Annotated in this window: 104 protein-coding genes, 3 pseudogenes and 2 riboswitches (1 of these 109 only partly in view); of the genes and pseudogenes, 41 read left to right on the top strand and 66 right to left on the bottom strand. The window is 70.5% G+C overall.

Annotated features, from left to right (window positions below):
* Window positions 1-1276: the 3' portion of a PQQ-binding-like beta-propeller repeat protein gene (locus tag ACFC06_RS01325; RefSeq protein WP_375926410.1), read on the top strand. It extends 122 nt beyond the left edge of the window; 1276 of the gene's 1398 nt are visible here — the last part of the coding sequence; its start codon lies beyond the left edge, outside the window; it ends in the stop codon at window positions 1274-1276.
* A 40-nt stretch (window positions 1277-1316) separates the two neighbouring features.
* On the opposite strand, the gene ACFC06_RS01320 is transcribed toward ACFC06_RS01325, so the two are convergent.
* Together ACFC06_RS01320 and ACFC06_RS01315 are read right to left on the bottom strand one after the other, a co-directional pair.
* Window positions 1317-2918 (bottom strand): GMC family oxidoreductase, encoded by a 1602-nt coding sequence (locus ACFC06_RS01320; protein WP_375926407.1) that lies wholly within the window; start codon window positions 2916-2918, stop codon window positions 1317-1319.
* Window positions 2919-2933: 15 nt separating this feature from the next.
* Complete coding sequence (locus ACFC06_RS01315) at window positions 2934-4601, bottom strand: aldehyde dehydrogenase family protein (RefSeq protein WP_375935131.1); 1668 nt, start codon at window positions 4599-4601, stop codon at window positions 2934-2936.
* Window positions 4602-4814: 213 nt separating this feature from the next.
* Here ACFC06_RS01315 and ACFC06_RS01310 point away from each other — a divergent pair, with 213 nt between their 5' ends.
* Complete coding sequence (locus ACFC06_RS01310) at window positions 4815-6008, top strand: PucR family transcriptional regulator (protein ID WP_375926404.1); 1194 nt, start codon at window positions 4815-4817, stop codon at window positions 6006-6008.
* An 18-nt stretch (window positions 6009-6026) separates the two neighbouring features.
* On the opposite strand, the gene ACFC06_RS01305 is transcribed toward ACFC06_RS01310, so the two are convergent.
* Window positions 6027-6677, bottom strand: coding sequence for a cyclase family protein (locus tag ACFC06_RS01305; protein WP_375926401.1), 651 nt, complete (start codon window positions 6675-6677; stop codon window positions 6027-6029).
* On the opposite strand from ACFC06_RS01305, the pseudogene ACFC06_RS01300 reads away from it, so the two are divergent.
* A pseudogene (locus ACFC06_RS01300) lies at window positions 6637-7113 on the top strand (DinB family protein). The gene ACFC06_RS01305 and the pseudogene ACFC06_RS01300 overlap by 41 nt on opposite strands.
* Before the next feature lie 6 nt (window positions 7114-7119).
* Here ACFC06_RS01300 and ligA read toward each other — a convergent pair.
* Entirely contained in the window at window positions 7120-9111 is a 1992-nt protein-coding gene (ligA, locus tag ACFC06_RS01295) for an NAD-dependent DNA ligase LigA (RefSeq protein ID WP_375926399.1), read from the bottom strand.
* A gap of 117 nt (window positions 9112-9228) precedes the next feature.
* Between ligA and ACFC06_RS01290 the strand changes: the two genes are divergently transcribed.
* Window positions 9229-9606, top strand: a complete 378-nt coding sequence (locus ACFC06_RS01290) for a DoxX family protein (protein ID WP_375926396.1) — start codon at window positions 9229-9231, stop codon at window positions 9604-9606.
* A gap of 150 nt (window positions 9607-9756) precedes the next feature.
* Here ACFC06_RS01290 and ACFC06_RS01285 read toward each other — a convergent pair whose 3' ends face one another.
* Window positions 9757-10059 carry a hypothetical protein gene (locus ACFC06_RS01285; protein ID WP_375935129.1) on the bottom strand — a complete coding sequence of 101 codons (303 nt, stop codon included), beginning with the start codon at window positions 10057-10059 and terminating at the stop codon, window positions 9757-9759.
* Between the two features lie 447 nt (window positions 10060-10506).
* On the bottom strand, window positions 10507-11994 hold the full coding sequence (locus ACFC06_RS01280) for an FAD-dependent oxidoreductase (protein WP_375926393.1): 1488 nt from the start codon (window positions 11992-11994) through the stop codon (window positions 10507-10509).
* 175 nt (window positions 11995-12169) lie between these two features.
* Between ACFC06_RS01280 and ACFC06_RS01275 the strand changes: the two genes are divergently transcribed.
* Window positions 12170-13327 carry a DUF3089 domain-containing protein gene (locus ACFC06_RS01275; RefSeq protein ID WP_375926391.1) on the top strand — a complete coding sequence of 386 codons (1158 nt, stop codon included), beginning with the start codon at window positions 12170-12172 and terminating at the stop codon, window positions 13325-13327.
* A gap of 149 nt (window positions 13328-13476) precedes the next feature.
* On the top strand, window positions 13477-14466 hold the full coding sequence (locus ACFC06_RS01270; protein ID WP_375926388.1) for an alpha/beta hydrolase: 990 nt from the start codon (window positions 13477-13479) through the stop codon (window positions 14464-14466).
* 12 nt (window positions 14467-14478) lie between these two features.
* On the opposite strand, the gene ACFC06_RS01265 is transcribed toward ACFC06_RS01270, so the two are convergent.
* The gene (locus tag ACFC06_RS01265; protein ID WP_375926385.1) at window positions 14479-15873 is read right to left on the bottom strand and encodes a DUF1214 domain-containing protein; all 1395 of its coding nucleotides are present in this window, start codon (window positions 15871-15873) and stop codon (window positions 14479-14481) included.
* Window positions 15874-16017: 144 nt separating this feature from the next.
* Between ACFC06_RS01265 and ACFC06_RS01260 the strand changes: the two genes are divergently transcribed.
* The 4 genes from ACFC06_RS01260 to ACFC06_RS01245 all read left to right on the top strand — a co-directional run bounded on the left by ACFC06_RS01260 (window position 16018) and on the right by ACFC06_RS01245 (window position 20124).
* A complete protein-coding gene (locus ACFC06_RS01260; protein WP_375926382.1) occupies window positions 16018-16929 on the top strand; it encodes a helix-turn-helix domain-containing protein in 912 nt (303 codons plus the stop codon).
* A gap of 19 nt (window positions 16930-16948) precedes the next feature.
* Window positions 16949-17332 carry a limonene-1,2-epoxide hydrolase family protein gene (locus ACFC06_RS01255; RefSeq protein ID WP_375926379.1) on the top strand — a complete coding sequence of 128 codons (384 nt, stop codon included), beginning with the start codon at window positions 16949-16951 and terminating at the stop codon, window positions 17330-17332.
* 120 nt (window positions 17333-17452) lie between these two features.
* A complete protein-coding gene (locus ACFC06_RS01250) occupies window positions 17453-18319 on the top strand; it encodes an alpha/beta fold hydrolase (RefSeq protein WP_375926376.1) in 867 nt (288 codons plus the stop codon).
* 134 nt (window positions 18320-18453) lie between these two features.
* The gene (locus ACFC06_RS01245) at window positions 18454-20124 is read left to right on the top strand and encodes an FAD-binding dehydrogenase (protein ID WP_375926373.1); all 1671 of its coding nucleotides are present in this window, start codon (window positions 18454-18456) and stop codon (window positions 20122-20124) included.
* Here ACFC06_RS01245 and ACFC06_RS01240 read toward each other — a convergent pair.
* The 4 genes from ACFC06_RS01240 to glyA form a co-directional block, all read right to left on the bottom strand.
* Window positions 20040-20753, bottom strand: coding sequence for a TetR/AcrR family transcriptional regulator (locus ACFC06_RS01240; RefSeq protein ID WP_375926370.1), 714 nt, complete (start codon window positions 20751-20753; stop codon window positions 20040-20042). The genes ACFC06_RS01245 and ACFC06_RS01240 overlap by 85 nt on opposite strands.
* Window positions 20754-20809: 56 nt before the next feature.
* Entirely contained in the window at window positions 20810-22609 is a 1800-nt protein-coding gene (locus ACFC06_RS01235) for an acyl-CoA dehydrogenase (RefSeq protein ID WP_375926367.1), read from the bottom strand.
* A gap of 105 nt (window positions 22610-22714) precedes the next feature.
* Window positions 22715-23638, bottom strand: coding sequence for a methylenetetrahydrofolate reductase (locus tag ACFC06_RS01230; protein ID WP_375926364.1), 924 nt, complete (start codon window positions 23636-23638; stop codon window positions 22715-22717).
* Window positions 23639-23744: 106 nt separating this feature from the next.
* Window positions 23745-25043: a serine hydroxymethyltransferase gene (glyA, locus tag ACFC06_RS01225; RefSeq protein ID WP_375926361.1), complete on the bottom strand. Its 1299-nt coding sequence runs from the start codon at window positions 25041-25043 to the stop codon at window positions 23745-23747.
* A gap of 122 nt (window positions 25044-25165) precedes the next feature.
* Window positions 25166-25365: riboswitch (cobalamin riboswitch) on the bottom strand.
* 232 nt (window positions 25366-25597) lie between these two features.
* Window positions 25598-25740: riboswitch (cobalamin riboswitch) on the top strand.
* A 155-nt stretch (window positions 25741-25895) separates the two neighbouring features.
* Here glyA and ACFC06_RS01220 point away from each other — a divergent pair.
* The 5 genes from ACFC06_RS01220 to ACFC06_RS01200 are packed head-to-tail and all read left to right on the top strand — an operon-like array spanning window position 25896 to window position 31204.
* Window positions 25896-27248 (top strand): hypothetical protein, encoded by a 1353-nt coding sequence (locus tag ACFC06_RS01220; RefSeq protein ID WP_375926358.1) that lies wholly within the window; start codon window positions 25896-25898, stop codon window positions 27246-27248.
* Complete coding sequence (locus ACFC06_RS01215) at window positions 27245-28297, top strand: ABC transporter substrate-binding protein (protein ID WP_375926355.1); 1053 nt, start codon at window positions 27245-27247, stop codon at window positions 28295-28297. Before ACFC06_RS01220 ends, ACFC06_RS01215 begins: the two co-directional genes overlap by 4 nt.
* Before the next feature lie 26 nt (window positions 28298-28323).
* Complete coding sequence (locus ACFC06_RS01210; RefSeq protein ID WP_375935126.1) at window positions 28324-29358, top strand: ABC transporter substrate-binding protein; 1035 nt, start codon at window positions 28324-28326, stop codon at window positions 29356-29358.
* Between the two features lie 32 nt (window positions 29359-29390).
* Entirely contained in the window at window positions 29391-30392 is a 1002-nt protein-coding gene (locus ACFC06_RS01205; protein WP_375935123.1) for a FecCD family ABC transporter permease, read from the top strand.
* Window positions 30389-31204: an ABC transporter ATP-binding protein gene (locus ACFC06_RS01200; RefSeq protein ID WP_375926352.1), complete on the top strand. Its 816-nt coding sequence runs from the start codon at window positions 30389-30391 to the stop codon at window positions 31202-31204. The genes ACFC06_RS01205 and ACFC06_RS01200 overlap by 4 nt, the downstream gene beginning before the upstream one ends.
* 10 nt (window positions 31205-31214) lie before the next feature.
* Here ACFC06_RS01200 and ACFC06_RS01195 read toward each other — a convergent pair whose 3' ends face one another.
* Window positions 31215-31442: a DUF6480 family protein gene (locus ACFC06_RS01195; protein ID WP_375926349.1), complete on the bottom strand. Its 228-nt coding sequence runs from the start codon at window positions 31440-31442 to the stop codon at window positions 31215-31217.
* Window positions 31443-31577: 135 nt separating this feature from the next.
* Between ACFC06_RS01195 and ACFC06_RS01190 the strand changes: the two genes are divergently transcribed.
* Window positions 31578-32132: a type 1 glutamine amidotransferase domain-containing protein gene (locus tag ACFC06_RS01190; protein ID WP_375926346.1), complete on the top strand. Its 555-nt coding sequence runs from the start codon at window positions 31578-31580 to the stop codon at window positions 32130-32132.
* Between the two features lie 3 nt (window positions 32133-32135).
* On the opposite strand, the gene ACFC06_RS01185 is transcribed toward ACFC06_RS01190, so the two are convergent.
* Window positions 32136-33257 carry an NADH:flavin oxidoreductase gene (locus tag ACFC06_RS01185; protein ID WP_375926343.1) on the bottom strand — a complete coding sequence of 374 codons (1122 nt, stop codon included), beginning with the start codon at window positions 33255-33257 and terminating at the stop codon, window positions 32136-32138.
* A 105-nt stretch (window positions 33258-33362) separates the two neighbouring features.
* Between ACFC06_RS01185 and ACFC06_RS01180 the strand changes: the two genes are divergently transcribed.
* Window positions 33363-33836 (top strand): MarR family winged helix-turn-helix transcriptional regulator, encoded by a 474-nt coding sequence (locus ACFC06_RS01180; protein WP_375926340.1) that lies wholly within the window; start codon window positions 33363-33365, stop codon window positions 33834-33836.
* On the opposite strand, the gene ACFC06_RS01175 is transcribed toward ACFC06_RS01180, so the two are convergent.
* The 10 genes and pseudogenes from ACFC06_RS01175 to ACFC06_RS01130 all read right to left on the bottom strand — a co-directional run bounded on the left by ACFC06_RS01175 (window position 33791) and on the right by ACFC06_RS01130 (window position 42723).
* Window positions 33791-34399, bottom strand: coding sequence for a UdgX family uracil-DNA binding protein (locus ACFC06_RS01175; RefSeq protein ID WP_375935120.1), 609 nt, complete (start codon window positions 34397-34399; stop codon window positions 33791-33793). The genes ACFC06_RS01180 and ACFC06_RS01175 overlap by 46 nt on opposite strands.
* A gap of 183 nt (window positions 34400-34582) precedes the next feature.
* Window positions 34583-34912, bottom strand: a pseudogene (locus ACFC06_RS01170) (DUF72 domain-containing protein); the annotation flags it as partial.
* 18 nt (window positions 34913-34930) lie between these two features.
* Entirely contained in the window at window positions 34931-35890 is a 960-nt protein-coding gene (locus tag ACFC06_RS01165; RefSeq protein ID WP_375926337.1) for a TIGR03557 family F420-dependent LLM class oxidoreductase, read from the bottom strand.
* A 21-nt stretch (window positions 35891-35911) separates the two neighbouring features.
* Window positions 35912-36199: a plasmid stabilization protein gene (locus ACFC06_RS01160; protein WP_375926335.1), complete on the bottom strand. Its 288-nt coding sequence runs from the start codon at window positions 36197-36199 to the stop codon at window positions 35912-35914.
* A 72-nt stretch (window positions 36200-36271) separates the two neighbouring features.
* Window positions 36272-38350 (bottom strand): xanthine dehydrogenase family protein molybdopterin-binding subunit, encoded by a 2079-nt coding sequence (locus ACFC06_RS01155; RefSeq protein ID WP_375926332.1) that lies wholly within the window; start codon window positions 38348-38350, stop codon window positions 36272-36274.
* A complete protein-coding gene (locus tag ACFC06_RS01150) occupies window positions 38347-39339 on the bottom strand; it encodes an FAD binding domain-containing protein (RefSeq protein WP_375926329.1) in 993 nt (330 codons plus the stop codon). Before ACFC06_RS01150 ends, ACFC06_RS01155 begins: the two co-directional genes overlap by 4 nt.
* Window positions 39336-39854: a 2Fe-2S iron-sulfur cluster-binding protein gene (locus tag ACFC06_RS01145; RefSeq protein WP_375926326.1), complete on the bottom strand. Its 519-nt coding sequence runs from the start codon at window positions 39852-39854 to the stop codon at window positions 39336-39338. The genes ACFC06_RS01150 and ACFC06_RS01145 overlap by 4 nt, the downstream gene beginning before the upstream one ends.
* 150 nt (window positions 39855-40004) lie before the next feature.
* Window positions 40005-40472 (bottom strand): CinA family protein, encoded by a 468-nt coding sequence (locus ACFC06_RS01140; protein WP_375926323.1) that lies wholly within the window; start codon window positions 40470-40472, stop codon window positions 40005-40007.
* Between the two features lie 61 nt (window positions 40473-40533).
* Window positions 40534-41610 (bottom strand): mechanosensitive ion channel family protein, encoded by a 1077-nt coding sequence (locus tag ACFC06_RS01135; RefSeq protein ID WP_375926320.1) that lies wholly within the window; start codon window positions 41608-41610, stop codon window positions 40534-40536.
* A gap of 105 nt (window positions 41611-41715) precedes the next feature.
* Complete coding sequence (locus ACFC06_RS01130) at window positions 41716-42723, bottom strand: alpha/beta fold hydrolase (RefSeq protein ID WP_375926317.1); 1008 nt, start codon at window positions 42721-42723, stop codon at window positions 41716-41718.
* Window positions 42724-42844: 121 nt separating this feature from the next.
* On the opposite strand from ACFC06_RS01130, the gene ACFC06_RS01125 reads away from it, so the two are divergent.
* Both ACFC06_RS01125 and ACFC06_RS01120 read left to right on the top strand, forming a co-directional pair.
* The gene (locus ACFC06_RS01125; protein WP_375926314.1) at window positions 42845-43384 is read left to right on the top strand and encodes a nitroreductase/quinone reductase family protein; all 540 of its coding nucleotides are present in this window, start codon (window positions 42845-42847) and stop codon (window positions 43382-43384) included.
* 69 nt (window positions 43385-43453) lie between these two features.
* A complete protein-coding gene (locus ACFC06_RS01120; RefSeq protein ID WP_375926311.1) occupies window positions 43454-44161 on the top strand; it encodes a cutinase family protein in 708 nt (235 codons plus the stop codon).
* 10 nt (window positions 44162-44171) lie between these two features.
* Here the strand turns inward: ACFC06_RS01120 and ACFC06_RS01115 are convergent, their stop codons facing one another.
* The gene (locus tag ACFC06_RS01115) at window positions 44172-47294 is read right to left on the bottom strand and encodes a BTAD domain-containing putative transcriptional regulator (protein ID WP_375926308.1); all 3123 of its coding nucleotides are present in this window, start codon (window positions 47292-47294) and stop codon (window positions 44172-44174) included.
* A gap of 140 nt (window positions 47295-47434) precedes the next feature.
* On the opposite strand from ACFC06_RS01115, the gene ACFC06_RS01110 reads away from it, so the two are divergent.
* Window positions 47435-48076 carry a hypothetical protein gene (locus ACFC06_RS01110; RefSeq protein ID WP_375926305.1) on the top strand — a complete coding sequence of 214 codons (642 nt, stop codon included), beginning with the start codon at window positions 47435-47437 and terminating at the stop codon, window positions 48074-48076.
* Between the two features lie 10 nt (window positions 48077-48086).
* Here the strand turns inward: ACFC06_RS01110 and ACFC06_RS01105 are convergent, their stop codons facing one another.
* The 6 genes from ACFC06_RS01105 to ACFC06_RS01080 all read right to left on the bottom strand — a co-directional run bounded on the left by ACFC06_RS01105 (window position 48087) and on the right by ACFC06_RS01080 (window position 53623).
* The gene (locus tag ACFC06_RS01105; protein ID WP_375926302.1) at window positions 48087-49607 is read right to left on the bottom strand and encodes a molybdopterin-dependent oxidoreductase; all 1521 of its coding nucleotides are present in this window, start codon (window positions 49605-49607) and stop codon (window positions 48087-48089) included.
* Between the two features lie 51 nt (window positions 49608-49658).
* Window positions 49659-50384 (bottom strand): anti-sigma factor domain-containing protein, encoded by a 726-nt coding sequence (locus ACFC06_RS01100; RefSeq protein ID WP_375926299.1) that lies wholly within the window; start codon window positions 50382-50384, stop codon window positions 49659-49661.
* The gene (sigK, locus tag ACFC06_RS01095) at window positions 50381-51022 is read right to left on the bottom strand and encodes an ECF RNA polymerase sigma factor SigK (protein WP_375926296.1); all 642 of its coding nucleotides are present in this window, start codon (window positions 51020-51022) and stop codon (window positions 50381-50383) included. The genes ACFC06_RS01100 and sigK overlap by 4 nt, the downstream gene beginning before the upstream one ends.
* A 116-nt stretch (window positions 51023-51138) precedes the next feature.
* Window positions 51139-51792: a fasciclin domain-containing protein gene (locus ACFC06_RS01090; protein ID WP_375926293.1), complete on the bottom strand. Its 654-nt coding sequence runs from the start codon at window positions 51790-51792 to the stop codon at window positions 51139-51141.
* Between the two features lie 110 nt (window positions 51793-51902).
* On the bottom strand, window positions 51903-53324 hold the full coding sequence (locus tag ACFC06_RS01085; RefSeq protein WP_375926290.1) for an FAD-dependent monooxygenase: 1422 nt from the start codon (window positions 53322-53324) through the stop codon (window positions 51903-51905).
* A gap of 110 nt (window positions 53325-53434) precedes the next feature.
* Window positions 53435-53623 carry a DUF1918 domain-containing protein gene (locus ACFC06_RS01080; RefSeq protein ID WP_375926288.1) on the bottom strand — a complete coding sequence of 63 codons (189 nt, stop codon included), beginning with the start codon at window positions 53621-53623 and terminating at the stop codon, window positions 53435-53437.
* A gap of 99 nt (window positions 53624-53722) precedes the next feature.
* Here ACFC06_RS01080 and ACFC06_RS01075 point away from each other — a divergent pair, with 99 nt between their 5' ends.
* A complete protein-coding gene (locus ACFC06_RS01075) occupies window positions 53723-54094 on the top strand; it encodes a DUF664 domain-containing protein (RefSeq protein ID WP_375935117.1) in 372 nt (123 codons plus the stop codon).
* 9 nt (window positions 54095-54103) lie between these two features.
* Here ACFC06_RS01075 and ACFC06_RS01070 read toward each other — a convergent pair whose 3' ends face one another.
* The 3 genes from ACFC06_RS01070 to ACFC06_RS01060 all read right to left on the bottom strand — a co-directional run bounded on the left by ACFC06_RS01070 (window position 54104) and on the right by ACFC06_RS01060 (window position 57549).
* Entirely contained in the window at window positions 54104-54730 is a 627-nt protein-coding gene (locus ACFC06_RS01070) for a hypothetical protein (RefSeq protein WP_375926285.1), read from the bottom strand.
* A gap of 123 nt (window positions 54731-54853) precedes the next feature.
* Window positions 54854-57085 carry a catalase/peroxidase HPI gene (gene katG, locus ACFC06_RS01065; RefSeq protein ID WP_375926282.1) on the bottom strand — a complete coding sequence of 744 codons (2232 nt, stop codon included), beginning with the start codon at window positions 57083-57085 and terminating at the stop codon, window positions 54854-54856.
* Complete coding sequence (locus ACFC06_RS01060; protein WP_375926279.1) at window positions 57082-57549, bottom strand: Fur family transcriptional regulator; 468 nt, start codon at window positions 57547-57549, stop codon at window positions 57082-57084. Before ACFC06_RS01060 ends, katG begins: the two co-directional genes overlap by 4 nt.
* Before the next feature lie 161 nt (window positions 57550-57710).
* Between ACFC06_RS01060 and ACFC06_RS01055 the strand changes: the two genes are divergently transcribed.
* The 3 genes from ACFC06_RS01055 to ACFC06_RS01045 all read left to right on the top strand — a co-directional run bounded on the left by ACFC06_RS01055 (window position 57711) and on the right by ACFC06_RS01045 (window position 60087).
* The gene (locus tag ACFC06_RS01055; protein ID WP_375926276.1) at window positions 57711-58811 is read left to right on the top strand and encodes an AI-2E family transporter; all 1101 of its coding nucleotides are present in this window, start codon (window positions 57711-57713) and stop codon (window positions 58809-58811) included.
* Between the two features lie 141 nt (window positions 58812-58952).
* Window positions 58953-59507, top strand: a complete 555-nt coding sequence (locus tag ACFC06_RS01050; protein ID WP_375926273.1) for a DUF2637 domain-containing protein — start codon at window positions 58953-58955, stop codon at window positions 59505-59507.
* Between the two features lie 112 nt (window positions 59508-59619).
* Window positions 59620-60087 carry an SRPBCC family protein gene (locus tag ACFC06_RS01045; protein ID WP_375926270.1) on the top strand — a complete coding sequence of 156 codons (468 nt, stop codon included), beginning with the start codon at window positions 59620-59622 and terminating at the stop codon, window positions 60085-60087.
* A 97-nt stretch (window positions 60088-60184) separates the two neighbouring features.
* On the opposite strand, the gene ACFC06_RS01040 is transcribed toward ACFC06_RS01045, so the two are convergent.
* From ACFC06_RS01040 to ACFC06_RS01020, 5 genes are all read right to left on the bottom strand, one after another.
* Window positions 60185-61354 carry a PucR family transcriptional regulator gene (locus ACFC06_RS01040; protein ID WP_375926267.1) on the bottom strand — a complete coding sequence of 390 codons (1170 nt, stop codon included), beginning with the start codon at window positions 61352-61354 and terminating at the stop codon, window positions 60185-60187.
* A 196-nt stretch (window positions 61355-61550) separates the two neighbouring features.
* Window positions 61551-62195, bottom strand: a complete 645-nt coding sequence (locus tag ACFC06_RS01035) for a TetR/AcrR family transcriptional regulator (RefSeq protein WP_375926264.1) — start codon at window positions 62193-62195, stop codon at window positions 61551-61553.
* A gap of 9 nt (window positions 62196-62204) precedes the next feature.
* Window positions 62205-63965, bottom strand: coding sequence for an ABC transporter ATP-binding protein (locus ACFC06_RS01030; protein ID WP_375926261.1), 1761 nt, complete (start codon window positions 63963-63965; stop codon window positions 62205-62207).
* Window positions 63962-65848 carry an ABC transporter ATP-binding protein gene (locus tag ACFC06_RS01025; RefSeq protein ID WP_375926258.1) on the bottom strand — a complete coding sequence of 629 codons (1887 nt, stop codon included), beginning with the start codon at window positions 65846-65848 and terminating at the stop codon, window positions 63962-63964. Before ACFC06_RS01025 ends, ACFC06_RS01030 begins: the two co-directional genes overlap by 4 nt.
* A gap of 173 nt (window positions 65849-66021) precedes the next feature.
* Window positions 66022-66495 (bottom strand): hypothetical protein, encoded by a 474-nt coding sequence (locus ACFC06_RS01020; protein WP_375926255.1) that lies wholly within the window; start codon window positions 66493-66495, stop codon window positions 66022-66024.
* 97 nt (window positions 66496-66592) lie between these two features.
* Between ACFC06_RS01020 and ACFC06_RS01015 the strand changes: the two genes are divergently transcribed.
* Complete coding sequence (locus ACFC06_RS01015; RefSeq protein WP_375926252.1) at window positions 66593-67240, top strand: TetR/AcrR family transcriptional regulator; 648 nt, start codon at window positions 66593-66595, stop codon at window positions 67238-67240.
* 12 nt (window positions 67241-67252) lie between these two features.
* Here the strand turns inward: ACFC06_RS01015 and ACFC06_RS01010 are convergent, their stop codons facing one another.
* The 4 genes from ACFC06_RS01010 to ACFC06_RS00995 are packed head-to-tail and all read right to left on the bottom strand — an operon-like array spanning window position 67253 to window position 76456.
* Window positions 67253-67930 carry a cutinase family protein gene (locus ACFC06_RS01010; RefSeq protein ID WP_375926249.1) on the bottom strand — a complete coding sequence of 226 codons (678 nt, stop codon included), beginning with the start codon at window positions 67928-67930 and terminating at the stop codon, window positions 67253-67255.
* Entirely contained in the window at window positions 67931-68629 is a 699-nt protein-coding gene (locus ACFC06_RS01005; protein WP_375926246.1) for a hypothetical protein, read from the bottom strand.
* The gene (locus ACFC06_RS01000) at window positions 68626-70041 is read right to left on the bottom strand and encodes a condensation domain-containing protein (RefSeq protein ID WP_375926244.1); all 1416 of its coding nucleotides are present in this window, start codon (window positions 70039-70041) and stop codon (window positions 68626-68628) included. The genes ACFC06_RS01005 and ACFC06_RS01000 overlap by 4 nt, the downstream gene beginning before the upstream one ends.
* A 25-nt stretch (window positions 70042-70066) precedes the next feature.
* Window positions 70067-76456 carry a type I polyketide synthase gene (locus tag ACFC06_RS00995; protein ID WP_375926241.1) on the bottom strand — a complete coding sequence of 2130 codons (6390 nt, stop codon included), beginning with the start codon at window positions 76454-76456 and terminating at the stop codon, window positions 70067-70069.
* 341 nt (window positions 76457-76797) lie between these two features.
* On the opposite strand from ACFC06_RS00995, the gene ACFC06_RS00990 reads away from it, so the two are divergent.
* A complete protein-coding gene (locus ACFC06_RS00990) occupies window positions 76798-78972 on the top strand; it encodes an MMPL family transporter (protein WP_375926238.1) in 2175 nt (724 codons plus the stop codon).
* Window positions 78973-79191: 219 nt separating this feature from the next.
* Window positions 79192-80463, top strand: coding sequence for a PucR family transcriptional regulator (locus ACFC06_RS00985; RefSeq protein WP_375926235.1), 1272 nt, complete (start codon window positions 79192-79194; stop codon window positions 80461-80463).
* On the opposite strand, the gene ACFC06_RS00980 is transcribed toward ACFC06_RS00985, so the two are convergent.
* Both ACFC06_RS00980 and ACFC06_RS00975 read right to left on the bottom strand, forming a co-directional pair.
* Complete coding sequence (locus ACFC06_RS00980; protein WP_375926232.1) at window positions 80431-81447, bottom strand: Acg family FMN-binding oxidoreductase; 1017 nt, start codon at window positions 81445-81447, stop codon at window positions 80431-80433. The genes ACFC06_RS00985 and ACFC06_RS00980 overlap by 33 nt on opposite strands.
* 54 nt (window positions 81448-81501) lie before the next feature.
* A complete protein-coding gene (locus tag ACFC06_RS00975) occupies window positions 81502-82392 on the bottom strand; it encodes a universal stress protein (protein WP_375926229.1) in 891 nt (296 codons plus the stop codon).
* A gap of 141 nt (window positions 82393-82533) precedes the next feature.
* Here ACFC06_RS00975 and ACFC06_RS00970 point away from each other — a divergent pair, with 141 nt between their 5' ends.
* Together ACFC06_RS00970 and ACFC06_RS00965 are read left to right on the top strand one after the other, a co-directional pair.
* On the top strand, window positions 82534-83088 hold the full coding sequence (locus ACFC06_RS00970; protein WP_375926226.1) for a hypothetical protein: 555 nt from the start codon (window positions 82534-82536) through the stop codon (window positions 83086-83088).
* Between the two features lie 26 nt (window positions 83089-83114).
* Window positions 83115-83975: a universal stress protein gene (locus ACFC06_RS00965; RefSeq protein WP_375926223.1), complete on the top strand. Its 861-nt coding sequence runs from the start codon at window positions 83115-83117 to the stop codon at window positions 83973-83975.
* A 10-nt stretch (window positions 83976-83985) separates the two neighbouring features.
* On the opposite strand, the gene ACFC06_RS00960 is transcribed toward ACFC06_RS00965, so the two are convergent.
* Together ACFC06_RS00960 and ACFC06_RS00955 are read right to left on the bottom strand one after the other, a co-directional pair.
* Complete coding sequence (locus ACFC06_RS00960) at window positions 83986-84984, bottom strand: zinc-binding alcohol dehydrogenase family protein (RefSeq protein WP_375926220.1); 999 nt, start codon at window positions 84982-84984, stop codon at window positions 83986-83988.
* A 54-nt stretch (window positions 84985-85038) separates the two neighbouring features.
* Window positions 85039-85761 (bottom strand): NAD(P)H nitroreductase, encoded by a 723-nt coding sequence (locus ACFC06_RS00955; RefSeq protein WP_375926217.1) that lies wholly within the window; start codon window positions 85759-85761, stop codon window positions 85039-85041.
* A gap of 371 nt (window positions 85762-86132) precedes the next feature.
* Here ACFC06_RS00955 and ACFC06_RS00950 point away from each other — a divergent pair, with 371 nt between their 5' ends.
* Entirely contained in the window at window positions 86133-86729 is a 597-nt protein-coding gene (locus ACFC06_RS00950) for a hypothetical protein (RefSeq protein WP_375926215.1), read from the top strand.
* Window positions 86730-87178: 449 nt separating this feature from the next.
* Here ACFC06_RS00950 and ACFC06_RS00945 read toward each other — a convergent pair whose 3' ends face one another.
* The 4 genes from ACFC06_RS00945 to ACFC06_RS00930 form a co-directional block, all read right to left on the bottom strand.
* Window positions 87179-88210: a hypothetical protein gene (locus ACFC06_RS00945; protein WP_375926212.1), complete on the bottom strand. Its 1032-nt coding sequence runs from the start codon at window positions 88208-88210 to the stop codon at window positions 87179-87181.
* A 93-nt stretch (window positions 88211-88303) separates the two neighbouring features.
* A complete protein-coding gene (locus tag ACFC06_RS00940) occupies window positions 88304-88975 on the bottom strand; it encodes a LuxR C-terminal-related transcriptional regulator (protein ID WP_375926210.1) in 672 nt (223 codons plus the stop codon).
* A 54-nt stretch (window positions 88976-89029) separates the two neighbouring features.
* Window positions 89030-91204, bottom strand: a complete 2175-nt coding sequence (locus ACFC06_RS00935; protein ID WP_375926206.1) for an ATP-binding protein — start codon at window positions 91202-91204, stop codon at window positions 89030-89032.
* Window positions 91205-91257: 53 nt separating this feature from the next.
* Window positions 91258-91674: a hypothetical protein gene (locus tag ACFC06_RS00930; RefSeq protein WP_375926203.1), complete on the bottom strand. Its 417-nt coding sequence runs from the start codon at window positions 91672-91674 to the stop codon at window positions 91258-91260.
* Window positions 91675-91785: 111 nt separating this feature from the next.
* On the opposite strand from ACFC06_RS00930, the gene ACFC06_RS00925 reads away from it, so the two are divergent.
* The 4 genes from ACFC06_RS00925 (at window position 91786) to ACFC06_RS00910 (ending at window position 94781) form a co-directional block, all read left to right on the top strand.
* Window positions 91786-92208, top strand: coding sequence for a hypothetical protein (locus ACFC06_RS00925; RefSeq protein ID WP_375926200.1), 423 nt, complete (start codon window positions 91786-91788; stop codon window positions 92206-92208).
* Complete coding sequence (locus ACFC06_RS00920; RefSeq protein WP_375926198.1) at window positions 92208-93887, top strand: esterase/lipase family protein; 1680 nt, start codon at window positions 92208-92210, stop codon at window positions 93885-93887. Before ACFC06_RS00925 ends, ACFC06_RS00920 begins: the two co-directional genes overlap by 1 nt.
* Window positions 93888-93930: 43 nt before the next feature.
* The gene (locus ACFC06_RS00915) at window positions 93931-94452 is read left to right on the top strand and encodes a hypothetical protein (RefSeq protein ID WP_375926196.1); all 522 of its coding nucleotides are present in this window, start codon (window positions 93931-93933) and stop codon (window positions 94450-94452) included.
* 116 nt (window positions 94453-94568) lie between these two features.
* A complete protein-coding gene (locus tag ACFC06_RS00910; RefSeq protein ID WP_375926193.1) occupies window positions 94569-94781 on the top strand; it encodes a hypothetical protein in 213 nt (70 codons plus the stop codon).
* A gap of 28 nt (window positions 94782-94809) precedes the next feature.
* Here ACFC06_RS00910 and ACFC06_RS00905 read toward each other — a convergent pair whose 3' ends face one another.
* Together ACFC06_RS00905 and ACFC06_RS00900 are read right to left on the bottom strand one after the other, a co-directional pair.
* Window positions 94810-95196, bottom strand: coding sequence for a hypothetical protein (locus ACFC06_RS00905; RefSeq protein ID WP_375926190.1), 387 nt, complete (start codon window positions 95194-95196; stop codon window positions 94810-94812).
* Window positions 95193-96191, bottom strand: coding sequence for a hypothetical protein (locus ACFC06_RS00900; RefSeq protein ID WP_375926188.1), 999 nt, complete (start codon window positions 96189-96191; stop codon window positions 95193-95195). Before ACFC06_RS00900 ends, ACFC06_RS00905 begins: the two co-directional genes overlap by 4 nt.
* Window positions 96192-96395: 204 nt before the next feature.
* On the opposite strand from ACFC06_RS00900, the gene ACFC06_RS00895 reads away from it, so the two are divergent.
* Window positions 96396-97523, top strand: coding sequence for a hypothetical protein (locus ACFC06_RS00895; RefSeq protein WP_375926185.1), 1128 nt, complete (start codon window positions 96396-96398; stop codon window positions 97521-97523).
* 224 nt (window positions 97524-97747) lie between these two features.
* Window positions 97748-99055 (top strand): diaminopimelate decarboxylase family protein, encoded by a 1308-nt coding sequence (locus ACFC06_RS00890; protein ID WP_375926182.1) that lies wholly within the window; start codon window positions 97748-97750, stop codon window positions 99053-99055.
* Between the two features lie 13 nt (window positions 99056-99068).
* On the opposite strand, the gene ACFC06_RS00885 is transcribed toward ACFC06_RS00890, so the two are convergent.
* Entirely contained in the window at window positions 99069-100643 is a 1575-nt protein-coding gene (locus tag ACFC06_RS00885; RefSeq protein WP_375926179.1) for an ABC transporter permease, read from the bottom strand.
* 77 nt (window positions 100644-100720) lie between these two features.
* Window positions 100721-101380, bottom strand: a pseudogene (locus ACFC06_RS00880) (ABC transporter ATP-binding protein); the annotation flags it as partial.
* Window positions 101381-101508: 128 nt separating this feature from the next.
* Between ACFC06_RS00880 and ACFC06_RS00875 the strand changes: the two are divergent.
* Window positions 101509-102264, top strand: coding sequence for an AraC family transcriptional regulator (locus ACFC06_RS00875; protein WP_375926176.1), 756 nt, complete (start codon window positions 101509-101511; stop codon window positions 102262-102264).
* Between the two features lie 74 nt (window positions 102265-102338).
* A complete protein-coding gene (gene gdhA, locus ACFC06_RS00870) occupies window positions 102339-103688 on the top strand; it encodes an NADP-specific glutamate dehydrogenase (RefSeq protein WP_375926173.1) in 1350 nt (449 codons plus the stop codon).
* 19 nt (window positions 103689-103707) lie between these two features.
* Here the strand turns inward: gdhA and ACFC06_RS00865 are convergent, their stop codons facing one another.
* Window positions 103708-104394, bottom strand: a complete 687-nt coding sequence (locus ACFC06_RS00865; RefSeq protein ID WP_375926170.1) for an ANTAR domain-containing protein — start codon at window positions 104392-104394, stop codon at window positions 103708-103710.
* A gap of 221 nt (window positions 104395-104615) precedes the next feature.
* Entirely contained in the window at window positions 104616-105146 is a 531-nt protein-coding gene (locus ACFC06_RS00860) for an STAS domain-containing protein (protein WP_375926167.1), read from the bottom strand.
* A 306-nt stretch (window positions 105147-105452) separates the two neighbouring features.
* On the opposite strand from ACFC06_RS00860, the gene ACFC06_RS00855 reads away from it, so the two are divergent.
* Window positions 105453-105620, top strand: coding sequence for a DUF4236 domain-containing protein (locus ACFC06_RS00855; protein ID WP_375926164.1), 168 nt, complete (start codon window positions 105453-105455; stop codon window positions 105618-105620).
* Between the two features lie 134 nt (window positions 105621-105754).
* Here ACFC06_RS00855 and ACFC06_RS00850 read toward each other — a convergent pair whose 3' ends face one another.
* From ACFC06_RS00850 to ACFC06_RS00840, 3 genes are all read right to left on the bottom strand, one after another.
* Entirely contained in the window at window positions 105755-106222 is a 468-nt protein-coding gene (locus ACFC06_RS00850) for a nuclear transport factor 2 family protein (protein ID WP_375926161.1), read from the bottom strand.
* A gap of 88 nt (window positions 106223-106310) precedes the next feature.
* A complete protein-coding gene (locus ACFC06_RS00845) occupies window positions 106311-106715 on the bottom strand; it encodes a hypothetical protein (RefSeq protein ID WP_375926159.1) in 405 nt (134 codons plus the stop codon).
* A gap of 150 nt (window positions 106716-106865) precedes the next feature.
* Entirely contained in the window at window positions 106866-107189 is a 324-nt protein-coding gene (locus ACFC06_RS00840; protein ID WP_375926157.1) for a hypothetical protein, read from the bottom strand.
* Window positions 107190-107274: 85 nt separating this feature from the next.
* On the opposite strand from ACFC06_RS00840, the gene ACFC06_RS00835 reads away from it, so the two are divergent.
* The gene (locus tag ACFC06_RS00835; RefSeq protein WP_375926154.1) at window positions 107275-107769 is read left to right on the top strand and encodes an RNA polymerase sigma factor; all 495 of its coding nucleotides are present in this window, start codon (window positions 107275-107277) and stop codon (window positions 107767-107769) included.
* Between the two features lie 31 nt (window positions 107770-107800).
* Here ACFC06_RS00835 and ACFC06_RS00830 read toward each other — a convergent pair whose 3' ends face one another.
* On the bottom strand, window positions 107801-108295 hold the full coding sequence (locus ACFC06_RS00830) for a hypothetical protein (protein WP_375926151.1): 495 nt from the start codon (window positions 108293-108295) through the stop codon (window positions 107801-107803).
* A gap of 167 nt (window positions 108296-108462) precedes the next feature.
* Window positions 108463-108852 carry a hypothetical protein gene (locus ACFC06_RS00825; protein WP_375926148.1) on the bottom strand — a complete coding sequence of 130 codons (390 nt, stop codon included), beginning with the start codon at window positions 108850-108852 and terminating at the stop codon, window positions 108463-108465.
* Between the two features lie 288 nt (window positions 108853-109140).
* Between ACFC06_RS00825 and ACFC06_RS00820 the strand changes: the two genes are divergently transcribed.
* The gene (locus ACFC06_RS00820; protein WP_375926145.1) at window positions 109141-109509 is read left to right on the top strand and encodes a VOC family protein; all 369 of its coding nucleotides are present in this window, start codon (window positions 109141-109143) and stop codon (window positions 109507-109509) included.
* Window positions 109510-109626: 117 nt separating this feature from the next.
* Here ACFC06_RS00820 and ACFC06_RS00815 read toward each other — a convergent pair whose 3' ends face one another.
* The 5 genes from ACFC06_RS00815 to ACFC06_RS00795 all read right to left on the bottom strand — a co-directional run bounded on the left by ACFC06_RS00815 (window position 109627) and on the right by ACFC06_RS00795 (window position 112833).
* Window positions 109627-110154: a helix-turn-helix domain-containing protein gene (locus tag ACFC06_RS00815; protein WP_375926142.1), complete on the bottom strand. Its 528-nt coding sequence runs from the start codon at window positions 110152-110154 to the stop codon at window positions 109627-109629.
* Between the two features lie 96 nt (window positions 110155-110250).
* Window positions 110251-111126, bottom strand: coding sequence for a dihydrodipicolinate synthase family protein (locus tag ACFC06_RS00810; RefSeq protein ID WP_375926139.1), 876 nt, complete (start codon window positions 111124-111126; stop codon window positions 110251-110253).
* Window positions 111123-111929 (bottom strand): aldolase, encoded by an 807-nt coding sequence (locus tag ACFC06_RS00805; protein ID WP_375926137.1) that lies wholly within the window; start codon window positions 111927-111929, stop codon window positions 111123-111125. Before ACFC06_RS00805 ends, ACFC06_RS00810 begins: the two co-directional genes overlap by 4 nt.
* Before the next feature lie 95 nt (window positions 111930-112024).
* Entirely contained in the window at window positions 112025-112402 is a 378-nt protein-coding gene (locus tag ACFC06_RS00800; protein ID WP_375926134.1) for a DUF5313 family protein, read from the bottom strand.
* Window positions 112399-112833, bottom strand: coding sequence for a MarR family winged helix-turn-helix transcriptional regulator (locus ACFC06_RS00795; RefSeq protein WP_375935114.1), 435 nt, complete (start codon window positions 112831-112833; stop codon window positions 112399-112401). The genes ACFC06_RS00800 and ACFC06_RS00795 overlap by 4 nt, the downstream gene beginning before the upstream one ends.
* Window positions 112834-112837 lie beyond the last annotated feature (4 nt).

Raw genomic sequence — 112837 nt, 5'->3', positions numbered from 1 at the left:
CGACGCTGCCGCACCGGGTCTGGCGTGGTCACTCGATGCCGCCGCGCTGTCGGGCCGCTCGTTCGCCGAGTTCCGCTCGCCGGTCGACGCCACCGGGATCAATCTGGGCAGCGCGGGATTCGTCACGGCGGGTGACACGCTGGTCACCGTGGTCGGGGTCTCCACCGACGACTCGGTCGCCCTGCGTGACGCGGTCATGTACGGCATCGACGCCGCCACCGGGCAGGTCAGCTGGCAGGCACCGGCCGACGGGCTCGGTGGGTGCGCGGCGGTCCCGCTCGACAGTGAACTGCTCTGCTTCGCCGACACGACGAGCGGTCCGCGCGACCTGATCGGCTACGACCTCGCCGACGGCGCCGTGACACGCACCCCGGTCCCGTGGCAGCCGTTCGCGCTCGCGGTCGCCGGTGATCGGCTCTTCGTCGCCGAAGGCGATGTCGAATCCGACGATGTGCGTGTCCATTCCGGCACTCGCGCCGATCCCGACGGCAGCTGGACCCGTGCGTTCGCCCTGGGCACCGCCTGGGAGGATCTCGGCGACGCGCTCGATGTGACGCACGGCCAGGGCCTGCTCGCCCTCGGCGCCGACCTCGCCGGGTTCGACCTCGACACCGGTGCCCCCACCTGGACGGCCCGCCTCGAGGAGTGTTCGCGCGTCACCACCACCACTCCCGCACTGGTAGAGCGCATCCGGACCCGCTGCGACGGTTACCGGGTCACGGGCGTCGACCTGCTCGACCGCACCGGCAGCGTCATCGCCGCCACCGACCACGGCGCCCCGCACAGCCTCGTCGTCGACGCGCCCACCGACGACAGCATCCCGGTCCTCATCGCCGACACCGCCTACGACCGCCGCGACGGCACGGTCCGCTGGACCAACCCCGATCTGCTGTACACGGCCGCCGACCACGAGGACACCCCCACCGAGTACGGCACCGCCGTCGCCGTCCTCGGCGACCTGGCCGTCCTGTCCGACCCGCGCACCGCGACGACCTCCGGCCTGGACCTGCGCACCGGCGAAACCCGCTGGCGCGTCCCCACCGAACGTCAGGGCACCGTCGCCCTCCGCGACGGCGACGACATCGTCTTCACCGACGCCGCGGGACTGTGGTCCGTCGACGCCCACACCGGAAAAACCCACTGGGACATCCCCTTCCGCGCCGTGAACCCCGACCCGGACGCCTTCTCCGGCCCCAGCGCCCTCGCGGCCACCGGCACCGACCACCTCACCCTGGCCACCGCCCGCACGATGATCGGCCTACGCCCCTTCGACTGACCGACACGACCTGCTCGCGGGCCGAACGGTGCGGGGTCGGTCAGCGGTTGGCGGCGAGGATGGCGTCGGCGGCCTTCTCGCCGATGACGACCGATGGGGCGTGGGTGTGGCCGCGGATGATGGTGGGCATGATCGAGGCGTCGGCGATGCGGAGGTTGTCGACGCCGCGGACGCGGAGGTCGGGGGTGACGACGCTGGCCGGGTCGTTGCCCATGCGGCAGGTGCTGACGGGGTGGTAGAGGGTGTGGGCGTGCCAGGTCAGGGCCTCCTCGAGGGTTTCGTCGAGGGTGGGCTGTTCGCGTTTGGGCTGGAGGAAGCCGCCCAGTTGCGGGCCGAGGGGTGCGGTGGTGGCGATGCGGTGGGCGATGCGCAGGCCCGCGAGCAGGGCGGTGCGGTCGGCGCCGTCGGGGTCGGACAGGTAGTTCGGGTCGACGATCGCCTTGGCCAGCGGGTCGGCGGAGCCGAGGGTGACGGTGCCGCGGCTGCGGGGGCGCAGCAGGATCGGGCCGAGGGCCACGCCGTGGCCGGGGGCGACGCCGATGCCCTCGTCGTAGAACGGCGCGGGGCCGAAGATGATCTCCAGGTCCGGCAATTCGAGGTCGGGGCGGCTGCGGACGAAACCGTAGGCCTCGCCGACATTGGAGGTGAGCATGCCGCGGCGGCGCACCAGGTAGTCGACCAGCTGGCGGGGCTTCTCGGCGTCGAAGAGGGTGTCGGAACCGGTCGCGAAGCCGAGCAGGCTGATCAGGTGGTCGGTGAGATTGCGGCCGACTTCGGGCAGGTGGTGGCGGACGGTGATGCCGTGGGCGCGCAACTGCGCTTCGTCGCCGATGCCCGAGAGCTGGAGCAGCTGTGGCGTATTGATCGCGCCGCCGCAGAGCACGACCTCCTTGCGCGCCCGCACGGTGTGGGTCGCGCCCTCGCTGCGGTATTCGACGCCGACCGCGCGGGTGCCCTCGAACAGCACCCGGGTGACCTGGGCGCCGGTGCGCACGGTCAGGTTGGCGCGCTTGCGGGCGGGTTTCAGGTAGGCGTCGGCCGTGCTCCAGCGCGCGCCGCGCCGCTGGGTGACCATCGTCTGACAGAACCCTTCCGGCTGCGCGGTGTTCGCGGGTTCCTGTTTGAAACCTGCCTGTTCGGCGGCGGCGAGGAAGTCGGCCGTCATGGCCCGGGGGCTGCGCTGGCGGGAGATATGCAGCGGACCGCCGCGACCGTGTTCGGGTTCGGTGGCGCCTTCGACGGATTCGATCCGCGTGAAGTACTCGGCGACCTTCGCGTAGCTCCAGTCCGGACCGGCCAGCCTGCCCCATTCGTCGTAGTCGGCCGCGTAACCGCGCACCCACATCATGGCGTTCATCGACGACGAACCACCCAGGAGCTTGCCGCGCGGATAGAAGACGCGCCGGTTGCCGAGCGCCGGCTGTTCGGTGGTGAGATAGGCCCAGTCGCACTCGGTTTGGAACAGTTTGGAGAACGCCGCCGGGATGTGGGCGAAGCTGTTGGTGTCGGCCGGTCCAGCCTCCAGGGCGACGACCTGGTTGCCGGACTGCTCGCTGAGCCGGGCGGCGACGACCGCCCCGGCCGAGCCGGTCCCCACGACGACGTAGTCGGCCGTCGTCTCGGACGTGGACGCAGAATTCATCGAAGGCTCCATGGGTCAGCCGCGCAGGGCGGAGGCGAAGATCGCGGGCAGGCGGGACCAGCGCGGGTCGACGGCGAAGTCGGTGAGCCGCCGTCCGGTGGTGCCCGCGGTCCGGTTGGTGACGAACCACGGCGGTTTCGGCGACAGCGCCCACTCACCGTGCAGCACCGAGCGCGGCGCCGGGCGGAACGGGCCGCGCACCACGGTGCGTTCGATCTTGTCGATCAGCCAGGCGTTGTGCACCACGCCGATGCCGCTCTGTACGTCGTCGAGGGTGTGGCCGGGGTAAGCACCCCAGCTCGCGGTCGGGGTGAGGTAGCCGACGGCGGTCCAGGCGTTGATCGCGACGGTGCCGTAGCGCAGGTCCGCGACGATCTCGTCGAATTCCGGGCCGAGCGCGGCGATGGTGTCGGGGTGCGCGATCAGGTTGACGCCCAGCGTGCCGACGAAATCGGTGTTGGCGGCGGCGACGGCGGCGCGGGCGAAATCGGCACCGCTGCCCGGGATCTCGACGACACCGAGGACCGGGGCGAAGTACTCGCGCGACAGCAGCACCTCGTCGGGCGCCGCGCTCAGGCCCGTCACCAGGGTGCGGTTGCCGTCGGGGCCGAGCCGTTCGGCGCCGGGATAGGTGGTGCGCGCGTCGGCGGTGCGGTCGGCGCTGCCCGGGTAGTAGGCGGGCCTGCCGGGCGCCCGGTCGTAGGCCGTGCGCAGGGCTTCCAGGAAGCGGGCCTTCTGCGGCCAGTCGGCGGCGATGATCACGGCCTGGGCGGCCACGCAGTTGTAGCCGCCGTTGTGCAGGCGCTGGGTGGCGATGTGTTCGGCCTGGTAGGTCAGGTCGGCCTCGCTCCAGGTGCCGGGCAGCACGATGGTCGGGGACACGCCACCGAGTTCGCTGCTGATCGGCGTGTTCAGCAGCGGGGTGCCCGCCTGCTTGCGCGCGGCGCCCTCCGGGCCGGTGCCCCAGACGATCGCGTCGTGGGTGGCGGCGCTGCCGGTCATGTGGACGTGGGCGACCGACGGATGGTTGACCAGGTAGGCGCCGACCGCGGGGCCGCCGGTGAGCACGCGCAGCACGTCGGCCTCGATCAGCGGCGCGAGCATCTTCTCCAGCACCGGGAGCAGGGCATCGGTGACCGGGTTGAGTTTGAGCGCGACCACCCGGTTGTGCGCGATCAGTTCGTAGACCGTGTCCAGCGGGGCGATGGAGGTGATGTTGCCCGCGCCGAGCACGGCGCCGATTCCGCCGGTGTGCGACGGGTCCCGTTGCGCCAGGCCGGCTTCCGCCTTCGCCGCGGCGCTGCTGACCCCGCGGCGCAACCACACCTCGGCGCGGAAGCCGCTGAGCAGCAGTTCGTCGTACAGGCTCGTGGGCAGCACCTGCACGGTGACCCGGTCACCCGCCTGCCCGAAGGTCGCGTCCGCGAGCGGGCTGGTGCCCGCGTCCAGCGCGCGCAGGGTGTCGGCGAGCACGCGCAGGGCGGCGGCCAGCGCGTACGGGCCCGACATCCACTCCTCGCCCACCAGGCTCGAGGACGGGTCGATGCCCTTGATGGCCGCGGCGGTGTCGACCCATTCCTGGGCGTGGCGGCCGGTGAGTTCGCGGGCCCGGTCGAGCAGCGCGGCCCGCTCCGCCAGCGATCGCCGTGCCCACGCCCGCTCCCCCGCGGCGAGCTCGGTCATCGCGGCATCGACCGTCGCCTCGGCCACCTGTTCTGTCTGCACTGCGCCCCACTTCCGCTGACGGGAACCCGGCCCTCGGGATCCTTCCTTCGTAGTGTGACTGTGCTCACGATCAAACGACATGTGTGCCGGTCGCCGATAGACGGCGATGTTTTGTGCGCGCGCACAAACTCGGTGTGGTCCGCGCCACTCATGACGGCTACCCTTGTCGACATGACCACGCACGCGCCGCCCGTCACCTCGCCGCTGGCCGCTCAGCTCACCGGCGCGATCGAGGAGATGACCGACGAGCTGGTCCGGCGCATCGTCGCCACCGACCCCTCCTACGCCGATACCGGTCTGCTGACCGAAGAGCAGTTGCACTCCACCTGCCACAACAACCTCTCCGCCATTCTCGGCGCGCTGGCCGGAACCCATCCGCTGCTGTTGCAGTCGGCGCGCGACGCCGGGCGGCTCAAAGCCGAGCAGGCGATTCCGGTGGCGGCGCTGCTGCACGCCTACCGGCTCGGCGGCCGGTTGATCTGGGAGGAGCTCACCGCCCGCTCGTCGGGTCCCGGCGATGTGCGGCTGCACGCCCTGGCCACGCAGCTGTGGGAGGTGATCGACCTGTATTCCGATGCCGCGGTGGAGTCCTATCGCGACACCGAGATGCTGCTGGCCCGCGCCGACGCGCAGGCCCAGAGCCGGTTGATCCGCACCCTGTTCGACGATCACTCGCGCAGCCCCGGCCGCGTGCTGGATGTGCTGCGCAGCCTCGGCCTGCCCGAGCACGGCACGTTCTGTGTGGTGGCCATCGATGCCGATCCGACGACGGTGTCACCGGCCACACTCGGTAACGCCTTGCGCGAGTACGGGGTTCGCTCGGTGTGGGATGTGCGGATGGACGCGGTGATCGGGCTGGTGACGGCACTGGCCCCGGCCACGATCGACCGGGCTGGGCAACGGCTGGCCGCGCTCGTCGCCGACCGGGTCGGGCTGAGTACGCCGTTCGGCTCACCGCACGCCATCGCCGCCGCGGTGACCGAGGCGCGGCAGGCGTGCCATTCCGTGCCGCCGGGCACCGGCGGGGTGGTGCGCTACGGCGAGGAGCCGGTGGCGCATCTGCTGGTCACCGTGCCCGATGCCGCGCGCCGGGCCGCCACCCAGATCCTCGGCCCGGTCCTGACCCTGCCCGCCGCCGAACGCGCCGATCTCGTCGCGGTGCTCGATGCCTGGTACCGGCACGGTGGGTCGGCGGTCGCGGTGGCCGATGCCCTGCACTGCCATCGCAATACGGTGCGCTACCGGCTGCGCAAGATCCGCGATCTCACCGGCCGCGACACGACCGACCCCCGCCAGTCGGCCGAACTGTATCTGGCCTTGCGGGCGTATCTGCTGGTCGATTCCGCGCAGACCGCCGCGTCCTGACCTGGACCCGGCTGCCCGTCAAGGGTTTCCGACTCGCGCCACCGCGCGGACCGGTGCGCCGTCGGCGCCGGTGAGCGGCAGCGGGAACAGTGTCACCTCGATCGGTTCCCCGGCGAGTTGCGCGTCCAGCAGCTGGTCGAGACCGGTGAGGTTCTCGGCGATCACCGCGTGGGCGCCGCACAGGATCCGGTGGGCGGGCAGGGAGTGGGCGTCGGGTGCGTCGATACTCGGTGCGTCGATGCCGATCGTCCGAATTCCCGCCGCCACCAGTGCTTCCGCGGCGGCGGGCGTCAGGGAGGGGTGGAGGTGATAGGCATCGGTCCCCCAGTGCGCGGACCAGCCGGTGGCGATCAGGACGACCGCACCCGGGTGCACCGGCCGGTCGAAGTACTCCGGGCCGAGGGCGCCGTGTGGCCCGGCGGATCGCGCGTCGACGACGAGGGCGGGACCGGTGAAGCGGTGCAGCGGTAGCTCGTCGAGGGTGGGCAGGTCGTCGCCGAGATGCGCGGGCGCGTCGACATGGGTTCCGGTCTGCGACCCGAGGTGCACGCGCAGCACGTTCACCCCGTCGGTCGCCACGCGCAGGGCCGGTTCCAGCAGGACTTCCGGATCGCCCGGGTAGACGGGCATTCCGGTGTGGATCGGCACGGTCAGGTCGATCAGGCGCACAACGGGAGCATACGCAGGTCAGTGCGAGGGACTCGACGACGCGCAACTGCGCACCGCTGCCGTGGAACCCTCGTCCCTGACCCTGCTCGGCCTGCTCCAGCACATGGCCGAGGTCGAACGGAACTGGTTCCGCCGGGTCCTCGCCGGCGAGGCCGCCCCGGCCATCCACGACCCGGACGCCGACACCGGCGGGCACGACGGCGGATTCGCGGTCACCGAGCAGTCCACCGGCGCCGCCGCGCTGGCCACCTGGCGGGCCGAGATCGACCACGGCCGCCGTAACTGCGCCACCCGCGAACTCTCCGACACCAGCCCCTTCCTGGACAGCCGGGTCACGCTCCGGTGGATCTACACGCACATGATCGCGGAGTAGGCCCGCCACTGCGGTCACGCCGATCTGCTCCGGGAACGGATCGACGGGGCGACGGGCGTCTAGCCGCGGCTAGGTGACCTTGGCGGAGATCAGCAGCTCCCAGATCTCGGCCTGGTCGACCACCTCCACGCCGAGCTTCTCCGCCTTGGTCAGCTTGCTGTCGCCGACCCCGGCGCCGGTGATGAGCAGGTCGGTATTGGCCGAGACCGAGGACGCGGTGGTCGCGCCCGCCTGCTCACACAGCCGCTGGAAGGTGGGGCGGGCGACCTTCTCACCGGAGCGGGGATCGCTGATCGCGCCGGTGACCACGACGGTCTTGCCCGCCAGCGGCGCGCCCGCCGCGACGACCGGCGGCAGGTCCTCGGCGCGGACATCCAGGTTCACCCCCGCCGCGCGCAACCGCTCGAGTTCCGGGCGCAGGCGGGTCAGGTGGGTGACCAGCGAGGCGGCCACCTTCGGGCCGATGTCCTCCACCGCGACCAGGCGTTCCTCGCCCGCGTCGGCGACCTCTTCGAGCGAGCCGAAGCCCGCCCTGGCCAGGCGGGCGGCGGTGCCGTCGGAGGCCATCGGGATGGCCAGGCCGATGAGCGCGCGCCGCAGGCCGACCCGGCGGCTGGCGTCGATCGAGTCGATCATGCGACCGGCCGACACCTCACCGATGCGGTCGAATTCGAGCAGCCGCTCCTTGGTCAGGGTGTAGAAGTCCGACGGGTGTTCCAGGATGCCCGCCTCGGCCAGCCGTTCGATCCAGACCCCGCCGATCGCGTCGATGTCGGCGGCGGCCCGCGACGCCCAGTGGATGAGTCTGCGCACGGTCTGCGCGGGACAGGAGACGTTGGTGCAGAACAGCTCCCGGCTGTTGCCCTGCTCGCTCACCGGCTGCCCGCACGAGGGACAGTGGGTCGGCGCGAGGATCTCCTGTTCGTCGCCGGTGCGCGCGGCGGCGTCGAGAACACCGGCCACGAACGGGATCACATCACCGGCGCGGCGCACCAGCACGGTGTCACCGATCTTGATGTCGCGGGCGCGGATCACCTCCTGATTGGCCAGGGTCGCCTTGGTGACGGTGGTTCCGCCGACGAAGACCGGCTCCAGCCACGCCACCGGGACGATCTTGCCGGTCTTGCCGACATCCCAGACCACGTCGGCGAGCAGCGTGGTCTTCTCCTCGGCGGCGAACTTGAACGCCAGCGCGCCGCGCGGCGAATTCGAACGGGTGCCCGCGGCGGCGTAGGCGATGCGGTCGGCCAGGCGCAGGACGGCGCCGTCGAGGTCGTAGTCCAGGTCGTTGCGGGTCTGCTCGATCGCGGTGATGGCCGCCTGTGCCTGTTCGGCGTCGGCGCACACCCGCATCCGCGCGCCTTCGACACCCAGGGCGCGCAGGCCCTCGCCCAGATCGACCGTGCCGGTGTCGGCGGGCATGTCCAGATCGAAGCCGAAGAATTGCAGGCGGCGTTCGGCGACCGTGGCCGGGTCCTTCGCGCGCAGCGTGCCCGCCGCCGCGTTGCGGGGGTTGATCAGCGGTTTGTCGGGGTGGGCGGTGTTGTAGGCGAGGAAGGTCGAGCGCAGCATCACCGCTTCGCCGCGCACCTCCACCCGGCCACCGACCTCGATCCGCTCGGGGACGCCGTCGACCAGGGCCCGGACCAGCGGGGTCACATCGTCACCGGTGGTGCCGTCGCCGCGGGTCACCGCGCGCACCAGGCGCCCGTCCTCGAAGACCACCGACAGCGACAGCCCGTCGAGCTTCGGCATCACCACCACCGGCTGGCCGGGGAACCGGTCGAAGAACGCCGCCACCTGCTCGGGGGTGGTCGACTTCTCCAGCGAGAGCATCGGGCGCGCGTGCCGGACCGGCGCGTGCAGCACCGTCGGCGCGCCGACCTGCTCGAGCGGGTTCGGATCGGGCGCGAGTTCGGGATTCGCCTCGATCAATCCCCGCAGCTCGTCCTCGATCGCGTCGTACTCCGCGTCGGCCACGACCGGCGCACCGTCGTAGTAGGCGCCGCGCAATGCCACGATCCGCCCGGCGAGTTCCTGGATCCGTTCCCCTGTGTCCACGCCCGGGGACGTTACCGGTACCCACCGACACTCCCGCGGACCCGCTCCGGCAGCCACCCGCGGGCCGTAAAATCGACAGTGGACGCACCATTCCGCTCCCCCGAAGGAGTGTTCGACATGTCTGTGCTGCTGTGGATCATGGCCGGTCTGCTCGCCGCGGTGTTCCTGCCCGCGGGGGTGATGAAACTGGTCACGCCCTACGAGAAACTGGCCGCCGACCCACGGATGGGCTGGGCACAGGACTTCTCGCCGGGAATGGTCAAGACGATCGGCGCGCTCGAGGTGGCGGGTGCGGTGGGTGTGATCCTGCCGGGCCTGTTCGGCATCGCCCCGGTCCTGGTCCCCCTGGCCGCGGTCGGGCTCGGCCTGGTCGCGATCGGCGCGATCATCACCCACCTGCGCCGCAGTGAAATCCCCAACACGTTCCCGCTGGTCGTCTTCGTCGTCATGGCGGCGATCGTCGCCTGGGGCCGATTCGGCCCCTACGCCTTCTGATCCGATGTAGCGCCCGCGACAAACGGTGCTGGGGCACCTATATTCCGGGACGCGGGCGGGGATGAGCGCGCGACGAGACCGAACCGACTCCTGGAAGGAAGCGCCGGGCGACGGTGCGTGACGCACGAGCGGCTACGCCCGGCAGTGGGGTCAGGGGTTGGTCGGGGGCTGGGGGGTGGTGTTGCCGAGGTCGCCGACCAGGCGGCGGCCGAGTAGGACCTTGCCCTGTTCGGCGCCCTTGTGGCTCTCGTGTTCGGCTCGGCGGAAAAAGTCCGCGAGTTCGCTGTCGCCGGCGCGGTCGGCGTCCTGGGCGTACTCCCGCATGCGCAGTACGTTGCTCAGGCAGTTCTCCACGAACCAGATGAGGTTGTATTCCTTGTCCTTCGTCCCGGTCCGCGTACCGGCTTCCTCGGTGTCGTCCTCGCCGAGTGCGGCCGAGAGCTCGCCGCGCAGCCGCTCGACGGCGGCCTCGTCGCCGGTGTCGGCGGCGGTGGTGATGTCCTGCCGCAGCTGGGCGATGATGTCGCGCGTAACCATGAATTCCTCCTCCACCGTCTCGGGGCGCCGGGTGGCGTCCATATCGTCGCGGTACCTCGCAGGGGGCATCCGAAACACCGCGGCGGTCTGCTCGGTGTGCCGCAGCGCCTCGGCGACCGCGGCCAGCCGCCACTGTGCCTGCGGCGACAGCCCGGCCGCGCAGGTGCAGAGTTTGCGCAGACCGGAGTCTTCCAAGTGCACGATCACCTCGCGGTCGTGCACGACGGTCGCCGCACCCCACCCGGCTTCGCCGAACTCCGCCGGTGGGCCGAACGTGGCCGGAAACTGCATGCTGCCTCCTCGGTGTCCCCCGAACGCCGACTTCCCCACTCGGGCAAGATCAAACAGAGGCCGGTCAGGTGCCTAGTCCTCACGGCGCGGCAGGGGCGCTGTCGCCGGGCCTTCCAGAACCGTGCCGTCGGGGGCGAAGCGCGAACCGTGCAGCGGGCAGTCCCAGGTCTTCTCGGCATCGTTCCAGTTCACGATGCCCCGCAGGTGGGTGCACACGGCCGAGACCGACTCGCTCACCCCGTCGACGGTGCACCGGGCGACCGGGTGCAGACCGTGACGTTCCACCCGGCCCTCGCCTTCGCGCGGCGGGAAGCCGTCGCCGGGACCGAACGCGCCGAGCCATCCGGTCGACAGGTGCCGCGCCACCACGGCATTGGCCTTCGCCCCCGCCAGCAGGGTGCGCACCGCGCCGGTCCGCCAGGTCTCGTAGACCTCGGCCCACTCCGGTGCCGTGCCGCCGATCCGGCCCGCCAGCACGAGCGCGGCCGCGACACCGTTGGTCATCCCCCACTTCGCGAAACCGGTCGCGCACTGCACGTTCTGCGCACCGGGCTGCACCGGACCGACGTAGGGCAGCTCACCGATCGGGTGATAGTCCTGGGCCGACCAGCGCGCGAGCGGACGCGCGTCGGGGAACCATCTGCCGGTCCAGTTGATCAGCTCGGCCACGTGCACCGCCGCCGAGCCCGCCCGCCCGACCTCGTGCCCGCTCCCACCGGCCAGCAATACCGGGCCGGTCTCGCCGGGCGCCCAGCGCAGCGACCGGGTCGGGGTTCCGGCACTGAGGAACATCTCCTCCGGGACCGGACCCGTGGTCTCGAAGGCCGCCAGATAGGACCGCTGCGCGATCAGCCGCGCGGCCAGCCCCCGGCGGTCGAAGATCGGTGACCCGGTGGCCACGATCGCCCGCGCGGCCGACACGTCACCCTGGTCGGTGCCGATCACGACGCGGTCGCCGTGGCGGCGCAGATGCCGGGCGCGGGTCGATTCGAAGATCGGCACGCCGTGGGCCTCCACCTCCGCCGCCAGTGCGGCGAGCACGGCGACCGGATCGACCTGGGCCTGTTCCCGCAGGCGCACGCCCCCGAGCGCGGGGAACGGCACTTCGAGATCGTCGACGAACTGCGTCGGCAGGCCCGCCGCGCGCGTGGCCTCGTACTCGGCGCGGACCGCCGCCACTTCGGCCGCGTCCTGCGCGTAGGTGATCGCGGGCACGCGCTGGGTGGGGATCTCGTGCGCGTCGCAGAAGTCGAGCAGCCAGTCGAACCCGGCGCGGTTGGCGTCGACGTAGCGCGCCAGCACCCGGATGCCGTGCCGGTTCGCGATCGCCTGCGCGCGGGTGCCCTGCAGCATCGTGATCTTCGCGCTCGACGCTCCCGTGGTCACCGCCCCGACCCGCCGCGCCTCGAGCACCGCCACCTCCCGCCCCTGCTCGGCGAGCAGCAGCGCGGTCGTCAACCCGGCGATCCCGGCGCCGATCACCACGGTGTCGACGGCGATCTCGCCGGTCAGCGGCAAGCGGCTGGGCAGCTCGGCGCCGGTGAACCAGTAGGAGGTCATGCCGGTCGCATACCCAGCCACGGCCACGCAAACGGCGCGGCGCGATGCATGTCGGCGGGCACCTGCGCAAGCCGCCGAGCCACCGGAACGGATCTCGGCGATACCCCACGCTCCCGGCGATCATCTGGCTACTGTCGGTCTCGTTTCGCGGCGAGGAACGTAAGGAGCGCATGTGATGACCCGGTCGACGTGGAGAGCTGCTCTCGGTACGGCAGTGGCGACGATCGCCCTGTCCGTCGGCACCGTCGTGCTGACCTCGACCGCGCACGCACAGCCGGCCGGGAACACCACCTGGTTGTGCCACCCGGCGATGACGGGCGACCCCTGCGACCTGCCCTCCGACACCACCGACCTCGGCACCGGCGTCGTCACGCCCGCCGCACCGCAGGCCTCGGACGACGCACCCGTCGACTGCTTCTACCTCTATCCGACCGTCAGCAATCAGGTGGCGCTCAACCAGGACCCCGTCGCCCAACCCGAGGTGCAGTCGATCGCCCGCTACCAGGCGGCCCGTTTCAGCGGGACCTGCCGGGTGTTCGCGCCGGTCTACCGCCAGGTCACCCTGCCCGCGATCGGGCTGGAACTGGCGGGCGCCGATCTGACCGTGCCGGGGTATCAGGACATCGAGAACGCCTGGAACGAGTACCTGGCCAACGACAATCACGGCCGCGGCGTGATCATCGTCAGCCACTCCCAGGGAACGCTGATGGCGCGCAGGCTGATCCGGGAACACATCGAGCCGGACCCGGGACTGCGCTCGCGACTGGTCGGCGCCTTCCTGATGGGCGGCAATGTCACCACCGCCGTGGGCAGCACCACCGGCGGTGATTTCCGGTCGATCCCGGTGTGTACGCGGCAGGGCGAGTACGGCTGTGTCGTGGCGTATTCGCTCGCACAGAACGAGCCGCTGTTCTCGCTGTTCGGCACCGCCGACCTGGGCCTGCTCTCGGCGCGGTGGGGGCTGCCGTTCGGCCCCGGCTATCAGGTGGCCTGCACCGATCCGGCCGTGCTCAGTGGTGACGGCTCGCCGCAACCGGTGACCGTGCCGTCGGAGCCGTACGCCTTCGGCATCATCTCGATCCTGCTCGGCTACACCAGCCTGCCCGGCGCCGTCCCGCGATCCGACTCGACCTGGACATCCTCCGCCTCCCGCGCGACCGGCCGCTGCACCCAGAACAACGGCTACAACTTCTACACGATCCAGTTCACCGGACCGGACCACCTCAACGAGATCCCGCTGTTCGAGTCCCATCTCCTCGATATCAACTACGGCTACGACCGGCTCGTCTCGATCGCCGGGCAGCAGAGCCGTTCCTGGCTCGCCGAGCACTGACACCGCCGGATTCCGTTCGTCTCCGGTGACGAATCGGGGGCTCGTCAATCCACGGATCGTGCAGTGACAGCGCGGCGCGCCGAACTCCACACTGAGATATCCCGGCACGCCGGGTGTTGCTGACACCGTCGTCACAGCGAGGAGTTCTCATGTCGATCCAACAGCGGCCCGACCCGGCGCGGGCACCACTGACCCCCCGCGAGTTTCCCGGCGACAGCAGGCAGTCGCGGTGGGTGGACCGCGCGCTGCGGCTGTCGGTGCGCAAGGTCATCGACCTGTGGGCCCGCAATCCCGACGGTCGGTGGGCCTACCGGTCGGTGGACTGGGTCGGTCGTCCGCTGATCGCCAAGCCGGTGCGCCGCACGCGGATCCAGCTGCCGCACAGCAGCGCGATGCTGCTCGATCCGCCGGTGCGCGAAGGCGAGCGGTTCGTCCTCTATCTGCACGGCGGCGGGTTCATCATCGGCGGCAGGCACCTGCATCGGCAGATGACCGCCCGTTTCGCCACCGAGCTGCGCACCCAGCTGCTCGCCGTGGACTACCGGAAGCTGCCCGCCCACACGCTCGCCGACGCGCTGGCGGACTGCGTCGACGGCTACGAGCGAGCGCTGGCCTGGGGCATCGCGCCCGAGAACATCACCGTCATGGGCGATTCGGCCGGTGCGACCCTCACCCTGCTGACCGCGGTCGAGATCCGCCGTCGCGGCCTGCCCCTGCCCGCCGCGCTGGTGGCGATGTCGCCGCTCACCGACTTCGACATCACCGCCAAACTGGCCGCGCCCTCCGCGGCCATGGACGCCCTGTTCTCCCCGGCGGCCTCCCCCGTCCTCGCCGAATTCGCCCTGCGCGGTGGGCATCTCGACGGTGTCACCGCACCTGCCCATGCGGATCTGACGGGCCTGCCGCCGACTCTGATCCAGGTCAGCTCCACCGAATTCCTCTACCCCGACGGGGTTCTGGTCGCTCAGCGCCTGCACGAGCACGGGGTGGCCTGCGATCTCCAGATCTGGCACAACCAGGTCCACATCTTCCAGGCCGCGGCCTCCATCGCCCCCGAGGCGGCCGCCGCGGTCGGGGAGATCGGGGCCTTCGTCGACCGGATCCTGGGCGCCGGGCAGGTGCTGGACCAGGCGAGCTGACCCGCCCCGCGCTCAGTGGCGCCGGAAGTCCGGGAGCTGCCAGGTGCCGTCGAAGGCCGGGCCTTCGGGACCGTAGATGCGGAAGTATGCGAACCAGCCCGCGCCGGGGACGGTCTGGACCCAGCGGTCGGCGGGGGTGTTCGGCGGCGGGGTGGGGCCGAAGTAGACGGTGAGCGGTGCCTCGGTGTCGACGTCGGTGAGTTCGAACATCGAGCGCAGGGCCGCGCGGTTCTGCGGGGCCTGGATCTCGCTGCGGGTGCGGGCGTCGTAGACGGTGACCGACCAGAACAGCTTCGCCGGGACCGGCTGGGGCACGGTCAGGCTGTAGTAGCCGCCGCCGTCGAGGTAGTCACCGTGCACGTCGCGCAGGCCGAGCCAGTAGAGCGAGCCCGCGCCGGGGTGCCGGGCGAACATCGCCGGTGACTCGATCTGGGCCTGGTAGAACCACTTCTCCCTGGCGTAGAGGTCGACGTAGTCGCCGGTGTCGAAGGTGCCGTTCTCCGGGCGCAGGACGGCCCACTCCCACCGGCTGTCCGGCCAGACCACCCGGTCGGGCCGACGATCGGCGAAGGACTGCACGCACAGGTGCAGATGACCGCGCCGGGCGGCGTCGGTGAGGATGGCGGCCTGGCGCCGGTCCGGGGCGAACGGGGCGTCGCGGGTGATGCCGAGCGCGGCGAGTTCGCCGTATTGGTAGCGGTAGTCGGGGTTCGGCGGTTCGGTCTGCAGTATCTCGTGCAGGACCTGCCAGTAGTCGAGCCCGGTTTCCCAGTACACCGGCGAGAGGTCGAGGCCCTGCTGTGTCGAGATATCCACCCACTCCAGCGGATTAGAGTCGGGGTCGGTGCCGAGCGGATACACGCGCACCTGCTTCATCCGCTCGATCGTGCCCTCGACATCCGAGCCCTCGGGCAGTGCGCGGACCAGTACCAGGACGCGGTTCGTCGTCGCCGAACCCGCGTAGTAACCCTCCGGGACCGGGCCGTCGTAGCTGGGCGGCAGCAGGACGTGCTTGCCGCCCGCCGCGCCCGCGGGGCCGGGCAGGCCCAGGTCGAGCACCCACAGCTGGTTGAGGTCGTTGGCGGTGCCCATCAGCGGTCCGGCGGGGATGTCGACGACCATCGGCCCGTCGGACAGGTCGATGGTGAGCCCGGAGTACGGGGTGTCGGAATTCGCGGTGAACACGTATTGGTCGGGCGTTCCGACCAGCAGGGCCATCACCCGGTTCGGTACCGCGCCCGCGTCCAGATTGCCCCGCCAGGTCGCCTCGAACGACACCGTCGGATAGAAGAACCGGTACATCGCCAGTGCCCGGTTGTAGTCGAGCTCGTCGTAGGCCCTGGCGATGTCACCTCGTGCCGGGTAGCCGTTCCAGTACCCCGGCGCTGCCGAACGGCCCTGCGTCATCACGACCACCCTTCCGCCTGCGGATGCGTCTGCCTTCCGTGACGGTAGGACCGCGACCGCCGCCACCGCCTCACCCGGTTCGGATGAGATCCCGACTGGACACAGTGCGACTATTCGTCACCGGTGATGCATATAGTGACGTGGATGCTTATCGCAGGAGGTGCGGTGCCGTCCGACGATGCCGAGTCCGCAGAACTGTCGCCACCGACCCAGCGGGTGGTGTCGGTGCTGGAATTGCTGGCCGCCGCGCCGCATCCGCAGACCTCCGCGCAGATCGCCGACAGCCTCGCGCTGAGCCGGTCGACGGTCGGCAATGTGCTCTCCGCGCTGCGCGCCCGCGCCTGGGTGAACCGCCGCACCGATCTGACCTACGAGATCGGACCGGGACTGCTGCGGGTCGCCGAGCGGCAGCAGAGCAAGCTCGCGGGTGGTGATCCGCTGCGCACCGCCCTGCACGCGCTGGCGAACGAGGTCGGCTGCGGTGTCGCGCTCATCCGGGTCGACCGCGACGAGATCCGGTTCGTCGCGGTGGTCGAGAACCGCGGCCGGATTCCGGCGGGGATCTCGGTGGGTACCCGGTTGCCGCTGATCCCGCCGGGTGCCGCGACGGTGGTCGCGCACTCCCCCGACACCGTACGGCGGGCCTGGCTGGCCGCGGCGGACCCCGGCGAGCGGGCCCACTACGAGCAGGTGCTCGCCGACGTGCGCACGCTCGGCGCCGCGGTGTGGGGTGTCGACACGAACAGCCTCGCGACCCTGGACGTCCTGGCCGATGTGGTCGAGCACCTGGCCGACGACACCGCGAGCAGTGCGCTGCGCGAACGGATCCTCGCTCTGCTCGGCGGTATCAGCGGGAACGCCTACAGCGCCGGGGAACTCGCGCGCGAGGCCGCGCTGCCGATCAGCTACCTGTCGGCCCCTGTGCTGGACCCCAGCGGCGACCCCGTCGCCGAACTGCTCATCGGCCCGCTGCGCACGGCGGTGCCCAAACCCGAGCGCGACCACTACCTCGCCGCCCTCACCGCCACCGCGCGCACCCTGCACCACCACCTGTGACCGCCGACCGAAGGAACCCATGTCCCCCAGCACCGATCCCGCCGCGCTCGTCACCGAATTCTGTGCCCGCTGGGCCACGGCAGGCGCCGACGAACTCGCCGAATACTTCACCGACGACGCCGTGTATCACAACATGCCGATGCAGCCCATTTCCGGCAAGGCCGCGATCACCGAATTCCTGCACGGTTTCCTCGACACCTTCGGCGGCATCGAATTCACCATTCATCGCCAATTCGCCGCGGGGACGACTGTGTTCAACGAGCGCACCGACCGGTTCAGCCTCAACGGCACCGTCATCGATCTGCCGGTCGCCGGTGTCTTCGAGATCGAGGACGGACGAATCCGCGCCTGGCGCGACTATTTCGACATGACCGTCGTCACCGCCGCCACCCAGAATTCATGATCTGACACCAATCGAGGCACCGAGATTCTGCGATCGGTGCAATGACTCCCCCGCCGTCGCCGTTCGATACTGACCCGGTCGGAATCGCGGCGCGGGCCGCCGGTGGAGAGGTGTCGGTACATGCGCTCGTCCGTGGACCCCGCGATCCGGACAGGGCGCGGCGAACCGGTGGTGCTGCTGCACGATCTCGGCCTCACCTGGCATTCGTGGGGGCGATGCGTGGAGCTGCTGGCCCGCACCTACGACGTGTTCGCGCCCACCCTTCCCGGACACTGGGCCGGGCCCGAACTTCGCGGCCCGGCGACCCCGTCGACCATGACCGACGCCGTCGAACGTGTCCTCGACGCGGCCGGCCTGGATCGGGTTCACCTGGTGGGCAATGGTTTCGGCGCGTGGATCGCGAACGAACTGGCCCGGCGCGGGCGGGCCGGTTCGGTGACCGCGATCGCCCCGCTGGGTCTGTGGCACGGCGATCCGGCGTCCGCCGACGCCGTCCGCACCGAACTCCTGCGCCGTGCGTCGGTGACCCCGCTGCTGCGCCTGATCGACAATCCGGTGGCCGGACCGATGACCCGACGGGCGGCGCTGCGCACACTCACCGGCCGCTCGGCCCCGGCCATGCTCGATCTGTGCGAGCACACCCGGCGACGCGCGATGCTCAGCACGGAGGCACCGCTGCACTGCACGGTGCGCAACGCGCTGGTCGACTCGCCGGAGTTCGTCCCCGGCTGGCGTCCGGAGATCGAGAAGTCACCGGCGATCACCGTGATCACCGGCGGCCGCGACCGGCTGCTGCACCGGCTGGCGGCGTCGCTGGTCACCGATCCGCGAGTGCGCATCCGGCACGTCCCCGAGCATGGGCATGTGCCGATGCTCGACGACCCGGACCTGATCACCGCCTTCCTCCGTGAAGCCATCGGATCGGCGCCCTGGCTGCCGAACGCGTTCGACGACGTACTGATCAGGCGTCGCCGACGCGCACGGTGACCGGCTGAGGCGCCGCGAGCGCCTGCCCTGCCGCGCGCGAGCCTGTTACGATTCGCACCCATATCTGATGCAATAATGTATCCGATACAGCGAGGCGGCCCGGTGCTGCCGGGTGAGGGAACGGAGGTCGGCGCATGGAAGCCGATGTCATCGTGGTCGGCGCGGGGCTCGCCGGGCTGGTCGCGACCCATGAACTGACCCGTCAGGGCAAACGGGTGCTCGTGGTGGATCAGGAGAACGCCGCGAATCTGGGCGGTCAGGCGTTCTGGTCCTTCGGTGGGATCTTCCTGGTCGACAGTCCCGAGCAGCGGCGCCTCGGCGTGCGGGATTCGCTCGACCTGGCCTGGAGCGACTGGTCGGGCAGCGCGGCCTTCGACCGGCTCGACGACGAGGACCGCTGGGCGCAGCGGTGGGCGCGCGCCTACGTCGAGTTCGCCGCGGGCGAGAAGCGCCGCTATCTCACCGATCTCGGCATCAGCTTCCTGCCCTCGGTCGGCTGGGCCGAACGCGGCGACCTGCGCGCCGACGGCCACGGCAACTCCGTGCCCCGCTTCCACATCGCCTGGGGCACCGGCACCGGCGTCGTCGGCCCGTTCACCGAGTCCGCGCTGCGCGCCGCCGACACCGGCCTGGTGCGTTTCCGGCACCGGCACCGCGTCGACGAGCTGGTGTTCACCGACGGCGCCGTCACGGGAGTGCGCGGGGCGGTGCTGGCCGAGGACGACGCCGAGCGCGGCGCGCCGTCGACTCGCGAGGTCGTCGGCGAGTTCGAGTTCACCGCCGCCGCGGTCGTGCTGGCCACCGGCGGCATCGGCGGCGATCACGACATCGTGCGCCGGTACTGGCCCGCGCGCATGGGCACCCCGCCCGCGCGGATGATCACCGGCGTCCCCGCCTATGTCGACGGCCGTATGCTCGACATCGCCGCGGAAGCGGGCGTGCGCCTGGTCAATCGCGACCGGATGTGGCACTACACCGAGGGCATCCAGAACTGGAATCCGATCTGGCCCGAGCACGCCATCCGCATCCTGCCCGGCCCGTCCTCGATGTGGTTCGACGCCCTGGGCCGTCGCCTGCCCGCCCCCTACCTGCCCGGCTACGACACCCTCGGCACCCTGCGCTATCTGCGCACCACCCCGGAGATCGCGCCGTACGAGCACTCCTGGTTCGTCACCACCCAGCGCATCATCGCCAAGGAGTTCGCCCTCTCCGGCTCCGAGCAGAATCCCGACATCACCCGCCGCGACCGCAAAGCCCTCGTCCGGGAACGGGTTTTCGGCAGGGGCGCTCCGGCCCCGGTCGAGGCGTTCAAGAACAACGGCGCGGACTTCGTCGTGGCGGACACCCTCGACGAGCTGGTGACGAAGATGAACGGCCTCACCGACGAGCCCCTGCTCAGCCCGGCGGTCCTGCGCGAACAGATCCTCGCGCGTGACCTGCAGGTGGACAACGCCTTCACCAAGGACGCCCAGATCCAGGGCATCCACAATGCCCGCCGCTATCTCGGCGACCGGCTCATGCGCGCCACCGCACCGCACCGCCTGCTCGACCCCGCGGCGGGTCCGCTGATCGGGATCAAACTCCACGTGCTCACGCGAAAGACCCTCGGCGGCATCCAGACCGACCTGACGTCACGGGCGCTGGGCGCCGACGGCGCCCCGATCCCCGGCCTGTACGCCGCGGGCGAGGCGGCGGGCTTCGGTGGGGGTGGCGTGCACGGCTACAACTCGCTGGAGGGCACGTTCCTCGGGGGCTGTATCTTCTCCGGCCGCGCGGCCGGGCGGGCCGCGGCCGCCGAGGTCTGACCCGGCGCGGCCGGATCACCGTCGGCCACCGCGAGCCGGGTGATCAGCCTGCCCAGCCAGGCCCGCGCCGCCGCCTGATCACGATCGAGCAGCAACTGCACGGTGACCCCGTCGTAGGCCGCCACCACCGCGTGCGCGGCCTCGGCGATCGTGCCCATCGCGGCGGGCAGCGCGAACGCCCCGCCCGCCAGCTTGGCCTCGATCGCGGCGCGCAGGTGGGCGCGGTGGGCGACGAGCCGCTGCGCGAGTTCGGGTTTGCGCGCGGCGTGGGTGAGGAAGTCGGTCTTCACCAGCAGCCAGTCGCGGTCGAGCAGCAGGGTGGCGGTGAGCCGGTCGACGAATCCCGACAGGTCGCCGGGATTCTCGACGTCGGCCAGCGCCCGGCGCACCTGCTCGGTGATCAGTGAGGCGCGCTGGTCGTAGAGGACGAAGAACAGCTCGTCGAGGCTGGCGAACTGCGAGTAGAACGCGCCCCTGGTGTAGCCGGCGGCCGAGCAGACGTCCTCGATCCGCGTGAGACCGAACCCCTTCTCGGCGAACACCCGGAACGCGGCGTCGAGCAGCCGGGCCCTGGTCTCGGCGCGGCGCTTGGTCACCCGGGCGGGCTTGTCCGTGTCGGGTGTGGGCACCGATCCACCCTACCGCGCGGGCACGGACCCGGATTCCCGCTTCCCGCGGCCGGTGGTCAGAACCATTCCGGGCGGCAGTCCCTGGTGGTGGTGTCGAGGCTGTCGAGCAGGTCGAACTGCGGTCCGGTGCGCGGGAGTTCGGCCCGGAAGAAGTAGCGGGCGGCCTGGCGCTTGCCCTCGTGGAAGGCGTCGGTGGCCGCGCCCACCGCCAGGAACTGCTCGAGCCAGATCCAGGCCAGCACCACGTGGCCGACGGCCTCGAGGTAGAGGGAGGCGTTGGCCAAGGCGACGGTGGGGTCGCCGGTCGACCACAGGGCGGCCGTGGTCGCGGCGACGCGGGCGGTGGCCGCGTCCAGCTGGGCGGCCAGCCGGGCCGCCTCGCCGCCCGCCGCGCTCGCCCGCGCGGTGGTCGCCGTGATGGTCTCCAGCAGCAGGCTCAGCCCGGCGCCGTTGTGCATCACCATCTTCCGGCCGAGCAGGTCCAGTCCCTGGATGCCGTGGGTGCCCTCGTGGATCGGGTTGAGCCGGTTGTCCCGGTAGAACTGTTCGACGTCGTATTCGCGGGTGTAGCCGTAGCCGCCGTGGACCTGGATGGCCAGATCGTTGGCCGCCAGGCACCACTGCGCGGGCCAGCTCTTCGCGATCGGGGTCAGCACGTCGAGCAGCAGCCGGGTGCGGGTGCGGTCGGCCTCGTGCTCGGCGGTGCGTTCCTCGTCCAGCAAGCGGTAGCAGTACAGGTTGAACGCGAGCGCGCCTTCGACATAGCTCTTCTGCGCCAGCAGCATCCGGCGCACATCGGTGTGCTCGATGATCGGCACCTGCGGCGCGGCCGGGTCCTTGACGCCGGGCGCGCGGCCCTGCGGACGGGTGCGCGCGTAGTCCAGCGCGTGCAGATAGCCGGTGTAGCCCAGCGCCGTCGCGCCCTGTCCGACGCCGATGCGGGCCTCGTTCATCATGTGGAACATGTAGGCGAGCCCGTGGTTCGCCTCGCCGACCAGGTAGCCGACCGCGCCCGCCGCACCGCCGGGGGTGTGTCTGCCCTCGCCGAAGTTGAGCAGGGTGTTGGTGGTGCCGCGATAGCCCATCTTGTGGTTGAGGCCGACGAGCACCACGTCGTTGCGGTCGCCCAGCGTGCCGTCGGATTCCACCAGGAATTTGGGGACGATGAACAGCGAGATGCCCTTGACGCCGGCCGGACCGCCGGGGATCTTGGCCAGCACCAGGTGCACGATGTTGTCCGAGAGCTCGTGTTCGCCGCCGGAGATCCACATCTTGGTGCCGGTGAGCCGGTAGGTGCCGTCGTCCTGGGGCACCGCGCGGGTGGTGATGTCGGCCAGTGACGACCCCGCCTGCGGTTCCGACAGACACATGGTGCCGAAGAAACGGCCCTCGACCATCGGCCGCACGAAGGTCTCGATCTGTTCCTCGCTGCCGTGCGCCCGCAGCAGGTTCGCATTGCCGACGGTCAGGAACGGGTACGCCGCCGTGCCCACATTGGCGGCCTGGAACCAGGCCGTGCACGCACCGGCGACGACCGCGGGCAACTGCAGGCCGCCGATCTCGTAGTCCATCGCGGCCCCGATCAACCCGGCGTCGGTGAAGATCTTCAGCGCCTGCCCCACCTCGGGGATGATGTGCACCCGTTCACCGTCGAAGGTCGGTTCCTGGGCGTCGCTCTTCTTGTTGTGGGTGGCGAAGTGCCTGGTCGCGATCGCCTCGCTGAGGTCGAGTACCGCGTCGAAGGTGGCGCGATCGTGGTCGGCGAAACGTGGCCTGCTCGTCAGCGCGGTGACGTCGAGCCAGTCGTGGAGCAGGAATTCGAGATCGCGGCGGGACAGCAGCAGGGAGTCGGTCATCGGGTCTCTTCCTCGGTTCGGCGCAGCCGCAGGCAACCGTACCCGCCGCCGGGCCTGCGCGTCCGGGACCGGCTCGCCGCGCACCCGCGGCGAGCCGGCCGGTATTCACCGCACCGCCAGTGGTGCCTCCGTGACGCCGTAGCCCAGGTTGGCCAGCACCTCACCGGTCGCCTTGGCGAAGTTGAGGGTGATGAAGTGCAGGCACGGGGCGCCTTCGCGGATGAGGCGTTCGGCCATCTCCGTGGCCAGGGCGATGCCCTCGGCGCGGACCGCCGCCTGATCCGGTTCCGGGCCGCTGCCCGCGGCACGGCGCAGCCGGTCCATGACCGCGGCGGGCAGCGCGCGACCGCTGAGTTCCTCGGCGCGCGCCACCGTGCGCAGCGAGGTGATCGGCATCAGCTCCGGGATGATGGGCTTGGCGCCCTCGACCGGGTCCAGGGCGCCGACCCGGTCCCGCAACCGCAGATAGTGTTCGACGTCGAAGAACATCTGGGTGATCGAATACTCCGCGCCCGCACGCAGTTTCGCCACCAGATGCCTGGTGTCGTGGGCCAGGTCCGGGGAGCGGTGGTGGCCCTGCGGGAACGACGCGACGCCGACGTGGAAGTCGCCGAGATCGCGCACGATCCGGACGAGTTCCTCCGCGTAGCCCACGCCGTCGGGGTGTTTGGTCCACGGCCCCAAAGGGTCGCCCGGCGGGTCGCCGCGCAGCACCAGCAGATTCCGGATACCGGAATCGGCGTAGGCGCCGACCAGCGAGCGCAGTTCGGCGACGCTGTGGCCGACCGCGGTCAGGTGGGCGACGGGCAGCAGCGTCGTCTCCCTGGCCAGGTCGCCGGTGATGCGCACCGTGCGGTCCTTGGTGGAACCGCCCGCACCGTAGGTCATCGACACGAAGGCCGGGTGCATGCGCTCGAAGTCGCGCACGGTCCGCCACAGGCGTGCCTCGCCCGCGCTGTCGCGGGGCGGGTTGAACTCCACCGAGAACGGCACACCGCGGCCCGCGTGCGCACGCAGGCTCTCGGCCACCGAATGTCCTGCGGCACTGCTGTTTCCACCGCACCCGGGTAGTCCCGAACCGGTCCTTGTCATCGCTGTTCTCCTCGGCCCCGCGTCGTGCTCGGCGCGTGGCCGCTCAGAGCAGATTCCAGTCTTCGAGGCCCTGGTACAGCGGGACACTCTGAGCCAGCTTCGACACCCGACCACGCAGGGATTCGACATCGGAAGTACCCGCCAACGCCGCGGCGATGACATCGGCGACCTCGGTGAACTCCGCATCACCGAAACCACGCGTCGCCAACGCCGCGGTACCGATCCGCAGACCCGACGTCACCATCGGCGGACGCGGATCGAACGGCACCGCGTTCCGGTTCACCGTGATCCCCACCTCGTGCAACAGGTCCTCGCCCTGCTGACCATCGAGCTCGGAATTACGTAGATCCACCAGCACCAGATGCACATCCGTACCACCGGTCAACACCGAAATACCCTTACCGGCGACATCGGCACCGGTCAGGCGTTCGGCCAGGATCCGCGAACCCGACAGCGTGCGCTGCTGACGATCCTTGAACTCCTCCGACGCGGCGATCTTGAACGCCGCCGCCTTCGCCGCGATCACATGCATCAACGGGCCACCCTGCTGACCCGGGAACACCGCCGAGTTCAGCTTCTTCGCGAACTCCTGCTTGGCCAGAATCAACCCCGAACGCGGGCCGCCGAGGGTCTTGTGCACGGTGGAGGACACCACGTCGGCATACGGCACCGGCGAGGGGTGCAGACCCGCGGCGACCAGACCGGCGAAGTGCGCCATGTCGACCCACAGGTAGGCACCGACCTCGTCGGCGATCTCACGGAACTTCGCGAAATCCTGGTGACGCGGGTAGGCCGACCAGCCGGCCACGATCACCTTCGGCTTCGACTTGAGCGCGATGTCACGCACCTCGTCCATGTCGATACGGTGATCTTCCTTGGACACACCGTAGGAATGCACGTCATAAAGCTTGCCCGAGAAATTCAGGCGCATCCCGTGGGTCAGATGACCACCGTGGGCCAGATCCAGACCCAGCAGGGTCTCCCCCGGGTTCATCAACGCCATCAACACCGCCACGTTGGCCTGGGCCCCCGAATGCGGCTGGACATTGGCGAACTCGGCACCGAACAGTTCCTTGGCCCGATCACGAGCCAGCGTCTCGACCACATCCACGGCTTCGCAGCCACCGTAGTAGCGGCGGCCGGGGTAGCCCTCGGCGTACTTGTTGGTCAACACGGAACCCTGCGCCTGCAGGACCGCGCGGGGCACGAAGTTCTCCGAAGCGATCATCTCGAGGGTGTCGCGCTCGCGGGCGAGCTCGCCCGCCATCGCGGCGGCCAACTCGGGATCGAGCTCACCGAGAGACTGGGTATTGACGGACTGGGCACTGGTGGAGGCGACCACAGCGGAACTCCCTTGGCTTGCAGGCGAACAGCCGCCACCCTTTTCGCGCGCACGCCGACCCGGCACCCCACGGGGATTCGATCGGCGGTGCGCCCGATCCACGAGGCGACGACCACCGGACGCGGCGCGCCCGGCACAGCGGCAGGTCTTCGGACTCGCGGGCACCGGAGCCCCTGGGCGCCGACCTACCGGCCGTCGCTTCCCGGACATGGGTCCAGTGCGAATGACGGCTTTCGTTCCTGCTCACCGCTGCGGGACAGTCCCGGAATTCCACCGGGTTCCCTCTTCACCGCGCAACGGTCCCGTTGCGTCAGGTGTCGACACCGGCGGCGGCGCGGGGGCTCCCGTCGTCCTCGCCACCGGCGAACCAGCTGCCGGGACAGCATACGGTGCCGTGCCCGGCGACCGGCCGCCCGGGCCGGGATACCCCACGGGCCCGGTCGAGGCGGGACTATCATGAGCGCGCAGCTGGTTCACGCTCACCAGCCCGGGACGGTCCGACCTCCCGCGGTGGACGTGTCGAAACCGGTGTGCCGGACCTCCGGCCGCCGGCCAGAGGGAACCCGGTGGGAATCCGGGACTGTCCCGCAGCGGTGAGCAGGAACGACCGCCGTCATCACGCACTGGGCACCCCGCCCGGGAAGCGACGGCCAGTAGGTCGGCCGAATCAGGCCGGTGCCCGCGAGTCCGAAGACCTGCCCGCTGTGCCGGACACGCCGTGTCCGGCGGCCACCGCCTCGTGGACCGGGCGCGCGACCGCTTCTCCGACCCGTGCGACCTCGCGTCGCTCCCGGTGCTCGGTGGACGACGCCGCCCGACAGGCCGGCGGCCGTCCGCACCGCACTGGAGACGATGACCGTGGCAGTCCCGCCCACTCCGTTCACCGCGACCGTTCTCGGCCTGCCCCGGATCGGGCCGAACCGGGAACTGCGGCAGGCCGTCGAGGACTATCTGGCCGGCCTCATCGACGCCGACCGCCTCGACAGCGCCGCGCGCGAGCTGCGCCTGGCCCACCTGAGCGTGCTGGCCGCGGCGGGCCTGGACTCGATCCCGGTCGGCACCTTCTCCTACCACGATCAGATGCTCGACACCGCCGCCCTCTTCGGCGCGCTCCCGGCGCGGGTGCTCGGCATCGCCGACCCCCTCGACCGCTATTTCGCCGCCGCGCGCGGCACCGCCACCGTCGCCCCGCTCGACCAGGCGCCGTGGTTCGGCACCGGCTACCACCACCTCGTCCCGGAGATCGACGCCGAGACGCGGTTCACCCTGCACGCGGACGCGCTCCTGGCCGAGCTGGCCGAGGCCGTCGAGCTCGGCGTCCCCGCCCGGCCCGTGGTGATCGGCCCGCTGACCTTCCTGAAACTCTCGCGCCACGCGCGGGGCGCGGCCCTCGACCGGCTGCCCGAGCTGGTCCCCCGCTACCGGGAACTCCTTTCCGCCCTGGCCGACGCGGGCGCGAGCTGGGTCCAGCTCGACGAGCCGATCCTGGCCACCGAGCTCACCGCACGCGAGATCGCCCACCTGCGCACCACCTACGCCGCCCTGGCCAGTACCTCCCGCAGACCCGCGCTGCTCGTGGCCGTGCCCTTCGGGCCGCCCGGCGCCACCCTGGCCGCACTGGCCGACATGGGCATCGACGGTGTCGCACTGGATTTCACCGCGGGCACGACCCTCGAGGCGGTGGCCTCGGTGCCCGCGCTCACGCGCAAACTGCTGGTGGCCGGGGTGGTCGACGGCCGCGGCTTCTGGCGCACCGATCTCGACGCCGCGCTGAGCACCCTGGGCTCGCTGCTGGGCAGCGCGGGATCGGTGGCGGTGTCGAGTTCGTGTTCGCTGCTGCACGTTCCGTACTCGCTGGCCCCGGAGGCCACCCTCGACGAGCGGTTGCGCTCATGGCTGGCCTTTGGCGCGGAGAAGGTTACCGAGGTCGGCATCCTGGCCGGGGCGCTGGCCCGGGGCACCGACGCCGTCGCACCCGAACTCGACGCCGCCCGCGCGGCCGTGCGGGCGCAGCGAGCCCACCTCGCCCAGCCCGCCGTCCTCGGCCACACCAGCACCGAGCACGGCTGGGTGCAGTCCTCCGGCGCGCAGTGCGTCCGCCCGCCGATTCCGCTGCGCGAGGCCGCCCGGCCCGCGTCCGCCACCACCCGGCACAGCACGCCGGCCGTCCGGAACGAGGTCCACCGACCATGGTCTCCCGCGTGAATTCGACGGCTCGATCCCGCCGGCTGCCGGCCGCGCTGGCCACGGCCTGCTGCCTGGTGGCCGCTACCGCGTGCGGCGGCACCGACTCCACCGCCTCCCGCACCGACCCGACGACGAGCCTGCCCGGCCGGACCAGCTACCCGTTCACCCTCGACAACTGCGGGGTGCGAGTCACCTTCGACAAGGCACCGACCAGGGCGGTGTCGCTGTATCAGGCGTCCACGGAGATCCTGCTCGCGCTCGGGCTGGCCGACCGGATGGTCGGCACCTCGACGTGGTTCGACCCGGTCCTGCCCGCCCTGGCGGCCGACAACGCGAAGGTGCCCCGGCTCGCCGACAACGACCCGTCGCTCGAGACCGTGCTCGCCACCGAGCCCGACCTGGTGACCTCGGCGAGCGCGCACACCTTCACCCCCGCGGTGGTGGCCGAGCGGTCGCGGTTCGCCCAGCTCGGCGTGCCCACCTATCAGTCGCCGTCGGTGTGCACGGGCGCCACGGTCGAGGGCGAGACCGTCACCCGCACCGCGCCGCTCACCGTCGACACGCTCTTCCAGGAGATCACCGAGCTGGCCCGGATCTTCGACGTGCAGGAACGCGGCGCGCAGCTGGTCGACCAGCTGAAGGGACGCCTCGCGGCGGCCACCTCGGGCGCGCCCGCCGACCCCGCGCCGACCGTGGCGTTCTGGTTCTCCGGGCTCGAGGCCCCGTACATGGCCGGCTGCTGCTCGGCCCCCGGGCTGTACGCCAGCGAGACCGGGGCCCGCAATGTGTTCGCCGACCAGCGCGAGGACTGGCCCGAGATCAACTGGGAGGCGGTCGTGGCCGCCGATCCCGATGTCCTGGTGCTCGCCGAGCTGAGCCGTCAGCGGGTCGACGGTGACGCTCTGGCCACCAAGATCGCGTTCCTCGAATCGAATCCGGCGACGAGCCGGATGCGCGCGGTGCGCGACAAGCGCTATGTGGTGCTGACCGGCTCCGAGCTCGACCCCGGTATCCGCGAGATCGACGCGATCGAGAAACTGGCCGCCGGTCTCGCGGCCACCCGATGACCGACCCGATGAAGGAGTCCCGCGCGATGCGCCTGGCTTTCCGGCACCTGTGTGCCGTGTCCGTTCTCACCCTGGCGGTCGCGGGTTGCGGCGCCGCCGACACCGGCGGCGACCAGGCCGCCTCCGCCGACGGCTTCCCGCTGACGCTGCAGAACTGCGGGCGCTCGGTCACCGTCGACGCGCCACCGCGGCGCGCGGTCTCGCTGAATCAGGGCTCCACCGAGATCCTGCTGTCGCTCGGACTGGCCGACCGGCTGGTGGGCACCGCGACCTGGACCGATCCGGTGCGCGCCGATCTGGCCGAGGCCAATGCGACCGTGCCGCGCCTGGCCGACAACAAACCCTCCCTCGAGGTGGTCCTCGACGCCGAACCCGACTTCGTCTCCGCGTCCTTCGGCGGCACCCTCGGCCCCGGCGGCGTGGCCGATCGCGACCGGTTCGAGCAGCTCGGCGTGCCGACCTATCTGTCACCCACCGACTGCGACGGCAAATCGGCGGTGAGCGTGAACTCCGACGGCGCGCGCACCGAACCACTGCGCATCGACTCGGTGTACACCGAGATCCGGCAGCTCGCCGCGATCTTCGATGTCGAGGACCGGGGCGAGGCACTGGTCGCCTCGCTCCAGCAGCGGCTCGCCGCGGCCGCCGCCACCGCGGGCACACACGCCGACACCTCCATCGCCTACTGGTTCTCCGACCTGAACACCCCGTACATGGCCGGATGCTGCGGGTCCTCGGGGATCATCACCGCCGCGGTCGGCGCGCGCAACATCTTCGCCGACACCACCGACGAGTGGCCGCAGGTCAGCTGGGAGGCCGTCGCCGACCGGGACCCGTCGGTGCTGGTGCTGGCCGACCTGAGCAGGCGCACCATCGAAGGCGACGCCCTCGACAGCAAGATCGCCTTCCTGCGCGCGCATCCGGTGACCTCGCAGCTCACGGCCGTGCGGGAGCAGCGCTTCGTCGTGGTCAACGGTGCCGATTTGAATCCGTCGCTGCGCACCGTGGACGGCGTGGAGAAACTCGCCGCCGCGCTGGCCCAGTGGGGACCGGTCCGCTGACCGGGCTCGCACCGCGGCGCGGCACCGCCGTGATGGCGCTCGCGCTGGTGGCCGGCTGTGTCCTGCTGGTCTGCTCGATCGCGGTCGCGCTGACCATCGGCCCGGCGAACCTGTCGGTGGGCGAGGTCTACGCCGTCGTCGGCGAGCATCTCGGGTTCGGTGAGGCCGGGGTGAGCCGGATCAAGGACGGCATCGTGTGGGAGCTGCGCCTGCCGCGGACCCTGCTGGCCGCCGTGTGCGGGGCGGGACTGGCGCTGTGCGGGACCATCCTGCAGTCGGTGCTGCGCAATCCGCTCGCCGACCCCTTCGTGCTCGGCATCTCCTCGGGCGCGTCGACGGGGGCGGTGCTGGTCGCGGTCCTCGGGCTCGGCGCCGGGTCGATCTCCCTGGCCGCCGGGGCCTTCGGTGGCGCGGTGGCCGCGTTCGCGCTGGTCCTCGTGCTGGCCGCCGCCGCGGGCGGGGGCACCGCGCGGATCGTGCTGGCGGGGGTGGCCGGGACCCAGCTGTTCTCCGCGCTCACCTCGTTCATCGTGGTCTCCAGCGCCGATGCCGAGCAGACCCGCGGGGTGCTGTTCTGGCTGCTGGGCTCGCTGGCCGGCGCGGACTGGGCCGATGTGGCCGTGTGCGCCACGGTGACCGCCGTCGGTCTGGTGATCTGCCTGAGCCGCGCGGCCGCGCTGGACGCGTTCACCTTCGGCGCGTCCTCGGCGGCCGCGCTCGGCATTCCGGTGCGGGCCACGCGCGCGCTGCTGCTCGCCGTCACCGCGCTCACCACGGCGGCGCTGGTCAGCGCGGCCGGGGCGATCGGTTTCGTGGGACTGGTGCTGCCGCACGCGGCACGCTTCGTGGTGGGACCCCGGCACAGCAGGCTGTTGCCCGCCGCCGTGGTCGCGGGGGCGGTGTTCACGGTGTGGGTCGATGTGGTGGCCCGGACGGTGTTCGCGCCCACCGAGATTCCCGTCGGCGTGGCGACCGCGCTGATCGGGGTGCCCGCCTTCATCGTGTTGCTGCTGCGGAATCGGGCCATGGCATGACCCTGCGTTCGGAGAAGCTGCGCTGGACGCGCGGCGGTCAGCTGATCCTCGACGGGATCACCGTCGAGCCGGTGGCCGGGGAGACCATCGGCCTGCTCGGGCCCAACGGTTCGGGCAAATCCTCACTGCTGCGGCTGCTCAGCGGGATCGCGCGCCCCGACAGCGGCCGGGTGCTGCTCGACGACATCGACCTCGCGACCCTGCGCCGCAACCGGATCGCGCGCCGGGTCGCGGTGGTCGACCAGCACGCCGACACCGAGGTCGACATCACCGTCGCGGACGTGGTCGCGCTCGGGCGCATCCCACATCGCGGTGTCTTCGGCGGTGACGCCGGTGCCGATGCCGAGGCGGTGCGCGAGGCCCTGGCCCACACCGGCATGACGCACAAGGCGGGCGATCGCTGGCACACCCTGTCCGGTGGGGAACGCCAGCGCACCCAGATCGCCCGCGCCCTGGCCCAGCGGCCCCGCGAACTGCTGCTCGACGAGCCGACCAATCATCTCGACATCCGCCACCAGCTCGACATCCTCGCCCTGGTCGCGGCCCTACCGGTCACCAGCTACATCGCGCTGCACGACCTCAATCTGGCCGCCATGTTCTGCGACCGGCTGCTGATCCTGGACCGGGGACAGGTCGTCGCGCTGGGCACGCCCGCCGAGGTGATCACCGCCGAGCTCGTCGAGCAGGTCTACCGGGTCCGCGCCCAGATCGGCACCGACCCCGAACACGGCTACCCGGTCGTCTCCTTCCGGCCCGACCGGCCCGCCGGCACCGACCGCTCCGACTTCACCGTCGACCCCGGGCAGCAGTAGGGCGCAGCACTCACAGCGCGGCCAGAACCCCGATCGCGGCGGCGATCAATACCGCCATGAGCAGCGCCACCACCGCGATCGCGCCGATCCCGGTCGGCGGGAACCGGGTGCTCGTGCGCGGTTCGGGTGCGGACAACCCGGAGGTCTGCGCCGTTTCCGGCGGCGTGGCCCCGGGCCGCACCCCGCCGCCCGGCTCGAGATCGGGGGTCCGTGCGGGATCTGGATCCATGGATGTCATGAGTCCACCTACCTCCATCGCTGGGTAACACTGTCCCCCTCGCCCTACCCGGGTCCCCCGCCCTCAATCACCGGAGCTGTTTCGGCGGGCGGGAGCGGGTATGCGCCTGGCAGACCCCGACCCAGGAGGAAACCCATGCCCCAGCATCCGCTGACCGGAAAGACCGTCGCCATCCTCGCCACCGACGGAGTGGAACAGGTCGAGCTCGTCCAGCCGCGTGCGGCGGTCGAAGAGGCCGGTGCGAGCACCGAGTTGCTGTCGCTGAAGTCCGGCTCGATCCAGGCGATGAACCACGACGTCGAACCCGGCGACAGCTTCCCCGTCGACCAGGTCGTCGGCGAGGCGAGCCCCGACGACTACGACGCCCTGCTGCTCCCCGGCGGCACCACCAACCCCGACAAACTCCGCCAGGACCCGGCGGCGGTCGGCTTCGTCAAGCAGTTCGCCGCCACCGGCAAGCCCATCGGCGTGATCTGCCACGGCCCGTGGACCCTCGTCGAAGCCGACGCCGTCCGCGGCCGCACCCTCACCTCCTACCCGAGCGTCCGCACCGACATCCGCAACGCGGGCGGCACGGTCGTCGACCAGGAGGTCGTCACCGACAACGGCCTGGTCTCCAGCCGCAACCCCGACGACCTGCCCGCCTTCTGCGCGAAGATCGTCGAGGAGTTCACCGAGGGCAGGCACTGACGCTCAGCTCAAGGTCTCGAGCGCTGCCGCGTCGTAGGGCTCGACCTCGTCGAGGCGGCCGGTGAGGAGCTTGGCGGCCCAGTCCGGGTCCTGGAGCAGGGCGCGGCCGACGGCGACCAGGTCGAATTCGTCGCGTTCCATGCGGTCGAGGAGGTTGTCGATGTTGCCGAGTTCGGCGCCGTGGCCGGCGAAGGCGCGCAGGAAGTCGCCGTCGAGGCCGACCGAGCCGACGGTGATGGTGGGCCTGCCGGTGAGCTTCTTGGTCCACCCGGCCAGGTTCAGGTCGGAATCGTCGAATTCGGGGAGCCAGTAGCGGCGGGTGGAGGCGTGGAAGGCGTCGACGCCCGCGGCGGCCAGCGGGGCCAGGATGGCTTCCAGTTCCTGCGGGGACTCGGCCAGGCGCGCGTCGTAGGCTTCCTGCTTCCACTGCGAGTAGCGGAAGATCACCGGGAAGGTGGGCGAGACGACCGCGCGGACCGCGGCGACGATCTCGGCCGCGAATCGGGTGCGGGCCACCGGGTCGCCGCCGTAGCCGTCCTCGCGGCGGTTGGTGCGCGACCACAGGAACTGGTCGAGCAGGTAGCCGTGGGCGCCGTGCAGTTCGACACCGTCGAAGCCGATGCGCTCGGCGGCCGCGGCGGCGTCGGCGAAGGCGCCGATGACGTCGTCGAGGTCGGCCCGGGTCATCGCCTTGCCGGTGCCCTCGGTGCCGTCGACGCGAATACCGGAGGGGCCGACGGCGGGCGCGTCGGCGAAGGGAGGTTCGCCCTGCTTGCGGACCATGCCGATGTGCCACAGCTGCGGCACGATGGTGCCGCCCGCGGCGTGCACGTCGGCGGCGACCTTCGCCCAGCCCGCCAGCTGCTCCTCGCCGTGGAAGCGCGGCACCCGGTCGCTCTGCCCGGCCGAATCGTGGCCGACGTAGGTGCCCTCGGTGACGATCAGGCCGACACCGGCCGCCGCGCGCCGCGCGTAGTACGAGCGCACGTCGTCGCCGGGGATGCCGTCGGGCGAGAACATGCGCGTCATCGGCGCCATCACGATGCGGTTGGGGACGGTCAGGCCGTTGAGGGTGACGGGCCGTGACAGGACCTCGGCCGTGCGCGAGGTATCGGTGACGATCACTGGCTTCTCCTGCTAGCTACTTGACAATGTCGAAGGTTGAGAACTTCAAGCAACGCTAGGCGCAGATATTTGAGATAGTCAAGTTTCTGCGGATAGAGTGATCTCATGACCGCCGTGACCCCGACCGGAGCAGACCAGCTCATGGAGTTGCTGTCGATCTCACTGGGTGTCTACTACGGCGATTTCACCGCGGCCGCCGCGAGCGAGAACCTCACCGCCAGCCAGGGCAAGACCCTCACCGTGCTGCGCCGCGGCCCCGTCGCCATGCGCGCGCTGGCCGAGCGGATGGGCTGTGACGCGTCCAATGTCACCGGCATCATCAACCGCTTGGAGAAGCGCGGCCTGGTGCGCCGCGAGACCAGCACCGCCGACCGCCGCGTCACCACCCTGGTCATCACCCCCGAGGGCGAACGCGTCACCGACGCCATCCGCGCGAAGATGCACGCCACCCGCGCCGGACTGGATCGCCTGAGCGACCACGACCGAGATCACCTGCGCACCCTGCTCGAGCGCGTCTTCCTCACCCGCGCGGATCACCCGGCGAACAGCGTCGTCAGATCGTCGACGAACGCCGAGTAGGCCACGCTGCGGTCCGGGGCGCGCAGGATGGCGGAGGGGTGCACGGTGACGCCGACGCGGAAATGCTCGTGTTCCACCAGGCCGCCGCGCAGTTCGGTGACCTTGGCCTGCGGGCCGAGGATCGCGTGGGTGGCGATGGCGCCGAGGCAGATCACCAGTTCGGGAGCGACGAGGTCGAGTTCGGTACTCAACCACGGTGCGCAGGCGACGATCTCGGTGCGGCGGGGTTGCTGATGGATGCGGCGTTTGCCGCGCTGTTGGAAGCGGAAGTGCTTGACCGCGTTGGTGAGATACAGCGTGTCGCGGTCGACGCCGATGTCGTCGAGGGCGCGGTCGAGCAGGCGGCCTGCCGGGCCGACGAAGGGGTGGCCGTCGAGATCCTCGTCGTTGCCGGGTTGTTCGCCGATCAGGACGGTGCGCGCGTGGGCGGCGCCGTCGCCGAAGACGGTCTGGGTGGCGTCGCGGTAGAGGTCGCAGCCGTGGCAGCGGTCCGCGGCCGCGCGGACGGTGTCGAGGTCGCCGGTGTCCGGAATGTAGTCGGCCGCACCGGGATAGGTCGTCATGACGCCACCGTCTCGGACAGATCGGGGACGCGGGTCACCGCGGCGCCGGCGTGGTCGGCCAGGTGGGCGAAGGTGATCGCGTCGCGCACGGCCGCGCCGCCGTGGTCGTTGTTGAAGTAGACGCACCGAGTCGGGGAAACAGCGCAGGCAGGCGTCGAGCAGGTCCGCGTCGGCGCGCAGGGTGGGCGGGAGCTGGAGCAGGATCGGCCCGAGCCGGTCACCGAGGCCCGCGGCGCGGTCGAGCAGGCGCGCGACCGGCTCGTCCGGATCGCGCAGCCGCTTGATGTGGGTGAGGTAGCGGCTGGCTTTCACCGCCACCACGAAGTCGTCGCCGGTGCGGTCGCGCCATGCGGCGAAGGTGTCGCGGCTGGGCAGCCGGTAGAAGGCGTTGTTCGATTCGACGGTCGCGAAGGCCCGGGCGTAGTGCTCGAGCCAGCGCCGCACCGGCACGTCCGGCGGGTACAGCACCCCGCGCCAATCCCGGTACTGCCAGCCCGACGTGCCGACGCGCATCACCATCGTGACCTCCCGTCAGGTCTGGGCGCGCAGCAGATCGTTCAGCTCGCCGCGGTAGAAATCGAGGAACGCGTCCATGTCGGGTCCCGTGTTCATCAGCACCACGCGGTCGTATCCGGCCTCGGCCGCCTCGCGCACGGCGGCGACATAGCGCTGCGGGTCGTTGCCGCAGATCATGGCGTCGAGCATGTCCTCCACGCGCACCGTGGTGGTCGCGGCGGCGAAGTTGGCCGGATTGGGCAGCTCGCTCATCACCTTCCAGCCGCCGACCGACCACCGGTTCGTCGACAGCGCCGCCTCCGCGCCGGTGCGCTCGTCCTCGGCGTAGGCCACGCCCACCTCGAGGTAGCGCGGTCCGTCACCGCCCGCCTTGCGGAAGGCCTCGACGAGTTCGGGTTTCGGTTCGGTGGCGAACAGGCCGTCGCCGAGTTCGGCGGCGAGTTCGGCCGCCCGCGGACCGCCCGCGGCCACCGCGATCGGCGGTGGCGTCTCGGGCAGGTCGAACACGCGCGCGTCCGACACGGACAGATACCGCCCGTCATAACTGCGATAGCCGCCGCGCCAGAGCAACCGGATGATCTCGAGGGCCTCACGCAGCATCCGCTGACGCACCCGCACGGGCGGGAAGTCCCCGCCGACGATGTGCTCGTTGAGCCGCTCCCCCGACCCGATGCCCAGGGTGAACCGCCCGTCGGACAGCAGCGCGGTGGTCGCGGCGGCCTGGGCGATGATCGCGGGGTGGTAGCGGATCATCGGACAGGTCACGCCGGTGGCCAGACCGATCCGTTCGGTGCGCGCCGCGATCGTGCCCAGCACGGTCCACGCGAACGGCGAGTGGTTCTGGTTGTCCAGCCACGGGTGGAAATGGTCGCTCATCTCGACGAAATCGAAGCCGGCCGCCTCGGCCCGCACGGCTTGGCGCACCAGTTCGTGCGGACCGAACGCCTCGGCCGCCAATTTGAACCCGATCTGCATGGCGAACCCTTTCGCAGGGGGTCAGGAGCGACCGAGGGCGTGGGCCAGTTCCTGCTTGTTCATCTTCGAGCGGCCGTCGATATTGCGCTTGCGCGCCTCCGCGTAGAGCTCGTCGCGGGTCTTGCCGCTCCCCTGCGCCCGCTGACCGCCGCGCTTGCCTTTGGTCTCACCGTGCTGGGACCGGGTCTTGTTCACCGTGGCCGCGGCGATCTCCTCGGCCCGCTTCTCGCTGCGCCCGCGCGCACGCTCGGACTTCTTGATGTCCTGGTACTGCCGTTCGCGCTTGGCACTCCACGTCTGCTGGGGCATGATCTGCATCTCCTGGTCCGGTGGACATTCTGTTGGCGCCTTACCCGCGCGGGCGGCGCGGAAACAGCGCGCTCACCGTCCGAGCAGGTCCTCGACGCGGATCGGCAGGTCGCGCACGCGCACGCCGGTGGCGTGGTGGATCGCGTTGCCGACCGCGGCGGCGGAGCCGACGATGCCGATCTCGCCGATTCCCTTGCTGCCCATCGGGTTGACGTGCGGGTCGTGCTCGTCGATCCAGTGCACGTCGATCTCGCCGATGTCGGCGTTGACCGGGATGTGGTATCCGGCGAGGTCGTGGTTGGCGACCTGGCCGAACCGGGTGTCGAACTGGCTCTCCTCGAACAGGGCCATCGACACGCCCATGGTGATGCCGCCGATGAACTGCGACCGAGCGGTGAGCGGATTGATGATGCGGCCCGCCGCGAAGACGCCGAGCACGCGCGGCACCCGGATCTCGGCGGTGTCGGCATCAACCCGCACCTCGACGAAATGCGCGCCGAAAGCATGGGTCGAATACTGGGCGCGCGCGGGGTCCTCGGGCGCGTCCACGGTGACCTCCGCGCCGTCGGCGGGTGCGGTTCCGTGCCGTTCGCGGAAGGCCCGGGCGGCCGCCACGACGGCCGAACCCCAGGAGGCCATCCCGCTGGACCCGCCGGCGACCGTGCCGGTGGGCAGGCGGGAGTCGCCGATGCGCAGGTCGATCCGGTCCTGGCCGACGCCGAGCGCGTCGGCGGCGATCTGGCCGAGGGTGGTCCAGGTGCCGGTGCCGATGTCCATGGCGTCGATGGCGACTTCGTAGCGGTCGCCGGTCCAGCGCACCCTGGCGCTGTTGCCCGCGGACACGTCGGCCGGATAGGTCGCGGCCGCGACGCCCGTACCCACCAGCCAGCGTCCGTCCCGCCGCGTGCGGGGCGCCGGGTCGCGGTCGGCCCAGCCGAACCGTTCGGCGCCGGTGCGCAGGCATTCGACCAGGCCGCGGCTGGAGAACGGCCGCCCCGATTCCGGGTCGACTTCGGGTTCGTTGTGGACGCGCAGGGCGATCGGGTCCATCTCCAGGGCGACGGCGAGTTCGTCGATCGCGGTCTCGGCCGCGTACATGCCGGGGCAGTGGCCGGGCGCGCGCATCCACGACGAGACCGGGACGTGCAGGGCCGCGAGGCGATGGGAGGTCGCGCGGCTCGCCGAGGAGTACATGATCCGGGTGCCGATCGCGGTCTGCTCGGCGAATTCCTTGACCGTGGAGGTCTGTTCGAGCACCTCGTGGGCGATGGCGGTGAGGGTGCCGTCGCGGTGCGCGCCGAGCCGGACCCGCTGGACGGTGGGTGTGCGGTATCCGGCGAGGGAGAACAGCTGCTGACGGGTCAGCGGCAGTTTCACCGGCCTGCCGCCGACGAGTTTCGAGGCCAGGGCGGCGAGCACGATATTGGCGTGCGGTTCGCCTTTCGACCCGAAGCCCCCGCCCACATACGGCGCGATGACCTCCACCTGTTCGGGTTCGAGCCCGAACAGCGCCGCGATCGTGGACCGGACCACGTGCGGGCCCTGGGTGGAGTCGAACAGTGTCAGGGTGTCGCCGGTCCACCGGGCGATGGTGGCGTGCGGTTCCATCGGATTGTTGTGGACCATCGGGGTCGTGTAGGTGTGGTCGATCGTGACCGGGGCCAGTTCCAGCGCGTTCTCCACGTCGCCGATGGCGGTGTCGGCGGCGAAACCGCCGCTCACGTCCTCGGGGGTGTAGAGATCGTCGCGGTGGGTGCCGAAGGTGAGGTCGGCCGGTTCTTCGTCGTAGCTCACCCGCACCAGCGACGCGGCCTCGCGGGCGATCTCGGGGCTGACGGCGACGACCGCGCCGATCAGCTGGTTGCGGAACGCGATGTCGCCGTTCTGCAGGATGAACAGCTCCTGGTCGTCGTCGGAGACCAGCCGCGCGGCATTGTGCTGGGTGAGCACGGCGACCACGCCGTCGGTGCGCTCGGCCGCGGCGGTGTCGATCTCGCGGATCCGTCCGTGGACGATGGTGGACTGGATCGGGAAGGCGTGCAGGGGATCTCGCTGGGGGTGTTCCATCGCGTAGGGTGCGCGGCCGCGCAGTTTGGCGGGTCCGTCGAGGCGGGTGGGCGCGGTGCCCATGGCCCGGGGCTGGAGGGTCATCGCGCCTCCTGCCCGGCCAGGTCGCGCAGTGTCGCCACCAGCACGGCGCGGGCCAGGGGGATCTTGAAGGCGTTCTGGCGCTGGGGTCGCGCGGCGGCGAGTTCGGCGTCGGCGGCGGCGCCGAAATTCTCTTCGGTGGCGGCCGCGCCGCGCAGGGCGTCCTCGGCGGCGAAGGCACGCCACGGTTTGTGCGCGACGCCGCCGAAGGCGATCCGCGCATCGCGCACGACGCCGTCGTCGAGGTCGAGGGCCGCGGCGACCGAGACCAGCGCGAACGCGTAGGAGGCGCGGTCACGCACCTTGCGGTAGGTGGAGCGGGTGGCCCAGCCGAGGGCGGGCAGGTCGACGGCGGTGATCAGGTCGCCGTGGTGCAGGACGGTGTCGCGCTCGGGTGCGGTGCCGGGCAGCCGATGCAGGTCGACCACGGGGATCTCGCGCTCGCCGTCGGCACCGAGGACCCGCACGGTCGCACCCAGTGCCGCCATCGCCACCGCCATGTCCGAGGGGTGGGTGGCGATGCACTCCGGCGAGGCGCCGAGGACCGCGTGTTCCCGGTCGAACCCACCGATCGCCGAGCAGCCGCTGCCCGGTTCGCGTTTGTTGCACGGCACGGTCGGGTCCTGGAAGTAGACGCAGCGCGTGCGCTGCAGCAGGTTGCCGCCGGTGGTGGCGAGATTGCGCAGCTGGGGTGAGGCACCGGCGAGCAGGGCGGCCGAGAGCATCGGGTAGCGGGCGCGGATCAGCGGATGCGCGGCCAGGTCGGCATTGCGGACGGCCGCGCCGACCCGCACGGTGCCGTCGGGGCGCTCGGTCACCTCGTCGAACGGCAGCCTGCTGACGTCCACCAGGCGCCCGGGCGCGGTGATACCGAGTTTGAGGTGGTCGACGAGATTGGTTCCGGCGCCGAGGAACACGGCGTCGGGATCGGCGTGGACGGTGGCGACCGCGTGGGCCGCGTCGGCGGCGCGCTCGTAGTCGAACTCCCTCATCCGCGCGCCTCCTGGATGGCGGCGACGATGTTTGGGTAGGCGCCGCAGCGGCACAGGTTGCCGCTCATCCGCTCCCGGATCTCCTCCGCGCTGAGCGTGATCCCACTCGGCGTGATCCCGCCCGCCGCGTCGTCGGTGACCAGGCTGGGCATGCCCGCCTTCACCTCCTCCAGCATGCCGACCGCCGAGCAGATCTGGCCCGGGGTGCAGTAACCGCACTGGAAACCGTCGTGGGTGAGGAAGGCCTGCTGGACGGGATGCAGCGTGTCGCCGTCGGCGAGTCCGTCGGCGGTCAGGATGGTCGCGCCGTCGTGGGCGACGGCCAGCGCCAGGCACAGGGTGGCCCGCCTGCCGTCGAGCAGGACCGTGCACGATCCGCACTGGCCGTGATCACAGCCCTTCTTCGGCGTGGTGACGGCCAGCTGCTCACGCAGCACATCCAGCAGGGTGCTCCGGGTGTCGACCTCGACGGTCCGTGGTCGCCCGTCGACGGTCAAGGTGATCTGCGCGCGCATCGAACGGCCTCTCGTCCGGGGGACACCGATTCCATCGACCAACGCGGCCTGCCGTCTCCGGCCTGCCACCGGTATTCCTCGCGTGCGGTGTGCACCCGCACACCTGCGCCACGCTACCAACGCGGCTCGGTCCGGCGCCGCAACGCCGAATTACCGGCCGGACACGGGGCGGGCCTGACCTTCGTGCAGCAGCGCGAGCGCGCAGTCCACCGACTGTGACAGCACCGCTTCGGGGTCGCCGTCGAAGTCGCGGTGCACCGCCCAGGACTCCGCGCGGGTGGCGACGGCACACCAGACCGATCCGGCCGGTTCGCCGTCGTCGGGGCCGGGCCCGCCGACGCCGGTGGTGGCGACGGCGACATCGGCGTCGGTCAGCTTCCGCACGCCCTCGGCCATCGCCAGCGCGGCGGTCTCCGACACCACCGGCACCTCCGGCACGCCGAGGACCTGCTGTTTGACCAGTACGGAGTAGGCGACCACCCCGCCGCGGAACCACTGGGCGGAGTCGGGTGCGGCGCTGAGGGCGGCGGCGAGGTTGCCGCCGGTCAGCGACTCCGCGCACGCGAGGGTCACGCCGTGACGCTCGGCGAAGTCGCCGACTTCGGATGCGCTGGTCATGCCGTCTCCCTTCGGTCTCCTCCGAGAACCGTATCCCGTGCCCTCGCGCGGCTGCGCCGTGTCATCGCGCGCCGACTTCCTCGCGCTCGGGTGCCGCCGCGCTGTCGCTGTCGATGATGGCGGTGGGGATCTTGGGCAGCGCGTTCGGGTGGTTGCGCGACAGCCAGTCCAGCAGTTCCTCGCGCACCGCGCAGCGCAGCGTCCACGCGTCGTCGGCGTTGGAGGTCGACATCGCCGCGCGCACCACGATGTTCACCGGGGTGCTGTCGGTGACCAGCAGGCTCCAGGTGCGCCGATCCCATTCGGGCCTGCCGCGCAGGTAGTCGTGCAGGTGCTCGCGCAGCACCGGGACCGGCGTGCTGTGGTCGAGGTGCAGCAGCACCGTGCCGGTGACCTGCGGTCCGCCGCGCGACCAGTTCTCGTAGGGCTTGCTGTTGAAGTAGGAGACCGGCATGGTCAGCCGCCGGTCGTCCCAGATCCGCACGGTCAGGAAGGCCAGGGTGATCTCCTCGACGGTGCCCCATTCGCCTTCCACCACCACGGTGTCGCCGATCTTCACCGAGTCACCGAAGGCGATCTGCAGCCCCGCCATGAGGTTGCTCAGCGTCGACTGTGCGGCGACACCGGCGATGATGCCGATCACGCCCGCCGAGGCCAGCATCGAGGTGCCCAGCGTGCGCAGGCTCGGGAACAGCAGCAGGATCGCCACCGCCGCGGTCGTCACCACCAGCACCGAGGTGATGACCCGGCGCACGAGTCCCAGCTGGGTGCGCAGCTGGCGCACCCGGGAGGTGTCGCTGGTGCGCTCGGCGTAGCGGCGCAGCAGGTTCTCCGCGACCGCGTCGGCGAGCCGGACCACCAGCCAGGCCGCCGCCAGCAGCGCCGCGGTGGCCAGCACATTGCGGATCACGACGTCCTGGCGCAGGTCCAGCTCTGCCAGCGGATAGGTGAGATGCAGGGCCAGCGTGCCCAGCAGCACCTGCAGGGGTAGTTGCACGCGCCGCAACAGCATCGGCATGTGGGTGTCGGGCCTGCGCCGCGCGGCGAAACGCAGGCCGCGGTCGACCAGCAGTCCCGCCAGCACCGTGATCGCGATCGTGCCGAGCACGACGATCAACGGCCGAACGATGTCCTCCACGAGATCGAACTCCTCTCGCTTGTCTCCGGGCACCCGATGGACGGGCTCTCGTCGGTCGCATACCCACCCGGCCCGGGGAGCCGACATGACGATCCCGTTGCCCGCTCACTCGCGCAGGAAGTCCAGCAGTTCCGCGGTGACGAATCCGGGGTTCTCCTCGACGAGCCAGTGCCCCGCGCGCGGTACGTCCACCGCCCGCACGATCCGGGTCAGGCGCGGGGCGATGCTCGCGCGGACGGGATCGAGCTGGCCCTGGGCGGTCATGACCAGGGTCGGGACGGCGCTCGGCGCGGCCTCGACGCCCTCGCGGACATCGGCCTCCAGCGCGCGATACAGCTCGAACCCGGCGGTCAGGTTCTCCGGTCTGCCATAGGTTCTGGTGTATTCGTCGAGATCGGCGGTGGTGAACGGCGAATCCTGGCCGGTCCCGCCGAAAGCCGTGCCGCCGAAGGAGACCTGCGGATAGAACAGCGCCAGGTAGTCGCGGACGTCGTCACCGACCACGGCTTCGGGTACGCGGGGCTGGGCGTGGAAGGCGATGTGCCAGCTCATCGTGCGATAGGTCGCCGCGTCGACCGCGGGGCCGGGCAGCGGCAGGTCGAGGTAGCCGAGGCGGGCGGTGTCGGCGGGGAACTGCGCGGCGTAGTGGAAGGCGACGGCGGCGCCGAAGTCGTGGCCGACGACGGCCGCGTCCCGCAGGCCGAGCCGTTCGGCGACGAGGGTGTGGACGTAGCGCGCCAGCGTGGCTGTGCTGTAACCGATCGGGGTTCCGGTGCTGTCGCCGAGGCCGGGCAGGTCGATGGCGTAGACGGTGTGGTGTTCGGCGAGCTCGGGCATGATCTCCCACCAGCCGTACCAGGTCTGCGGCCAGCCGTGCAGGAGGACGACCGGCGAGCCGCTGCCGCCGGTCACGTAATGCATTCGGACGCCGTCGATCTCGGCGAATTCGTGGCGGAAGGCAGCGAATTCGGGGTCACCGGCGGTCGCAGCCGCATAGCCGGGAACGGCCTCGGTGGACGTGGTGCCACAGGAGACGGTGAGCAGCAGCGCCAGCAGGGTGATGCCCAGCGCGCGTGGGATTCTCGATGAATGGACGGACGAGGTGATGGTCATCGGCTTCCTCGGGTCGGGGTTCGGTCCAGCGTCACCTCGTTCACGGCAAGGCGGCAAGCGAAATTGCCGTTTCGGCAAATGGTTGCTGGTGCGTGGTCCGCACCGGGCGCATCATGGAGTGATGGACGCAGACCAGCAGGCTCGGCGCGCGCAGGCGCAGGCCGCCCTGGGCAAGCACGGCCGGCTGATCCGCACCGCGCGCCACGGCAAGCTGCTCAGCGATGCGATGCGGCCGCTGTTCCGGATCCATGTGCCGCGTGGCTACGGCGTGCTCACCACCACCGGGCGCAGGACCGGGGAACCGCGACCGAAGTGCGTGCGCGTACTGCGCGACGGCGACCGGGCCTATCTGGTGCAGTTGATGCCACCGAACATCACCGTCGAGCGGCCCGGCGCGGTGAACGCGTGGCTGCTCAATATCCGGGCCGATCCGGCGGTCACCGTGCGGTTGCCCGACGGCATCCATCACGGCACGGCACGGGAGATCACCGATCCCGGCGAGCTCGCGACCGCGCGAACTCTGCTGTGCGACACCGTGGTTCCGCTGGATCTCGGCGAATGCCTGATACATCTGCGGGGACTGCCGTCGCGCGCGAAGATCCGGGAGTTGCACGACTACTGGTTCCGCACCGGGCGCGCCGTCGCCATCGACCTCGACTGAGGACGCGCGGTGGGGTCGGGCACGATTCGCCCCTGCCGCGAGGGCCTGCGCACGCATTACAGTGGGCGGATGCGTGGTCGATCCCGAATCCTGCTCTCCGCCGCCGTGACAGCCGCCGCGATGGCACTGCCCGCCCTCCCCGCCGCGACCGCCGAGCCCACCGCGAATGCCGGTGAGTGCGCGCAGCTCCGGGTCGTCACCGTGCGCGGCACCCTCGAACCGCAGTCGGGCAGCCTGCTGCTCACTCCCCTGGGCAAGCGGATCGCCCAGGAGTCCGGCCGCACCGCCACGGTCGCCGAGCTGGAGTACCCCGCCTCGATGAATCCCGACAGCAGCGTGCGCGGTGTCGAGAACCTCACCGCGCTGCTCAACGACACCGCCGCCGCCTGCCCCGAACAGCAGCTCGTCCTGCTCGGGTACTCGCAGGGCGCCCGCGTCATCGGCAACACCCTCGCCGACCGCGCCGCGCTCACCGACCGGGCAGCCGCCCGCATCGACGCCGTCGCCCTGTTCGGCAGCCCCCTGCACAACGGCGCCGAGCCCTACAACCGCGGCACCGCCGACCCCGCCCTCTCCGGCACCGGTCCCCTGCCCACCGGCGCCCTCGCCGAATTCGCCGACCGCCTGCACGACTACTGCAGCAGCGGCGACCGTGTGTGCGCGGGCGGTGACCCCGCCGCCGGTTTCGGCAATGCCCTGAGCTACGGCCACTTCCTGTACTTCGTCAACGGCAACCGCGACGAGGCCGCCGCGTTCGTGGCCGAACAGCTGCGCTGACCCCCGCCGATCAACGCGCGAGGGTGAGCACCGCCAGTTCCGCCGGGTCGGCCGTCGAGCCCACCCTGGTGGCCGCGCGGAAAGCGGTGTCGCCGAGCCGTTCCCGCACCGACTGTTCGATTCTGAGCGCGTCGGGGTGGGAAAGGTCGGGGAGGCCACGGATGGTGGTGCTCGCGGCGAGCAGGTGGGCGGCGCGTTCCGGCTCGTCGTGGCGGAGGGTCAGATCGGCCAGGCCGACGAGGACGGTGGCCAGCAAGGGTGCGTGGCCTGCCGTCGTGGCGGCGGTGTAGGCGGTGGCGTGGTGGGCGCGTGCTGAGGTGAGGTCCTCGGCGAGGTAGCCGAGCAGGGTGTGCGTCATCGCCTGGTGGACCGGCTCGTCGGCGTCGGGGCCGAGGAGCGTGCAAGCAAGGGCGATCTGCTCGTGGGCCAGGGCGGGGTCGTCGGTCCAGCGGGCGAGTTCGGCACGGGCGAGGGCGACTTCGGCGCGGGCGGTCGGCCAGCCGTTCTGGTCGGCCAGGCGCTGGGCGTCGGCGAGCGCGGCCGCGCTCGCATCGTGGTCGCCGAGCAGGTGGTACAGCTGTGCCTGCCGGGCGCGCATGCCGACCGCGTCCTCGTCGGCGCCGACCTCGGTGACCACCGCCACCGCTTCGTCGAAAAGGGCGATGGCGTAGTCGAATTCGCCGCGCTGGGCGGTTCGGTTCGCCAGTTCGGTGAGCGCGAAGGACATGCCCCAGCGTTCACCGATCGCGCGGAATTCGTCCAGTGCCGCGGCGAGGTACTCGTCGGGTTCGGGGCCGTCGTGGCCGAGCACGGTGCGGAGTTTGCCCAGTTGCAGGCGTGCCAGGGCGCGCACCCAGGGATCGTCGTCGGTCAGCAGGGCTTCGAAGGCGGGCAGGAATTCCGCGGGTCCGTCGAGCATGCGTTCCAGGGCGACGGTGAAGCGCAGCGCCGGATGCGGGTTCGCGGTGTCGCGACCGAAGCGCCGCGCGGCGCGGATCCATTGCGCGACCTGCTGTTCGTCCTTGCGGCCCGAGCTCGCGAAATGCACGATCAGCCCGTAGACCAGCGCCCTGGTCTCGTCGTCGACCTCACCGGGCAGTTCCGCGGCCGCGACGACCAGGTCGGCGCCCTCGCCCTTGTGACCGGCCAGCCACCAGTACCAGCCGGCCGCCGCGGCCAGCCGCATGGCGCCGGGCGCGTCACCGGCGGCGAGCGCGCCGCGCAGGGCGGTCGTGATGTTGTCGTGTTCGGCGGCGAGCACCGCGAGCCACTCGAGCTGGTCGGCGCGGCGCAGGTGGGGTTCGGCGGTGGCGGCCAGGGTGGTGAGGTGGTCGAGGTGCGCGCGGCGGGCGCTCTCGGTGTCGCCGGATTCGGCGAGCCGGTCGGCAGCGTAGCGCTTGATGGTCTCGAGCAGGCGGAACCGTGGGCTGCCGTCGGTGGTGGCCTGCAGCAGAGACTTCTCGGTGAGGGCGGTGAGCAGCTCGAGCACCTCCCACGGTTCGACGTCCCCGCCCGCGCAGACCTGTTCGGCTGCTTCCAGACTCGCGCCGCCGGAGAACACCGCGAGCCTGCGCAGCACCTGCCGTTCGGGCTCGCCGAGCAGTTCCCAGCTCCAGTCGACCACCGCGCGCAGGGTGCGGTGCTGGGCGATGGCGGTGCGGCTGCCGCCGGTGAGCAGCCGGAACCGGTCGTCGAGGCGGTGCGCCAGCTGGTCGAGGGACAGGGTGCGCAGCCGGGCCGCGGCCAGCTCGATGGCCAGCGGGATCCCGTCGAGCGCCCGGCAGATCCGTGCCATGACCGCCAGGCTCTCCGGGTCGCCGGGCAGATCCGGGCGGACCGCCCCGGCCCGGTCGCGCAGCAACTCGACCGCCGGGGAGGATTCGATCTGCTCGACCGCCGCGCCCGGGGCGGGCAGGCCCAGCGGCTCGACCTGCCACAGCGCCTCCCCGGTGATGCCCAGGGGTTCGCGGCTCGTCGCGAGGATCCGCACCCGGGTGCATGCGCCGAGCACGCGGTGCGCGAAGGCCGCCGCCGATTCGACGACGTGTTCGCAGTTGTCCAGGACGAGCAGGGTTTCGCGGTCGCGCAGTGCCGCGATCAGCCGGTCCATCGGGTCGGCGTGCGCTGGACTGCCGAGCAGGGCGTCGCGCAGGCCCAGTGTGGCGAGCGCCTGGTGGGCCGGGTCGGTGCCGCCGGTGGTGCCCGCCAGTTCGATCAGCCAGACACCGTCGGGCAGGTCACCGAGCACGGTGCGCGCGGATTCCACCGCGAGCCGGGTCTTGCCCGAGCCGCCGGGCCCGGTCAGGGTCGTGAGCCGGTGGGCGGCGAGGAGTTCGCGGACCACGGCGATCTCGGTGTGTTTGCCGACGAAACTGGTCAGTTCGGCGCGCAGGTTGGTGGGCGGTTCGTCGCGCGCCCCGACTTCGCCGCGCAGCAGCGCGACGTGCAGCGCGGAGAGTTCCGGGGTGGGGTCGGCGCCGAGTTCGTCGGCGAGTTCTTCGCGGAGGCGCTGGTAGACGGTCAGTGCCTCGGCGCCCCGGCCCGCGGCGGCCAGTGCCCGCATGAGCGAACCGGCGAGCCGTTCCCGCAGGGGGTGGCGGGCGAGCAGGTCGGTCAGTTCGGTGACGAGTTCCGGGCCGCGACCCAGCCGGATCTCGGCTTCGTACAGGTCTTCCAGCGCCGCCAGGCGCAGTCCCTCGAAGCGGGCGATCACCGGGACGGCGGCGTCGCCGAGATCCGGCAGGGGCGCGCCGCGCCACAGCCCCATGGCCTCGCGCAGCAGTCGCGTCCGTTCGGTGTCGTCGGCGCCGCGTGCCCGCTCCAGGAGCCGTTCGAAGCGCACGGCGTCGACGGCGTCGGGGTCCACCAGCAGGCGGTAGCCGCCCGCGGGCGCGTCGAGGGAGCCCGCGGGCAGCACGCGACGTACTCGGGAGACCAACGCCTGCAAGGCATTCGCGGCGTCGGCGGGGGGCTGTTCGCCCCAGATCCAGTCGACCAGCGTGGTCTTCGGGACGGCCCGGCCGGGGTCGAGGGCGAGCGCGGTCACCAGGGCCCGCAGGCGGGCGCCCGGCACTTCCGTGGATCCACCGTCGTCCGTGCGGACTTCCAACGGTCCGAGCATCCCGATCTGCACGCGCCCATTGTGCCCGGCCCGCCCGCTGATCCGTCGGCCGACATCGTGTCGGCACGGGCGTCAGCGCGGTGTCAGGGACATATCAGCCGCAGGGGTGACAGTGGTTCCCGTACCGAACATCCAGCACCGAGGAGCACACCGTGACCACCTTCCCGACCCCGCGGCCCGTCGCCGTCACCGTCGAACTGCTGTCCGGCGACCTCACCGTCGTCGCCACCGACCGCACCGACAGCGTGGTGATCGTCCGGCCCGCCGACCCGTCCGCCAAGGCCGACGTGCGCGCCGCCGACAACACCACGGTCGACTACACCGACGGTGTCCTGCGCGTCACCACCCCCAAATCGTGGCGCACCAACACCCCGTTCGGCGGCAACCCGACCATCGCCGTGCACATCGAGGTGCCCGCCGGCTCCACGCTGACCAGCACCACCGGCGTCGGACAGGTACTGGCCACGGGCGACATCGGTCGCTGCGATCTGACGGTGTCCCTGGGTGACATCACGATCGACCGTCCGGCGGAGTCGGTGACCGCGAAGACCGCCAAGGGCGATGTCCGGATCGGCGAAGCGACCCGGGGCGAACTACGTCTGGAGACCTCCGTCGGCGAGCTCGAGGTGGGTATCCATCCCGGCAGTGCCGTCCGGCTGGAGACCACCGCGCTGCTGGGCACCATCCGGAATCGGATGGGGCCGATCGCGGAGTCCGGTGCCACGGAGACCGTCGCGGTGTACGCGCGGAACTCCCTGGGCGACATCGTCATCCGGCACACCACCACCGCCTGACCCGGTTGTCTCAGCGTACGGTGACCACACGGTTGTGCCGACCGGTGGCACCGTCGGGGAACGGGGTGACGCGGGCCTCGGTCTGGACGGCGCCGGTGCCGTCGACGGCGCGCACGCGCAGCGTGTGGGTGCCGGGCGGGGCGTCCCAGATCCAGGTCCACTGCCGCCAGGTGTCGAGGGAGTAGGCGGTGGCGAGCGTGGCGGGCCGCCAGGGACCGTCGTCGACCTGGACTTCCACGCCGGTGATCCCGCGGCCCTGCGCCCAGGCGACTCCGGCGACCGTCACCGGTCCGGCGGGCAGGGTCGCGAAGGCGGCCGGGACGTCGATCCGGGACGCGGTCTTGATGGGTGCCCGTGGGGCCCAGCCGCGTTCGGTCCAGTACGCGCGGGCCCGATCGAAGCGGGTGACCTCCAGGTCGACCACCCATTTGGTGGCCGAGACGTATCCGTAGAGGCCGGGCACGACCATCCGCGCCGGATAGCCGTGGGCGACGGGCAGGGCGGCACCGTTCATGGCGACGGCGAGCAGGGCGTCCGGGTTGCCGAGTACCGCGTCGAGCGGGGTGCCCGCGGTGAAGCCGTCCACGCTGCGCGACAGGATCATGTCGGCCTCAGAGGACGGTCCCGCGTCGGCGAGCAGGTCGGTGAGCCGGTAGCCGGTCCAGGTCGCCGTGCCCGCCAGATCGCCGCCGACCTCGTTCGACACGCACGTCAGGGTGATCGTGGCCGCGACGGCGGGGCGGGCACGCAGGTCCTCGAAGTCGAGTTCGAGCTCGCGGTCCACCATGCCGTGGATGCGCAACCGCCACTGTGCCCTGGTCAGCGCGGGCAGTTGCAGCGCGGTGTCGATGCGGTAGAACTCGTCGGCCGGGGTGACGAAACGGGTCAGCCCCGAGACCGGGAGATCCATCTCCGGCAGCACCGGCGGGGCGGGATCGGCGACGGGCGGGAGCACGAAGGCCGCCCGGTCGGCGGTGATGTCGCGCAGGCGGCTGCCGAGGAATCGGCCCGCCGCGCCCGCGGCCGCCGCACCGGCCGCGACACCGGCCACGGCGAGCAGGAAGGTGCGCCGGGCCGGGCCCTCGCCCGACGGGTGATCGGCCGGTGCACGGAAGAGCAGCCAGAGCGCGGCGGCGCCCGCCACGGCACCCACCAGCGAGGGAATCGCGAAACCCGGGGTCGCGGAGGGCCGCAGCAGCGCCAGCACGGCCACCGCGACACCGAGCCCGGCCAGGATGCCCGCCCCGAGCGCCGGGCTGCGGCGCGCGAGCTGGCCGATGAGCGCGGCCGCCAGCACCATGACCACCGCCATCGTGATGGCCAGCGCCAGTTTGTCGTTGGTGCCGAACCAGCGGATCGCATTGTCCTTCAACCACTTCGGGGTGTGGTCGATGACCGTCGCGCCCAGGACGTAGAACGGGGAGGCGTTCGGGTCCACCAGCGCGGCCACGAGGTGGCCCACGCCGAGCACCGTCGCCGCGGCGGCCGTCGCGGCGACCGCGGCTCCGGTGCGACCCGGTGTGCGAACCATGCTGTCACTCCTGTTTTCTCGGGGTGCCGGCATGGCCCGTCACGGGACGGGTCAGCCGACCACCATGCTGACGATCGGGGAGGTGGTCGGTCCCGGCGAGCCACCGGCCGGTTCGACTGTGACCGCGAGGGTGTCGGTGCCGGCGACCGGGGTGACGACCGAGGTCCGGCCGTCCATGAGCGCCACCGATCGCGGGGTGCCGTCGTCGGGGATCAGCCACAGCTGGTAGGCGCGGTCGGCGGGCAGCGTGGGCATGTCACCCAGCGAGACCGCCGCGGCACCCAGCGCGGTGGACTGGTGCACCGTCATCTCACCGCCACCGGTCATGGGCACCGAGGACGACCGGCTGTCGGGTTCCTCGAGCACCTGCTGCGCGGTGAGGGTCTCGGGTTTGTCACCGGTCCGGTCGATCACCACCGCGATCCCGGCCCCGGCCCCCACGGCGATGATGGCGGCGGCGGCCACCGTCAGCCAGCGCAGGCGCCACCGGCTGTCGCGGCGGATCAGCGGACGGACCTGCGGGTCGAGCCGGTCCAGCGCCTGCATCAGGGCCGCTTCGAGCCGGGCCGGTGGGGGCACCGAGTCGACCACGGTCAGCGAGGCGAGCGTTTCCTGGATGCGGCACACGGCGGTGTGGAACTGTTCGGCCTCCTCGGGGCCTGCCGCCTCGAGCCGGTCGTCGACGGCGCGGCGCTGCTGCGGGTCGAGTGCGTCCAGGGCGTACGGGTAGGCGTCGTCGAGCCAGGACCAGGGGGTCTGCCGATCTGTCTCGCTCATCGGGTGTTTCCTCCGGTCAAGCAGTTCTCTAGTCGTTTCAAGCCGTCCCTGATCCGGCTCTTCACCGTCGGCAGCGGCACGTCCAGGGTCTCGGAGACCTCGGAGTAGGTGCGGCCGCTGTAGTAGGCCAGGGCGACCGCTTCGCGTTGCAGCTCGGTCATGGTGTGCAGGCAGTCCAGGACCGATTGCTCGTCGAGGCGCTGGGTGACCGCCTCGGCCACGCTGTCGTGGTCGCGCCCCAGGTGGGCGTGCCCGAACACCAGGTCACGGGTGGTGGCCGACTGTTCGGCGCGCACCCGGTCGACCGCGCGGCGGTGGGTGAGCATCATCAGCCAGCCGATGGGGCTGGCCTTGCCGGGGTCGTAGCCGGCGGCCAGCGACCAGACCTGCAGGAACACCTCCTGCGTGACGTCCTCGGCGGCGCCGTGATTGCGCACCACCCGTAACGCGAGCCCGAACACACGCGGGCTGGTCGCGCGATAGAACTCGGCGAAGGCGGTCCGGTCCCGGTCGGCGACCCGGCCCAGCAACCCCACCAGCTCGGCTTGCACGGCATGGTCGCGGGGCCCCGCTGGACAGGCGGGTGCCGGATCGACCGCACGCAAACGGATCGGTGCGGTGCCCGGCCGGTCGGTCATCGTGTCGTCCCTGACGTCGGCATGAGAGGGATTTCGGCCTGCTCCCAGGCCCGGATGGGTGCCGCCGGGGAATTTCTTCCCCGGCGTTCCCGCCCTCGGCGCCGCGATGGTCCGCGTCACGACGCGGGCGGCATGAGCACGCTGTCGATCATGTAGACGGTGGCGTTGGCGGTGCGGACACCGCCGCAGATCACGTTCGCCTCGCCGACCTTCAGTGTGTCACCGGATCCGGTGACCGTCACGTCGGCGCCCTCGACGGTCTTGTGGGTGCCGGGGATGTCGGCGGGCGCGATCTGGTTCGGCACCACGTGGTAGGTGAGGATCTTCGTCAGAGTGGCCGAATCGGTCTTCAGCGATTCGATGGTGGCCGGGTCGATCTTCGCGAACGCCGAGTCGACGGGCGCGAACACGGTGAACTCGCCACCGTTGAGGGTGTCGACCAGGTTGACCTCGGGGTTGAGCTGGCCCGAGACGGCCGCCACGAGCGTGGTGAGCATCGGGTTGTTGGAGGCGGCGACCGTCACCGGGTCCTGGGCCATGCCGCTGACCGAGCCGGGTCCGCTGGGCACCTGGGCGGCGTATTCCGCGCACCCGGCGCCGACGAGCCCGGCGGCGGCGTCGCCGGTGGTGGGTGCCGAGGTCATCGGCATCGAGGTCATCGAGGCGGAGGAGGTGGTCGAGGTGGTGGAGTCGTCGTCGGAACAGGCGGCGGCGCCGAGCACCGAGCCGAGAAGCGCTGCCGCCAGGAGAGTACTGCGCAGGGTTCGCATGGTTTTTCCGTCACTTCCGTACTGGCGGCGAAGCGCCGCGGCGAGGGGATGTCACGGAGTTCGGCCAGCCCACCACACCGGATGGCTCGCAGCCGACGATTCGTCGGAGATCAGTCCGACGGTGGGCCGAACCAGCGCACGAGCTGCTCGTTCAGGGATTGCTGGTCGTCCCCGATCCAGGCGACGTGCCCGTCGGGGCGCAGCAGCACGGCCGGGGCGTCCAGGGCGGCGGTGGGTTCGGTGAGCAGGTCGACGCGGCCGGACCATCCGTCGACCGACAGGCCCGCGGTGCGGTCGAGGACGGTGCCGCGGCCGTGGCGCAGCCGGTCGAACAGGCTGCCCTCGCCCAGGGCGAGGTCGGGCAGCCGGCGGCCGAGCAGGTCGGGGCCGGGGCCGAGGTCGTAGCGGATGTCGACGGCGGTGATCTTGTCGATCAGGCGGCGGTTCACCGCGTCGATGTCCATCAGCTCGGTGAGCAGTGCGCGCACGGCCCGCGCGCCCGGTTCGGTGGACAGCAGTTCGGTCTGGGCGCGGGTGTTGTCCAGAACGGCGGCGGCCACGGGATGCCGTTCGGTTTCGTAGGTGTCGAGCAGGGTGTCGGAGACCGACCCGTGGACCCGGGCGGCCAGTTTCCAGCCGAGATTCACCGCGTCCTGGACGCCCAGGTTCAGGCCCTGGCCGCCGATGGGCGGGTGGATGTGGGCCGCGTCGCCCGCCAGCAGCACCCGGCCGACCCGGTACCGGTCGGCGAGGCGGGTGGCGTCGCCGAACCGCGACAGCCAGCGCGGGGAGTGCACGCCGAAATCGGTTCCCGCGTGGGCACGTAGTTGCCGTTGGAAGTCCGCCAGGGTGGGCGGTTGCGCGCGGTCCTCGTCGACGCCCTCGGCGGGAACGATGACGCTGTAGATCCCCTCGCCGAAGGGCCGCAGCGTGACGCGACGCGTGGTGCGGCCCAGCTCGGCCATGGCGGCGCTGATCTCCTCGGGCGCCACGCCCACTTCCAGCTCGCCCATCAGGGTGTCGTTGCGGGCGGGTTCGCCGGGGAACCCGACACCGAGCAGCCTGCGCACCGTGCTGCGGGCGCCGTCACAGCCGACGAGGTACCGGGTGCGCACCCGCTGCCCGTCGGCGAGCTCGACGGTCACCCCGTCCTCGTCCTGTTCGAATCCGGCCACCGCGCATCCGCGCCGGACCTCCGCGCCCAGCGCGAGCGCGTGTTCGGTGAGCACCTCATCGATCACCGGCTGCGGAATCCCCAGCAGGTACGCGTCTTCCAGCCCCGCGGGCGCGGGTGCGGGAATCCCGGCGAAGATGCCCCCGACCGGCCGTCGCCGCCCCCGGGCGACCAGCCGCTCCAGCAGCCCACGCATCGCCATCAGCTCGAGGCTGCGTACGTGCAGGCTGACGATCCGGGTCGACGGTCCGGGCCCGGTCTCCTTCTCCACCACGAGCACCCGCACCCCGTGCAACCGCAGCTCGGCCGCCAGCATCGCCCCGGTCGGCCCGCCTCCGGCAATGACCACCTCGAACATGAATCACCCGTCCGCTCGTTCAGCATCCGGGTTTGCGCAGGTCCCGGCCTCGGCCGCCCAGTGTGCGGTACCGCGGGACGCCGCCGCAAGCGATATTCCGGCGGCGAGCCTCAGGTGCCCTGGGGGACGATCACGCTGTCGGGGCCGGGAAACATGAGACCTTCGTGGCCGTCTTCGAAGCGCACCACATAGGGTGGCGCGCCGTCGCTTCCGCGGATTTCGACGATCTCCCCGGTCTGATCCGTCCGGCCGACCGTGCGGCCGTGCACCACGAGCCGATCGCCAACATTGGCGTGCATCGAGCAACCTCCCTCTCACCGGCGAACAGTGTCTGTATCGGTCGAGCAGTCACCTTGCGCCAACCAGTATGAGGCGCGGCCGGGTGCCGTGGGTGCTGGATTCGGAATCGGTTCGTCCCCTCCCTGACCACTCCGATCACCCTGGTCAAGCACGCCGCGTTCGCCGAGCGGATGTGGTTCCAGCGCACCCTCGGGCGGCTCGCCGACCGCGACTGCGACGGACCGCTCTGGGAACACGGCGGATTCCACGTCGACGACACCGAGACCGTCGACGAGGTCATCGCGGAATTCGAGCGCGCGAGCGCGAGATCCCGCGCGGTCGCGGCGGCTGTCCCCCTCGACGCCCTCCGCGAACATCCGCGCGTGGGCGTGGTCAGCGTGCGCTGGATCTACGTGTTCATGACCGCCGAATTCGCCCGCCACGCCGGCCACGGCGACATCCTGCGCGAGCAGATCACCGCGGCCGGCTGACCCCGGTTCTCAGACCGGACGGTGCCGCATGTCGGGCTTGCGCAGGTGCCTGCCGTGGGTGGCCGTGTCGTCGGGGACGACCACCTGTTCCTCGACCACACGCTCACCACCGGTGCTCGTGATCGCCTCCCGGCGGGCGAAGGCGATATCGCGTGCGCTGCGCACCGACAGCCGGCCCAGGGAACTCGCGGCGAAGAACACGATCAGCGCGCCCAGCCCGTAGAAGAACGTCAGGTTCAGCAGGGCGCGTTTGAAATCGCCCGTGGCGACGGGGGTGCCCACGTCACCGAGACGGAACAGGTCGGCCAGGAACGGGCCGATCACGAACCAGGCCCCGGCGGCCACCGCGAGCCAGCCACCGAAACCGGCCACCACCCGGTTCCTGCTCATCAGCATGAGCAGCCCGCCCACGATCGCGACCACACCCGGCAGTACCTCGAGCCAGCCACGCGCCGAGGTCCACACCCAGGGGTCGTCGGGGGTGAAGGCGAAATCGAAGTACGGACCGATGAAGGGGATGAGAGCGCCCCACAGTCCCAGCAGCAGGACCACCAGACCGCCCACCGCGCCCCGGCTGCGCGGGATGCGCAGCCGCCCGCCCCGGTCGTCCGGGACCTTCTCGTCGATGTAGCTCATGATGCCTCCGATCATCGACAACAGCGATGTGTGGCTGATACCCCCTGCGCACCCGGCTACGCAGCCCCTGGACAGCCGAAAGCCCGGGCCGCCGGGATTCGGCGGGCCCGGGCTCGGCGGGGGTCAGCGCAGGTCGAACCGGTCGTTGTCGGCGACCTGGACCCAGGCGGTGACGAAGTCGCGCACGAACCGTTCGCGCGCGTCGGTCTGGGCATACACCTCGGACACGGCCCGCAGCTGGGAGTGCGAGCCGAAGAGCAGGTCGTTGGTGGTGCCGGTCCAGCGCACCCGGCCGGTGCGGCGGTCCACGCCCTCGAAGAGGTTGTCGACGGACTCCGACGGCTTCCATTCGATCGTCCGGTCGAGCAGGTTGACGAAGAAGTCGTTGGTCAGCACGCCGGGACGATCCGTGAACACGCCGTAGTCGCTGTCGCCGTGGGTGACGCCCAGGGCGCGCAGGCCGCCGAGCAGCACCGTCATCTGGGGCGCGGTGAGGTCGAGCAGGTAGGCGCGGTCGAGCAGCAGCCGCTCGAGCGGGGCCTTCTCACCGGTGCGCACGTAGTTGCGGAACCCGTCGGCGCGCGGTTCGAGCACGGCGAAGCTGTCCACGTCGGTGTCGTCCTGGGTGGCGTCGGTGCGGCCCGGGTGGAACGGCACGGTGACGTCCACGCCCGCGTCCGCCGCCGCCTTCTCGACCGCGGCCGATCCCGCGAGCACGATCAGGTCGGCCAGCGACACCTGCTTGCCCCCGGACCCGAACTCCCGCTGGATCCGCTCGAGCACCGACAGCACCTGCGCCAGCTCGGCCGGTTCGTTGACCTCCCAGCTGCGCTGCGGCTCCAGCCGCACCCGGGCGCCGTTGGCCCCACCCCGCTTGTCGGTGCTGCGGAAGCTCGCCGCCGACGCCCACGCGGTCTTGACCAGCTGGGTGACCGACAGCCCGGATTCCAGCACGGACTTCTTCAGCGCCGCGATGTCCTGATCGTCGATCAGCGGATGCTCGACGGCGGGCACCGGGTCCTGCCACAGCTGCGGTTCGGGCACCCACGGTCCGAGATAGCGGCTGATCGGGCCCATGTCGCGGTGCAGGAGTTTGTACCAGGCCTTGGCGAAGGCCTCGGCCAGTTCCTCGGGATGGTCGAGCCAGCGGCGGGTGATCGGCCCGTAGATCGGGTCCTCGCGCAGTGACAGGTCGGTGGTCAGCATGGTCGGTGTGCGGGCTGGCCCGTCGAAGGGGTCGGGGATCAGCCCTTCGCCCGCACCGTCTTTCGGCTTCCACTGCCAGGCACCGGCCGGGCTCTGGGTGAGTTCCCAGTCGAAGCCGTACAGGTTCTGCAGGAATCCGTTGCTCCACCGGGTGGGGGTCGCCGTCCAGACCACCTCGAGACCACTGGTGATGGCGTCCTTGCCCTTGCCCGTGCCGTAGGCGCTCTTCCAGCCCAGGCCCTGCTGCTCGAGCGGGGCGGCCTCGGGTTCGGGACCGACCAGCGAGGCGTCCCCCGCGCCGTGGGTCTTGCCGAAACTGTGGCCGCCGACGATGAGCGCGGCGGTCTCCTCGTCGTTCATCGCCATCCGGCCGAACGTCTCGCGGATGTCGCGGGCCGCGGCCACCGGGTCCGGGCGGCCGTTGGGCCCTTCCGGATTCACGTAGATCAGGCCCATCTGGACCGCGCCGAGCGGGCCGGACAGTTCGCGGTCACCGCTGTAGCGCTCGTCGCCGAGCCAGGTGTCCTCCGGCCCCCAGAAGACCTCCTCGGGCTCCCAGATGTCGGGGCGGCCGAAACCGAATCCGAAGGTCTGGAAACCCATTTCCTCGAGTGCCACATTGCCGGCGAAGACCAGCAGGTCGGCCCAGGAGATCTTGTTGCCGTGCTTCTGCTTGACCGGCCAGAGCAGGCGGCGGGCCTTGTCGAGATTGGCGTTGTCGGGCCAGCTGTTGAGTGGCGCGAAGCGCTGGGCGCCCTGGCCGCCACCGCCGCGGCCGTCCGCGATGCGGTAGGTGCCGGCCGCGTGCCAGCTCATTCTGATGAACAGGCCGCCGTAGTTGCCGTAGTCGGCGGGCCACCAGTCCTGCGAATCGGTGAGCACGGCCGCGACATCGGCCTTCAGCTCCTCGACATCGAGCCGGGCGAATTCCGTGGCGTAGTCGAAGTCCTCGCCCAGCGGATTGGATTTCGACGAGTGCGCGTGCAGGACCGAGACGTCGATCTGCTCGGGCCACCAGTCCTCGATGGTGCGGGGGCGGCGGTCGGGCTGCGGGGTCGGCGCGGGGATCGCCGGGTTCTCGCTCTCGCTGGTGCTCTGGGTGTGGGTGTCCGGATCGGGCGGTCGGCTGTCGGAGGTCACGATGGTCATTCCTTCCTGGACGGGTCGAGCGGGCTGTGAGCAGGGTCGTTGCCGGAAGCGGCGCACTCGGCGCACAGCCCCCAGTAGAGGACTTCGGCCTCGTCGATGACGAAGCCGCGGTCGTCGGCGGCGGTCAGGCAGGGTGCCGCGCCGACCTGGCAGTCGACATCGGCGATCGCCCCGCACGCACGGCAGACGAGGTGATGGTGGTTGTCACCGACGCGGGTCTCGTAGCGGGCCAGCAGGCCGCGGGGCTGGATACGGCGCAGCAGGCCCGCAGCGGTGAGGGTGTGCAGCGAGTCGTACACGGCCTGGCGCGAGACCGTGGCCAGCCGGGAACGCACCGCGCGCACGATCGCGTCGGTGTCGGTGTGCGGGTGCTCGTGCACCACGCTCAGCACCGCCACCCGCGGGGCTGTCACACGCAACGACGCATCCCGCAGCAACTGCTGGAATCCCACGTCCGAGGGCACGCTCGCAGTGTTCTCCGCATTCTGGAACGAGTCAAGGATGCCGCGGGTGCGGTCGGTGTCATCGGCGGCGGCGCGCATGCCAGACTGGCAGCGTGACCGGGCCGGTGAAGACGACCAATGAGACGCAGTCGAACGGAAAACCGCGGCGCGACCGCGGGGATGTGATCGGAGGGGGGTTGCTGTGGCTGGCCAAGTGGTCGCTGTGCATCGTCGCCATCGCGGCGGGCGCGTGGGTGCTCGGCTCGATCGTCGCCCGGTTCTGGGTGGTGCTGCTGCCCGTGGCGCTGGCGATCGTGGTGGCCACCGTGCTGTGGCCGCCGACCCGCTGGCTCACCCGCCACAAATTCCCCCCGGCACTGGCCGCGGCCGTCACGCTGCTCGGCTTCCTCGCGATCGTGGGTGGGGTCGTCGCGCTCATCGTGCCCTCGGTCGCTGATCAGGCGCCCGAACTGGCCGACAAGTCGACCGCCGGGGTCAACCAGGTCCGCGACTGGATCCAGGGACCGCCCTTGCAGATCCGCGACGAGCAGCTCGATTCGGCGGTCGACGCCATCGTGGACCGCCTGCAATCCAGCGGCACGCAGATCGCCAACGGTGTGTTCACCGGCGTCTCGACCGCGACCTCGATGCTGATCACCCTGTTCCTCGTCCTGGTGCTGGTGTTCTTCTTCCTCAAGGACGGCCCGCGCCTGCTGCCCTGGATGCACTCGGTGCTGGGCAGCGGCAGCGGCCGCCACATCGAGGCCGTGCTGGAACGGGTCTGGGCCACCCTCGGCGGATTCATCCGCACCCAGGCCGTCGTCAGCTTCGTCGACGCGGTCTGCATCGGCGCGGCGCTGTTCATCCTCGACGTGCCGCTGGCCATGGTGCTGTCGGTGATCACGTTCATCGGTGGTTTCGTGCCCATGGTCGGCGCGTTCGTCGCCGGTGCGCTCGCGGTGCTGGTGGCCCTGGTGGGCAACGGGTTCACCACCGCGATGATCGTGCTCGGCATCGTGATCGCGGTGCAGCAACTGGAAGGCAATGTGCTCCAGCCGGTCCTGCAGAGCCGGAGCATGGAACTGCACGCGGTGATCGTGCTGCTCGCGGTCACCGCGGGCGGCTCGCTCTACGGGATCACCGGCGCCTTCCTTGCGGTGCCGGTGGTGGCGATGATCGCGGTGGTCCTGCGCTATATCGGCGAGCAGATCGACGCCGTCACCGCCCCGCCGCTCGACCCGGTGACCGACGACCCGGACCCGGAGGTGAAGGCCCCCGCCTAGTTTCGACGGTGTCCAATTCGCGCGGGGCCGTACTCTGTTGGGGGCCTGCATGATTGGTGGCCGTAGCCCGTAGGATGGAGCCTGATGGACCACACGGACCCGTACCCCCGCCCTGTTCCGTTCACGGTGCCGAAGCTATTGGTGGGCTTAGGGTCGGCGCTGGTCGTCGCGGCGGCGATCGCCTCGTTCACCTTCACCTCCACCCTCGCCCGCGCGGCAGGCATCCCCGAACACCTCACCTGGCTGTGGCCGGTGGTGGTCGGGCTCACCGTGGCGCTGCTCGCCGGTACCTTCCTCACGCTGGTCGGTATCCGCGACGAGCGGGCCACCTCCCTGGTGCGGGTCTACGAGCTGTTGCTCGTCGCCGCCGTGCTGGCCAGCATCTGCGGCAACGTCCTGTCCATCTCGCGCGGTCCGATCGTGATGAGCACCCTCGAGATCGCCACCGTGGTCTCGGTGCCCCCGCTGTGCCTGATGGTGTGCGTCGGCAACTACCTGCTGCTCACGGCAGTCGTCCCGGTGCGCATCGTGGCCTCGGTCCGCGAGGACGACTGGCGGCTGCGAGCCCTGCGGGTCCCCACCGCGCCACCCCCACCCAAGGGCACCGACCCCACCCCGCAGGACAGCGCCGCGTGGTGGGACCAGTACCGCAGCGAGGCGAGAACCCCGTCACCGACGCCGACGCCCCGGCCGTAGGAACCGGCGACGCCTGTTTGCCACCACCGGTGCCGGGTACCGCGCTCTGTGTACGACACAACCGAATCCGGTCCCGCGGCCCCGCCGCGAACGGGCCGGGGAAGGAGTACCCGTGAGCACGGTAGCCGCAACTGTCGATGTGGACGTCCCGATCCGTACCGCCTACAACCAGTGGACCCAGTTCGAGACCTTCCCGCGGTTCATGGAGGGGGTGGAGCAGGTCGACCAGCTCGACGACCGGCACACCCACTGGCGCATCCACGTCGGTCCGTCGACACGGGAGTTCGACGCCACCATCACCGAACAGCATCCCGAGGAACGCGTCGCGTGGAAGTCCGACAGCGGCCCCGAACACGCCGGGGTCATCACCTTCCACCGTCTCGACGACACCCACACCCGGATCACCGCCCAGATGGAGGTCGACCCAGAGGGTTTCGTGGAGACCGTCGCCGACAAGCTCGGTGTGCTGCAGCATCGCGTGCACGGTGACATGAACCGCTTCAAGCAGTTCATCGAGAGCGAGGGCCACGAGACCGGCGCCTGGCGCGGCGACATCCCCCGTCCCGACGCCGGGATCTAGACGGCGGCATACGGCGGCGACCGGACTCCCGGTCGCCGCCGTCGTCATTCCCGGCTGTCGCGGCGGCTCGAAGCCACCGAGGTGCTGTTCGAGCAGGTCAGGCGGGAATGTCGGCGGGCTCGGCGAGATGCGCAGCGGCCCGGTGGGTTCGGCCGCGGACCGGGCGGCGACGCACCGGCCGCCACCCGCGCACGGCCTGGTCCGGGTGCAGGAAATCGTGCACGACGAGTGCCGCGTCCAGCTGCCACATGGTCGCGCTGTCGAGGATGTCGAGTCCGGTCAGTTCGGCGATCCGCTTGAGCCGGTGGTCGACGGTGTTGGCGTGGATGTAGAGGGTGCGGGCGGTGACACCGCGGTGCAGGCCCGACCGCAGATGGGTGCGCAGGGTGACGAGCAGGTCCGGGTGGGCGGCGACGGGGGCGATCAGATCCGCCAGCCGGTCGCGGCCGGGCCCGGAGCGGGTGAGCTGGTGTTCCAGCGCGTAGTCCGCGAAGGGATACATGCCGGGGGTGCCGTAGACGGTGTTCACCACCTCGAGCAGTTCGTGCGCCTGCCGCCGGGCGGCCACGATCTCCTCGCGCGCCGCCGCCAGCGAGACGACCGCGAGCGTGGAATCCTCGACGACAGCGCCGATCTCCCCCAGTACACCGGGTTCGGGCACCAGCATCGTCCCGCCGTGCCCGCCCAGCACCGCGGGCACCGGCCGACGGCACAACCGCGTGATCCACTGATGCAGTTCGGCGGGCGACACCGGCCCGAGCTCACCCGGCCCGGCCGACACGGCCAGCACCACGCACCGCTGCGGCACCGGCAGTCCGTGCCGGTGGCCGATCTCGGCGACACCGCGCTCGGCGAACAGCGCCCGCGCCAGTTCGCCCGGACCGCCCTGATCACGGTGATAGCCCGCGGTGTCGGCGAAACCGGCCGACACCGCGCTGGTCGCCGAGTGCACGGCCTCGATCAGGCGCTGGGTGTCGGGCCTGTCCCGCCCGGACACGTGGACCCGGAACACCGTGTGCACCAGCCGTTGCGCGAACTCGTAGGTCATCCCCGCGCAAGCCCACCGGGCCGCGAGCCGCTGGATGGTCTCGAGCCGGTTCGTGGTCGCCCGGTCGTCGGTCAGCAGTCCCAGGCACGCGGTGACCACCGAAGTGATCTCGTGCGCGGGCAGATTCGTGCCCGGCACCGTCTCGGTCAGGACGTCGACCACGCGGTCGACCGCTGTCGCGTTCTCCCCGGACGGCCTTGCCTTCGCCATTGCAGTCATTCATGGTGCTTTCGGTAGAGCCACCGCCGGTCGAGCGATATCCGTCGCTTCCGCCGGAGCAATATGGTGCACACACCAGGCGAAACGGTGGCGTGCACCAGTGTGCGTGACACTGTGTAACACTGTCACTGCACGCAGCCACAGCCTTCCGGCGCACCCTGTTGTCGCGGGCGCCAAGATGCCCGCGCGGCGGCTCTCAGATCTCCGGCCAGTGGTGTTCGAGCGCGGAGATGATGAAGTCCACCTTCACGTCGGTCGCGCCGCGGTCGGTCCACGAGTCCTGCGGCCGCAGCACGGACGTGTTCTCGCCCAGGGCTTCCCGGACCTGCTCCAGGCCGCTCGCGCCGGACGGGTCGACGGTGCGCATGGCCTGCACGCCGAGGTGACAGGCGAAGACGGTGTCGCCGAGGAAGTCCAGCGCGAACATGGCCTGCGCCGGGGTGACGCCCTGCGCGGTCAGGTTCGCCGCGTACGCCTCGAGGATGTGGCTGATGCGGGTGAAGGCGGGGGCGAAGGAGTAGACCACGCGGGGCAGGCCGGGATTCTCCTCGCACACGCGCCAGCACTCGTCGGCCCACAGCCGCAGTGTCGCGCGCCAGTCGGCGCCGGGTTCGGGGCGGCGGATAGTGGCGGCGACGGCGTCGAGGCAGCCGACGACGATGTCGTCGCGGGACCCGAACAGCCGGTAGATCGCGGTGGTGACCACGCCGATCCGGTCGGCGACGGCAGCGAGGGTGAACTTGTCGATGCCCTCGTCCATCGCCGCCCGGATCACGTCCTGCTCGGTGAAGGCGGGCTTGCGACCCACCTTCTTGCCAGCCGCCCATCCCGCACCGCTCATGCGGACAGGCTAATGGTTCGTCAGTTGCCATCCCCGCGTGCTGTGCAGGTGCCGCCAGAACCGCGCGTAGGTGCCGTCGGCGGCGAGAAGTTCGTCGTGGGTGCCCTGAGCGGCCACCGTGCCGTCGCCGTCGAACTGGATGATGTGATCGGCCCTGGCGATGGTGTCGAGCCGGTGCGCGATCACCAGGACCGTGGCCTGCTCGCGCAGCGTCTCGACCGCCGCCACGATGTGGGCCTCGTTCTCCACGTCCAGGGCCGAGGTGGCCTCGTCGAGCAGCACGATGGGTGCGCGCTTGAGCAGTGCCCGCGCGATCGCCACCCGCTGACGCTCCCCGCCCGACAGCGCCCGACCGCCCTCCCCGACCCGGGTCTCCCAGCCGTCGGGCAGCCGTTCGGCGATCTCGGTGACACCGGCGAGGTCGGCCGCGGCGCGCACCTCACCCTCGCTCGCCCCGGCACGCCCGACCGCGACATTGGCCACCAGGGTGTCGTCGAAGAGGTAGACATCCTGGAAGACCATCGACAGCTGACCCATCAGCTGCTCGGTGGTCTGTGCGGTGACCGGCACGCCACCCACCGACACGGTGCCCGCCTCGATGTCGTAGAACCGGCTGATCACCCGGGCGACGGTGGTCTTGCCGCTGCCGGACGGACCGACCAGCGCGGTCATCGAACCGGCCGGGACGGCGATCGACACCTCGCGCAGCGCGGGTGCGGCGTCCGGTGCGTAGCGGAAGGTGACGCCCTCCAGCACCACGGCGCCGGGCGCGGTGAGCACCGCCGGTGCGTCCGGTTCCGGCAGCGGTTCGGCGGTGAGCACCTCGTCGAGCGCGTCCAGCAACTGGCGCCGGGACTCGAGCGCCACCGCGTTCTCGGTGATCCCCGACAGCGTCGAGGAGAACCGCAGGGTCAGGCCGATGAAGGCCAGCGCGGGCACCGCCTGCAACGTGCCCGCCACCGCCAGCGACCCGGCGGCGCCGATCAGGGCGACGACCACGCCCTGGGTGGCCATCCCGCCGAGCAGCAGCCCCGCCGACTCGAACCACAGACCACGCGTCTTGGTGCGGTAGGCGCGGTCCATCTCCGCGGCCAGTGGCGCGAAATCCGCGCTGCGGCCGCAGGAACGCAGCGCGCCCTGGCACTGGGCGTACTCGACGATCCGGTCGGCCAGCGCGATCTCGGCCGGTTCGTGGATCGTGCGACCGGCGCGCATGAGCCCCGTCGACACCAGCGTGATCACCACGAACACCGGCACCGCCGCGGTGAGGATCGCCCCGAGCAGCGGATTCCAGAGCCAGGCCGCCACGATGATCACCGCCGCCGAGGTGATCCGGGCGACCAACGGCCCGAACATGTGCGCGAAGATCTCCCCCGCCGACATCAGCTCGGTCGAGACCATGCGCGAGAGCCGGCCCGCCACCGGCCGCGCGAACCAGCCCAGTGGCTGCTTGGCCACCTGGTCACCCACCAGCCGGTGGATGCTGACCAGGAAGTCGAGGGCCACGGCGTAGTTCTTGCTGCTCTGCAGGTAGTTCACCGCGAAGCTGGCCGCGGCCAGCGCGGCGAGCACCCACAGCCAACCGGCCAGGCCCAGGCCCCAGACCGGGGCATCCTCGGCCAGCGCGCTGATGGTGGGCAGCAGCGCGGCCAGCGCCAAGCCCTCGACGAGCCCGGCCAGCACGCTGACGGCCAGCGCGACGCGGATCTTCTCGGGACGCGTCACCATCCGGCCCATCCTGGGTCCGATGTCGAGCAGGGGCAGGGTCATCGCCGATCTCCTTCTGGCGTGCCGGTGACCGGCGTGCGGCCGGTGTCGTGCCCGGCGGCGCTCGAGCGCCACAGCCGGGCGTAGCCGGGTTCGGTGAGCAGTTCGTCGTGGGTGCCGGTCGCGACGACGCGCCCGCCGTCGATGAGGATGATCTGGTCGACGCCGGTGATCACCTCGGGTCGGTGCGCGATGAGCAGCACGGTGCGACCCCGCGCCAGCGCCGAGAGCGCCTGCTGGATCTCGTGCTGGGATTCCGGATCGGTCAGCGCGGTGGCCTCGTCCAGCACCAGCACGGGTGCGTCGACGAGCAGGGCGCGCGCGATCGACACGCGCTGCGCCTGGCCGCCCGACAGCGTGGTGTCGGTGCCGTAGACGGTGTCGAATCCCCGTGGCAGCGCGTCGATCTCGTCGAGGATCTGCGCCGCGGCGGCGGCCGCGCGGATCTGCGCCTCGGTGGCGTCCGGACGGCCGAGGGCGATGTTGTCGCGCAGGCTGATCCGCAGCAGTTGCGGGTCCTGCAGCACGAATCCCACGCGCGAGTACAGGTCCGCGATCCGCGACACCGCGACACCGCCGATCCGCACGGTGCCCGAGCGCGGGTCGTCGAACCGGGCCAGCAGCGTGGCGATCGTGGACTTCCCCGATCCCGACGGGCCAACCAGGGCGGTGACGGTTCCCTCCCGCAGCGTGAAGCTCACGTCCTCGACGGCGAGACCGGAATCGGCGTCGGCGCCATAGGAATAGCTCACGTGATCGAAGACGACCTCGTGCCCGTGCGGTCGCGCGTACTCGTCCTCGTCGTCGGCCAGCACCGGGGTGTCGAGCAGCTCGACCAGCCGCAGCGCCGCGCCGCCCGCCAGCTGCTGGGCCCACATCGAATTCATGAGTACTTCCAGCGCGTACGGGATCAGCAGCGCGATCAGTGCCGTGGCGAGCACGTCGGCCGCCGTCACCGTCGTGCTGTGGACCAGCACCGACCCGACGCCGATATTGATCAACAGCACCAGCGGCACCGCCAGGAAGGAGGTGCCGAGCGCGGAGACCCGGATCAGCGGCCGCACCCAGTCCAGGTAGAAGGCGTAGAAGTCGTCGGCGGCGTCCTGATAGCTGCGGTGCGCGCGCCCGACCCGGCCGAACGCCTTCACCACCGCGATGCCGGTGACGAATTCGACCATCCTGGCCGACACGCTCGACAGCCGCTGATCCATTTCCACGGTCTTGGCGCCCATGCCGATCAGCGGCAGCATCATCGCGCCCACGTAGCAGGGCAGCGTGGCGATCGTCAGCAGGCCCAGCCGCCAGTCGATGACGAAGGCGTAGACCATCAGCGCCAGCGGCATCACCACCGCGTTCGTGCCGTCGACCGGCTTGTGTGCGATGAGCTGGTGCACGGTGCCGATCTCGTCCTGCAGCGCCTTGCGCACCCGCCCGGAGTTGGTGGAGGTGAACCAGCCCAGCGGAATCCGCGCGAACCGCTCGACCATGCGCAGCTGGACGAGATGCCCGAACCGCGCGTCCGCCAGATGCGTGAGGAACAGCGCGACGAAATAGATCACCAGCCGAAGCAGGAACGCGCCGAGCAGGATTCGCAGCCAGCGCTCCACCTCGGCGCCGTCGACGGCCACGCCCGCGGCGTGCGCGTCGAGCAGCACCTCCCCGATCCGCACGAGGGCGACGTAGGGCACCACGGCCACGATGCCCGAAACCACCGCGAGCAGCCTGCCGAGGGTCAAGGTGCCCGACACCGGTTTCAGCAGGTCACGCAGCGCCCGCGCGCCCGCCTTCTGCTGTTGCTTCGTGGCGCGGGTCTGCTGGTCGGTGTCCTGCGGCGGGCCGGTCGGCGGTGGTGCCGAGGTGTCGGCCGAGGAAGTCACTGTGGTCATGGCGCTCCTGGATCGGACCTGCGGTGCACCCAACCCCGTGTCGGCAGCACCACCGGCCCGGTAAGTTAGGTTTGCCATACTTAATAATGAATGGGGTTCACATTAAGGCAGCACCGCAGTGTCCGCAAGAGCCCGCGACCCGAGCACCTGCACCGCAACGACTTTCGGGCTGGTCAGCTCCCGTACGCGGTGCCCTCGGGCAGCAGGTGGCGGCGGACCAGGCGGCGCCAGCGGCGCTGCCGGTACCGGAAGATCCCGGAGGCGACGACCGCGACGACCGCCGTGGCCGGTCCCGCCTCGATCTCGATGGTGTCGGTGTAGCGGCAGCGGTCCTCGGTGAGGGGTTCCACGCTCAGCGTGTGATTCCAGGTCTTCACCACGCCCCCGTGCTCGTGCGTGCGGATCGTGCCCGCTGCTTCGTCGACGTCGATCACCTCGATCGTGTGCCGGTAGAGCGGCAGGACATGGAACACCCACAGCCACGCCGTCCCGCGTTCGCCCGCGCGCAGCGGCTCGACCCGGCCCGCGAGCATCGGGATACCGAACAGCCCCCGGCACACGTAGAGGAAGGTCGCGGGGGCCAGCATCGCGCGCCAGACCCGGTCGGCGCTTGTCGGTAGTTCGGTGCGTAGACAGACTGTGCGCATCTACCCTCATCTCCTGCGGTCGGTTCGTCGAGGACTCACCCTGAATACTGGGGGTGGCGACGACGGATGACTACTCGCGTTCGACAGCGGAGACCACATGGCACCCACGGATCGGTTCAAGCCACGTAAACAGCCCCGACAGCAGCGGTCGGCCCGCACCCGGGAGTGGATTCTGACCGCGGCTGCTCAGGTTTTCGCCGACCACGGTTACGCCGCGGGCACGACCAACCGGATCGCCGAGCGGGCCGGAGTCTCCATCGGCTCGCTGTACCAGTACTTTCCGAACAAGGACGCCATCCTGGGTGCCCTGATCGACGAGCACATCGACGCGGGTTCCCGCATCCTGGGCGAACGCCTCGCCGAGGGCCTGCCGGGACCGCTCGACGACATCCTGCGCCTGTTCGTCCGCGCGACGATCGACAACCACCGCGACAATCCCCGCCTGCACCGCGTGCTGTTCGAGGAGGCGCCGCGCTCCCCCGCACTGCTGGCCCGCCTGCGCGACACCGAACAGTTCGCCGTCGACCTGGTCACTCCCCTGCTGGCGAATCACCCCGAGGTCTCGGTCCCCGACCACCGCCTGGCCGCCCGCCTCGTCGTGGCCACCGTCGAATCCCTGGTCCACCGCCTGATCGCCACCACCACCCCGGCCCCACCGGAGCAACTCGAGAACGAAATGGTCGACCTGCTCGGCAATTACCTACGCCGCCCACTCCACCCCGATCCCGCCGCCGCAGGCCCGTGACCGTGGCCCCGCTCAGCGCACCCGAGCGGCCACGAAATCGGCCGCCGCGTCGGCGTGACGCTGGTAGCGCAGATGCACATTCCAATCCCGGCCGTCGGGATCACAGACCGGATCGTTGTCGTTGCAGACATCGAATGTCCGGTCGGCGTACACCCCGGTCACCGCGCGCCCGAGTTCCCGAATGGGATTGCCGAACAGCAGGATCGCCGAAATACGGGATTCCACGCTGTCGGGCAGCGTCGCGACGATCGGCCCGCCGACCTTGGCGCCCTCGCTGCTGATGCCGATCGCATTGTCGACGACATTCGCGCCCTGCGAATAGCCGACCAGCACGAATCTCTGGGCCGGACAGGCCGCCGCCTGCGCCACGACATGGTCGACCAGATCGCGATTGCCTTTCTGCACCGAGGCAGGCTGATCAGTACTCGCCGGATACTCCACCCGATAGGCGTCGGTCGAGCGGGCCAGCACGTCGTCGATGGCCGAGAACACCGGATTCCCCACCACCGTTCCGAGGTGGTATCTGCTGGCCCAGCCGCCGGGCTCGTTGGTACCCCTGGCCGCGACGACGTGGACCGCCGCACAGCTCGCGGCCTGCGCCGAGGGGGCGGCGACGGCCGACATGCTCACCGTCGCGCCGACGCAGAGCAGTGCCGCCGACGCGGCGATGACAGAACGATTCGTGAACATCTAGGTCACCAGTTCCAGGACGGCCCGCGGGGCGGACAGGGACAATTCGGTCGGGAAGCTCATGCGGACCAGCCGGTGCGGTGGGGCGGCTTCGAAGTGGGCGATGAACGGTGGGAGCAGGCCGCCGATGATCTTGTCCAGCAGGGAGTTCACCTGGGCGAAGCCGGGGCGCATCCGCACCTGCCAGCAGGGCAGGGTCCCCGCGGGGACCTCGACGGTGGTCTCCTTCTCCACCCGCACGAGCAGCGGCCAGTGCACCGAGAAGGCCAGCCACACATCGAGGGTCTCCACCGCGCCCGCGGTGAAATCGAGGCCGCGCAGCAGCGTGAGGCCACCGGCGATGGGCATCAGATTCAGCGGAAACGGTGCCGGGCCCGCACCGAGTTGCAGGTGCACGGTGTCGGTGAAGTTCGCTTCCTCGCGCGAGACCATGGCCGACCCCGAGCGGGTCTCGGCGCGGTAGTGCTCGGCGAGCAGGCGCCCGCCCGCGCGGCTGAAGCGCTGTTCGATGCTCATCGTGAGGTCGGGGACGCCGGGGCGGTCGCTGTCCAGGCGCGCGTCCAGGGTGCTGCGATAGCCGCCGCGTTCGCGCGCGACGACGTGGATCAGCTCGATGTCCTGCGGTTTTCCCTCCGGGCCGACGGTGTAGATCGATTTCTCCCCGTCGGGGATGAACGGGTCACGGAACACGGGGATCACTGCGGCTCCTGCGGTCGGCTCGCGGCATCGGAGGCGGCGATGGTGTGGAACATCGACCGCAGGGCCGCGAGGTAGCGGCCCACCGAGTCGTGGGCGATGTCGGTGTCGGGATAGATGACGCTCAGTGTGGTCGCCGCGGGCAACCGGTTGATCCACATCAGCACCTCCTCGGAGGCGGCCCGGTTCGCGTACACGCCCGCGGTGATCTCGTCGAAGAACTCGTGGCCGACGAAGTCCCTGGCGTCGATGAACGAGATCATCGGCGTCACCCAGCCGGGCTCGACCTGGATCTCCGAGTCGGCGGGCAGCAGTTCCAGCACCCGGTGGAAGGAGGTGGGTGCCAGCAGCAGCCCGGTCTCGTAGGCGCGCTGGGCCATCGCCACCGCGCGGGCCACGGTGGTGCGCGGCCCGAGCGGGAACGCCACCGGCACCAGGGTGACGTACCAGCCCACCGAGGCGTTCTGGGCGGCGCTGGCCCTGGTGCTGATCGGGGTCATGCCGAAGTAGTAGTCGCTGCCGGTGAGTGTGCGTTCGGCCATCGCCGCCGCCGCGAACACTCCCCCCGTGAACTCGGCTCCCGCGGCGCGGCAGGCTCTTTCGAAGCGCGCGCCGGTCGCGGTGTCGAGCAGTTCGACGGTGCGGTGCGCGCTGCGGGTGTACCCGTCGGCGTTCTTGCCCAGGTCCAGCGGGAAGGCGGGCAGGCGGTTGTCGTTGCCGCCGAGCAGGGCCAGCCAGCGCTTGACGCCCGGGGAGGCGAGCGTGAGCTGGTCGCTGTGGGCGCGCTCGGCGACGCAGTAGTCCAGGTAGCTCGCCGCCGGGGGCAGCGGCGGCGCGCCCCAGGCCCGCGCGGCATACATCTGGACGAAGTCCGACGCCGAGAGGTACTGGCCCAGCCCGTCGCTGTGCAGGTGGTCCACCGCGAGGTAGACCGTGGTCGCGGTGCCGTGTTCGATGGCGCCGAAGGTGAAGCAGTCCCAGTGGAACGGGCCGGGCGTGGTCTTCTCCACGTGGCGGCGGATCGCGTCGGGTTCGTCGATCCAGCCGTACTCGCCGGGGACGAACTCCACCGCCTCGGCGGGCACCAGGTGCCTGCGCAACTCACCGTCGGCGATGTCGAACCAGGTGCGGAAAGTGTCGTGGCGCAAGAGGAACTCGTTGATGATGCCGGTCATGACCTCGCGGTCGAGGTCGCCGGTGGGGATCCGGGCGGTCACCAGCAGCAGCCCGGAGAAGCGGAAGTCCGCGCCGGAGTGCCGGGCGGCCTGCCGCAGATACTGCTGCTGTTGCAGCGACGGCGGTGCGGGGTGCACCGGCGCCTGGGCCGCGGCCCGCACCGAGGCCGCCGACGCGGTCCAGGTGACCAGCCGTCCCGGCGGCGGCGCCCATTCGTCGATCAATCCGAAATCGACCACGTCGACTACCTCGCTTCCTCGAACATCACCGCGACCCGACCAGGGGCCGGTCCTCGGGCACGGTCGCCTGCGGCTCGGCCGCGGGCTCCGGAAGTGGTTGCGCGCCGGAGGGTTCCGCGGCGAGGACCAGTTCGGCGACCTTCGGTCCGGCCTGCTCCAAGCTGAACGAACGCCCCATCTGCAGCGACATCAGGTCGATGCCGAGTGTCTTGGTGACGCGGGCGCCCAGCTCCACCGCCATCAGCGAATCCAGGCCCAGTTCCGGAACGGGCACCGTCATGTCGATCGTCTCGACCGCCACGCCCATCACCACGGCCAGTTCCTCGGCCATCTTGCGGGCGATGAACGGTCCGCGCTTGTTCTCCTCCATCGCGGCCAGCTCCTCGCGCAGCTGCGCCAGTTCCGAGGTGTCCTTGGCCGAGGCCTGTGCCAGCGCGCTGGTGCGGCCGGTGCGGGCCAGCTGGGGGAAGGTGCCGGTCAGTTTGGCCCAGTCGGTCGGGATGATGGCCGCGCGGGTGGCACCCAGGCGCAGGGTCTGTTCCAGGTAGGCGGTGGCGTCGGCCATGTCGATCGGCCCGAAACCCACGAGATCGAGGTATTTCTCGGCGGTTTCGTCGGCGGCCATGCCGCCGGTGGCACCCGACAGGTGGCCCCAGCCGACGCACAGCGCCCGCTCCCCGGCGCGCGCCCACTGCTCGGCCAGCGCCTCCACGGCGACATTGGCCGCGCAGTAGTTGTACTGGCCGTAGATCCCGTACATCGAGCCGCCGGAGGAGCACAGCACGAACATGTCCAGAGTGATGCCCGCGTCGGCGACCGCGGCGTGCACGATCTGCGCGCCGTGCACCTTGGGCCGGTAGACCCGGTCGAGTTCGCCGAATTCCATCTTGGCCAGCCGGTTGTCGGCCACCGCGCCCGCGGTGTGGAACACCCCGCGCAGCGGCTGGCCGGGGCGGTGGGCGCGTTCCACCACGGCCGCCACGGCTTCGGCGTCGGTGACGTCGGCGCGTTCCTCGACGATCTCCACGCCCATGGTGCGCCACGCCTCGATCTGCCGCCGGGCCTGCGGGGTGGTGGCGCCACCGCGCCCGAGCAGCACCAGCCTGCGCGCGCCGCGCAGCGTGAGCCACCGGCCGATCGCGAGGCCGAAACCGCCGAAGCCGCCGGTGATCAGATAGGTCGCGCTGTCGTCGATGTCGAGGGCGGGCAGGTGCGGGCGCACCGAGGGGACGGGCGCGTCGACGCGCAACGCGATCCGGGCGGGCCGGGTCGAGCGCAGGGTCTCCTCGAAGGCCTTGCTCACGTCGTCGGTGTCGAACATCTGGTACGGCAGGGGCTGGTAGGTGCCGTCGGAGACCTTCTCGAACACCCGCTCGAGCAGAGTGGCCAGCCGGCGCGGGTCGACCGCGACCAGCCGGTCCAGATCCATGGAGTAGTAGGCGAGGTTCTTGTCGAACCCGGCGAGTTCGAGCAGGCCGCCGGTGTAGATGTCGGCCTTGCCGACCTCGACGATACGACCGAACTCCGCTGCCGCGTGGAAGTTCTGGCGCAGGATCTCCCCCGGCGCGGTGCTCACCACGACATCGGCGCCGCGGCCGTCGGTGAGCGCGAGCACGTCGTCGACGAAGTCGAGCGAGCGCGAGTTCACCGCGTGGTCGGCGCCCGTCGCCAGCACGTGCGCGCGCCGTTCCGGCGTGCTCGCGGCACCGATGATGCGTGCGCCGATCGACTTGGCCACCTGGATCGCCGCCGTGCCGACGCCCCCGGCCGCGCCGTGGATCAGCACGGTCTCCCCGGCTTCGAGCCGGGCCAGATCCCGCAGCGCGTACTCGGCGGTGCCGAAGGCGATGGTGCTGGTGCAGTAGCCGGGATCGGTGCCCGCGGGCAGGACGACGACGAGCTGGCGGCTCACCACCGCGAACCGGCGCATCATCCCCCTCGACGCCACCGCGACCAGATCACCGACCGCGACATCGTCGACTCCGGCACCGACCCGCACCACCGTGCCGACCCCTTCCATGCCGGGCACGGTGCCGAAATAGGTGGGCGCGAGCTCCCTTTCACCGAGCAGCCCGATGATCTTGAGCGGGTCCTTGTAGTTCAGCCCGATCACGTGCATCCGGATCTCGACCTCCCCGGCACCCGGCTCCTCCCGGGGGCACTGCCGCCACGCCAGCTGCGAGAGCAGCCGGGTGCGCGGGATGTCGAGGCCGAAGTTCGTGTCCGGGTCGGTCAGCGGCGCCGCGGTGTCGAGGGCGTCGAGTCGGTCGGGCAGCGGCTTGGTCACCACCGGCGCCCAGCGGGTGCCACCGCGCAGCACGATCTCGTCGCAGTTGTCGTGCGAGAACGCCCCTGGCACCGCGAGTTCGGCGAGCAGATCGGTGACGCTGGTGGTGGGTTCGATGTCGACCAGGCGCCAGCGCAGCGAGGTCTGCTCGTTGAGCAGCACGCGGCGAGCGCCGGCCAGCGCGGCGTGGCGCGGGTCGGGGGCGACGGTGGAGTCGGGCAGGGTGAAGGCGCGTTCGGTCACCAGCGTGCAGTGCACGGTGCCGTCACCGAAGATCGACTGCGGGCCCGCACCCGCCGCGGGCGGATCGGCGTGTTCGGCCACGGCCACCGCGATCCGCTTGAGCGCCCACAGGAACGCCAGATCGTCGGTGACGTCGCCGACCACGACACCCACGTGCAGCCGCTCGGTGGGTTCAGCCGCCGCGGCGCGCAACCGGATACCCAGTCCCCGTTCCAGTTCCGGGTCCGCCGGATGCGCGACATACACCTGCGCCGACGCGATCGCGGCCGCGAGCTCGGTGGTGCGCCGGGTCTCGCCCAGCTCGACGACGAGCATCGACGCGGGCTCGGTGGGCAGCGTCGCCGGATCGATCGGCGCGCGTTCCTCCATGGTGTCGGTGTAGTAGAAGTCGGCCATCCGGTGCAGCGGATCGTCGCCGGGTTTGAGCGCGCCGATCTGCAGGCCGCTCAGCCGCACGACGAGATTGTGGTCGGCGTCGAGCAGGTCGACATCGGCGCGCAGCCGGGCGCGCGGGTCGCGCCGCGCCACCACGGTCACCTCCTCGGGAATCTCGGCGAGCAACCGGACCGCCGACACCCCGACGGGCACCATCACCCCTTCGTTGATGCGCTCGTCGGCGAACAGCATGGCCGCGCACTGCATGGCGGCGTCCACCACCGCCGGGTGGGCCGGATGACCCGATCCGGCGGCGATACCGCCGTCGACCGTCGCCACCACCACGTCCCTGCCGACCCGCACCGAGGTCACCCGCCGGAAGCTGGGCCCGTACTGCAGCCCGGCCGAAGCCAGGCCCGCGTAGAACATCTCCGGGTCGACATCGACCCCCACCTCGAGCTCCGGGACCTCCCCGCGGCGCTGTTCGTGGCTGCCGGTCAGGGTGCGGCCCGAGGCGTGCACCGTCCACGCCGTGCCGGTGGCGCTGCGCGAGCGGATCAGGAACCGGCCGCTGGCCTCCTCCACGCTCACCGACACCAGCGGCACATCGGGCGCGCCCATGATGAGCGGCGCGACGAACCGGACCTGTTCCAGCGCCACCTGTTTCGATCCGGTGCGCAGGGCGGTGGCACTGAGCGCGGCGTCGAGGTAGGCCGCGCCGGGCATGATCTTCACCCCGTTGACGACATGATCGGCCAACCACGGCAGCAGCGACGCGCCGACCTGGAGCAGCCACTGCGACCGCCCCTCGAGATCGGGGTCCCCGAGCATCGGATAGCCGCCGGGGGTGCCCAGGCGCGCCTGCTCGAACAGCGGCAGCGGCGCGTGCAGGCGGGTCCGCTGCCACGGGTACCGCGGCAGCGCGACATGGGCGACGGCGGCGCCGTCGGCCGGGAACAGGGCGGTGCGATCCAGTACGCCCGCGGCGTGCAGGCCCAGCAGCGTGCGGCGCAGGCTCACGTCGTCGGCGCGTTCGCGGTCCAGGGTCGCGACGGTGGTGCCGTTGACGTCCGCGTCCAGCAGCGCCTCCCGGATGTTGGCCGACAGCACCGGATGCGGGCCGATCTCGAGGAACACCCGGCTGCCCGCGGCGATCGCGCGCGCGACGGCGTCGAAGAAGCGCACGGGCTCACGGACATTCGACCACCAGTACTGCGCGTCCCAGCTCGCCGCGGTGACCTGCTCGCCGGTCACCGTGGAGTACACCGGCACGGTCGGCGGCTGCGGGTTCAGCCCGGCCAGGCACCGGCGCAGTTCGTCTTCGATCGGGTCCATCAGCCGGCTGTGATAGGGCACCTCGACCCGCAGCCTGCGCGCGAAAACGCCTTCCTCGGTGAGCTGTTCGGCCAGTTCGTCGAGCCGGTCCTCGTCGCCGGACAGGGTGACGGCGCCGGGACTGTTGACGGCGGCGATGTCGACCCGGTCGTCGCCGCCGAGCAGTTCGACGGCCTTGTCCCTGGTCAGCCCGACAGCGAGCATGCCACCGGTGCCCGCGGTGGTGGCCTGCAGCCGGGAGCGGTGGTAGGCGACGCGGACCACGTCCGGCAGCGTGAGCATGCCGCTCACATAGGCCGCCGAGACTTCGCCGACACTGTGCCCCACGATGGCCGCGGCGGTGATGCCCCGCGCGGCCAGCTCGCGCGCCAGCCCGACCTGGACCAGGAAGTTCGCCGGTTGCGCGATCTCGGTGCTGGTCACCCGGGATTCGTGTTCGGGGCGGCGCAGTTCCTCGATGATCGACCAGCCCGACAGTGCCCGGAACTCGGCGTCGACGAGTTCGGCGGTGTCGGCGAAGATGCCTCCCGCTTCGAGCAGGTCGCGGCCCATCCGCCAGTGCTGTGGCCCCATGCCGGAGAACACGAAGACCGGTTCGGCGACAGCCGACACGACGGTGCGCGCGGCGTCGCGGCCCTCACCCGCCGCGAAGTCGCGCAGCTCGCGCACCACCTCGTCGGTGGAGTCACCGATCAGGACACCGGTGCGGAACGGGTGGTGCGCGCGCCGCGTCCACGCCGCTGCGGCGAGCCGGTCGAGGTCGGCGCCGGCGGTGAGCGCGTCGGCGAACCGTCCGGCCAGTTCGCGGGCGGCGCCGGTGCTGCGCGCGGAGACCGGCAGGATGCCGAGGTGGTGCGGCGGGGCCGGATCCACCGGTGCCGTGGGCCGGTGTTCGCGCAGGATCGCGTGCGCGTTGGTGCCGCCGTAGCCGAATCCGTTGACCGCCACCGACATCGGGGCACCGTCCGCGGGCAGGACCTCGGCCTCGGTCTGCACGTGGACACCCAGCTCGTCGAACGGGATGTCCGGATTCGGGGTGTCGAGCCAGCCCTGCGGGGGCAGGGTCCGGTGCTGGATCGCCAGCGCCGCCTTGATCACGCTGGCGACCCCGGCGGCCGCCTCGGTGTGCCCGATCGTCGCCTTCACCGAGCCGACCCCGATCGTGCCGGTGCGGCCCGAGCTCGCGCCGAAGACCCGTCCCAGCGCCCGCAGCTCGACCGGGTCGCCGACCAGCGTGCCGGTGCCGTGCGCCTCCAGATAGGTGATCTCCTGCGGCGACAGTCCCGAGCGGGCACACACCGCCCGGGCCAGCGCCTCCTGCGAGTCCACATTGGGCACGGTGATCGCGGTGGTGCGCCCGTCCTGGTTGGCGCCGGTCGCCTTGACCACCGCGTAGATCCGGTCGCCGTCGCGGACCGCGTCGTCGAGCTTCTTCAGCGCCACCATGCCCGCGCCCTCACCGCGCCCGTAGCCGTCGGCGGCGGCGTCGAACGACTTGCAGCGGCCGTCGGTGGCCAGGAACCCGCCCTTGCACATGAGCACGAAGGTCTCCGGCTGCAGCATCACGTTCACCCCGCCCGCCAGCGCGACCCGGCAGTCGCCGTTGTCGAGGGCCTGGCAGGCCAGGTGGAAGGCCACCAGCGACGACGAGCACGCGGTGTCGACCGTGATCGCCGGGCCGACCAGGTTCAGCGCGTAGGCGATCCGGTTCGACAGCATCGTGTACGACGCGCTGGCCGGGGTGTGCATGTCGGTGTGGAACAGCGCCGGACCCACCACCCCGACGACGGACTGGTCGACCACGAAACCACCGACGTACACACCGACCTGGTCCCCGGCCACCCGCCCGGCCATGCCCGCGTCGTCGAGCGCCTCCCAGGTCACTTCGAGCAGCAGCCGCTGCTGCGGATCGAGCACGGTGGCCTCCCGCGGGGAGATACCGAAGAAATCCGGATCGAAGGCCCACGGATCGATCGTCATGAAGGCGCCGCGTTTGGTGTAACTGCGGCCGGGGGTGCGCGGTTCGGGGTCGTAATACCGACGGAAATCCCACCGGTCCGCGGGAATGTCGACGACGCCGTCGCGTTTGTCGACGACGAAGTCCCAGAACGACTCCGGCGAATCGATTCCGCCGGCGAACCGGCATCCGATCCCGACGATGGCAATATCCGACACGCACTTCCTCCGGGTTCGAGCTTCGGTGTCCGGCAATTCCTGCCGATCCCGGTCAACGTAGGAGCAATAGTTCCGCCGGTGACCGGTTCGGGCCGAGACTGGCAACTCCGATGGGAATTCCGGGAAAGTGTTGTGAGCGCCCCCAGTTCGGCCGCCGACCGCCTTCCGGCGGGTGAATGCCCGGCCACAAACAATGGTCGCCGAGCGTTGTGATCGACCGCAGTCTCGCGATTTCCCGGCCGATTCCGCGGGCCCCGCTCGTATCGTGCGTCGGACTCGTCCTCGGCCCACGCGGACCGGCCTCCGGACGGCACGGGCCCGCCCAGAGACTGGAGAAACCCGTGTTCGCCGAGCTGACCCGATGGGCCGATGTCGTGGTCCGACGCCGCTGGACCGTGCTCGTCGCGATGACGGCCGCCCTGCTCGCACTGAGCGGTTACGGGCTCGGCCTCGGCGCGGATCTGAGCTCGAACGGCTGGGACGATCCCGGCTCGGAATCGGTGCGCGCGGCGCAGGTCCGCGACCGCGCCTTCGGCCGCGACCACAGCAGCGACGTGCTGCTGCTGGTCCACGCCCCGCCGGGCACCACCATCGACGACCCGGACTTCGCCGCCACCGTCGTCCGCGGACTCGACGCACTGCCGCACCGCTTTCCCGAGCACATCGCCCGGATCAACGGCGCGTACTGGCCCACCGAGACCGGCGTGGCCCTCCCGGAGGTCTTCGGCACCGCCGACCGCACCCACGCCTTCGCCTCGATCGCGATCCGTGGCGACGACACGACCACCCAGCTACGCCACTTCCGCGCGGTGGCCGCCGCGCTCACCATCCCCGGGGTCGATGTCGAGGTCGCCGGGGCCCAGCCGGTCGGCGCCGCGCTCACCGACACCATGACCAACGATCAGCGCCGCATGGAAGTGATCGCGATCCCGCTCGTGGCGATCCTGCTGTACCTCTTCTTCGGCGGTGTCGTGGCCGCGGCGCTGCCGCTGATCGTCGGCGGGCTGACCGTCGGCGCCGCCTGGGGTCTGCTGCGGCTGCTGACCACCGTCACCGAGGTGAATTCGTTCACCTCACCGGTGGTTTCGATGATCGGGCTCGGTCTCGCCGTGGACTACGGGCTGTTCGTCCTGAGCCGTTTCCGCGACGAACTGGCCGACGGGCACGGGGTCGAGGAGGCGGTGCGGCGCGCGGTGACGACGGCGGGGCGCACCGTGCTGTTCTCCGCGGTCATCGTGGTCGTGGCGGCGGCGGGCATTCTCGTGTTCCCGCAGGGTTTTCTGCGCTCGTTCGCCTACGGCGCCGTCATCACCGTGACCGTCGCCGCGCTGACCTCGCTGACGGTGCTGCCCGCGCTGCTGGCCGTCCTCGGGCGCCGGGTGGACCGCCTGGGGGTGCGCTGGTTCCGCGGCCGCGCCGACCGGGAGCGTGCCGGGACGAACCTGTGGGGCCGGGTGGCCGGGGCGGTGATGCGCAGGCCACTGGCCGTAGCGGGCACGGTCTGTCTCGGGTTGCTGCTGCTCGCCGCGCCGATCCAGCACCTCGCCTTCGGGTCCATCAACGAGCGGTTCCTGCCCCCGGCGGACCCGACCCGCCTGGCCCAGCAGCATTTCGACGAACTGTTCCCGTTGCGCCGGATCAATCCGATCGACCTCGTCGTCATCAGCCTCGACACCCGCGCCGCCGACACCGTGCTCGCCACCGCCAACCGGACGCCGGGGATCGCAGCGCCGTTCCCGGAGCTGATGCGCTGGCCGGATCAGCCCAGCGTCCTCACCACCCAGACCGTCCTGACCGACTCCGCCGACGCCGATCGCGCCATCGAACACCTGCGCTCGATGCCGCTGCCGCCGGGCACGATCGTGCTGGTCGGCGGCCAGCCCGCCATCGAGAAAGACAGCATCGACGCGCTGATCACCCGGCTGCCACTGATGATCGCGTTCGTCTTCCTCACCACCACCGTGCTGTTGGCGCTGACCTTCCGGTCGGTGGTGCTCGCGCTCAAGGCCGCCGCGATGAACCTGCTCGGCCTCGGCGCCACCCTCGGCATCCTCACCTGGATCTTCGTCGAGGGGCACGGCGCCGCCACCCTGGGATTCACCCCGCAGCCGATCATGGCGCTGGTGCTGGTGGTGATCGTGTCGGTGATCTACGGCCTGTCCACCGATTACGAGGTGTTCCTGCTCTCGCGGATCGTCGAAGCGCGCGCGGCGGGCGCGTCCACCACCGTGGCGATCCGGACCGGGGTGGCCCAGACCGGTCGCATCATCACCGCCGCCGCGCTGATCCTGCTGCTGGTCACCGGCTCGTTCGCGCTCTCGGAACTGCTGATGATGAAATACATCGCCTTCGGCCTGGTCGCGGCACTGCTGATCGACGCGACGGTGCTGCGCGTGCTGCTGGTCCCCGCGACGATGCGGTTGCTCGGTGAGCGGTGCTGGTGGACACCGGCACGGAACCCCGGCAGAAAACTGAGCACAATTCCCAAAAAGGCGCGTTCCAATTCGCTCGACTGACCAGCACATCCGCTATCACCGCAGCTCAGCGCCTCACAAAGCCCTCGGCGACACATGATCGAAACAAGAGTAGAAGGTGAGCGGCCGCTCACCCTACAGTCGTGATCACCAACACACCGGAGGCGTCCCCGCTTCGGCGACGAGCAGTGCGCGTCGCCTCCGGAGCAGAACCGCCGATCGGGCCCGTCCGGACCGCGGCGTGGAAGTAAGGAGTCAACGATGACGATCCAGCTGAACGGCGCGCCGATGTGGCGGCCCCTGCGCGATGTGCCCACCCTGACCGGTCAGCTCGTCGATCATTTCCTCGACAACGTCGCCGTCTGCCGCACCCTGCCCGGCGACGCGATCACCGGCGACGTCACCTCCGTCACCCGGATGTGCCTGGAGATCGCCGGCGGTCTCATCGATGGCGCCGAGGTCACCGGCAAGCTCGACCGGCTCTCGGTCATCGCGCAGGGCTGGGCCCGCGAGGGCGTGCCGATCGACGCCATCCTGCACGCCTTCCACGAAGGTCTGCGCCTGAGCCTGGAACTCGTGCACGAAGCGGGCGCCCAATCCGATCCCGGCGCCCTGGTCGACGGATTCCGCACCTCCATGCGTATCTCGGATCTGCTGTGTACCACCGTGACCCGCGCCTATGTCCGCGAGCACCGCGATGTCGCCGCCGAACACCACACCGCCGTGCACACCCTGGTCTCGATGCTGCTGGCCGGGCGACCGACCGGAACCGCGGCCCGCGAGTGCGGAGTTCCGGTCGCCGAGGCGTATTCGGTGCTGGCGCTGTCGCTCCCGCAACATCCCGACGAGCACGATCCGCGTTTCGACGGCGCCGTCGTCGCACGTCGCAAGCTCCGCCGGGTGCAGACCGCGCTGGCCCAGCACTGCGGCGAGCGGGCCCTGTCGATGCTGTCGGTCGACGGCGGAACCCTGCTGATCCCCGCGGATCTGCTGCCCGACGACGCCCTCGACACCCTGATCGAGAACCTCTCCCAGGCCGCCCGTGTCGACATCTCCGCGGCCGTGGTCCCCGCCGCCACCGCGGGCATCCCCGACGCCGCCCAGCGCGCCCACGAGGTCCTCGACATGGTCGAGCGGCTCGCCTGCCCGCCCGGGCTGTTCCGCTTCGGCGACCTCGCCCTGGAGTACCAGCTCACCCGTCCCGGCCCCGGCCGCGCCCGCCTCGGCGAACTCCTGACCCCGCTGGAAGCCCACCCCGACCTCTACGAGACGCTGCGAGTGCACCTGGGCAACAACCTCAACCGCCAGCGCACCGCCCGCCTGCTGCACATCCACACCAACACCGTCGACTACCGCCTGCGCCGCGTCGCCCAGCTCACCGGCCTCGACCCCGGCCAGTCCACCGGCCTGTGGCAACTGCGCTCGGCGATGATCGCCCACAGCTTCCAGTCCGGCCACACCCCACCCCGCACCACCCACCGCCCCCCACCCCGCCCGGCGCTACCCCGCTTCCCCGCCACCCGCTCGGCCTGACCCCTGACCCGTCTCCCCCGCGAGAATTCGGTCGAGGGGGAGACGGGGTGTACGTGGGGGCGGTGGGGTGCGGGCGGTGCCGATTCGGACCAGGACCTGGGGGTGGGGCAGGCCGACGAGCTCGGCCAGCATCGTGCGGGCGGCGGGGAGTTCCGTGATGTGGGAGACGGTGCAGGTCGACAGGCCCTGCGTGGTGCACTCGATGAGGATCGCCGACAGCGCGTACCCGCAGTCCAGCAGGTCGGCGGCGGCATCGCCGTCGGTGCACAGGACCACGACCCGGGCCGCGTCCGCGCCGCCCGCCTCGGCCGGTGCGGCGGTCCCGGCGGGGAATTCCCGGCCGACGGGGACCTGTGCGCGGTCGGCCGCCGAGGGCCTGGCGTCGGCGGGTACCCCGGCGTCACCATGCTCGGGTCCCGCCGTCCACCACGCCATTTCGGTGCCGTAGCGCGGGTCGTAGCGACGCAGCCGCCCGGTCAGCTGCGAGATCCGGCCCAGTTCGCCGACGCCCGCGGCATCGAGTGCCACCACCTTCGTCTGTGATCGGTCACCCAGGAACTCGAGGACCCGCGGCGTGGTCGTCCACTCCGGCGGCGGTTCCATGGGCATCCGGTCGCTGTAGCGGGCATCGACAGCCCGGCCCAGGAGTAGTTCGGCCTCGCCGGGCGGGTGCGGATTCCGGGGTTCCAGCGAAGCGACATGGGCGCGGACGGACGGGTCGGGAAAGCGCGACACCCGCGACTCCCAGCCCGCCGCCGCCCAGGCGAGGTCGGCGTGGTGCAGCATCACCCCACACGCGAGGACGCCTTCCCGGTTGAACATGTCGGTCGCGGGCAGCAGCCGCTCGGCGTTCACCAGCAGTTCGGCGGTGCTGCCGTCCCAGCGCCACCGCCACGGCTGACTGTTGTGCAGCGAGGGCGCACGCGCCGCCCGTTCGAACACCGCGCGCACGGTGGCGGGGCCGGGGTGTTGCTCGATCGTCATCACGCACCTCGTCGTCGCAGGGGCAACAGTCCGGAGGGGAGCTCGATCGTCTCGTCAGCGACGGTCGCGCACGACGATAGTCGGGATCTCCGCCGAATGCAGCAGCGCGTTGCTCGTCGACCCGAGCAGCATGCTCGAGAACCCGCCGCGGCCGCGACTGCCGACCACCAGCAGCTGCGCCGACATCGATTCGTCCAGCAGCGACCGCACCGGGCGGTTGGCGACGACGATGCGCCGCACCGGCACGTCCGGATACTGCTCGCTGTAGCCGGCCAGGGTCTCGGCGAGGTCGGCCTCGGCGGTCTGCCTGCCGACCTCCCAGCCGAAGGCGGGCAGATCCAGCGCGGAGGAATCGCTGAAGGCGTGCAGCGCGACCAGCTCGACCTTGCGCCGGGAGGCCTCGTCGAAGGCCAGCTCCACCGCGGGCACGCTGTTGGCGCTGCCGTCGACACCCACCAGCACCGGCAGTTTCGCCGAGACCGGATCGATCGCCGCCATACCGTGGATCACCGCGACCGGGCAGTGCGCGTGCTGGGCCACCGCGCGGCTGACCGAGCCGAGCAGTCCCCGCTGGAACGCGCCGAGCCCGCGGGAGCCGACCACCAGGATCCGCGCGTCCCGGGACCGCTCGATCAGCAGCGGCGCAGCCAGCTCGAAACTCACCTCGGTGGTGATCGTGAGGTCCTGGTCGGGTACCGCGTCGCGCGCGACCCGTTCGGCTTCCCCGACGACCCGTTCGGCGTCGTCGCGCAGCCATTCCAGATCCGCCTCGCCCAGCGACATGCCCGGCCCCATCCCGGTCTGGATCGCGCCCGAGGTGAGCAGGTGCAGGGGCAGGTGGTGCAGGGCCGCTTCGGCCGCCGCCCACGCCGCGGCCTGATACGAGCTCGACGACCCGTCGACCGCGGCCAGCACGAGCGGGGGACGGTGTTCCTTGTCGCTCATCATCGCTCCTGTTCCTTGTCACGATCCCCTGTCGACTTCGAGCATCGTCGTGTCCGGGCCGCCCGGTCAGGGGCCAAGGTCCCCGTCCGGGTGGACCTTCGCCCCTGCCCCGGCCCGGCCGCACCCGCGAGGCTGGTGAGTGTGATCGCGCCCTACACCGAATCGAGGAAGATGATGCGCGCACTGATCGTCTACGAATCCATGTTCGGCAACACCGCCGCGGTCACCGAAGCCGTCGCCGCGGGCCTGCGCCCGCACGTCGAGGTGATCATGTGCCCGGTCGCCGTGGCAGCGAGCAAGCCCGCGCCCCAGGTCGACCTGCTCGTGGTCGGCGCCCCGACCCATGCCTTCGGGCTCAGCCGCGCCGCGACCCGCCGCGACGCCGCCGACCGCACCGATGCCCCGGTCGAGATCGGCGTCGGCGTGCGCGAATGGCTCGACGCCGCGCTGCCCCTGCCCGCCGCGCGTTTCGCCGCCGCGTTCGGCACCAAGATCGCCCGACCGCCGTGGCTGCCCGGCTCGGCCGCGAAGGGCATCGGCAATCGCCTGCGCCGCCTCGGCTACGAGCTGGTGGTGCCCCCGGCCGACTTCTATGTCGACGGCATGACCGGACCACTGCGCACCGGCGAACTCGCCCGGGCCACCCGGTGGGCCGCGCAGCTGGCCACGACCCGATCCGCACTCCCGGCGAACTGATCCCGGCACCGAGAAAGGCACCCGTCATGTCCACTGGAAACCCGCACCGCTGCGTCGTGGTCGGCGTCGACGAATCCGAGCAGTCGCGCGTCGCCCTGCGCTGGGCCGCCGAGTACGCGCACCGGCACCGCGCACCCCTGCGGATCGTCTACGCCATCGATGTCCCGGTCGACTTCGGGCCCGGCGTGGTCGCGCCGCTGTTCGACACCGAACGTCTGCGCGCGCACGGGGAGTCCGTGGTGGCCGCCGCGGCGACCCAGGCCGCCGAGCACACCGATGTCACGATCTCGACCGTCGCGCAGGAGGGTCCGCCCGTCGCCGTGCTGCGCGAGCAGAGCAGGTCGGCGCTGCTGCTCGTCGTGGGCAGCCGGGGGTTGGGTGCGCTGCGGCGCACGCTGCTCGGTTCGGTCAGCACCTCGCTGGCCCGGCACGCCGAATGCCCGCTGGCGGTGATCCCGGAGACCGACCCCGGCACCCGTGGCGCGGTGGTCGTCGGTGTCGACGGCTCGCAGTGCAGTGCCGAGGCGGTCGCGATCGCCTTCGACGAGGCCGCCCGCCGCGACGCCCGCCTGGTCGCGGTGCACGCCTGGTCGGAGTTCTTCCGCTACGACGCGCGGCCCACGATGCAGACCCAGGCCGAGGCGCTGCTGGCCGAGAGCCTGGCCGGCTACGCCGAGAAGTATCCCGATGTCGCCGTCGAACGGGTCGTCGTCGAGAAGCGGCCCGCCGCCGCCGTTCTCGGCGCGGCCGAGGACGCCCAGCTCATCGTGGTCGGCAGCCACGGGCGGGGCGGTTTCGTGGGGATGACGCTGGGTTCGGTCGCCCACGCCGTACTGCACGGTGCCGACTGCCCGCTCATCGTCGCCCGGCCCGAGACCAAGCCCTGACGCCCGCGCGTCACGGCACCAGCACCGCCGCCCCGTCGAACCGGCCCGCCGCCAGATCGCCCAGGGCCCGGTCGGCGTGGTCGAGCGGGTAGCGGTGGGTGGACACCGCGAGCCGGTGGTGTCGGGCGAGGTCGAGGAATTCCCTGGCCTGGGCTCGCGTATTGGAGGTCACGCTGCGCAGCTGACGTTCCCGGAAGAGGTGGCGCTGATAGTTCATCGCGGGGATGTCGCTGAGATGGATTCCGGCGATCGCGAGGGTGCCGCCGCTGTCGAGCGCCTCCAGAGCGGGCAGCACCAGCTCGCCGACCGGAGCGAACAGGATCGCCGAATCCAGCGGCTCGGGCGGTGGATCGGCCGGTCCGCGCGCCGACTCCGCACCGAGGGCGATGGCGAGTTCCGCCGCTGCCCGGCCCCGGGTCATCACGTGCACCCGGGCGCCACGGGCGATCGCGACCTGCGCGGTGAGGTGCGCGCTGCCACCGAATCCGTAGATACCCAGCACCCCACCGTCGGGGACCTCGGCGCGGACCAGCGCGTGATATCCGATGATCCCGGCGCACAGCAGCGGCGCCAGCTCCTCGTCGCCGTACCCGACCGGCAGCGGCAACGCGAAATCGGCAGGGACCGTGGTGAATTCGGCGTAGCCACCGTCGGCGTCCCAGCCCGTGTACCGCGACTGCCCGCACAGATTCTCCGCGCCGCGCAGGCAGTAGCGGCACACCCCGCAGGTGTGGCGCAGCCACGGCACCCCGACCCGGTCACCGACGGCGACACCGTCGCACCCGTCCGGCACCGACACCACCTCGGCCACCACTTCGTGCCCCGGCGTCACCCGACGGCGACGCACCGGCAGATCCCCTTCGACCACATGCAGGTCGGTCCGGCACACCCCGCACGCGAGCACCCGCACCAGCAACTCCCCCGGCCCCGGCACCGGGACGGGTTCCTCCGCCATCGCGATCGGCCCACTCCCGACCGGGCCCGGTCGCTCGACTCGCCATATCCGCATCGCCGGCTCCGATGATCGTGTCGTGCCCCACCGCCCATGGTAGGACCACGCGGCTCAGGTCTCGGCGGGCATCAGCAGATCCTCGACCGGCCGCCGTGCCGTCGCGACCAGCGGCTCATCGCTGGTCGGCGCCCAGCCGACGCGAACGAAGGCCTGCGGACAGCGGGTGCCGTCGAGCATCGTCGCCCCGGAGATGTCGAGCGGATCGGTGAGCGGGCAGTTCGCCAGTCCGATATTGGTGGCGGTCAGCAGCACCGCGCTCAACGCCTCCCCCGCCCGCAACCGCGACATCCGGTCGTCGGACGAGGTGCTCAGCACCAGCAGCCGCGCGTGGTCCGGCCTCGGCACGGGAGCGGCCACCGGCCGCAGGACCGCGCCCAGCGCCAGCGCCCGCTCACTCAGCAATCCGAGATGACCGGCCGGAACCGGCCGGGCGGCATACCGGCGACGATCGGTCCTGCGCCGGCGGATCGCCGCGCTCATGGCGATCTCCTGCTCGGTCGGCCGATGACTCACCAGCGTCACCGCCGCGAGATGATCCGGGTCCGCGGGATCGGGCAGCCGATGGATCACGCTCGCCCACCCGGCCGCCGCGAACGCCGTCGCCAGGTGATGCAGCGCCGCACCACAGCCGAGCACCACGTCCCGTGCGCCGGGACCGCTCACCGGCGACACGCGATCCGGATCGAGATACAAGTCGACCCCGCGCCCCGCCAGACGCCAGCGCCACGGCTGGTCGTTGTGCACCGACGGCGCCCGCCCGGCAAGCGCCAGCACCGCCCGGACAGTGCCGCCATCAGGCAAATCCCGGTCCATGATGTCCGCCCTCCATCGACGCCACCACCCACCCTGACACCGCGGCCCCACCACCGAGAAGAGCACGAGGACCCCTCCTGAAAGGACTTCAGCCGCCCGTCGACCCGGTACCCGGCCGGCGAACGCGGCATCGCCGACCCCCGGCAACCGCGAGCCGATACCGACCAGTTCGCGAATCATGTTCCAGCACAAGAATTTTCAGCCCGTTCTGGAGGATCGTGTTCGGCGGAAAACGTGATCCGAACGACCGCCGGACTGCCACACTCGAAGCGCGGCGCGGTGCGATTCCCGCCCCGCGCCGCACTCTCGGACCGACGACGAACGGACACACGATGACTGCTCCTCAACTCGCTCCCACCGTCAAGAAGGTCGACCTGAGCGATCTCGAACTCGTGCAGCAGATCGCCGCCGGCAACCATCAGGGGATCGCCTACGCCGTCGGGCACACCCGCGACCGGACCGGTGTGGTCGTCCGGCTGGCCGACGGCGAGTTCGCGCTCAACCGCAAGGGCATCAAGGTGCTGGTCACCAACGACGACGGTGACGTCGTCGACAAGTGGCCGCTGACGCTCGAGATCCAGGGGAAGAAGTTCACGCTGACGCCGAAGATCACCGAGGAGGGCCACAAGCTCAAGCTCACCGTCACCCACGTGAACGGCAAGGCGGCCCCCGCTCCGCGGCCCGCCGGTTCCGGCGCCGGTCAGCCGGTGGTGCTGCGCAGCCCCGAGGGCGACAACGACATCCGAGTGCTCATCGAGACCACCGGTTTCACCGTCGGCGCGATCTTCGGCGCCCTGCTCGGCACCATCGCGGCGTTCCCCACCTTCGGCGCCGCCGGCCCGGCCACCATCGGCGGCGGATTCGTGGCGGGCGGAGTCGCCGGAACGGCCATCGGCGCCATCATCGCCGACGGCCTGCTGCCCTCCTGAGTCCCGTTCCACGGGGCACCCCGCAGCGGGTGCCCCGTGGACGGCCCGCTACCGGCTGGGCGGACTCGTCTTGGTGACGGTCTTGCGCGGAGCCTCCGACATCGGCGGTTTGGTATGGGTAGCCGTCCGCTTCCCGGAAGGTGACGCTGTCTGCTTCCCCGACGGTGCCCGGGTCACAGTGATGGTCTTGGTCCGCGGCGACGGCTCCTGCGCCACCTCCCCACACGCACCCGCCCCGGCGTCACGCGCGCATTCCTGCGCCACCCCACCGGCGCTCACGACAACCGCACCCATCCCGATCCCGATCACAGCGACACTGCCCGCGACAATCCTCGTCCACATCAGCGCACCCTTTCGGCCAGGCGATCCGGACCCCGAACCCTACGCACCCGCCCCACCCGCCCGACCGATCCGCGCTCGTCCAGGCGAGTCGCACAGACCCTGCCGCACTACGCGGGGCGGCGCGGGATCACGATGCGGGCCTGGTCGCTGTGGCAGTACATCATCACGGTTTCGCCGGTGTCGGCGTCGGAGTTGTACGCGCACGTCCACGGGGAGATCGCGGCCCGTCCCTCGGTGGTGAACGTCCGGACGATCCGCAGCGCTTGCGCGCAGTCCACCGGTCCCGAATGTGTGCGCACGGTCATCGGCGCGTGCCCGAGTGGTGACGGCACCTCCCCGCAGACCTCGCCGAAGCCGAGCACACTCGTCGCGGGGCAGAGATGTTCGACGGCGAGCCATTGGAAGTCACGGAACATCTTCAGGCCGTCGGCGATCCGCTGGGGATCCTGTTCCCGCAACATCCGCGCCGAGTTCTCGAAGTCCGTCCGGATCTGCCGGGCGGTCTCGGATTGCCCGGGATCGTCGTTCCATCCCTCCAGGACCTTCTCGATGGTCTGGATTTCGCCGTCGACGAAGCGCCGGGGGTCGGCCTGGGCGGCAGCCGCCTGTTCGTCGATGTCGGCGAGATAGGCGTCGGCCGTGTCGCCGCCGATCGAACCGCACACCATGCGGCCACTGGCGCGCAGCAGATGCGGCGTGGTGGCCACCGACTGCTCGTCCTGCCACATCATCCCGAGTCTTCCCAGGACCGAGGCGTCGTAGCCGCAGACCGCCGCGGCGAAGCGCGCGTCGCCACCCGACGGGACGGCCGTGTACAACTGCTCGACGAGCTCGGCTCGGACGCCCTCCGGCGAGGTGTCGATCCCCAGCGGCGAGTCCGTCAGGGTTTCGAACGTGTCGACCATCGCCCGCGCCTGCTCCGCCACGCTGGTGCGGGTTCCGGTTCGCGGGTCGGTGAACGGCGCGTTCATCATCGCGTCGACCACTTCCTCGATCGTCGAATTCGCCCCGCGCGCATCGACACACTTCGCCCCGGCCGCGATGCCGGGGCCGTCACCGACGAGGTCGATCCCGGAGCACGAGACGAGCAGAGTCATCAGCAGCGGCGCGAGACACCCGGTGGCTGTTCGGATCGACATACTCGAAGTCTCGCGCGCATCGACGGTTTCGTCTGTCGAGCGTTCGGCCGACATGCGACCTGTGCGCGAGAGTCGCCTCGCCGCCGATTCCGCTCAGAGGTCGTTGGGATCGACCAGGCCGTCCTGGATCGCCCGGGCGACCAGGGCCGCCTTGGTCGACGCGGGTCGCCCGACATGGGCGTACTTGGTGCGGATCCGTTCCAGATGTGTGTTGACCGTGCCCGGACTGATGAACAGCCGCTGTCCGACAAGGGCTTTGGACTCGGTCTGGAACCACGCGAGCAGCACTTCGCGTTCGCGTGGGGACAACACCGGCCTGCTGGGCCGCCGATCCTGCGTCATCGCCTGCGCCATCGTGGGACTGAGATAGGGGCGATCGGCGCACGCGGCGTGCAGCGCGGCCACCAGATGGTCCTGCCCCTCGAGTTTCGACAGGTAGGTGACGGCACCGAGGTCCAGGCAGTCCAGCACGATGTCGCCACGGGTGTGCTGGGAGAAGATCACCACCCGGAAGCCTTTCCCGACCAGCGCCGCGGCCGCGGACAGGTCGGCGGTGTGCTCCCCGAACTGGAGGTCGAGGACGACGGCCGAGACCGTGCCGGGACCGACGGCGGGATCGGCGAGGAACTGCGTGGGATCGGTGTAGTTGCCGAGCAACCGGATCGGTGGGTCCGCGGTGGCACACCAGCCGGCGATGCCGGCGTGCACGACGGCGTGATCGTCGACGACCGCCACCGTCACGGGCTCGTTGCCGCTGTCGGTCACACCGTCACCTCGATCACGCGCAGTCCTTCGCTCGGGCGGCGTCGACCGGTCGGTTCAGGTCAACGCGACTGTCGCCCATACCGATTCGCCGACGGAAACCACCGTGCCGTCCGGCGCCACACTCTCGGCGGCGCGACACACTGCTCCGTCACAGTCGCAGGTGATGCTCAGGGTCGACTGTGCGGGTGCGGCGGTGACCACGATTCTGGCGTGGGTACGAGCTCCTGCGAGCAAGATTATCGGCACCGTCAGCACTCTGGTGCGTTCTGCGGGATCGAGCTCGGGAATCGTGCCTGCGACGAGCATCTGCACTGCCACACCGCGTGATTCGGCGGTCGCCACGGGCGGTGCGAGTTCATCGAGGAGGAGATTGCCGCGGGGTTCGTCGGTGCCGAACAGACGGCGCAGCCGCACCGATTCCAGCAGGCAGTGCGCCCGTGTCGTCGGGTCGCTCGCGATCTCGGGATGCTCGGCGAGCCGCCGCAGCAACGGCAGCAGACCGGCCGAGAATCGCTGGTACCGCTCGCGGCGATCCTGCTGCACAGCGTCGTTGGCCCCGGTGCGGATCCGCAGGTCGGTGAGTTCGGCGCTGATCTGCCCGGTCCGGGCGACGGCGAAGCGCAGGAAGTCGCTGAACCCGATGGCGACGGCCTGGATGACGGTCACGCTGATCACGGTGTACAGCAGGGACGAGGACCAGATGCCCGTGCCCGCCGCGGTCGTCACCAGGCCCGCGCCCCACAGAACCGCGAGCAGGACGAAACCTCGCCGGCTGCCGCGGGTCACCGACAGCGCCGCCAACTGCCAGCCCAGCGCGGCGACCGCCCAGTTCCTGCTCGTCGACAGATCGGCGGTGTCCAGCAGCAACCCCTGCAGGGATCCGAGTACGACGACAGCGATCGCCGTACTCCACCACACCGGCTCGGGCAATCCGAACCGGATGTCGGCGAACGCCAGCAGCGTGGCCGTCATGGCCCCGGCGATGATCGCGGCCTGCCCCACCGGGTGCGCGGCGGCGAGTGCGGTGTGGCCCTGCAAGGCTGTGACCAGGACCGCGATGAGAACCAGCCCGTAGCCGTACCCGCGGAGCAACCGCAGAGCGAGGTCGGCATCGGCTCTGACCGGTGCCGCCGTCCGGGTGCCCCAGCGGATGTCGATGGTCGTGCCGGACCCCTGCCGGGAACTCACCTCGACCTCGGCACCGACTCGCATGAGCCGCCGGCGGATCGAATGACGCACGCCGTAGCGCCCGGTCAGGACTGCCGGATCATCGATGTCGAAGCCGATGCCGTCGTCGCGCACTCGCACGTGACCGTCACCGAGTTCGACGACGACGCTGTCGGCCTCGGCGTGCCTGTCCACATTGGTCAGCGCCTCCCCCACCGCGGCGACGACGGCCTGCTGCACCTCGGGGTCCGGCGGCGCGGTCACGCGGCCGGTGAAAAGGACCGGTGTCAGCACCCATTTCGCTTGGTGGCGCAGTTGCCCCGCGAGATCGCCGCCGCTGAGCAGGCCGGTGCCCCGTTCGACGGCGCGCAGGTCGCGACGCAGCTGTTCGGTGAGCCGGTCGGGGCCGATGACCGCGCCCTGACCGAGCATCGCCAGCGTGGAGGCCGCCGTGTCGTGCAGTGTCGCCCATTGTTCGGCCTCGGCGGCGGCGCGGGCCTCGGCCACTTCGGTCTCGACTCTGGCGGCGGCCAGTTCGCTGACCGCATTGTCGGTCAACGCCGCCGCGCGCAACACCAGCGCCCGCAACGCACTGGTGGCGGCCCATTCCACGATCAGGAAATCGAGGCTGAAGATCATCCACGGACTCTCGACACCGGGCACGAACGAGGCGCCGATCGCCCACGCGGCCATGACCAGGATCGTCGCCGCCGCCGACCAGCGCAGCGGCCGTGCCATCGCGAACGACACCACGGCCGTACCGGCCACCGCCAGCATCGGGCTTGCCGCGTGGGTGAATTCGGGTCCGTCGACGAGCAAGGGAGTACACAGCAGATAGGCCGCGACGACGCCCAGTTCCCACTCCGGACGCCACCGCCCGCGCCACCACCCGGCCAGCGCCCACAGCAGCAGCGCCACATGCACGCCCGTGCCGGCGATCCCCGTGCGCTGCGTGAGGTAGACGACCGCGACCGATATCTCGATGCCCCACAGGATCGTCGCCGCGATCCGGTCGACCCGGGCCCGAACCGTGGCCGCCGTCAGCGGTTCGGTGATGGTCATGATCGACATTGTCCGCACCGGCACACTGTTTGTCCGCCGGACCGGCCTCGGGCTCAGGACGACCCGGCCGACCCCGTCCCCACTCCGGTACCCGGCGTCGACGGCGCGGAACCCTGACGCGGGACCGACCCGGTCAGCGCCGCGCCGGAAACGGTCACCGTCCGCTTGCCCTGCTCGAATCCCCGGCACGACCAGTTGATCACGTAGTTGCCCGCGGGCACGTCCACGAACCCCACCGAGGCGGTGCTGCGGGCGGGCACGCGGGTCGCGGGGGTGCGGAAGGAGACCGGCCCGGCCGCATAGGCCTCGCAGGTGGTGATGTCGTTGTCGTTGTTGACGAAGGTGAAGGTCAGGCTGTTGGTGCCCGTCGCCGTCTGCAACGGGACCGCGGCCTGCGCGGCGGGTGCGGTCAGCAGCGGGATGCCCAGGGCGCCCGCGGTGATGATCGAGGTCCATATCGTCGTTCGCATGGAATCATCCTGTGCGGATTCGGCGCGCCGGGATATCCGCCGGTCGACCGACAGCATCGTTCCGTCGTTCGACAGATACCGCCGCGCGCGGTGACACCCGAGCATGGGGTCATGAGTATGTGGCAGGAACGGTTCGCGGCAGCCGCGGTCGTCGCCGTCGCAGTCGTCTCGACCGCCGGCTGCGCGGCGGAGCGAACGCCCGGTCCCCTCGATGATCTCGGCGCGAGCTCGGCTCCCGACGGTGTGCCACCGCTGGATCGAGTGGTGGCCGACCGGATCAATGCCGATCTGATGGCCGGTTCGCCGTCGTCGATCCTGCTGCCGGAGGGTGTCGTCGCACCGCCGGAGACCCTCTCGGCCCTGGCGGCTTCGGCGCCGTGGGAGTTCGACCTGGCCGGGGTCCGGTATCTCGGTGCCGATTCCGCGGCGGTCGTCATCCGCACGTCCGGACCCGACACCGCGTCCTGGCTGATGGTGTTGGTTCTCCGGGACGGCTCCTGGCAGCTCGCGACCAGTCACCCGGTGCCGCGGTGATGCCCAGAACGCTGACCGCGGTGCTCGCGCTGGCGATCCTGCTCGGGTCGGCGGTGCACGCTCCCCCGGCCGTGTTCGCGGCGCCGGAGTGCGACAGCTCGGACCAGTCCGACCAGATCGCCCGGCTGCGCAAGGACCGGCATCCGCTGGTCTTCGTGCACGGCTGGCTCGGGAACGACGACCAATGGCCGGTCACCGCGACGATGATCGAAGAACGGGTGCCGGACACCTTCGACCTGATGTCGTTCGACTACTCCGCGGCCGATTCCGAGTGGGCGGCCTCGCCTCGGATCGCGGGCTGTCTGGCGCAGTACCTGCGTCGCGTATCCCGTGCGCACCAGGACATCGGTGGGGCGGGGAAGATCTTCGTGGTCGGCCATTCGATGGGCGGCTTGGCCGCCCGGTTCGCCTCGAGCGCGGACTACGGTAGCTCTCCCGCCGCGGGTTCGGTGCTGGCCGGAATCGTCACGATCGCCACGCCACATCTCGGCTCCGCGTGGGGCGGCTCCGCGGCCGCCGCGATATGGCAGTCCGGAGACGAGCTCCTCGCCGGACGACTTCCCGGACTCGTGCAGAACCCGCGATCACACGCGGCGCGCTGTCTGGCACGCCACGACGGGGAGCGCCGGCTCCCCGAGGGCTGTGCGTACCCACCGTATGCACCCCAGCGCGTTCCGGTGAGCCAGATCGCGGGAAACACTGTGCTGCACCGGACTCTGCTCGGCGAACCGTTGCACGATCTCGACATCCGCGGCGACGGACAGGTCGGAATCTACTCGGCGACCGGATATCTGCCCGGCTCCGGACCGCCCGGTGAGCAGGCACCGGCCCCGAACGGATCGGTGCGCACCATCACCTGCCGACACGACACCGAGGTGGCGCCGGATCACCTGCGGGGCGGCGGCCTGGCCAAGGAGCTGGCACTTCGTGCCATCGCTCAGGCGGTCCGTGTGAACGACGCGCTGATGGATTTCGGCAGCGAATCCGATGAACTGTGGCCGGCGCGGGCCGCGACGCTGCTGAGCGTCGCCACGCGACTTCCGTGCGGACACAATCCACTCGTGTACCACCCCGGCGCGATGGACGCGCTGGCCGACGCGTTGCGCGCCCAGGTCGACCTGCTGGAGAAGGCACCGAAGATCGTCACGCTGCGACCGTTCGCCGCCGACGGCGGGGTCGGCTCGGAATGGTCGGTCGACCGTCGCGAGACCGGACCGATCGACTGCGGAACCAGTCGTGCGTCGGCGGTGTCGGTCGAGGACGGCATCTACCATTGCGCGCCGGACGCGTCTGGGGCGAACGCCTGCGTGGTCGCCGGCTACGAGGTGACCTGCCTGGGTGATCCGTTCGCCGCGACGGTGGTGCGCGGCCCCTCGGCCGGCGCGCCACCGCGCGGCGTTGTCGCTCCGGCCGAACCGGTGCCGGTCGCGGTCGTCCTGGACGACGGCACGCGGTGCCGAATCCGGGTCGGTGGTTCCTGGCCGGTTCGCGCCGCCACTCCGGCTCTCGCCGGCCACTATTTCTGCCCGGGTGGCCCCGGATTCCGGGCGATCTGGAGCCGCGGACCGGGACCCGGATACCGGGAGACGGCCGAGGGGTGGCTGGTCGAAGTAGGCGGTACCGCAGGGGATCTGGAAACCCGCCGCATCACAGAGGCGTACTTCGTCGGCTTGCGCTGACTCCCGTCAGTCGATCGACATTCCACCATCGGAAGGAAACCGCATGCGCGCCGAAGAAGTCCGCCGAACAGGTCACCGCGCGGGGGTGCTCGCGGTCGGCTCCCTGCTGCTCACGGCCGCCTCACTGCTGGCCTGGCTGATCTGCACGATAGCCGCGTGGCTCAGCTCCGGCTCCGATCTCTACCGCCCCTCGAAGAACCATTCCCGCTTCACAGGCTGGGCCGATGCCGCATCGAACTGGGCGACAGTGCTTTTCGTCGCCGGCATCACCCTCTACATCGTCCGCATCGTGGCACGCCACGTCGGATCCCACCTCGCCGAAACCGAAGCCGCCCACGCCGAAGAACTCCGTGACCGAGACCGCCGGATACAACGCCGACAGGAGCTCGACCGGCGGCTCGACGACCGCGTGTCCTCCGCGCTGACCGCCTTCGAACGCCTGCCCACCCACCTGCGCGATGCCGAGGCCGCGCTGGATCGGGCAGGCATCGACTACGACGAGAATGCCTACGCCCCCACAGTTTCCGCGCACTCCCGGTCTACACCCACCTCACCGAGCGCCTGACCACCTCCGTACGCACGGCCCAGCGGAACTTCCACTACGCCACCATCTTCGAACAGCGCAAGACCAACCGACTGCTCGTCGCCGGTTTCCACTCGCTCGCCTCGGCCATCAACACGATGTCCACACAACTCGACCGACGCCTGACCGACCTCGACACCACCATCCAGACCATGTCGGAAAACCTCCGGACAGAACTGTCCGGCATCCAGCACACGGCCACCTCCACCGGCCTCGAACGAACCCGCGCCGACCGAGAACTCCTCCGGCGCCACGACACCGTCGTCTCCATGCTCGACAACATCCAACGCGGCCACCGCCCCTTGCTGTAGACGCTGACACTCGGCTGGGCGTCCTACCTCAGCCCAGTCCGAACCAACCGAGTGTGTCTAGCAGCTTCTCGGCCGACCTGCCGAGAAGCCGGCCGAGAGATCCCCCGGCCAGCCCGGCAGCGAATGCGCGGTTCCGTTGCCGGCGGCATACTGCCTCGAATTCCCGCACCAGGCGGTCGGACTCACCTACGGTCGGAGCCGGCGCAGATGTTCTGCTCGAATCCTCGCGGCCGCCCGGCGTACGGTCGCTGTTTTCCTGTGCCATGCCACCAACAAACCGCACCGCATCACCATTGTCGAGATTCCCAACATCAATCATGCGGCAGTTTCCTGAATCACGAAAACATTCATTCAACTGTTCCGCGTTCACGCAATGGACAGCAAGCATGAACGCAGCGGTGAATGCTTTTGTCATTCATGAACAGTGGCGGCAGGCGGTGGGCCCTCTTCGGTCGGCAGCTGGGCCGAGGGCAGCAACGCCCGGAACTCCGGCGTCCTGACCAGGGTGTCGATCGTGGTGTACAGGCGATACAGCTCGTCCTGCAACCCGCGCGCGGCCCGTCCGGGCCGGGTGATGGAAGGATCGAGATCGCCGAGCTGGTCGAGAACGTAACGGCCCACGCGAGCCCCGTTCTCCATCCACTTCTTGTAAGCGCCGGGCTCGGCGGGTCCGTGGAAGCGGGGGTCGGTGAGGATGAACTGGAGCCGGTTCATCCCCTTGCCCACGATCGGGCGGAACAGTGCCTTGTACCGCGGGTCCTCGTAGTGCAGGATGCACTCCTCGAAGACCTGACGCACCGCGAGTACCGCTTCGACGTCGAGAATGCCCCAGCGCAACAGCATCTTCCAGGCGCTGTCCTGGTGCCGCTGGGCCTGGGACCGCAGGAGATCGATCGTGGATCCGGGAACGTACATCGCAAAGAAGTCCACCCCTTCCAGGGCGGACTCCGTGTCGATCCGGTGCTCGCGGCACACTGATCTCGACAGTTGCTTGAACTGGTACTGGTTCAGAACCGGGGACCGCCCGGCGACCTGAAGGACTCCGGCCTTGTACTCGGGTAGACGACGGCTGGAGACAGCTTCGATACCTTCGCGACGGATAGCACGGTAGGTACGCATGGCGCGGACGGCCTCGAGCTTCTGCGCGACGTCAGCAGGGGTGGCGATATGGTCGGGCAGCGTGACGACCAGGCCGTGGAAGACGCCGACGTCCTCGCTGCTCAACTTGTCGATACCGAGGACCTCGTAACGAACGCCTCGCTCCTCACACTGAGCAGCCGCGCGTACGGCCAGCTCGTGCGCCAGCGGACCTGCTGATTCGATCACTGCCCACGGCCCTGTACCGTACAACTCCGCCCCATCAGGGGCTCCGGGTTCGCCGGCGCCGTTGTGAGGATCGCTAAGGCTCATGGCCCGAATTCTCCGAGAATTGGGCGGAGCCGTCAACAACTCGTGCGAATGCGTGTGCGATTCATGCACCCACACTGAAGGATTCAGGAATCGGCTCATGCAACCCCGGCCCGTTCATGTATACGTTCATGTGCCGCCACCGATTTCATAACCTTTCATGTAACGCGCATTGTGCCGCCATCACGAATGCCGGAGAGTTGTGGCGTGTCCGATCAGATTCTCGCCAGGTACGGCCGTTTGGACCGCGATCTCGCCACCGTGGTCAGGACGAGTATCCACTCCGTCCTGATCATCGTGGTGCTCCGATTGGAAGAGGCTCATCGGAAGCTTGTGGAGCTGTCTCGAGACGGTGTCGATGTCGATCTACCCGACAACGCCCCGTCCGACAGGCTCTTGATTCTGATGGTGGAGTTGTTCGGTGTCGAGCACACCGAATTGCTCGACACCGACCTCGACCCGGTCCGAACGCGCGTCGCGAACTTGACAATCGACGATGAGCCGACAGCGAAACGTACCGTCATCGACCTCTTCGCTTCGGTCAGCATGTTCTTGGTCGCGGAGGCGAACATGCTCTATCAGTGTGCCGACGATCTACCACCGGACAGAGGGAAGGAACTCTTCGAGTTCATCGAGTCCGTGGCCGCCGGCGCTCTCGCCCAAGCCTTGTCGCTGAATCGCGAAGTCGAGGACGAGGCATCACTGCACGATCTGCTGGAGCGAGCCGCCGGCTATCCCGGTGACGAGGCCGGGCCGCAGGCCGAGGAAGGAACGGGCATCTGTATCGATCTGAGTACAGGGCCGTTCGCATCGATCGATCCTGCGGTATGGCAAGGGGATTCACCCGACCGCGAATTCGATGATTCCGGACTGTCCGCCTCCACCGATGAGGACGAGGAGGCGGTATGGGAACAGCTTCAGCAGATCTACTATTGCGGCGAAATGTCCTGCGGCGACCCGCACTGCCCTCTCCCTACGGTTCTCGCCGAGCCCGAATGCGGAGCGAGAACGGCCAGACCCGAGCTGTCGTCCGGGGAATCACCGCCTCTACCGGCCCGCGGTCCGGCCGGTCGCAGTCGTTGGCGCAGGAGTCTCCGACAAGTCGGCACGTGGATCAGCACGGCCCTGACCTGTGCGCTGTCGGTCGGATTCGCGGCATCGTTCGTGGTCGGCGACGCCCCTCCATGGGTCTTGCTCTGGGCGGTGCCCATGGCCTGTCTGACCTTCGGCAGCCTCGCACTAGAGCTAGCGGGCTACTGGACAGTTTTCCATTCACTATCTGTCATCCATCGTTCTCACCGGGCCGTAGCGGCCGATAGACGTTCCATCCCCTGATGCCTCCGGAGGAGTCCGGAGGCATCTGCGTATCGCCCCTCCCTCCGGATCACGACACGAGCAGCCGAGATCCGGAGGGAGGGGAACGGGTGTCAAGAATCGGTCAGGAAGCAGGGGTGTGGGTGTCAGGATCGTGTTCGGGGTGGGGTCGGGGGTGGTCGGGCGGCGTAGTCGTGGGGTGGGCCTCGCAGAGGGAGAAAGCGAGGGGTTCGCAGGAGAACGATGTGACGCTGCTCGACCTTTTTCCTTCGCTGCGCTCGGTAGGGGTGCCGCGGCTCGATTCCGCGCTGTGGCCGGTGGAGACCCACTACGACGACCACGGGCGGGTGACGGTGGCCGGGGTGGGGCTGGCCGATGTGGCCGATCAGTACGGGACGCCGGTGTGTGTGGTCGACGAGGCGGAGGTGCGGGGGCGTTGCCGGGCATATCGGGAGCGGTTTCCGGAGGCGGAGATCGTGTACGCGGGGGCGGCGCTGATGACAGGTGCGGTGGTGCGGTGGGTCGCCGAGGAGGGTCTGTCGGTGGGGGTGGGTTCGGCCGGTGAGCTCGCCACCGTGCTGGCGGCGGGCGTCGATCCGGCCCGGATCCTCGTGCACGGCACGGGCAAGACGCGGGAGGATCTGGTGACGGCCATCGGCGCGGGGGTCGGCCGGATCGTTGTCGGTTCACTCGCCGAGATCGGCTCGCTCGGGGCCGTGGTGGACGCCTCGCGCGCACCCCAGCCGGTGTTGTTGCGGGTTTCGCCGGGCATCGAGGTCCGCCCTGTCGTGCCTTCAGGTTTCCCGCTCGCGGGCACGTCGTGCGCCGAGGCCATCGCACGGGCGCTGACGCAGCCGCGGCTGCGGGTGTCGGGTCTGCACTGTCATCTCGGGTCGCAGATCCACGATCCCGACCACTACGGGGAGGCGATCCGGCGCATGGTCGCCGAGATGGCGCGGGTGCGCCGCGAGCACGGGCATCTGATGACCGAACTCGATCTCGGCGGTGGTCACGCGGTCGCCTCCCGGGGCGGCGACGCGGAGATGAACCTGTACGAGCTGGCCGACATCCTCGACGACGCGCTCGACGCGGCGTGTGTCAGGCACCGTTTTCCCCGGCCGCGGATCGTCATGGAACCGGGCCGGGCGATCGTGGCGCGCGCCGGTGTCACCGTGTACCGCGTGGTGTCGGTCGAACACGGTGACGACGGGCGCGTGTTCGTCACCGTCGACGGCGCCGCGAGCGAGCATTGCGGCCGCACCACCCGGCCGGGGCACGACGCGGTGGTCGCGAACCGGCACACCTGTGGTCCGCGGATGGTCGTGACCGTCCTCGGCCGGGGCGGCGGTGTGGTGGCCGACGATGTGCGGTTGCCCGCGGACCTGCATCCGGGCGAAGTTCTCGCCGTCCCGTGCACCGGCGCCCACCAGCACAGCCCGGCCCAGTACGGCGTCACCCGTCCGCCGATCGTCGCCCTGCGCGATGGCCGGTCCCGCCGGATCGTGCGCCGCGAAACCATCGCCGACCTGCTGGTCCGCGACGTCGCGTACTGACGAGGCGACCGGTTCAGTCCAGGTCGCGCCGCGTGAATCCGACTACCCCGGCGACCGCGAGAAGCACACCGACGGCGAGCACCGAGAGCGGCGCGACGATGTCCACGGGCACACCCGGCAGGCGCGGAACATGGTCGAACACCGACGAATTCATGACCGTCGCCGACAGTTTCATCGACGGCCCGAGGACCGACACCACCGCCGAACCGGCCAGGACGACCCACGGCAACCACCCCAGTCGCGGCACCAGACCGACGACCGCCATCGTCACACCGGCGAAGAACACCACGGCGGGCAGTTGCGCGAGCGAGGCGACCAGCAGGCGGACCACCTGTCCCGGATCACTGCTCCGGAGCCCGTGGCTGACGCCCAGCCCGGCCCCGACGGCCACCAGCAACGCGCCACCGATCGTCACCGAGACGGTGATGTGGGTGGCGGCCAGCCGCCATTTCCGCACCGTGCCGGACAGGAGCAGATCGGCGCGTCCGGCGAGTTCTTCGGTGCGCAACGCCGAGACATGGGCGATGACAGCACCTCCCGCGGCCACCGTCAGCAGCAGCACCGACATCGCCAGGAATCCGTCCAGGACATTCACATTGAATCCCGCCAGCAGGTTCAACATGCCTTGCGTGCCTGCGGCCACCTCGCCGACATCGCGGGCCGCGGCACCGAATCCGATGCCGAGCCCGGCCGCGCTCGCCGCCCAGATCGCGGTGGTGGCGCGTGCGTTGCGGATGATCAGTCCCGGGATCGTCCGGGTGAACCGACCCGCGGTGGCCGCGCCGGTCGACGGACGCAGCAGCCCCGCGTCGTAGTCGCGCATGCGTTCGAGCAGCAGCGCACCCGCCAGCGCGGCCACCGCCACCCCGGCACAGACGAGCACCGGCCACCATCGGGTCTGGCCGAACGGGTGCACGGCCTGCGCCGCGCCCAGCGGCGAGACCAGCCGCATCACCTCGGCATCGGCGACGTCACCCCAGGCGCGCACCACATAGGCCACCGCCAGTGCGCCACAGGCGATGCCATACGCGCCTCTGGCGTGCTCGGTCACCTGCCCGGCCACCAGGGCCAGTGCCGCGAACACGATGCCGATGGCCGCCGTCGCGACCCCGAACGCGATCGCACCGGAACCGCCGGCACCCGCGGCCGCGAGCGCCGCGGCCACGCCGAGACCGAGCAGCATGTCGGCACCGGCCGCGAGCACCATCACCGAGACGGAGTTGGCGTGCACGCCGAAGCGTCCCGCCCGCAGCAGTTCGAGCCGTCCCGCGGCTTCCTGCGCCCGGGTATTGCGGATCACGACGACGATATTGATCAGCGCGACCGCGATCGTGAGATACCAGCCCACCTCGAAGACCGCGATCCCGCCGGTGGTGGTGAGACCGACGCCGGGTCCCTGCAATGCCTTCTGCGAGGTCAGATCCGCCGCGATCGAGGCATAGGCGGTGCGGTCCCGCGCGGTCGGGTACAGCGCGCCGATCCCGCGGGCACCGGCATACATGCAGGCGATCACGGCCAGGATCGCCGCCGCAAGGCCGCGGTGGTTGAGGCGCATCCCCAGCTTCAGCGCGGTCGCGATCCCGGTCATCGGCGCACCCCACCGGTCGCCGCGGTGGCGTAGTGGCGCATGAAGAGCTCTTCGAGTTCCACGGCGTCGCCGCCGGCCAGCGATCGCAGCTGCGTGAGACTCACCGATTCGACCGTGGCGCCGGAGCGGACGATCGTGACGCGTTCGCAGAGCTTGTCGACCTCGGACAGGATGTGGCTCGACAGCAGCACCGTGCGGCCGCGGTCGGTGGCCTCGCGCACGGACTCGGTGAATCGGCGTTCCATCAGTGGGTCCAGGCCGCTGGTGGGTTCGTCGAGGACGAGCAGTTCCACGTCGGCGGCGAAGGCGGCGACGAGCGCGACCTTCTGCCGGTTGCCCTTGGAGTAGGTGGAGCATTTGCGGTTCGGATCGAGCTCGAATCGTTCGATCAGTTCGCGGCGCCGAACCGGATCGACGCCACCGCGAAGCCCGGTCAGCACGTCGATCACCTCGCCGCCGGTGAGCGCGGGCCACAGGTTCACATCGCCGGGCACATAGGCCAGCCGCGCGTGGATGTCCATGGCGTCGCGATGGGGGTCGCGCCCGAACACGCGCACGTCACCGCTGTCGTGGCGCAGCAATCCGAGCAGCGTCCGGATGGTCGTGGTCTTTCCCGCCCCGTTCGGGCCGAGGAACCCGTGCACTTCTCCCGGCCCGACCCGCAGGTTCAGGCCGCGCAGCGCCACGGTCTTTCCGTAGCGTTTCACCAGCGACTCGACCTCGATGATCAGCGACATCACATCCTCCTCGTTCGTTCTCGAAGCGAGTGTGTGTCGCGGAACCCGTTGCGTGCTTGTATGAATCGCGCATCCGCGGGAACAGCTCAGCGAACCGAAAAGGGCGAGAATTAGGTTAACCTAACTACGTGACCGGTGAATGGATCGGCGACTGGCACCTCGGGCCCGGTCGGCTCGTGGTGGCCGGGCGTTTCGGCTCGACGCAACCGCACCACCACCCCGCGGTGCAGGTGACCGTGGCGCTGACGGGCGAGTTCGTGGCCTCCGACGGCCGCGACAGGCGGACCTGCCGGGCGGTGCTGATCCCGAGCGGTGTGCGCCACGCGCTCGCGCCCGTCGACGACACCACCCGCGCGCTCTCGATCTACCTGCACCCCGCCACGGCGGACGCCCGGCGACTGACTGGCCTCGCGGGCGAGGGCCCCGCAGGCTGGAGCGCCGCCGCCGAAGCCGCCACACGGACCACTTTCGATGACGACCTGTCGCTGGAGGCCATGACCGAATCGGTCCTGACCGCGCTGCGCGGCCGCACACCCGCCCCCGAGGCGATCCCGCCCAAGCTCCGGCACGCCTTCGATCTGCTGGGCGCCCTGCTCCCCCGCAAGCTGTATCTGCGCGACCTCGCCGCCGCGGTCGCCCTCTCGCAGAGCAGCCTGAGCAGGCTTTTCGCCGCCGAAACGGGCGCCGGTTTCCCCGCCACCGTGCGCTGGGCCAGGCTGATCCACGCGCTGGGCGAGGTCGGGGCCGGGCGCACCATCACCGACGCGGCACATGCCGCGGGCTTCACCGACAGCGCCCACGCCACCCGGGTCTGCCGGGAGATGACCGGCGTCGCGCCCAGCGCGCTCGTCCGCCACCGGCAGCTACGCGCCGACCTGGGATGATCGGACGTATGACCCGACCTCACCGTCGATGCGGCTAGCGTGTGAGGTAACGACGACGACGAAGGAGTCCGCGGGTGGCTGTCCTGGACGCGAAGCTGAGCGACATCTACGACGAGGTGTTGCGCCGCAACCCCGGTGAGACCGAGTTCCACCAGGCGGTGCGCGAGGTCCTCGACAGTCTCGCCCCCGTGGTCGCCAAGCACCCGCACTACGCCGACGCGGCGGTCATCCGCCGGTTGTGCGAGCCCGAACGCCAGATCATCTTCCGGGTGCCGTGGGTCGACGACTCCGGCGCCGTGCAGCTCAATCGCGGTTTCCGGGTGGAGTTCAACTCCGCGCTCGGCCCGTACAAGGGCGGGCTGCGTTTCCATCCCTCGGTGTATCTGGGCATCGTGAAGTTCCTGGGCTTCGAGCAGATCTTCAAGAACTCGCTGACCGGCCTGCCCATCGGTGGCGGTAAGGGCGGGTCGGATTTCGATCCGAAGGGCCGCTCGGAGGGTGAGGTGATGCGGTTCTGTCAGGCGTTCATGACCGAGCTCTACCGGCATCTCGGCGAGCACACCGACGTCCCGGCCGGTGACACCGGCGTGGGTGGCCGCGAGATCGGCTACCTGTTCGGCCAGTACAAGCGCATCACCAACCGCTACGAGTCGGGCGTGCTCACCGGCAAGGGTCTGACCTGGGGCGGTTCGCAGGTGCGCCGGGAGGCCACCGGCTACGGCGTGGTCTTCTTCGTCGCGGAGATCCTGGGCGCGGCGGGCCGATCGCTGGAGGGTCAGCGGGTGGTGGTGTCGGGCTCGGGCAATGTCGCCATCTACGCGATCGAGAAGGTCCACGAGCTCGGCGGGACCGTGGCGGCGTGCTCGGATTCGAGCGGTTACGTCGTCGACGAGCAGGGCATCGACCTGGAACTGCTCAAGGAGATCAAAGAGGTCCAGCGCGGCCGGATCGCCGACTACGCCGCCGCCCGGCCCGCTCTCGCGCGTTTCGTGCCGGGCGGTTCGCTGTGGGAGGTGCCCTGCGATATCGCGCTGCCGTGCGCGACCCAGAACGAACTCGACGGTGCCGCCGCGGGCAAGCTCATCGCCAACGGCTGCCACATCGTCGCCGAGGGCGCCAATATGCCGTGCACGCCGGAGGCGGTGCGGCTCTTCGGTGAGGCGGGCGTGATCTTCGCGCCCGGCAAGGCCGCCAACGCGGGCGGCGTGGCGACCAGCGCGCTGGAGATGCAGCAGAACGCCTCCCGCGATTCGTGGAGCTTCGAACACACCGAGGAGCGCCTGGCCGAGATCATGCGCGGCATCCACTACCGCTGCCTGGCCACCGCCGACGAATACGGCGTGCCGGGCAACTATGTGGCCGGTGCCAATATCGGCGGTTTCATCCAGGTGGCGGACGCGATGCTGGCGCTCGGCGTCATCTGAGCACCGCGGCGATCGGCTCCTATTCCGGCTGGTCCGAGGCGGGCGGGGTGTGCGCGGTGAGCAGGACGTGATCGAGCCGGGTCCGCAGCTTCGCCTCGTCGCCAGAGATCCGTGGCAGGGCGGCGACCACCCGCTCGGCGATCGTCCGCAACTTCACATTGGTCTCCTGCGAACGCCAGCGCAGCACCCGGAATGCCTGGTCGGCGTTGACCCCGTAGGCCAGCATCAGCGCCCCCTTGGCCTGCTCGATCAGGACCCTCGCCTCCACCAGCGCGGGCAGTACGTCGTCGATCACCGCACGGCGGTACTCGTCCACCGTCTCGGTGACGTCGACGTAATAGCCCTCGGTGCCGATCACCGACCCGTCGTCGTCGACCATCAGATCCGAGACGACGAGCACCTCGTGCACCTGACCGGCGGTGTCCACGATCCGGTGCCTGCTGGAGAAGGCATTGCCGTCCTCGACCGAGGTGATCGTCGCCTCGACCCGGTCGCGGTCGTCGGGATGTTTGTGCGACAACAGCAGCTCGGTGGTGGGCACCGTCCCCGGCGGATACCCGTGCATCGCCGCCACCTCGTCGGACCACTCCCACTCCCGCGACCCGAACCGGTACCGGAACCGCCCGACCGCACGCGGGTCGCCCACCCCGACCACTTTCTCGACGAGTGCGCGCTCGGTGTCGGAGGTCTCCGATCGATCGGTCATACCCGAGACTAGCCCGCGGACGACCTCGACTGCCCGCCGTCGCGACGGCTCCGCGGCGGGATGACATGGCCGTGCACGACCTGGTCCCACCACGACTGCAAGGGGCTGGGGTCGGGCCACGACACGATCGAATCGTCGTCGGAGGAGGTCGACGAATGTTCGGACTGCTGCGGCATACGGTTCTCGATTGCTCCGGAAGTCCGGCCCGGTGGCGGCCGACCTCAGCGACGGGTGATCGGGACGGATCGCAACCGTTGTCGTCGCCGGGGCCGCGGCCGGGCCGTCCCGTGCCGCACGATGATCTCGCGCGGACGCGGCAGGCCGGTGCCGGTGGCCGCCACAGCCCTGTCGAGTTCGGGATGGACCGCGAGGAACTCGGTCAGGCCGGCGACCTCGACGACACGGCCGACCGTTCCATAGGGTTTCGCGTCGACCACACTGATCACCACGCGCCGCCGATGGGCGTGCCTGGCGAGCTCGGCCAGCGCGAGAACGGCACGCAGCGAAAGGAATTCGACGCCGGTGAGGTCGACGATCAGGTGACGGTCGTTCTCGTGTCCGCGCGCGCCGATCGCCGAGACGAGCAGGCGGCGGAACCGGGCCAGGGTGTAGGCGTCGATCGGTCCGTGCACCTGCAGGACCGCGACACCGCCGCAGTAGGTGGTGCGGGCGTGCACGCGCAGCGACGCGTCGGCGAGGTCGACGGCGACGACATCAGGCAGACGTCGTGGATTGCGGGTGGTGGTGTACATCGAGTACTCGTTTCCTCGGTACCGGCAGACCAGCTACCGCCCGACCACTGCTGTAAGCCTCAACAACCGCCGGTCACCCATTCCATCACACTCTCGGCGATCGCGCCGCCACTGTGACCAATCCGCCACCATATCCGCTGGTCAGAACCATGTTTTCGCACAATTGCGGATCACCGGCCCGAGTGGCTGCGGGGTAGCCGATCCGCTGCACCGGTCACCGGCGCCGGAGTCACCGGCGATGATCGGGACTGCTTGTGGGGCAATCCGATCGGCTACGCTGGACAGTGATTTCCAGGGAGGATCTTCATGCCCATCCGCTTCCGCCAGCGCAAGTCCCTCGGCCCGTTGACATTCAATTTCACCCAGTCGGGCCTGACCTCGTGGGGCATCAAGATCGGCCCGTGGAGCTGGAACTCCCGCACCAGGAAGAACGCCGTCGATCTCCCCGGCCCCCTGAGCTGGCGCCAGCGCTGACGGGGTGACCGGACCGCCCGGCGTCCGGCCGCCCATTCCGTGGCCCACACGCTGAGCATGTCGCCGACACACCGCGACCAGGCAGGCGGCTCGATTTCGCCGTCCTGAACCTGTTCCGGTGGACGCGATCACGGTCAGAGACCCTCAGTGAGGGTTCGGTAGTCGGTGATGCGGTGGCCGGTGCGCCAGGGACGGGCAGCGCCCGAGGTGTACCAGCGCCACCACATCGACGGGTGCCGGGCCACGATCGGGAGGATCGGGAGCGGGTCGAAGTAGTTCATGCGCTGGATGGCCTTGCCGTCGCGCAGAATCATGCGGTCGATGTTCGGCCATTCGATCCGGTGGCGGCCGATGTGCGCGAACAGGCGGAATTCGATGAAGACGATGTCGTCGTCGCCGCGCCATCGGTCGATCTCGGCGCGCAGGTCGGGGAGCAGGCGCCAGATCTGGGCGAACTCCCGTTGCGCCGCGACGATTCCGTACATGGGCGGCGAAAGCGGCTGTGTCAGAACCACGTCGGGGTGCAGGATCTCGGGTATCCGGGCTACCGACGGCCTGTCCCAGAAGTCGATGAAGTTCGCGACGAACTGTTCGGCGGACATGAAATTTCCTCTCGTCCGTGCCGACGGTAGCGATCGCGCCGACCGCCTGAGACCGGATCGATGCCAGGCGCCCGGACCGCAGTCTGTGTCAGGAGCCGAAGGATCCGGTCGAGGGCATGGCCGCCGGGACTTCCACGAAGTAGTCGGCGCCTCTGACCTGGCCGGGCGAGGTGTGGGAGGTGCCGCAGAATCCGCTGAGCCGGTATCGGCCCGGCGCGAGTCCCGAGCGGACCGGGCGGACGGTACTGCCAGGTCCCGCGGAGCCGGCGGGGTCGTGTTCGGTGAATTCGTGCACGGACCCGTCGAGGTCGATCACCGCCCAGCACAACCCCGACGCGTTCGGGTTGGTGATCGTCGCGACGATCGAATCCGCGCCTTGGGCGGCGAACGCCAGCTCCGGCGGCTGGTAGGGCTCGGCACCAGCGGTGCCGGGCACGAACACACATGCGGCGGCGATGAGGGACACGCTCGCCGCGATTCTGTAAGTCATCACGCGGGGGATTCTGGCACACCGGACCGAATTATATTCACTGCCAACATAATTCATCCGAGTCACGTGATCTCCGATCGGCAGCCGGGTCCGAAAACTTCTCTTGGCGGCGTGTACTCGGCAGTCATCCGGTTTCGAGCCTCGGGTCCGTGACTAGCCGAACGTCTCGTAGCTTCGATCATGAACGACGGGAAAGATCTGCTCGATCGAATCAATCCACGCGTCGATCGATTCCGGTGATCGCCGGGCAGCCTCGACCAGCGCTTCGATGGCTTTGAGCTTGTCCGCGCCGACGTATTCCTGGAGATTCTGTTCGGTCACCTCGCAGTAGCGCATGTGGAGCTGCCAGACGAACCGCATCAGGTAGCGGCATTCGTCCTGGTTCCGGTCGTCTGCCAGTCGTTTCTCAATCACCCGCTGGGTTCGCCGACGCTGAGCATCATCGCGGAATCGGGCACTGAGATCAGTGAGGCTCACTGCCGGACGGTAACAAGGCAAGCAGTTGGCGGACAAGGAAATAGATGGCTGAACGTCGAAAGAGCTATCGACATGCTCGGGGCATGTGAGGCGAGTCGCAGAAGAAAGATTGTCGTTTTCGTGTTCTGGGACTGCCAACGAACAGAGCGAGCCGAAACACGCGATGATCCGTCTGCTCCACGGGTGGGAACGCTTCCGTGTCCTCTCGCGCGACGAGTTGGTCGCGGTCGCATTCGCCTCGGTGCGCTATTCCTGGCTGGACCGGCGTCGTGAGCAGCGCCGTGGCGCACGCCATGTCGTCGAGATGCCGGTCGACTACCTCGCCGACGTCAGCAATCCGACTGCGGCCGAAGGGCACGAAGGGCTGGTCGCGGAGGAAACCGCCCAGCGGGTCCTGCTGCTGCGCCAGCGCGAGATCATGTCGCGCGTCATCGCGGGCCACACAATCGCGATGACCGCCGAGGAACTGCGAATGAACGCCGCCACCGTGCGAAAGCTGCTGCAACGCGCGCGGATCCGGATCGCCGACGAACTCGATGTCCGGCCGCACCGATCTGGTGGTGAACCCATACAACTATGAGCTCCGCTCGGCAACGAGTGCTGCGCGCCGACTACCAGCTGGCGTCGGCGCGCAGCTCACCCACCGGAGCGATCACCCGGGCGGTGCGCGGGTCGAGCCACACCGCTACCCCGCCGACATCGCGGGCCCGCAGCACGCGACCACCCCGACACGGCCATTGCACGAACTCGTAGCCACCCAGCTCGGTCTGGGCGATGTCGGCGACCGCGATCACGGCCGTGGTCGCCGACGAGGCGGCCGGCATGCCCTCGCCCACCCGGAACCCGCCGACGGGTCCTGTTGCGCCCCATCCGATCACGATCGTGTCGTCCCCGGTAATCGCCAGTTCCCACACCAGCCGGTCCGGGTCGATGGCGCGGCCGTAGCGCAGCACACGCAGGTCGGACGCGACCGCGGTGATCGCATCGACCCACACCGCCGGCGGGTCGATCCCTGCACCCGGGCTGTCGATGACGCCGATCCCGGAGACAGTGCGGCCGAGCCGCCACACCAGCAGATCGTCGGCGCCGAACGTGGGCAAGGGCATGGCGACTACGATCCCATGCCCCGGCTCTTGCCGATCCGGCCCGCGGTCAGCAGCGCTGTCGACTCGACAGGATAGCCCGGTTCGGGCGCGTTTCCGGTCACCACGCCGTGCGTCGATGGGCGCGGGCAACCGAAGTAGTCGTCGTTCCAGTGCGATCGGCATCCGGGTCACTTCCGGTCGACCAGAAGGTAGTGGTCGCGGTCGGCCAAGCGGTCTGCGGACAGGATCGCCTGGCCGGCCCGGTCGCGGCCGGACCGGTGGGAGCGGCAGATCGCGAGAACGCGGCCGCCGGGTCCGGGCCGGACGACTCGATCCCGAGGCGGCGACGGGGGGCGGTCAGTTCGTGCCGGGTCTGACCGGCAGGCGAGGCGGTGCCCATCGGGCAGCGGGTAGGAGGCCAGTCCCCCGTGCCACACGGCGAGCGCGGCCGCGACCGGGTGCTCGCGGTGCGCGGCACCGGCGAAGAGCTGTCGCAGGATCACCTTGTGCTGGTCCCCGTCGGCGACGAGGTACAGCGCCCCCAGCTCCGTGCCGAACTCGCGGTAGTCGTCGGTCATGACTGTGCCAGACCCCTCGCCCGGCGCTTGTTCTCCCTCGCGCCGAGAAGGAACTCTGCCGTTCGGGGCTCATCAGGCCGCGCTCCGGACGAGCTCCGACGGTGCGCCGCCGCGCACGGTATGTGCGGAAATGCGGCGGCCGAGCTGGGACAACCGGCACGTGGTCGACTCGCGAAACTATGTGCGGTACAGCTCGGTTGTCGGCTCGCGGAGAGCTCTGGAGGCCGCTAGCGGAGCATTCCGCGCCGATGCTCCTCAACCCCCGCGCCCTGCTCTAACGTCAAGACCGTGACGGACACCATCGCCCTGGCGGGCATCACCATCGACAGCAACGATCCGGGCGCGCTCGCCGAATTCTGGAGATCCGCGCTGGGGTACGTCACCCTGGCCGATGACGACGGCTACGTGATGATCGCGCCGCCCGGCGTCGGCTTCGGCGAGGGGCGCTACCTGGCATTCCAACAGGTTCCCGAGCACAAGGTGACCAAGAACCGCGTGCACCTCGATGTCCAGACGACGGCCCGAGCCGAGGAAGTCGCGCGGCTGACGGCATTGGGAGCCGTTGTCCTCGGCGAGCATTCGCTGCCGGGCTTCGCCTGGACGGTCCTCCAGGATCCGCAGGGCAACGAATTCTGCGTGGTCGCGCCGACCAGCTGATCCCACCCCGGCCGACGGCAACAGCTCAGGTGTTGCAGCCCTGCGCGGGGTCGCCCGAGGCCGACGGCGGCAGCTGGATCAGGCAGGTGCCGGTCCGAGCGGACACCGGTGCGGCGATCAGCCGCCGGGCTGGTTGTGCACGACGACGAGTACCTGCGCCTTCGCCCGGCCGCGGGCCCGGATACGGTGTGCCACCGCCGAATCGAAGTAGGCGCTGTCGCCCTGCTCCATCGTGGCGACCTGGTCGCCGTAGTGCAGGTCGATCGAACCTGCCAGCACGTAGACCAGTTCCTGGCCGGGATGCTCGGAGTGGTCCAGGTCGGCGTCGCTGCGGCGCGGGTCGAGGACGAACGGTTCCATGCTCTTGCCGAGCATCTGCGCGGCGAGGACACGCAGATGCTCGGGTTCGTCACCGTCTCGCGGTGCCCGGTCCAGGACGAAGTTCTGCGATTCGGAGTCGGCGGCGAAGAGCTGACCGACCTCCACCTCCAACGCGGCCGCAACCTTGATCGCGACCGCGATGGAAGGGGTGCTGCGTCCGCGTTCGACCTTGGACAGGTAGCTCTTGGTCAGGCCGGTGCGCGCGGCGAGGTCATCGAGGGTCAGGCCGCGCTGCTTGCGCACTGCACGAACCAATGACGCCACGGCTACCTCCGGCCACTCCCGCGAACGACTCGCTCCTTCGCGGAACCCATTGGATCACACGGCCCGCACCGCACCCGCCGGGCCGAGCGCGCGGGCTCACAGCCCGGCGAGAATGCCCTCCAGCTGGGACCGGCTGTCACGGGTCGGCGGCAGCAGCGGTCGGCGTGGGTCGCCGAGGTCGTGGCCGAGAATGCCGAGACCTGCTTTGACGGTGGCGGGCAGCCCACCGGCGACGATGAACTCGAGCAACGGGCGGAGGCCGGCGTAGACGCTGTCGGCGGTCTCGATGTCCCCGGCGCGGACGGCGTCGTAGAGGTCGAGGCACTGTCGTGGAGCCAGGCACGGTGCGGCGGTGCACCAGCCGGAGGCGCCGTTGCGCAACGCGTCGAGCACCAGCGGATTGCTGCCGTTGTAGTAGGGCAGTTCGCCGCCGCTGTAGTCGCGCAGGGCCAGCATCCGGGCGAGGTCGCCGGTGGATTCCTTGACCATCCGCACGGCGGGGATCGTTTCGAACATCGACACCAGCAGGCGCGGTGACATGTCGATCCCGCTGGTCGCGGGGTTGTTGTAGACCATGATCGGCAGGCCGACGGCCTCGCCGATACCGCGGTAGTGCTCGACGATCTCGCGTTCGCTGAGTTTCCAGTAGGAGACCGGCAGGATCATCACGGCGTCCGCGCCCGCGCGTTGCGCGCGGCGGGCCCGGCTGATGGTGGCGGCCGTCGTCAGGTCGGAGGCCCCGACGACGACCGGGACCCGGCCCGCGACGGCGCCGATGGTCGTCTCGACGACGGTGTCGTACTCGGCCTCGGTCAGATACGCCGACTCGCCGGTGCTGCCCAGCGGGGCGATCGCGTGCGCGCCCGCGGTGACGAGGCGGTCGACCAGTGCGGCGAGGCCGGCGGTGTTGACGGTGTCGGCGGCGGTGAACGGGGTGACGGGGTAGGCGATGACGCCTTCGATGGTGGTCAACGGTCGATCCTGTCCGCGGCGGAGGTGAGGGCGTCGGGGTGGCGGCGCAGCGCGCGGCGGGCGTAGTAGGCGAAGTTGGCCTGGCTGCGCCGCGGTGTCAGCGTCCAGTCGTGGGCTTCGCGCGCGAGCCGGTCCGACAGGGGCGCGATGGTGCCCGCGGCCATCGCCGCCAGCTGCAATGCGGCCGCGCGTTCGATGAGGACGGCCAGCGAACAGGCTTCCTCGACACTGGCACCGGCCACGACATGGCCGTGATGGGCCAGCAGGATGGCCTTCTTGTCGCCGAGCGCGGCGCTGATGATGCGTCCCTCCTCGTTGCCGACGGGGACACCGGGCCAGTCCGGCAGGAACGCGCAGTCGTCGTAGAGCGGGGCGAGATCCATCTGCGACACGACGAGTGGCACTTCCAGCATCGACAGCGCGGCGACATGGAAGGGGTGCGTGTGGACGATGCACCGCACATCCGGCCGGGCGCGGTAGATCCAGCTGTGGAAACGGTTGGCGGGGTTGGCCATTCCGGTGCCGTCGAGTACCTCGAGGTCTTCGTTCACCAGGAGCAGGTTGTCCTCGGTGATCTCGTCGAAGCCGAGGCCCAGGCGCTGGGTGTAGTAGGTGCCCGGTTCTTCGGCGCGGGCGGTGATCTGCCCGGCCAGCCCGGAATCATGGCCCGCGTCGAAGAGCGCACGGCAGGTCAGCGCCAGCTTCTGTCGCGTGGACCAGCCCGAATCGCCGAACTGTTCGGCCATGGCGGACCGCGCACGATCCATCAGTGCCGCTTTGGGTTGATCGAGAGTATCGGTCACGAAGAGTCCTCCGGTGCAGGTGATGTGAACACCTGCACCGTAGGACACTTTGTGTCATTTAGTCAATGTTGTGTCACCGCCGGTTCGCGGATCGGTCAGCCGCGCTGATGTCTGCTCTCGTAGGCGATCCGGTCGGCGTCGGCGCGGCGACGTTCGGCGGCCCGGGCGAGCTCGGGATCGAAACCGTGGCTGACCAGGCGATGACGGCGGTAGACGTAGACCAGTGCGACGGTGAAATACACCAGCGGCAGATACAGCAGTGCCATCATCGACAGGCCGATCCACAGCGGGCCCGGAGTCAGCAGGAACAGGCACAGCACCGGCAGGACGGGCAGCAGGAACCGCATCAGGTAGCGGCGGGTCGCGCCGGGGCCGGTCAGGTCCACGAGCACCCAGTCCGACATCGACGGGGGCAGGGTGCCGCCGAAGATGTAGCGGATCCGCTGCCAGGCACCGGGTTTCGAGGCGGTCATGATGTCTCCCTTGTCTCGCTCGCGCGACGGGCGGCCGTGTTCACCCGGCCGAGCACGTCGCGCAGTTCTTCCAGATCCGCCAGGCTCACCCCGAGCCGTTCGACCACCGCAGGCGGAATCCGCTCGGCGTCGGCGCGCAGTGCGCAGCCTTCGGCGGTGAGGTCGATGAGCAGGCTGCGTTCGTCGCCCGGATCGCGGCGACGGGTGATGAGCCCGGCCGTCTCGAGCCGTTTCAGCAGGGGCGAGAGGGTGGCCGAGTCCAGCTGGATCGCCTCGGCGACCGCCTTCACCGACATCGGCGCCTCACCCCACAGCGCGAGCATCACCAGATACTGCGGATGCGTGAGCCCCAGCGGGTCGAGCAGCGGCCGGTACACCGCGAGCACCGAGCGATTGGCCACCGCCAGCGCGAAGCACACCTGCCGGTCCAGCCGC

The sequence above is a fragment of the Nocardia sp. NPDC056064 genome, assembly GCF_042266925.1.
Lineage (GTDB): Bacteria > Actinomycetota > Actinomycetes > Mycobacteriales > Mycobacteriaceae > Nocardia.
The sequence above is the reverse complement of the archived record's forward strand: the minus strand, read 5'-3'. Positions and strand labels throughout refer to the sequence as shown.

Bases quoted from the DNA above. Each gene is read 5' to 3' on its own strand.
- ACFC06_RS01270 (WP_375926388.1), top strand. From the start codon at position 13,477: ATGTCGATCCAACAGCGGCCCGACCCGGCGCGGGCACCACTGACCCCC.
- ACFC06_RS00905 (WP_375926190.1), bottom strand. From the start codon at position 95,196: ATGACAAAAGCATTCACCGCTGCGTTCATGCTTGCTGTCCATTGCGTG.
- ACFC06_RS00885 (WP_375926179.1), bottom strand. From the start codon at position 100,643: ATGACCGGGATCGCGACCGCGCTGAAGCTGGGGATGCGCCTCAACCAC.
- ACFC06_RS00980 (WP_375926232.1), bottom strand. From the start codon at position 81,447: ATGACGATCGAGCAACACCCCGGCCCCGCCACCGTGCGCGCGGTGTTC.
- ACFC06_RS01200 (WP_375926352.1), top strand. From the start codon at position 30,389: ATGACCCTGCGTTCGGAGAAGCTGCGCTGGACGCGCGGCGGTCAGCTG.
- ACFC06_RS01085 (WP_375926290.1), bottom strand. From the start codon at position 53,324: ATGTTCGAGGTGGTCATTGCCGGAGGCGGGCCGACCGGGGCGATGCTG.
- ACFC06_RS00935 (WP_375926206.1), bottom strand. From the start codon at position 91,204: ATGACCATCACCGAACCGCTGACGGCGGCCACGGTTCGGGCCCGGGTC.
- ACFC06_RS01160 (WP_375926335.1), bottom strand. From the start codon at position 36,199: ATGCCCCAGCAGACGTGGAGTGCCAAGCGCGAACGGCAGTACCAGGAC.
- ACFC06_RS00920 (WP_375926198.1), top strand. From the start codon at position 92,208: ATGCCCAGAACGCTGACCGCGGTGCTCGCGCTGGCGATCCTGCTCGGG.
- ACFC06_RS01165 (WP_375926337.1), bottom strand. From the start codon at position 35,890: ATGCAGATCGGGTTCAAATTGGCGGCCGAGGCGTTCGGTCCGCACGAA.
- ACFC06_RS01220 (WP_375926358.1), top strand. From the start codon at position 25,896: ATGACCGTGGCAGTCCCGCCCACTCCGTTCACCGCGACCGTTCTCGGC.
- ACFC06_RS00965 (WP_375926223.1), top strand. From the start codon at position 83,115: ATGTCCACTGGAAACCCGCACCGCTGCGTCGTGGTCGGCGTCGACGAA.
- ACFC06_RS00975 (WP_375926229.1), bottom strand. From the start codon at position 82,392: ATGAGCGACAAGGAACACCGTCCCCCGCTCGTGCTGGCCGCGGTCGAC.
- ACFC06_RS01250 (WP_375926376.1), top strand. From the start codon at position 17,453: ATGCGCTCGTCCGTGGACCCCGCGATCCGGACAGGGCGCGGCGAACCG.
- ACFC06_RS00860 (WP_375926167.1), bottom strand. From the start codon at position 105,146: ATGTACACCACCACCCGCAATCCACGACGTCTGCCTGATGTCGTCGCC.
- ACFC06_RS01090 (WP_375926293.1), bottom strand. From the start codon at position 51,792: ATGCGAACCCTGCGCAGTACTCTCCTGGCGGCAGCGCTTCTCGGCTCG.
- ACFC06_RS00945 (WP_375926212.1), bottom strand. From the start codon at position 88,210: ATGTCGATCCGAACAGCCACCGGGTGTCTCGCGCCGCTGCTGATGACT.
- ACFC06_RS00960 (WP_375926220.1), bottom strand. From the start codon at position 84,984: ATGCGGATATGGCGAGTCGAGCGACCGGGCCCGGTCGGGAGTGGGCCG.
- ACFC06_RS00930 (WP_375926203.1), bottom strand. From the start codon at position 91,674: ATGCGAACGACGATATGGACCTCGATCATCACCGCGGGCGCCCTGGGC.
- ACFC06_RS00985 (WP_375926235.1), top strand. From the start codon at position 79,192: ATGACGATCCAGCTGAACGGCGCGCCGATGTGGCGGCCCCTGCGCGAT.
- ACFC06_RS01290 (WP_375926396.1), top strand. From the start codon at position 9,229: ATGTCTGTGCTGCTGTGGATCATGGCCGGTCTGCTCGCCGCGGTGTTC.
- ACFC06_RS01210 (WP_375935126.1), top strand. From the start codon at position 28,324: ATGCGCCTGGCTTTCCGGCACCTGTGTGCCGTGTCCGTTCTCACCCTG.
- ACFC06_RS00900 (WP_375926188.1), bottom strand. From the start codon at position 96,191: ATGAGCCTTAGCGATCCTCACAACGGCGCCGGCGAACCCGGAGCCCCT.
- ACFC06_RS01080 (WP_375926288.1), bottom strand. From the start codon at position 53,623: ATGCACGCCAATGTTGGCGATCGGCTCGTGGTGCACGGCCGCACGGTC.
- ACFC06_RS01130 (WP_375926317.1), bottom strand. From the start codon at position 42,723: ATGACCATCACCTCGTCCGTCCATTCATCGAGAATCCCACGCGCGCTG.
- ACFC06_RS01265 (WP_375926385.1), bottom strand. From the start codon at position 15,873: ATGACGCAGGGCCGTTCGGCAGCGCCGGGGTACTGGAACGGCTACCCG.
- ACFC06_RS01180 (WP_375926340.1), top strand. From the start codon at position 33,363: ATGACCGCCGTGACCCCGACCGGAGCAGACCAGCTCATGGAGTTGCTG.
- ACFC06_RS01195 (WP_375926349.1), bottom strand. From the start codon at position 31,442: ATGACATCCATGGATCCAGATCCCGCACGGACCCCCGATCTCGAGCCG.
- ACFC06_RS00825 (WP_375926148.1), bottom strand. From the start codon at position 108,852: ATGACCGACGACTACCGCGAGTTCGGCACGGAGCTGGGGGCGCTGTAC.
- ACFC06_RS01030 (WP_375926261.1), bottom strand. From the start codon at position 63,965: ATGACCCTGCCCCTGCTCGACATCGGACCCAGGATGGGCCGGATGGTG.
- ACFC06_RS01310 (WP_375926404.1), top strand. From the start codon at position 4,815: ATGACCACGCACGCGCCGCCCGTCACCTCGCCGCTGGCCGCTCAGCTC.
- ACFC06_RS00915 (WP_375926196.1), top strand. From the start codon at position 93,931: ATGCGCGCCGAAGAAGTCCGCCGAACAGGTCACCGCGCGGGGGTGCTC.
- ACFC06_RS00910 (WP_375926193.1), top strand. From the start codon at position 94,569: ATGTCCACACAACTCGACCGACGCCTGACCGACCTCGACACCACCATC.
- ACFC06_RS01190 (WP_375926346.1), top strand. From the start codon at position 31,578: ATGCCCCAGCATCCGCTGACCGGAAAGACCGTCGCCATCCTCGCCACC.
- ACFC06_RS01100 (WP_375926299.1), bottom strand. From the start codon at position 50,384: ATGAGCGAGACAGATCGGCAGACCCCCTGGTCCTGGCTCGACGACGCC.
- ACFC06_RS01035 (WP_375926264.1), bottom strand. From the start codon at position 62,195: ATGAGCGGTGCGGGATGGGCGGCTGGCAAGAAGGTGGGTCGCAAGCCC.
- katG (WP_375926282.1), bottom strand. From the start codon at position 57,085: ATGACCATCGTGACCTCCGACAGCCGACCGCCCGATCCGGACACCCAC.
- ACFC06_RS00800 (WP_375926134.1), bottom strand. From the start codon at position 112,402: ATGACCGCCTCGAAACCCGGTGCCTGGCAGCGGATCCGCTACATCTTC.
- ACFC06_RS01015 (WP_375926252.1), top strand. From the start codon at position 66,593: ATGGCACCCACGGATCGGTTCAAGCCACGTAAACAGCCCCGACAGCAG.
- ACFC06_RS01315 (WP_375935131.1), bottom strand. From the start codon at position 4,601: ATGACCGAGCTCGCCGCGGGGGAGCGGGCGTGGGCACGGCGATCGCTG.
- sigK (WP_375926296.1), bottom strand. From the start codon at position 51,022: ATGACCGACCGGCCGGGCACCGCACCGATCCGTTTGCGTGCGGTCGAT.
- ACFC06_RS00865 (WP_375926170.1), bottom strand. From the start codon at position 104,394: ATGACCGATCGATCGGAGACCTCCGACACCGAGCGCGCACTCGTCGAG.
- ACFC06_RS00855 (WP_375926164.1), top strand. From the start codon at position 105,453: ATGCCCATCCGCTTCCGCCAGCGCAAGTCCCTCGGCCCGTTGACATTC.
- ACFC06_RS01155 (WP_375926332.1), bottom strand. From the start codon at position 38,350: ATGACCCTCCAGCCCCGGGCCATGGGCACCGCGCCCACCCGCCTCGAC.
- ACFC06_RS01120 (WP_375926311.1), top strand. From the start codon at position 43,454: ATGCGTGGTCGATCCCGAATCCTGCTCTCCGCCGCCGTGACAGCCGCC.
- ACFC06_RS00950 (WP_375926215.1), top strand. From the start codon at position 86,133: ATGACTGCTCCTCAACTCGCTCCCACCGTCAAGAAGGTCGACCTGAGC.
- ACFC06_RS01320 (WP_375926407.1), bottom strand. From the start codon at position 2,918: ATGAATTCTGCGTCCACGTCCGAGACGACGGCCGACTACGTCGTCGTG.
- ACFC06_RS01070 (WP_375926285.1), bottom strand. From the start codon at position 54,730: ATGAGCTACATCGACGAGAAGGTCCCGGACGACCGGGGCGGGCGGCTG.
- ACFC06_RS01150 (WP_375926329.1), bottom strand. From the start codon at position 39,339: ATGAGGGAGTTCGACTACGAGCGCGCCGCCGACGCGGCCCACGCGGTC.
- ACFC06_RS01125 (WP_375926314.1), top strand. From the start codon at position 42,845: ATGGACGCAGACCAGCAGGCTCGGCGCGCGCAGGCGCAGGCCGCCCTG.
- ACFC06_RS01280 (WP_375926393.1), bottom strand. From the start codon at position 11,994: ATGACCTCCTACTGGTTCACCGGCGCCGAGCTGCCCAGCCGCTTGCCG.
- ACFC06_RS01020 (WP_375926255.1), bottom strand. From the start codon at position 66,495: ATGCGCACAGTCTGTCTACGCACCGAACTACCGACAAGCGCCGACCGG.
- ACFC06_RS01275 (WP_375926391.1), top strand. From the start codon at position 12,170: ATGACCCGGTCGACGTGGAGAGCTGCTCTCGGTACGGCAGTGGCGACG.
- ACFC06_RS01255 (WP_375926379.1), top strand. From the start codon at position 16,949: ATGTCCCCCAGCACCGATCCCGCCGCGCTCGTCACCGAATTCTGTGCC.
- ACFC06_RS01105 (WP_375926302.1), bottom strand. From the start codon at position 49,607: ATGGTTCGCACACCGGGTCGCACCGGAGCCGCGGTCGCCGCGACGGCC.
- ACFC06_RS00925 (WP_375926200.1), top strand. From the start codon at position 91,786: ATGAGTATGTGGCAGGAACGGTTCGCGGCAGCCGCGGTCGTCGCCGTC.
- ACFC06_RS01205 (WP_375935123.1), top strand. From the start codon at position 29,391: ATGGCGCTCGCGCTGGTGGCCGGCTGTGTCCTGCTGGTCTGCTCGATC.
- ACFC06_RS01010 (WP_375926249.1), bottom strand. From the start codon at position 67,930: ATGTTCACGAATCGTTCTGTCATCGCCGCGTCGGCGGCACTGCTCTGC.
- ACFC06_RS01025 (WP_375926258.1), bottom strand. From the start codon at position 65,848: ATGACCACAGTGACTTCCTCGGCCGACACCTCGGCACCACCGCCGACC.
- ACFC06_RS01140 (WP_375926323.1), bottom strand. From the start codon at position 40,472: ATGACCAGCGCATCCGAAGTCGGCGACTTCGCCGAGCGTCACGGCGTG.
- ACFC06_RS01245 (WP_375926373.1), top strand. From the start codon at position 18,454: ATGGAAGCCGATGTCATCGTGGTCGGCGCGGGGCTCGCCGGGCTGGTC.
- ACFC06_RS01040 (WP_375926267.1), bottom strand. From the start codon at position 61,354: ATGACTGCAATGGCGAAGGCAAGGCCGTCCGGGGAGAACGCGACAGCG.
- ACFC06_RS01260 (WP_375926382.1), top strand. From the start codon at position 16,018: ATGCTTATCGCAGGAGGTGCGGTGCCGTCCGACGATGCCGAGTCCGCA.
- ACFC06_RS00830 (WP_375926151.1), bottom strand. From the start codon at position 108,295: ATGCCCTTGCCCACGTTCGGCGCCGACGATCTGCTGGTGTGGCGGCTC.
- ACFC06_RS00850 (WP_375926161.1), bottom strand. From the start codon at position 106,222: ATGTCCGCCGAACAGTTCGTCGCGAACTTCATCGACTTCTGGGACAGG.
- ACFC06_RS01235 (WP_375926367.1), bottom strand. From the start codon at position 22,609: ATGACCGACTCCCTGCTGCTGTCCCGCCGCGATCTCGAATTCCTGCTC.
- ACFC06_RS01145 (WP_375926326.1), bottom strand. From the start codon at position 39,854: ATGCGCGCGCAGATCACCTTGACCGTCGACGGGCGACCACGGACCGTC.
- ACFC06_RS01175 (WP_375935120.1), bottom strand. From the start codon at position 34,399: ATGACGACCTATCCCGGTGCGGCCGACTACATTCCGGACACCGGCGAC.